The organism is Caballeronia temeraria, from assembly GCF_001544795.2.
GTDB lineage: Bacteria > Pseudomonadota > Gammaproteobacteria > Burkholderiales > Burkholderiaceae > Caballeronia > Caballeronia temeraria.
The window spans coordinates 1-112404 of record NZ_FCOI02000004.1 but is presented as its reverse complement, the minus strand read 5'-3'; the positions used below and the strand labels follow the sequence as shown (position 1 = coordinate 112404).

At 63.0% G+C, this 112404-nt stretch carries 109 protein-coding genes and 1 pseudogene (1 of these 110 only partly in view); 65 read left to right on the top strand and 45 right to left on the bottom strand.

What is annotated here, in order from left to right; translation table 11 throughout:
- The 4 genes in view from AWB76_RS07650 to AWB76_RS07635 are tightly spaced (at most 39 nt apart) and all read right to left on the bottom strand, a layout consistent with a single transcriptional unit that may run on beyond the window.
- Window positions 1-315: the 5' portion of a PP2C family protein-serine/threonine phosphatase gene (locus tag AWB76_RS07650; protein ID WP_061159538.1), read on the bottom strand. It extends 498 nt beyond the left edge of the window; 315 of the gene's 813 nt are visible here — the first part of the coding sequence; the start codon lies at window positions 313-315; its stop codon lies beyond the left edge, outside the window.
- Window positions 316-354: 39 nt separating this feature from the next.
- Window positions 355-1713, bottom strand: coding sequence for a serine/threonine-protein kinase (locus AWB76_RS07645; protein WP_063936320.1), 1359 nt, complete (start codon window positions 1711-1713; stop codon window positions 355-357).
- A gap of 16 nt (window positions 1714-1729) precedes the next feature.
- Complete coding sequence (locus tag AWB76_RS07640; RefSeq protein WP_061159536.1) at window positions 1730-2608, bottom strand: Tll0287-like domain-containing protein; 879 nt, start codon at window positions 2606-2608, stop codon at window positions 1730-1732.
- The gene (locus AWB76_RS07635; RefSeq protein WP_061159535.1) at window positions 2605-3489 is read right to left on the bottom strand and encodes a FecR domain-containing protein; all 885 of its coding nucleotides are present in this window, start codon (window positions 3487-3489) and stop codon (window positions 2605-2607) included. Before AWB76_RS07635 ends, AWB76_RS07640 begins: the two co-directional genes overlap by 4 nt.
- 197 nt (window positions 3490-3686) lie before the next feature.
- Here AWB76_RS07635 and AWB76_RS07630 point away from each other — a divergent pair, with 197 nt between their 5' ends.
- Window positions 3687-4301: a YceI family protein gene (locus AWB76_RS07630; RefSeq protein ID WP_061159534.1), complete on the top strand. Its 615-nt coding sequence runs from the start codon at window positions 3687-3689 to the stop codon at window positions 4299-4301.
- Window positions 4302-4362: 61 nt separating this feature from the next.
- On the opposite strand, the gene AWB76_RS07625 is transcribed toward AWB76_RS07630, so the two are convergent.
- Together AWB76_RS07625 and AWB76_RS42655 are read right to left on the bottom strand one after the other, a co-directional pair.
- Window positions 4363-5898 (bottom strand): hypothetical protein, encoded by a 1536-nt coding sequence (locus tag AWB76_RS07625; RefSeq protein ID WP_061159533.1) that lies wholly within the window; start codon window positions 5896-5898, stop codon window positions 4363-4365.
- Between the two features lie 52 nt (window positions 5899-5950).
- Entirely contained in the window at window positions 5951-6085 is a 135-nt protein-coding gene (locus tag AWB76_RS42655; RefSeq protein WP_279616392.1) for a hypothetical protein, read from the bottom strand.
- Window positions 6086-6430: 345 nt separating this feature from the next.
- Here AWB76_RS42655 and AWB76_RS07620 point away from each other — a divergent pair, with 345 nt between their 5' ends.
- The 7 genes from AWB76_RS07620 to AWB76_RS07590 are packed head-to-tail and all read left to right on the top strand — an operon-like array spanning window position 6431 to window position 13955.
- On the top strand, window positions 6431-7843 hold the full coding sequence (locus AWB76_RS07620; RefSeq protein WP_061159532.1) for an MFS transporter: 1413 nt from the start codon (window positions 6431-6433) through the stop codon (window positions 7841-7843).
- Window positions 7840-8595 carry a maleate cis-trans isomerase family protein gene (locus AWB76_RS07615; RefSeq protein WP_063936310.1) on the top strand — a complete coding sequence of 252 codons (756 nt, stop codon included), beginning with the start codon at window positions 7840-7842 and terminating at the stop codon, window positions 8593-8595. Before AWB76_RS07620 ends, AWB76_RS07615 begins: the two co-directional genes overlap by 4 nt.
- A gap of 28 nt (window positions 8596-8623) precedes the next feature.
- Complete coding sequence (locus AWB76_RS07610; protein WP_061159530.1) at window positions 8624-9823, top strand: CaiB/BaiF CoA transferase family protein; 1200 nt, start codon at window positions 8624-8626, stop codon at window positions 9821-9823.
- A 7-nt stretch (window positions 9824-9830) separates the two neighbouring features.
- On the top strand, window positions 9831-10784 hold the full coding sequence (locus tag AWB76_RS07605) for a hydroxymethylglutaryl-CoA lyase (protein ID WP_061159529.1): 954 nt from the start codon (window positions 9831-9833) through the stop codon (window positions 10782-10784).
- A 6-nt stretch (window positions 10785-10790) separates the two neighbouring features.
- The gene (locus AWB76_RS07600) at window positions 10791-12785 is read left to right on the top strand and encodes an oxidoreductase (protein WP_061159528.1); all 1995 of its coding nucleotides are present in this window, start codon (window positions 10791-10793) and stop codon (window positions 12783-12785) included.
- A 29-nt stretch (window positions 12786-12814) separates the two neighbouring features.
- On the top strand, window positions 12815-13246 hold the full coding sequence (locus AWB76_RS07595; protein WP_061159527.1) for a GlcG/HbpS family heme-binding protein: 432 nt from the start codon (window positions 12815-12817) through the stop codon (window positions 13244-13246).
- Between the two features lie 52 nt (window positions 13247-13298).
- On the top strand, window positions 13299-13955 hold the full coding sequence (locus AWB76_RS07590) for a GntR family transcriptional regulator (RefSeq protein WP_061159526.1): 657 nt from the start codon (window positions 13299-13301) through the stop codon (window positions 13953-13955).
- Window positions 13956-14174: 219 nt separating this feature from the next.
- Here the strand turns inward: AWB76_RS07590 and AWB76_RS07585 are convergent, their stop codons facing one another.
- The gene (locus tag AWB76_RS07585) at window positions 14175-14918 is read right to left on the bottom strand and encodes an SDR family NAD(P)-dependent oxidoreductase (protein ID WP_061159525.1); all 744 of its coding nucleotides are present in this window, start codon (window positions 14916-14918) and stop codon (window positions 14175-14177) included.
- A gap of 26 nt (window positions 14919-14944) precedes the next feature.
- Entirely contained in the window at window positions 14945-15691 is a 747-nt protein-coding gene (locus tag AWB76_RS07580; protein WP_061159524.1) for an SDR family NAD(P)-dependent oxidoreductase, read from the bottom strand.
- 181 nt (window positions 15692-15872) lie between these two features.
- Here AWB76_RS07580 and AWB76_RS07575 point away from each other — a divergent pair, with 181 nt between their 5' ends.
- Entirely contained in the window at window positions 15873-16784 is a 912-nt protein-coding gene (locus tag AWB76_RS07575) for a LysR family transcriptional regulator (RefSeq protein WP_061159523.1), read from the top strand.
- On the opposite strand, the gene AWB76_RS40745 is transcribed toward AWB76_RS07575, so the two are convergent.
- Complete coding sequence (locus AWB76_RS40745) at window positions 16750-16965, bottom strand: hypothetical protein (protein WP_157696077.1); 216 nt, start codon at window positions 16963-16965, stop codon at window positions 16750-16752. The genes AWB76_RS07575 and AWB76_RS40745 overlap by 35 nt on opposite strands.
- A gap of 1185 nt (window positions 16966-18150) precedes the next feature.
- On the opposite strand from AWB76_RS40745, the gene flgM reads away from it, so the two are divergent.
- Window positions 18151-18465, top strand: a complete 315-nt coding sequence (flgM, locus tag AWB76_RS07565; RefSeq protein WP_061159521.1) for a flagellar biosynthesis anti-sigma factor FlgM — start codon at window positions 18151-18153, stop codon at window positions 18463-18465.
- A 3-nt stretch (window positions 18466-18468) separates the two neighbouring features.
- Here the strand turns inward: flgM and AWB76_RS07560 are convergent, their stop codons facing one another.
- Window positions 18469-19500: an AraC family transcriptional regulator gene (locus AWB76_RS07560; protein ID WP_061159826.1), complete on the bottom strand. Its 1032-nt coding sequence runs from the start codon at window positions 19498-19500 to the stop codon at window positions 18469-18471.
- Window positions 19501-19826: 326 nt separating this feature from the next.
- Here AWB76_RS07560 and kce point away from each other — a divergent pair, with 326 nt between their 5' ends.
- From kce to AWB76_RS07540, 4 genes are all read left to right on the top strand, one after another.
- On the top strand, window positions 19827-20765 hold the full coding sequence (gene kce / locus AWB76_RS07555; RefSeq protein WP_061159520.1) for a 3,5-dioxohexanoate:acetyl-CoA acetone transferase: 939 nt from the start codon (window positions 19827-19829) through the stop codon (window positions 20763-20765).
- Between the two features lie 27 nt (window positions 20766-20792).
- Window positions 20793-22148 carry an MFS transporter gene (locus AWB76_RS07550; protein WP_061159519.1) on the top strand — a complete coding sequence of 452 codons (1356 nt, stop codon included), beginning with the start codon at window positions 20793-20795 and terminating at the stop codon, window positions 22146-22148.
- Between the two features lie 18 nt (window positions 22149-22166).
- Window positions 22167-22958 (top strand): SDR family oxidoreductase, encoded by a 792-nt coding sequence (locus AWB76_RS07545; protein ID WP_061159518.1) that lies wholly within the window; start codon window positions 22167-22169, stop codon window positions 22956-22958.
- Between the two features lie 98 nt (window positions 22959-23056).
- On the top strand, window positions 23057-24481 hold the full coding sequence (locus tag AWB76_RS07540; RefSeq protein WP_061159517.1) for an MFS transporter: 1425 nt from the start codon (window positions 23057-23059) through the stop codon (window positions 24479-24481).
- A 62-nt stretch (window positions 24482-24543) separates the two neighbouring features.
- Here AWB76_RS07540 and AWB76_RS07535 read toward each other — a convergent pair whose 3' ends face one another.
- The 3 genes from AWB76_RS07535 to AWB76_RS40740 form a co-directional block, all read right to left on the bottom strand.
- Window positions 24544-24993, bottom strand: coding sequence for an ester cyclase (locus AWB76_RS07535; protein ID WP_061159516.1), 450 nt, complete (start codon window positions 24991-24993; stop codon window positions 24544-24546).
- A gap of 251 nt (window positions 24994-25244) precedes the next feature.
- Complete coding sequence (locus AWB76_RS07530; protein ID WP_061159515.1) at window positions 25245-25949, bottom strand: hypothetical protein; 705 nt, start codon at window positions 25947-25949, stop codon at window positions 25245-25247.
- Window positions 25950-26001: 52 nt separating this feature from the next.
- Window positions 26002-26175 carry a hypothetical protein gene (locus AWB76_RS40740; protein WP_157696076.1) on the bottom strand — a complete coding sequence of 58 codons (174 nt, stop codon included), beginning with the start codon at window positions 26173-26175 and terminating at the stop codon, window positions 26002-26004.
- Window positions 26176-26290: 115 nt separating this feature from the next.
- Between AWB76_RS40740 and AWB76_RS07525 the strand changes: the two genes are divergently transcribed.
- The 6 genes from AWB76_RS07525 to AWB76_RS07500 all read left to right on the top strand — a co-directional run bounded on the left by AWB76_RS07525 (window position 26291) and on the right by AWB76_RS07500 (window position 32939).
- On the top strand, window positions 26291-26614 hold the full coding sequence (locus tag AWB76_RS07525; protein ID WP_061159514.1) for a DUF4148 domain-containing protein: 324 nt from the start codon (window positions 26291-26293) through the stop codon (window positions 26612-26614).
- A gap of 309 nt (window positions 26615-26923) precedes the next feature.
- The gene (locus AWB76_RS07520) at window positions 26924-28162 is read left to right on the top strand and encodes an ABC transporter substrate-binding protein (protein WP_374729916.1); all 1239 of its coding nucleotides are present in this window, start codon (window positions 26924-26926) and stop codon (window positions 28160-28162) included.
- A gap of 116 nt (window positions 28163-28278) precedes the next feature.
- Entirely contained in the window at window positions 28279-29154 is an 876-nt protein-coding gene (locus tag AWB76_RS07515; protein ID WP_061159513.1) for a branched-chain amino acid ABC transporter permease, read from the top strand.
- 2 nt (window positions 29155-29156) lie between these two features.
- On the top strand, window positions 29157-30083 hold the full coding sequence (locus AWB76_RS07510; protein WP_061159512.1) for a branched-chain amino acid ABC transporter permease: 927 nt from the start codon (window positions 29157-29159) through the stop codon (window positions 30081-30083).
- The gene (locus tag AWB76_RS07505; protein ID WP_061159511.1) at window positions 30080-31594 is read left to right on the top strand and encodes an ATP-binding cassette domain-containing protein; all 1515 of its coding nucleotides are present in this window, start codon (window positions 30080-30082) and stop codon (window positions 31592-31594) included. The genes AWB76_RS07510 and AWB76_RS07505 overlap by 4 nt, the downstream gene beginning before the upstream one ends.
- Before the next feature lie 208 nt (window positions 31595-31802).
- A complete protein-coding gene (locus AWB76_RS07500) occupies window positions 31803-32939 on the top strand; it encodes a porin (RefSeq protein ID WP_061159510.1) in 1137 nt (378 codons plus the stop codon).
- 7 nt (window positions 32940-32946) lie between these two features.
- Here the strand turns inward: AWB76_RS07500 and AWB76_RS07495 are convergent, their stop codons facing one another.
- On the bottom strand, window positions 32947-33975 hold the full coding sequence (locus AWB76_RS07495) for an aldose epimerase family protein (RefSeq protein ID WP_061159824.1): 1029 nt from the start codon (window positions 33973-33975) through the stop codon (window positions 32947-32949).
- Window positions 33976-33988: 13 nt separating this feature from the next.
- On the bottom strand, window positions 33989-34663 hold the full coding sequence (locus tag AWB76_RS07490) for an HAD family hydrolase (RefSeq protein ID WP_061159509.1): 675 nt from the start codon (window positions 34661-34663) through the stop codon (window positions 33989-33991).
- A gap of 177 nt (window positions 34664-34840) precedes the next feature.
- On the opposite strand from AWB76_RS07490, the gene AWB76_RS07485 reads away from it, so the two are divergent.
- Both AWB76_RS07485 and AWB76_RS07480 read left to right on the top strand, forming a co-directional pair.
- On the top strand, window positions 34841-35959 hold the full coding sequence (locus tag AWB76_RS07485; protein ID WP_061159823.1) for a 3-deoxy-7-phosphoheptulonate synthase: 1119 nt from the start codon (window positions 34841-34843) through the stop codon (window positions 35957-35959).
- Window positions 35960-36091: 132 nt separating this feature from the next.
- On the top strand, window positions 36092-36673 hold the full coding sequence (locus AWB76_RS07480) for an EAL domain-containing protein (RefSeq protein ID WP_061159508.1): 582 nt from the start codon (window positions 36092-36094) through the stop codon (window positions 36671-36673).
- On the opposite strand, the gene AWB76_RS07475 is transcribed toward AWB76_RS07480, so the two are convergent.
- Complete coding sequence (locus tag AWB76_RS07475) at window positions 36670-41550, bottom strand: response regulator (RefSeq protein ID WP_061159507.1); 4881 nt, start codon at window positions 41548-41550, stop codon at window positions 36670-36672. The genes AWB76_RS07480 and AWB76_RS07475 overlap by 4 nt on opposite strands.
- Window positions 41551-41845: 295 nt before the next feature.
- Between AWB76_RS07475 and AWB76_RS07470 the strand changes: the two genes are divergently transcribed.
- On the top strand, window positions 41846-42100 hold the full coding sequence (locus AWB76_RS07470) for a DUF6723 family protein (protein ID WP_061159506.1): 255 nt from the start codon (window positions 41846-41848) through the stop codon (window positions 42098-42100).
- Between the two features lie 267 nt (window positions 42101-42367).
- On the top strand, window positions 42368-43771 hold the full coding sequence (locus AWB76_RS07465) for an MFS transporter (protein WP_061159505.1): 1404 nt from the start codon (window positions 42368-42370) through the stop codon (window positions 43769-43771).
- A 672-nt stretch (window positions 43772-44443) separates the two neighbouring features.
- Here AWB76_RS07465 and AWB76_RS07460 read toward each other — a convergent pair.
- From AWB76_RS07460 to AWB76_RS07440, 5 genes are all read right to left on the bottom strand, one after another.
- Entirely contained in the window at window positions 44444-45397 is a 954-nt protein-coding gene (locus AWB76_RS07460) for an ABC transporter permease (protein WP_061159822.1), read from the bottom strand.
- A 7-nt stretch (window positions 45398-45404) separates the two neighbouring features.
- On the bottom strand, window positions 45405-46388 hold the full coding sequence (locus AWB76_RS07455) for an ABC transporter permease (protein WP_061159821.1): 984 nt from the start codon (window positions 46386-46388) through the stop codon (window positions 45405-45407).
- Entirely contained in the window at window positions 46388-47953 is a 1566-nt protein-coding gene (locus AWB76_RS07450; RefSeq protein WP_061159504.1) for a sugar ABC transporter ATP-binding protein, read from the bottom strand. The genes AWB76_RS07455 and AWB76_RS07450 overlap by 1 nt, the downstream gene beginning before the upstream one ends.
- A gap of 72 nt (window positions 47954-48025) precedes the next feature.
- Window positions 48026-49033: an ABC transporter substrate-binding protein gene (locus AWB76_RS07445; protein WP_061159820.1), complete on the bottom strand. Its 1008-nt coding sequence runs from the start codon at window positions 49031-49033 to the stop codon at window positions 48026-48028.
- Window positions 49034-49152: 119 nt separating this feature from the next.
- Window positions 49153-50241 (bottom strand): LacI family DNA-binding transcriptional regulator, encoded by a 1089-nt coding sequence (locus AWB76_RS07440; protein WP_244173256.1) that lies wholly within the window; start codon window positions 50239-50241, stop codon window positions 49153-49155.
- A gap of 211 nt (window positions 50242-50452) precedes the next feature.
- Here AWB76_RS07440 and AWB76_RS07435 point away from each other — a divergent pair, with 211 nt between their 5' ends.
- Together AWB76_RS07435 and AWB76_RS07430 are read left to right on the top strand one after the other, a co-directional pair.
- On the top strand, window positions 50453-51253 hold the full coding sequence (locus AWB76_RS07435) for a phytanoyl-CoA dioxygenase family protein (protein WP_061159503.1): 801 nt from the start codon (window positions 50453-50455) through the stop codon (window positions 51251-51253).
- Window positions 51250-52182 carry an aldose 1-epimerase gene (locus AWB76_RS07430; RefSeq protein WP_082864376.1) on the top strand — a complete coding sequence of 311 codons (933 nt, stop codon included), beginning with the start codon at window positions 51250-51252 and terminating at the stop codon, window positions 52180-52182. The genes AWB76_RS07435 and AWB76_RS07430 overlap by 4 nt, the downstream gene beginning before the upstream one ends.
- Before the next feature lie 10 nt (window positions 52183-52192).
- Here AWB76_RS07430 and AWB76_RS07425 read toward each other — a convergent pair whose 3' ends face one another.
- The 3 genes from AWB76_RS07425 to AWB76_RS07415 form a co-directional block, all read right to left on the bottom strand.
- The gene (locus AWB76_RS07425) at window positions 52193-52492 is read right to left on the bottom strand and encodes a hypothetical protein (RefSeq protein ID WP_061159502.1); all 300 of its coding nucleotides are present in this window, start codon (window positions 52490-52492) and stop codon (window positions 52193-52195) included.
- A gap of 289 nt (window positions 52493-52781) precedes the next feature.
- The gene (locus tag AWB76_RS07420) at window positions 52782-53072 is read right to left on the bottom strand and encodes a hypothetical protein (protein ID WP_063936318.1); all 291 of its coding nucleotides are present in this window, start codon (window positions 53070-53072) and stop codon (window positions 52782-52784) included.
- A 136-nt stretch (window positions 53073-53208) separates the two neighbouring features.
- Window positions 53209-53430: a hypothetical protein gene (locus tag AWB76_RS07415; protein ID WP_061159500.1), complete on the bottom strand. Its 222-nt coding sequence runs from the start codon at window positions 53428-53430 to the stop codon at window positions 53209-53211.
- A 113-nt stretch (window positions 53431-53543) separates the two neighbouring features.
- Here AWB76_RS07415 and AWB76_RS07410 point away from each other — a divergent pair, with 113 nt between their 5' ends.
- Complete coding sequence (locus AWB76_RS07410; RefSeq protein WP_061159499.1) at window positions 53544-54755, top strand: putative DNA modification/repair radical SAM protein; 1212 nt, start codon at window positions 53544-53546, stop codon at window positions 54753-54755.
- Window positions 54755-56167, top strand: coding sequence for a UdgX family uracil-DNA binding protein (locus AWB76_RS07405; protein WP_061159498.1), 1413 nt, complete (start codon window positions 54755-54757; stop codon window positions 56165-56167). The genes AWB76_RS07410 and AWB76_RS07405 overlap by 1 nt, the downstream gene beginning before the upstream one ends.
- 5 nt (window positions 56168-56172) lie before the next feature.
- On the opposite strand, the gene AWB76_RS07400 is transcribed toward AWB76_RS07405, so the two are convergent.
- The gene (locus AWB76_RS07400; protein ID WP_061159497.1) at window positions 56173-56961 is read right to left on the bottom strand and encodes an SDR family NAD(P)-dependent oxidoreductase; all 789 of its coding nucleotides are present in this window, start codon (window positions 56959-56961) and stop codon (window positions 56173-56175) included.
- Between the two features lie 211 nt (window positions 56962-57172).
- Between AWB76_RS07400 and AWB76_RS07395 the strand changes: the two genes are divergently transcribed.
- The 4 genes from AWB76_RS07395 to AWB76_RS07380 all read left to right on the top strand — a co-directional run bounded on the left by AWB76_RS07395 (window position 57173) and on the right by AWB76_RS07380 (window position 61907).
- Window positions 57173-57430 (top strand): hypothetical protein, encoded by a 258-nt coding sequence (locus AWB76_RS07395; RefSeq protein WP_061159496.1) that lies wholly within the window; start codon window positions 57173-57175, stop codon window positions 57428-57430.
- Between the two features lie 169 nt (window positions 57431-57599).
- On the top strand, window positions 57600-58385 hold the full coding sequence (locus AWB76_RS07390) for a DUF4410 domain-containing protein (RefSeq protein WP_061159495.1): 786 nt from the start codon (window positions 57600-57602) through the stop codon (window positions 58383-58385).
- 72 nt (window positions 58386-58457) lie between these two features.
- The gene (gene cls / locus AWB76_RS07385) at window positions 58458-59729 is read left to right on the top strand and encodes a cardiolipin synthase (protein WP_061159494.1); all 1272 of its coding nucleotides are present in this window, start codon (window positions 58458-58460) and stop codon (window positions 59727-59729) included.
- 108 nt (window positions 59730-59837) lie between these two features.
- The gene (locus AWB76_RS07380) at window positions 59838-61907 is read left to right on the top strand and encodes a putative bifunctional diguanylate cyclase/phosphodiesterase (RefSeq protein ID WP_061159493.1); all 2070 of its coding nucleotides are present in this window, start codon (window positions 59838-59840) and stop codon (window positions 61905-61907) included.
- An 813-nt stretch (window positions 61908-62720) separates the two neighbouring features.
- Here AWB76_RS07380 and AWB76_RS07375 read toward each other — a convergent pair.
- Complete coding sequence (locus AWB76_RS07375) at window positions 62721-64262, bottom strand: DHA2 family efflux MFS transporter permease subunit (protein WP_061159492.1); 1542 nt, start codon at window positions 64260-64262, stop codon at window positions 62721-62723.
- 108 nt (window positions 64263-64370) lie between these two features.
- Between AWB76_RS07375 and AWB76_RS07370 the strand changes: the two genes are divergently transcribed.
- Both AWB76_RS07370 and AWB76_RS07365 read left to right on the top strand, forming a co-directional pair.
- Window positions 64371-64814, top strand: coding sequence for a MarR family winged helix-turn-helix transcriptional regulator (locus AWB76_RS07370; RefSeq protein WP_061122936.1), 444 nt, complete (start codon window positions 64371-64373; stop codon window positions 64812-64814).
- 87 nt (window positions 64815-64901) lie between these two features.
- Window positions 64902-65189, top strand: coding sequence for a DUF4148 domain-containing protein (locus AWB76_RS07365; RefSeq protein ID WP_061159491.1), 288 nt, complete (start codon window positions 64902-64904; stop codon window positions 65187-65189).
- A gap of 43 nt (window positions 65190-65232) precedes the next feature.
- Here AWB76_RS07365 and AWB76_RS07360 read toward each other — a convergent pair whose 3' ends face one another.
- Complete coding sequence (locus AWB76_RS07360; protein ID WP_061159490.1) at window positions 65233-66945, bottom strand: ShlB/FhaC/HecB family hemolysin secretion/activation protein; 1713 nt, start codon at window positions 66943-66945, stop codon at window positions 65233-65235.
- A gap of 105 nt (window positions 66946-67050) precedes the next feature.
- On the bottom strand, window positions 67051-68583 hold the full coding sequence (locus AWB76_RS07355; RefSeq protein WP_061159489.1) for a collagen-like triple helix repeat-containing protein: 1533 nt from the start codon (window positions 68581-68583) through the stop codon (window positions 67051-67053).
- Window positions 68584-69192: 609 nt separating this feature from the next.
- Between AWB76_RS07355 and AWB76_RS07350 the strand changes: the two genes are divergently transcribed.
- From AWB76_RS07350 to AWB76_RS42650, 15 genes are all read left to right on the top strand, one after another.
- The gene (locus tag AWB76_RS07350; RefSeq protein ID WP_061159817.1) at window positions 69193-69369 is read left to right on the top strand and encodes a Flp family type IVb pilin; all 177 of its coding nucleotides are present in this window, start codon (window positions 69193-69195) and stop codon (window positions 69367-69369) included.
- 117 nt (window positions 69370-69486) lie between these two features.
- On the top strand, window positions 69487-69972 hold the full coding sequence (locus AWB76_RS07345; protein WP_061159488.1) for an A24 family peptidase: 486 nt from the start codon (window positions 69487-69489) through the stop codon (window positions 69970-69972).
- Complete coding sequence (locus AWB76_RS07340) at window positions 69969-70427, top strand: TadE/TadG family type IV pilus assembly protein (RefSeq protein ID WP_061159487.1); 459 nt, start codon at window positions 69969-69971, stop codon at window positions 70425-70427. Before AWB76_RS07345 ends, AWB76_RS07340 begins: the two co-directional genes overlap by 4 nt.
- 33 nt (window positions 70428-70460) lie before the next feature.
- Window positions 70461-71375 carry a Flp pilus assembly protein CpaB gene (cpaB, locus tag AWB76_RS07335; protein WP_061159486.1) on the top strand — a complete coding sequence of 305 codons (915 nt, stop codon included), beginning with the start codon at window positions 70461-70463 and terminating at the stop codon, window positions 71373-71375.
- 22 nt (window positions 71376-71397) lie between these two features.
- On the top strand, window positions 71398-72774 hold the full coding sequence (locus AWB76_RS07330; protein ID WP_082864375.1) for a type II and III secretion system protein family protein: 1377 nt from the start codon (window positions 71398-71400) through the stop codon (window positions 72772-72774).
- Window positions 72771-74012 (top strand): CpaE/TadZ family protein, encoded by a 1242-nt coding sequence (locus AWB76_RS07325; protein WP_061159485.1) that lies wholly within the window; start codon window positions 72771-72773, stop codon window positions 74010-74012. Before AWB76_RS07330 ends, AWB76_RS07325 begins: the two co-directional genes overlap by 4 nt.
- 3 nt (window positions 74013-74015) lie before the next feature.
- On the top strand, window positions 74016-75389 hold the full coding sequence (locus tag AWB76_RS07320; protein WP_061159484.1) for a TadA family conjugal transfer-associated ATPase: 1374 nt from the start codon (window positions 74016-74018) through the stop codon (window positions 75387-75389).
- Window positions 75382-76338: a type II secretion system F family protein gene (locus AWB76_RS07315; RefSeq protein ID WP_061159483.1), complete on the top strand. Its 957-nt coding sequence runs from the start codon at window positions 75382-75384 to the stop codon at window positions 76336-76338. The genes AWB76_RS07320 and AWB76_RS07315 overlap by 8 nt, the downstream gene beginning before the upstream one ends.
- Window positions 76335-77282, top strand: coding sequence for a type II secretion system F family protein (locus AWB76_RS07310; protein WP_061159482.1), 948 nt, complete (start codon window positions 76335-76337; stop codon window positions 77280-77282). The genes AWB76_RS07315 and AWB76_RS07310 overlap by 4 nt, the downstream gene beginning before the upstream one ends.
- A gap of 10 nt (window positions 77283-77292) precedes the next feature.
- Window positions 77293-78012, top strand: a complete 720-nt coding sequence (locus AWB76_RS07305) for a tetratricopeptide repeat protein (protein WP_374729915.1) — start codon at window positions 77293-77295, stop codon at window positions 78010-78012.
- Between the two features lie 23 nt (window positions 78013-78035).
- Window positions 78036-78323: a DUF3613 domain-containing protein gene (locus tag AWB76_RS07300; protein ID WP_374729914.1), complete on the top strand. Its 288-nt coding sequence runs from the start codon at window positions 78036-78038 to the stop codon at window positions 78321-78323.
- Window positions 78324-78329: 6 nt separating this feature from the next.
- The gene (locus AWB76_RS07295; protein ID WP_061159480.1) at window positions 78330-80054 is read left to right on the top strand and encodes a TadG family pilus assembly protein; all 1725 of its coding nucleotides are present in this window, start codon (window positions 78330-78332) and stop codon (window positions 80052-80054) included.
- A 5-nt stretch (window positions 80055-80059) separates the two neighbouring features.
- On the top strand, window positions 80060-81448 hold the full coding sequence (locus AWB76_RS07290; protein ID WP_061159479.1) for a sigma 54-interacting transcriptional regulator: 1389 nt from the start codon (window positions 80060-80062) through the stop codon (window positions 81446-81448).
- Between the two features lie 15 nt (window positions 81449-81463).
- Window positions 81464-83104: a M60 family metallopeptidase gene (locus tag AWB76_RS07285; protein WP_279616391.1), complete on the top strand. Its 1641-nt coding sequence runs from the start codon at window positions 81464-81466 to the stop codon at window positions 83102-83104.
- Window positions 83071-83370 carry a M60 family metallopeptidase gene (locus tag AWB76_RS42650; protein WP_279616390.1) on the top strand — a complete coding sequence of 100 codons (300 nt, stop codon included), beginning with the start codon at window positions 83071-83073 and terminating at the stop codon, window positions 83368-83370. Before AWB76_RS07285 ends, AWB76_RS42650 begins: the two co-directional genes overlap by 34 nt.
- Before the next feature lie 78 nt (window positions 83371-83448).
- On the opposite strand, the gene AWB76_RS07280 is transcribed toward AWB76_RS42650, so the two are convergent.
- Together AWB76_RS07280 and AWB76_RS07275 are read right to left on the bottom strand one after the other, a co-directional pair.
- Window positions 83449-84333 carry an EAL domain-containing protein gene (locus AWB76_RS07280; protein ID WP_061159478.1) on the bottom strand — a complete coding sequence of 295 codons (885 nt, stop codon included), beginning with the start codon at window positions 84331-84333 and terminating at the stop codon, window positions 83449-83451.
- A gap of 410 nt (window positions 84334-84743) precedes the next feature.
- Window positions 84744-85865, bottom strand: a complete 1122-nt coding sequence (locus tag AWB76_RS07275) for an ABC transporter ATP-binding protein (protein ID WP_061159814.1) — start codon at window positions 85863-85865, stop codon at window positions 84744-84746.
- A gap of 201 nt (window positions 85866-86066) precedes the next feature.
- On the opposite strand from AWB76_RS07275, the gene AWB76_RS07270 reads away from it, so the two are divergent.
- The 6 genes from AWB76_RS07270 to AWB76_RS07245 are packed head-to-tail and all read left to right on the top strand — an operon-like array spanning window position 86067 to window position 92098.
- Window positions 86067-87437: an ABC transporter substrate-binding protein gene (locus tag AWB76_RS07270; RefSeq protein ID WP_061159477.1), complete on the top strand. Its 1371-nt coding sequence runs from the start codon at window positions 86067-86069 to the stop codon at window positions 87435-87437.
- Between the two features lie 28 nt (window positions 87438-87465).
- The gene (locus AWB76_RS07265) at window positions 87466-88395 is read left to right on the top strand and encodes a carbohydrate ABC transporter permease (RefSeq protein WP_244173255.1); all 930 of its coding nucleotides are present in this window, start codon (window positions 87466-87468) and stop codon (window positions 88393-88395) included.
- An 11-nt stretch (window positions 88396-88406) separates the two neighbouring features.
- A complete protein-coding gene (locus AWB76_RS07260; protein ID WP_374729920.1) occupies window positions 88407-89258 on the top strand; it encodes a carbohydrate ABC transporter permease in 852 nt (283 codons plus the stop codon).
- 34 nt (window positions 89259-89292) lie between these two features.
- Window positions 89293-90273, top strand: coding sequence for a sugar-binding transcriptional regulator (locus tag AWB76_RS07255; protein WP_061159474.1), 981 nt, complete (start codon window positions 89293-89295; stop codon window positions 90271-90273).
- A gap of 10 nt (window positions 90274-90283) precedes the next feature.
- Window positions 90284-91030, top strand: a complete 747-nt coding sequence (locus AWB76_RS07250; RefSeq protein ID WP_061159473.1) for an SDR family oxidoreductase — start codon at window positions 90284-90286, stop codon at window positions 91028-91030.
- Between the two features lie 30 nt (window positions 91031-91060).
- Complete coding sequence (locus AWB76_RS07245) at window positions 91061-92098, top strand: NAD(P)-dependent alcohol dehydrogenase (RefSeq protein WP_061159472.1); 1038 nt, start codon at window positions 91061-91063, stop codon at window positions 92096-92098.
- 25 nt (window positions 92099-92123) lie between these two features.
- On the opposite strand, the gene AWB76_RS07240 is transcribed toward AWB76_RS07245, so the two are convergent.
- From AWB76_RS07240 to AWB76_RS42035, 8 genes are all read right to left on the bottom strand, one after another.
- Window positions 92124-92489: a VOC family protein gene (locus tag AWB76_RS07240; RefSeq protein ID WP_061159471.1), complete on the bottom strand. Its 366-nt coding sequence runs from the start codon at window positions 92487-92489 to the stop codon at window positions 92124-92126.
- A gap of 87 nt (window positions 92490-92576) precedes the next feature.
- Entirely contained in the window at window positions 92577-93701 is a 1125-nt protein-coding gene (locus tag AWB76_RS07235) for a VIT1/CCC1 transporter family protein (RefSeq protein ID WP_061159470.1), read from the bottom strand.
- A gap of 121 nt (window positions 93702-93822) precedes the next feature.
- Complete coding sequence (locus AWB76_RS07230; RefSeq protein WP_061159469.1) at window positions 93823-94389, bottom strand: cytochrome b; 567 nt, start codon at window positions 94387-94389, stop codon at window positions 93823-93825.
- 111 nt (window positions 94390-94500) lie between these two features.
- Window positions 94501-94857: a 2Fe-2S iron-sulfur cluster-binding protein gene (locus AWB76_RS42855; RefSeq protein ID WP_341845284.1), complete on the bottom strand. Its 357-nt coding sequence runs from the start codon at window positions 94855-94857 to the stop codon at window positions 94501-94503.
- A gap of 53 nt (window positions 94858-94910) precedes the next feature.
- A complete protein-coding gene (locus AWB76_RS42850) occupies window positions 94911-95474 on the bottom strand; it encodes a ferredoxin reductase (RefSeq protein ID WP_341845283.1) in 564 nt (187 codons plus the stop codon).
- Window positions 95475-95608: 134 nt separating this feature from the next.
- Window positions 95609-96175, bottom strand: a complete 567-nt coding sequence (locus tag AWB76_RS07220; RefSeq protein ID WP_244173254.1) for a Gfo/Idh/MocA family protein — start codon at window positions 96173-96175, stop codon at window positions 95609-95611.
- Window positions 96172-96723, bottom strand: a complete 552-nt coding sequence (locus AWB76_RS07215) for a MarR family winged helix-turn-helix transcriptional regulator (RefSeq protein WP_061159468.1) — start codon at window positions 96721-96723, stop codon at window positions 96172-96174. The genes AWB76_RS07220 and AWB76_RS07215 overlap by 4 nt, the downstream gene beginning before the upstream one ends.
- 316 nt (window positions 96724-97039) lie before the next feature.
- On the bottom strand, window positions 97040-97330 hold the full coding sequence (locus tag AWB76_RS42035) for a tripartite tricarboxylate transporter permease (protein ID WP_061159467.1): 291 nt from the start codon (window positions 97328-97330) through the stop codon (window positions 97040-97042).
- A 107-nt stretch (window positions 97331-97437) separates the two neighbouring features.
- On the opposite strand from AWB76_RS42035, the gene AWB76_RS07205 reads away from it, so the two are divergent.
- From AWB76_RS07205 to AWB76_RS07190, 4 genes and pseudogenes are all read left to right on the top strand, one after another.
- Entirely contained in the window at window positions 97438-98151 is a 714-nt protein-coding gene (locus AWB76_RS07205) for a class II aldolase/adducin family protein (protein ID WP_061159466.1), read from the top strand.
- Window positions 98152-98171: 20 nt separating this feature from the next.
- Window positions 98172-98762: pseudogene (locus AWB76_RS07200) on the top strand (ABC transporter substrate-binding protein); the annotation flags it as partial.
- Between the two features lie 30 nt (window positions 98763-98792).
- Window positions 98793-99404, top strand: coding sequence for a chromate transporter (locus AWB76_RS07195; protein ID WP_061159465.1), 612 nt, complete (start codon window positions 98793-98795; stop codon window positions 99402-99404).
- A gap of 4 nt (window positions 99405-99408) precedes the next feature.
- Window positions 99409-99936, top strand: coding sequence for a chromate transporter (locus AWB76_RS07190; protein ID WP_061159464.1), 528 nt, complete (start codon window positions 99409-99411; stop codon window positions 99934-99936).
- A gap of 4 nt (window positions 99937-99940) precedes the next feature.
- On the opposite strand, the gene AWB76_RS07185 is transcribed toward AWB76_RS07190, so the two are convergent.
- Window positions 99941-100945 carry a zinc-dependent alcohol dehydrogenase family protein gene (locus tag AWB76_RS07185; RefSeq protein ID WP_061159813.1) on the bottom strand — a complete coding sequence of 335 codons (1005 nt, stop codon included), beginning with the start codon at window positions 100943-100945 and terminating at the stop codon, window positions 99941-99943.
- A gap of 101 nt (window positions 100946-101046) precedes the next feature.
- Here AWB76_RS07185 and AWB76_RS07180 point away from each other — a divergent pair, with 101 nt between their 5' ends.
- The 4 genes from AWB76_RS07180 to AWB76_RS07165 all read left to right on the top strand — a co-directional run bounded on the left by AWB76_RS07180 (window position 101047) and on the right by AWB76_RS07165 (window position 106155).
- Window positions 101047-101922 (top strand): LysR family transcriptional regulator, encoded by an 876-nt coding sequence (locus AWB76_RS07180; RefSeq protein ID WP_061159463.1) that lies wholly within the window; start codon window positions 101047-101049, stop codon window positions 101920-101922.
- Between the two features lie 262 nt (window positions 101923-102184).
- Window positions 102185-102640 carry a (2Fe-2S)-binding protein gene (locus AWB76_RS07175; RefSeq protein WP_061159462.1) on the top strand — a complete coding sequence of 152 codons (456 nt, stop codon included), beginning with the start codon at window positions 102185-102187 and terminating at the stop codon, window positions 102638-102640.
- Window position 102641: 1 nt separating this feature from the next.
- A complete protein-coding gene (locus AWB76_RS07170) occupies window positions 102642-104876 on the top strand; it encodes a xanthine dehydrogenase family protein molybdopterin-binding subunit (RefSeq protein ID WP_061159461.1) in 2235 nt (744 codons plus the stop codon).
- 10 nt (window positions 104877-104886) lie between these two features.
- Window positions 104887-106155, top strand: a complete 1269-nt coding sequence (locus AWB76_RS07165) for a c-type cytochrome (protein WP_061159460.1) — start codon at window positions 104887-104889, stop codon at window positions 106153-106155.
- Between the two features lie 30 nt (window positions 106156-106185).
- On the opposite strand, the gene AWB76_RS07160 is transcribed toward AWB76_RS07165, so the two are convergent.
- Window positions 106186-106455 carry a DUF1488 family protein gene (locus tag AWB76_RS07160; RefSeq protein ID WP_061159459.1) on the bottom strand — a complete coding sequence of 90 codons (270 nt, stop codon included), beginning with the start codon at window positions 106453-106455 and terminating at the stop codon, window positions 106186-106188.
- A gap of 455 nt (window positions 106456-106910) precedes the next feature.
- Here AWB76_RS07160 and AWB76_RS38935 point away from each other — a divergent pair, with 455 nt between their 5' ends.
- Both AWB76_RS38935 and AWB76_RS38930 read left to right on the top strand, forming a co-directional pair.
- Window positions 106911-107351, top strand: coding sequence for a DUF3331 domain-containing protein (locus tag AWB76_RS38935; RefSeq protein ID WP_074171308.1), 441 nt, complete (start codon window positions 106911-106913; stop codon window positions 107349-107351).
- A 174-nt stretch (window positions 107352-107525) separates the two neighbouring features.
- Window positions 107526-107858 (top strand): H-NS family nucleoid-associated regulatory protein, encoded by a 333-nt coding sequence (locus tag AWB76_RS38930; RefSeq protein WP_341845282.1) that lies wholly within the window; start codon window positions 107526-107528, stop codon window positions 107856-107858.
- 30 nt (window positions 107859-107888) lie between these two features.
- Here AWB76_RS38930 and AWB76_RS07155 read toward each other — a convergent pair whose 3' ends face one another.
- The 5 genes from AWB76_RS07155 to AWB76_RS41815 form a co-directional block, all read right to left on the bottom strand.
- Window positions 107889-109361, bottom strand: a complete 1473-nt coding sequence (locus AWB76_RS07155) for an amidase (protein WP_061159458.1) — start codon at window positions 109359-109361, stop codon at window positions 107889-107891.
- Window positions 109362-109388: 27 nt separating this feature from the next.
- Complete coding sequence (locus AWB76_RS07150) at window positions 109389-110348, bottom strand: LLM class oxidoreductase (protein ID WP_061159457.1); 960 nt, start codon at window positions 110346-110348, stop codon at window positions 109389-109391.
- A 93-nt stretch (window positions 110349-110441) separates the two neighbouring features.
- Window positions 110442-111923 (bottom strand): monocarboxylate uptake permease MctP, encoded by a 1482-nt coding sequence (gene mctP / locus AWB76_RS07145; RefSeq protein ID WP_061159456.1) that lies wholly within the window; start codon window positions 111921-111923, stop codon window positions 110442-110444.
- Complete coding sequence (locus AWB76_RS07140) at window positions 111920-112120, bottom strand: DUF3311 domain-containing protein (protein ID WP_061159455.1); 201 nt, start codon at window positions 112118-112120, stop codon at window positions 111920-111922. The genes mctP and AWB76_RS07140 overlap by 4 nt, the downstream gene beginning before the upstream one ends.
- A 51-nt stretch (window positions 112121-112171) precedes the next feature.
- Window positions 112172-112404: hypothetical protein (locus AWB76_RS41815; protein ID WP_208606545.1), on the bottom strand; the 233-nt coding region annotated here is incomplete at its 5' end.

Here is a 112404-nt window from a genome sequence, read left to right as displayed (position 1 = left end):
GTCGAGTGCGTCGGCGGCGGCGCGCATCGCGCAGGCGGAGGCATCGTGCACGGTGGCGTCGGGATCGTCGATGTGCGCGGCGTCGGCGTGCGTACGAGAGGTTGCATCGGCGGCGAGTCGCGTCGCGATGCAGTCGAGCGCGGTCGCGCTGGCGCGTGCGCCGAACGCGTGGCCGCCCATGCCGTCCGCGACCGCGACGAGGTTCAGCGCCGGATCGATCAGAAAGCGGTCCTGGTTCTCGCGGCGCACGCGGCCGGCATCGGTGAGGCCGAACGCCGTGCACGCGGCAAGGCGGATGGGCGTGTCGGGATTCATCGGTCGTGCTCCTTCGGATGCGTGTCGTACAAACAGTCGTTACAGTCCGACGTCGCGCTGAAAACGCGCGCGGTCGTGTTCATTCGAGATCGCCGCCGCGAGCCGTTCGTGCAGCGCGCGCAGGCTGACCGCGCGCGCGGACTCGCGTTTCGCGATGATCGTCGCGATCGGGCCGAGATACACGGCGAGCTTGAGCGCGGCGGCGCGCACCTCGTCCGCATCGAGCAATGAAGCAGCCGATGACGTCCCATGCGTCGTGCCTGCAACGGACCCGTCCGCGAAGGCGGCGACGAATTGCGCGCGGCCTTTGTCGGAGGGCACATGCGGCGCGAGCAGCGCGACGAGCGCCGATACATCCGGTGCATCCGCGATGCGCGCCGCCGCGCGCCGCACGAGCAGACGCGCGACCGGGCCGATCTGCGCGGCGAGCCGCGCCTCGACCGAGGCGAGCGTGGCGGCGGGCCACATCGTCAGCGACGGCAGCGAATCGCCGCCGCGCAAGGAGCCCGTTCCCGAGGTCATCGTCCGCGCTTCGAGAATCGTGCGGTCATCCGTGGCCGCGGGAGCGCCGTCCGATGATGCATCGGCAAGCGCCTGCCGCAGCGCGTCGGCGCTCTGATAGCGCGCGGCGGGACGGCGGGACAGCGCGCGCATCAGCATGTCGTCGATGGCGGGCGGCAGCGCCGGGTTGCAGACGGACGGCAGGCGCGGCGTGTCGTGCATCACTTGCCGCATCACTTCGGCTTGCGATGCGCCCGCGAACGGCCGGCATCCGGTCAGCATCTGATACAGCACGATCGCGGCGGAAAACAGGTCGGAGCGCCCGTCGACGGGATCGCCCGTGAACTGCTCCGGCGACATGTAGCACGGCGTGCCGATCATCGCGCCGGCCAGCGTCAGCGTCGACGATTCCACATGCGCGACGCCGAAATCCGCGACCTTCAGCCGCCCTTGCTCGCTGACGAGCAGATTCGCGGGCTTGATGTCGCGATGCACGACACCGTGCGCGTGCGCGAAGCCGAGCGCGGCGAGCAGTTGCGCGAACCAGTCGAGCGCGGTCGCGAGTTCGAGCGGACGGCCGGCATCGAGCAGGGGCTTCAGCGCGTGTCCGTCGACGAGTTCCATCGCGATATACGCGGTGTCGCCGGTCTCGCCATAGTCGTACACGCCGACGATATTCGGATGCGTAAGCCGTCCCGCAGCCTGCGCCTCGCTGCGCAGGCGCGTCATCAGACTCGCGCGCTCGCCGGTTTCGAACAGCTCGTGACGGACCGTCTTCAGCGCGACATGCCGCTCGATATGCGGATCGAACGCGCGATAGACGACGCCCATCGCACCCGTGCCCAATACCGCTTCGATGCGGTATTTGCCGAGTTGCGTGACACGTGGGGGCTCCATCGCGGCGGCGTTCACCTCATGCCTCGATCATCTTGAAGGCTTCGACGAGGCTCGTCTTCATGCGCGCGAACGACGCGGCGAGCGAAGCGATCTCGTCGCGGCCGCGCTCGGTGAAGTCCGCGCCGTCGAGCTGGCCGAGGCTGGCTTCATCGGCGGCGCGCGACAGGGCGCGGATGCGCCGCGTGACGAGCAGATGCACCATCACGTTCAGCGCGATCAAAAGCAGCACGAAGACGGCGAGCAGCGAGCCGAGAAAGGTGCGCAGCACGGCGTCGCTGCGCGCGACGGGCAGGGCCATCGGCACCGAGACGAAATCCGCGCCGATGACATCGTGCATCGACCAGTTGAAGCCGTTGTCGGGACCGTATTTGTCGATGAGCGTTTTCGGCGCGCGCGACGGCACGCTGTGACATTCCATGCAGGCGGCGTCGTTGATGCGGTTCGGGCGCGCGATATACAGGTTCTGCCCGGACGGCGTGTCGCGCAGTCCGACGATTTCCTTCAGCTCCGGCTTGTCGTGCAGATGGCGGATCACATCCGCTTCCCAGTCCGACGGACGGTCGCGCGGATTGGTCGGGTTGAGCATCGTCGAGCGATACGAATATCCCGCGAGCCGTTTCTCCAGCGTCATCAACGTTTCGACCGCCGAGAAGGCTGGCACGGATTGCGGCACGAAGCTGTATTTGAGCTGCGTTTGCAGAAGCGGCGTGACTTGCGTCGCGGTGTAGTTCTGCGCGGCGCTCGCCGCTTCCATGAGGACGCGCGCATTCTGCACGGTTTCGTCGATGGCCTCCCGGCGCAGCAACGCGCGCGCCGCGTACCCGGCCGACACGAAGCCGACGACGAAAACCGCGAGAAACACCAGATTGAACTTGACGGCGAGCGACAGTCTCATGACTCCACCTCGGTTGATTGATTCTGCACGGGCGAGCCCGCGCGCCGGCGCGGCATGGCGGGAGGCGGGCACAGCACGCGCCGCCATTCGGGAAGATTGCGCAGGTTCTGCCGCACCTGCGCGCGGAACGGCTCGTTTTGCGCGAGCGGCCGAAATCGTGCAACGAAGCCGCGCCGGATGGGCAGCGGCGCGACGAGCCAGTCGGCGATATCGGCATAAGTGGCCGGACGGCCTTGCGCGGGCGCGACGGGCTTCGCCTTCGCGGGCGTCGCGGATGTCGCGAGCGGATCGCGGAACGGCAGCGGCATCGCGGCGATGAACGACGTCGCGGGGCGCGTGCCCACGACCAGCGGCTTGCCGGTCTCGCGTTCGGCGTAATGCTCGCCGTCGAGTGGCTGATGGGCATCGGCGTGTTCGGGCAGCGCGAGCGTCATGCTGCCCGCTTCGATGAAGAGCGCGGTCATGTCGCGCGTGGCGTGCAGGACGGCGGCGCCGTCGCGCAGGCTGGCGTCGAGCGTGGGCGTGCCGATCGACAAAGGATCGGACGTGCCCGTGTGCGGACGCGCGATCTTGATCCAGCCCGAGAGCAGCGCGAGCGCATCGCCGTGCGGCGCGGCATCGATGGCGATGCGCGTATCCGCGCCCAGCGCGACGATCGTGCCGTCGCTGTCCTCGATTTGCGCGCTGCCGTGCGCATCGGTGGCGAGCAGATCGCCTGGTTGCAGCGCGATGGGCGTATCGACGTTGAACGCGGACGTCGCGCGGATCAGCGTGACGGTTCCTTCGGGCAGCAGCATCGACTGGCCTGCCTGCGCAGCGTGAAGCGCGCACAGACTTGCAAGCGCGATGCCAATGCGAATGGTCTGGAGCAAAGCGTTCATCGCGGCGATGCCTCGAAACGTGAAGGGATTGCGACGAAAACAGCCGTGCCCCGCGTTCTATTCCACGGAAATTTCCTCTTTGTCGATGGAACAAATCGACGCCATGCGGTGTTGTCGGCAGGACGAGACCGTCGCGCGCGCGGCGCTTTCGCACACCGAAACGACCAATCGAACGACCCACCAAAAGGATCTTCACGATGAGCACACTGACTTCACGCGCCGCGGCCGCCACGCTCGCGCTGACGGCTTCACTGACCTGCGCGGCGAGCCATGCGGCGTGGCGCGTCGACAGCGGCCAGTCGACTTTTTCCTTCACGACGACGAAGGCCGCGAAGCCCGGCGCGGCGGCCATCGAGGAAGTGCAGACGTTCCGTCAGATCGACGGTTCCGTTGGCGATGACGGCAAGCTCGTGTTCGATGTCGAGCTGGCGAGCGTCGAAACGAATATCGGGCTGCGCAACGATCGCTTGAAGGACATGCTGTTCAAGGTCGCGGATCATCCGCGGGCCGTGTTCACCGGCACGGTCGACATGCGCCGCGTGCGGGCGCTTCGCGCGGGCGAAAGCGCCGACATGGACGTGAGCGGGCAACTCGCGGTCAGCGGCGAAACAAGGCCGATCACCGCGAGCGTGCGCGTCGTCAGGCTCGCGAACGGCGCGCTGAGTGTCGGGACGCGCGTGCCCGTTGTCGTGAATCTCAAGGACTACGGTTTGCAGGACGAAGTCGAGGCGCTGCGCGTGCTGATGAACCTCGATGTGCTGTCGAGCGCCGCGCCCGTCAGCTTTACCGTGATGCTCAAGCCGCAGAAATAGCGCGCCGCATGAAAAACGCCTTCGCGTGAGCGAAGGCGTCGGCGGGTTCATGCGAAAGGCGCTATCCGTTCAGAAAGCCGAGCACGGCCTTGCGCACCTTCAAATCCCACGTCTGCTCTTCCTTGTGACTCGTCGCGAGCGTGAGCAGGCCTTTGATCATGGCATCGTCGGAATTGAAGGCGAAGCCCGCATCGCCCAGATAGTCCGATCCCCAGACCTTCAGACTATCCACGTACTTGCAGCCCGCCGTGAATTCCGCCTGCGTGACGATGTTCTCGTCGTCCTTGTACATCGCGAGGAAGTGCATCTTGTCGCCGCAAATGCCGGAGTTCAGCGCGAGCACCGAAAGCGCCGGAATGGGCACCGCATAGCGCTTGAACCAGCCGTTGAAGGCGATCGGCCGCGTGTGCAGCGCGTCGCGTTGCATGCGGGCTTCCCAGTAGCCCTTCGCCTGCTCGCAGAACCGCTTGATGCGCTTGATTTCCACGATCTTCCAGATAACCTTCGCGAGCGTCTCCATGATGGACACGACCGCATCGATGATGGTCGATGCGCCCTGGCTCGCGAACTGCAAGCCAAGGCTCGCGCCGCCTTTCACGAGGTCGTAGACGCCGGAACCGATGCTCAGCTTCATCGCGCGCCGGATCGCTTCCACGATGGTGCCGGGATGCCCGGTCAGCAGTTGCACGTCGCGGCCTTGCACCCATTCGCGATACTTGGTGATGCTGCTGTCGACGGTATTGGCGATGCCCTTGGCGATATCGAGCCCCGCGCCGATGAAAGGCGCCAGCGTCGCGAGCAGCTTGCCGCACAGAAAATCGACGAGCTTGCGCATGAGCGCGGGCATCGTGTCGAGCGCGAAGCCGCCGGGATCGTTGCGGATATCCGCGACCTTTTCGCGAATCATGTCCCACAGCTTTCTCGCGCCTTCCTCGACTTTGGCGCGAATGGCTTCGTACAGCCGCTGCGCGGCGCTGCTCAACGCGGGCAAACTCAGTGTGGATGTCGCGAGCTGATTCGACTTCACGAGCGTCGGTTCCTTGTGCTTCCTGATCTTCTTCTGCACCTGTTCGAGCGCGAGCGATGCCGATTTCTGCACGACGCTGTTATCGAGCACTTCGGCTGCGCGCGCCGCCGCGACATTGGTATCCGGCGCAAATCCGAGGCCGACGTTGGTGATATCGAACGCGCCTTCCAGCAACACCTGAAACGTGTCGTCTTCCAGTTCCAGATTGCCGAAGAGATACAGCACGCCGAGGCGCGCGTTGATGAGCGCCGGCGTCATGAAGTCCTGCGCGCCGGCCGCGGCGTCGGTGTCGCCCTTGCCGTGCAGTTGCTGATCCAGCAGCGTGAAGTACTTCGAGCCGTTGCGGGCGGCGCTTCTCCAGGCATCGTCGGGACCGGCGGAGAGTTGCCAGCGCTCGAACGCCTGCACCAGCGCGTGAAATTGATGAACCGTCCGGTTGCGCTGATACATGAGGATCTGCTGATCCAGATCTTTCAGCGCAGCGTTGCGCACCTGAAGCAGCGCCGAGGTTCCTCTGAGCCATTCATCGTGGGGAACGATGTCGGGCAACTGGGCGTAAGCGTAGGGCATGAATGGGTCTCCTCGAAATTCTCAAGTGGTCGTTGATTGCCGGGGAGGCGCGCTAGCACCACGCGATATCGCTCAGCTTCACGTAGCGGGTTTCGATCAGGCGGCCGCTGCGGCTGCGCAGGTCCACCCGATAGATGCAGCCGAAGCTGAAGAAGTTGTGCTCCAGGACGAAGATTTCGCGGTGCATGATGCCTCCTGCCGGGGCCGGATCGCTGAACGAATCCTGCCGATCGTGGTCGCCGTGGGATGTCGCGACCGTCGATAGCAAAACAGCGGGGCAGAAGGTTTTGTTCCGCGTGGGAGCGGCAATTTATCTGCGCCGGCAGAGGGAATAAACGCGGCGCTGAAGTGTCTCGCGGCCGGGCCGGGTGTGCGTCGGGAAACGAAAATGTGTACAAATAATAGGTGAATTCCCGAGCCATCTCGGTTTATTGCGCACTCTCTTCGTAAAATTGTGTACATTTTCATCACCCGAGGGTCGATCCATCGATGCGGCCGGGGCGGCGAATACACCAATGGCGGAGACAGCGAAATGACGACGCACAGTGTCATGGCGGGACCGAGACTCGACCGGATGCCGTTATCCGGCTTTCACACGAAGATGCTCTGGCTCGTGGGCGGCGGTCTGTTTCTCGATGGCTTCGATGTCTATCTGGCGGGCGGCGTCCTCGGCTCGCTCTTGAAAAGCGGCTGGTCGACGCTCGCGATGAACGCCCTGTTCGTCACGGCGACCTTCGCGGGCATGGTCGTCGGCGCGTTCATGTCGGGCGTGCTCGGCGACCGCTACGGCCGGCGCTTCTCGTATCAGGTGAATCTGGCGATCTTCGGCCTCGCGTCGCTCGCGGGCGCGTTCGCACCGTCGATGGAATGGCTCATCTTCTTCCGGTTCATCATGGGCGTCGGACTCGGCGCGGAACTGGCGATCGGCTACGCAACATTGAGCGAGTTCGTCCCGGCGGGCAAGCGCGGCCGCTGGATCGCGCTGCTGGCGCTGATCGCCAATGCGTCGCTGTTCGCATCGTCGCTGCTCGCGTGGGTCATCATCCCGAGTTTCGGCTGGCGTCCGATGTTTCTGATCGTCGGCGTGGGCGCGGCGATCATCTGGATTCTGCGCAAGAAAATGCCGGAATCGCCGCGCTGGCTCGAAGAGCAAGGCCGCCTCGACGAAGCCGAAGCCGTGCTGCGAAGCATCGAGCTGGAGAGCGAACGCGCCACCGGCAAACCGCTGCCGCCGCTCGCACCGGTCGCCGCCGCCGCGCCCGCGCAAAAGCGTCAGACGATCTTCGTGCTGTTCACGCCGGCCGTGATTCGCCGCACTTTCCTCGGCGCGACCTTCAGCGTGGTGCAGGGATTGTCGGTGTACGGTCTGGTCGGCTGGCTGCCGAGCTTTTTCGTGAAAGAAGGCGTGAGCGTGGCTTCATCGCTCGGCTATACGACGGTCATGAGCCTCGGCGGCCCGCTCGGCGCGCTGATCGGCTTCATGCTGTCGGACCGCATCGGGCGTCGTCCGCTGATGGTCGGCGCGTCCGCGTTCACCGCGTTGTGCGCGTTCATCTATCCGCTGACCGTGCATAACACGCCGCTGCTGCTCGTCGTCGGCTTGTTGCTGGTGACGTCGATCTTCGTCTGGCTCACGATCGGCTACACGCTCCAGACCGAGCTGTTCGCCACCGAATACCGTCTGCGCGGCACGGGCTTCTGCCAGACGATGGGCCGCCTCGTCACCGCGTTCGTGCAGTTCATCGTGATTTCGCTCTTTACGTGGGGCGGCGTGACCGCCGTGATCACGTCGCTCGCAGGCGTGCTGGTCGTGCAGGCGCTGATCTTCCTCGTCGCGGGCATCGAGACCAAGCGCAAGCCGCTCGAAGCGCTGACGCCCGAAGCCGCCGGCGACGTCGCCTTCTCGAACGACATGGCGCTGAACGCGGAGGGCAAGACGCGATGAGAGACTTTCTCGGCTCGCGCTGCATGTTCGGTATCCCGACGCCCTCGGTCAATACGTGCGTGCAGCCCGAATGCGATGACATGCGTCCGCCGGGCGTGACGAATCACATCGCGCGGATGCATGTTCCCGATCTGGCCGTGCGCTCCGACGAGGATTTCGAGCGCGGCATCGAGGCGCTGTTCGGCGCGCTCGACGACGCCGTCGATCAGGAGATGACGTGCGGTCCCGATCATCTGATTCTCGGCATCTCGGCGCTCGCGATCTGGGGCGGCAGCCGCGCGTCGTCGGAGGCGCTGAAGGCGCGCATCGCGGCGCGGGCGAAGCGCGAGATCGGCGTCACGCTCGCGTCCGATGCGGTGCTCGAAGCGCTCGCCGCGCACGGCGTGAAGCGGCGCATCGCGATCGTGGAGCCGTATTACCCGGTCATCCAGAAGCACCTCGAAGCATTCTTCGGCGAGGCGGGCTTCGATGTCGTGAAGTTCAATCATCTGCAAGGCAAGCAGTTCACGGGCTACACGAAGGTGGACGCGCAATACCTGATCGATGCGCTGCGCGACACCGATACGCCCGACGCCGAAGCCATCGTGCAATTCGGCGCGAATCTGCCGATGGCATCGCTCGCCGACGAAGCCGAGCGCTGGCTCGGCAAGCCGGTGATCTCGGTGAACATCGCGAACTACTGGCACGCGCTGCGCCACAACGGCATCGACGACCGCATGCGGGGCTGGTCGACACTCTTGTCGCAGTTCTGACAGCAACACCAAGCACGGGACATCACGCATGAAAGCACTCTCGAATATCGTCATGCTCGACTTCACGCACATGCTGTCGGGGCCGTACGGAACGATGCTGCTCGCCGATCTCGGCGCGCAGACCATCAAGATCGAGCCGCCGGGCGCGGGCGAGGGCACGCGCCGCCTGCTCGCGAACGACCCCGATCATTCCGTCGACGGCATGGGCGCGTACTTTCTCACGCTCAATCGCAACAAGCGCAGCGTGTGCATCGATCTGAAGACGGATCGCGGCCGCGCGCTGCTGCTCGAACTCGTGCGTCAGGTCGATGTCGTGTTCGACAACTTCAGCAGCGGCGTGATGACGCGCCTCGGTCTGGGCCACGAAGCGCTTGCGCGCATCAATCCGCGCATCGTGACGTGCTCGGTGACGGGCTTCGGCGAAAGCGGCCCGGCGCAGCATCGGCCGGCGTTCGATCTCGTCGCGCAAGGCATGGGCGGCGGCATGTCGATCACGGGCGAGGAAGGCGGCAGGCCGATTCGCGCGGGCATTCCCATCGGCGATCTGGGCGGCGGGCTGTTCGGCGCGATCGGCGTGCTCGCGGCGCTGATGGCGCGCCACGAGACCGGGCGCGGCCAGCACGTCGACATTTCGATGCTCGACTGCCAGGTGTCGATGCTCAACTACATGGCGACCATGTACACGATGTCCGGCAAGAACCCCGAGCCGCTCGGCAACCGGCATTTCGTGCACGTGCCTTACGACGCGTTCCGCACGTCGACGCGTCACGTGATCATCGCGGTCCTGACCGACAAGTTCTGGGAGTCGCTGATCGATCTGCTCGATATCGAGGAACTGCACGATGCGGCATACAAAACTCAGCCGGGCCGCTATGCCGCGCGCGAACGCATCAATGCGCTGGTGCAGCAGAAGTTCGAGACCAACACGTGCGAATACTGGCTGGAGCAGCTTTCCGCGCGGCGCATTCCGTGCGCGCCGGTGAACGACTTCGAGCACGTGCTGAGCGATGCGCAGATCCGCAGCCGCAACATGTTCGTGCCGGTGCGCGCGCCGGATGGCCGCATGGTCGAGATGCCGGGCAATCCGGTGAAGCTGTCGGACACGCACGAAGACAGCTACACGCCGCCGCCGACGATCGGCGAACACACCGCCGAAGTGCTCTCGCAGTTTCTCAAGTTGAGCGAGGCCGATCTGGCCGCGCTCGCCCGCGACGGCGTCATTCAGTGAGGCACGCATGCCGGAAAACATTCGCATCACCGAAGTCGGCCTGCGCGACGGCTTGCAGAATCAGGCGGTCGCCGTGCCGGTCGAGGGCAAGCTCGCATTGCTGGGCGGGCTCGTCGAAGCGGGCGTGCGTCATGTCGAGTTGACGAGCTTCGTGCGCCCCGACGCCGTACCGCAACTCGCCGATGCCGCGCAACTCGTCGATGCGGCCGCGCGCGATGGCCTCGTCGCGCGGCTCGACGACTGCATGGCGCTCGTCCCGAACATGAAGGGCTACGAACGCGCGCATGCCGTGGGCGTCCGCTCGGTCGCGCTGGTGCTCGCCGTATCGGAGACGCTCAACGTCAGAAACATCAAGATGACGCTCGAACAGGCGACCGGCATCTGCGAAACCGTCACGCGGCGCGCGGCCGACGACGGCGTGCGCGTGCGCGTCTATCTCGCCGCCGCGATGGGCTGTCCGTTCGACGGCCCGAGCCCGCCCGCGCGCGTGCATGCGCTTGCGGCGCGGATGTTCGATGCTGGCGCCGATGCCATCGCGGTCGCGGACACCATCGGCGCGGGGCATCCGCAGGACGTGCCCGCGCTCTTCGAGCCGCTCGTGAACGCGCACGGTGCCGAGCGCATCGCGGCGCATTTCCACGACACGCGCGGACTCGGCAGCGCGCTCGCGTGGCAGGCGGCGCTCGCGGGCGTGCGTCAGTTCGATGCATCGATCGGCGGCCTCGGCGGATGTCCGTTCGCGCCGGGCGCATCGGGCAATGTCGCGACCGAGGACCTCGCGTTCCTGTTCGAGCAGGCGGGCTTTGCGACGGGCATCGACGTCGACCGTCTGCTCGACGTGCTCGATACCGTCGAAACGCTGCTCGGCGCGCGCCATCAGGGACGCGTCGCGCCGTGGCTCGCGAACCAGCGCAGAAAGCGCCGCGCGAGCGCGCCTCCGATCAACGCTCTTTCTTCCTGACCGCCCATGACGAACACAGGCCTCTCTTCACCGCTCGCCGAGCCGCTGGTGCTGCCGGGCGGCACGCGGCTGCGCAACAGAGTCGTGCATGCGTCGATGAGCACCTTCATGTCCGACGACTCGCATGTCACCGACCGCCTGATCCGCTATTTCGCGAATCGCGCGCAAGGCGGCGCGGGCGCGGTCGTGACCGAGCCGCTTTCGATGGCGCGGCATCAGCGCGTCTGGGACCGCGTGCGCGTCTGGAACGACGACAATCTCGACGGCCTCACGCGCTGGGCGCAAGCCGTCGATCGCTACGATTCGCGGCTCTTCGGCCAGATTCAGGACCCGGGCCGCGCGCGTCACGAATCGGGGCGCAGCTTCAACGCGATCGGGCCGTCGCGCCTCGCCGACGATCTGAGCTGGTCGATGCCGCGCGAACTGTCGGCGGGCGAAATCCGCGAGCTGATCGACGATTTCGCGGCTTCGTCGGCGCGGCTGCATCGCTGCGGTTTCGCGGGCGTCGAATTCTCGGCGGGACACGGGCATCTGTTTCATCAGTTCCTCTCGCCGCAATCGAACGTGCGCACCGACGAATTCGGCGGCGACTGGAACGGCCGCACGCGCTTTCTGCGCGAACTGATCGAGGCGATTCGCGCGCAATGTCCGCGTCACTTCGCGATCGGCCTGAAGCTGCCCGGCGACGATGGCGTGCCCGGCGGCATCGGCCCGGACGAAGCGGCGCTCGTCACGTCGATGCTGACGCGCTCCGGCGATGTCGACTACGTGTGCTTCGCGCAAGGCTCGCACGCGCGCTCGCTGGAGATGCACGTGCCCGACCGCTTCGGCGAGCGCGTGCCGTACGCCGGCCTGATCCGGCGCCTGCGCGAGTCCGCCAATGGCGTGCCGGTGATGGCGCTCGGCCGCATCACCGATCCCGCCGAAGCCGAAGCCATTCTCGAGCGCGGCGAAGCGGAGCTGATCGGACTGGGCCGCACGCTCGTCGCCGATCCGGCGTGGCTCGACAAGGCGCTGGCCGGCCGCGCGCACGACATCCGCTACTGCGTGTCGTGCAATACCTGCTGGGACACGATCATCACCTATAACCGGCCGATCGCGTGCATCAACAATCCGCGCGTCGCGGAAGCCGACGAAGTCGATTTCAAACCGCCGCGCGCGCCGGAGAAGAAGCGCGTTGCGGTCGTCGGGGCGGGCGTCGCCGGGCTGGAGGCGGCCTGGGTGGCGGCGGCGCGCGGCCACGACGTGACCGTGTTCGGCGCGAGCCGGGAGCCGGGCGGCAAGGCGCATCTGCGCTCGCATCTGCCGGGCGGCGAGACCATCACGAGCGTGTACGACTATCAGTTCGTCGCGGCGCAGCGCGCGGGGGCGCGCTTCGAGCTCGGGCGCCGCGCGGGCATCGACGACATCCGCGAATTCAGGCCCGACGAAGTCATCCTCGCGACGGGCGCCACGCACAGCGTGCCGTCGTGGGTGCCGGCGGAGTACGCCGAAAGCGGCCTGATTCCCGACATCAACACGGCGATGGCCGAGCTTTTGCGTCATCCGTCGCGCCAGCCGGGCAGCGCGGTGATCTTCGACATGGATCAGGGCGAAGGCACCTACGCCGCCGCCGAAATGCTGGCGACGGTTTTCGAGCGTGTCGCGATCATCACGCCGCGCGAATCGATCGCGCAGGAAGTCTCCCTCGTCACGCGGCAGGGATTTCTGCGGCGGCTGGCGCTCGCGCGCGTGCGGGTGCTGACGCTCTGCGAACCGGTCATCGGCGAAGCGTTCGAGACCGAAGGGCGGCTCGAATATCGCAATGTCTATAGCGGCGAGGCTGGTTTCATCGACGATATCGCCTTTCTCGCCTATGCCACGCCGCGCGTGCCCGATATCTCGCTGCTCGGGCCGCTGCAACGGCACGGCATTCCGACGCGGCTCGTCGGCGACTGCCGCACGGGACGAGGCATTCTTGCCGCAACCGCCGACGGCCACGAAGCCGGCAACGCAGTCTGATCCATCATCGACAACAAGGAGAACCACGCATGACCTCGATTTCACTGCGCAGCATCGACGCCGCGACGGCGCAGACGGCCATCGCCGCCGCCGCGGAACACGCGCGCTCGCTGGGCCTGCCGATGTCGATCGCCGTGTGCGATCACGCCGGTCTGCTCAAAGCGTTCGTGCGCATGGACGGCGCTTCGCAGATTTCGCTCGGGATCGCGCAGGACAAGGCGTACACGTCCGCCGCGACCGGCCTGCCGACGCATCGCTGGCACGACTTCATCAAGGACGATGCGCCGCTTTTGCATGGCTTCGTCCATACGCCGCGGCTCGTGGTGTTCGGGGGCGGCTTTCCGATCGTCGAAGACGGCGCGGTGGTCGGGGCGATCGGCCTGAGCGGCGGTCACTATTCGCAGGACATGGAATGCGCGCGCGCGGCGCTGAAGGCGATCGGCGCGGCATCGAACGACTAGCGCGGACTAGAATAGTGCTCCGGCAACGCAACCATCATCATCATCCAGCATCATGAAAAGGGCCGTCGACAAGGCTTACGAAGCGATTCGCGAAGCAATTCTTTCGCGCGAGCTGCATATCGGCGCGCAACTGACCGAGACGGATCTCGCGGCGCAGCTCGGCGTGTCGCGCACGCCCGTGCGCGAGGCGCTGCGCCGTCTGTCCAACGACGGGCTCGTGCAGTTCACGTCGAGCCAGCGCGCATCGGTGGCGTCGTTCGATATCGACGATGCCGTCGAGATCTTCCAGTTGCGCGCGACGCTCGAAGGCATGGTGTGCTCGATCGCGGCCACGCGCATTTCCGACGACGAAGTCGCGCTGCTCGAAGGGATCGCCGACAGCATGGAACGCGAGGCGCGCGAGCGGGAGGAGGGGTTCATCGAGCGCATATCGTCGTTGAACAGCGAGTTCCACCGGCGCATTCTGGAGGCGGCCGGGACCCGGCGGCTCGCGAACGTGCTGGCGGGGATCATCGAGCTTCCTGTGGTGCTGCGCACGTTTCATCGATACGACGAAAAACAGCTTGCGCGCAGTCTCGGACATCATCGCGAGATCATCGACAGCTTCAAGGCCGGCGATGGCGAATGGGCGCGCAGCGTCATGCAGGCGCATATTCTCGCGGCGCGCGCGAGCTATCTGAAGAGCGGGACCGACGGCGGCGCGGGCTGACGCGGCCGCCGGTCTGGGTTCACTTTGCGGGCAGATAGCAGACGTATGCCCGACGAGCCCGGAGAGCAACCCCGTGTTCGCGGATACGCATCGGCCAAGACGCTGGAAATCGAGGGCGTCGGCGCGGGCGTGACGCTGGGACCGGCGAATGTGAACTACAGGTGTCGTTGCGCATCGGCATTCGGCACAAGTTCTAAAGCCTCGATCGCAAGGCGAGCCTCACGACGCCGTTCGTCCGCCATTTACCCGCAGCACTTCGCCCGTCATGAAGCCCGCCGACGCCACGTACACGATGGCTTCGGCGATCTCATCGGGCGTCCCCGCGCGTTTGAGCGGCACCGTGTCGAGAAACGCGGCCTTGCGTTCGGAAGTCTGCGTAAGCCGGTCGAGCATCGGCGTCTGGACGGGGCCGGGCGCGACCGCGTTGACGCGCACGCCGAGCGCGGCGGCTTCGAGGGCCGCCGATTTCGTCAGCCCTTCGACGGCATGCTTGCTTGCGACATAGAGCGCCGCGCCCGCCGCGCCGCGCGAGCCCATCGTCGACGACACGTTCACGATGCTGCCGCTGCCTTGCGCCGACATCGCCCGTAGTTCGTGCTTCATCGCGAGCAAGGTGCCGAGCACGTTCGCGTCGAACACGGCGGTGTAGCGCGCCGTCGTCTGTTCGACGACAGGGCCCGATTCCCCTTCGGTGCCCGCAGCGTTCACCGCGACATCGAGTCTGCCGAAGCGCGCGATCGTGCGTTCGACGAGCGCCTGCACTTCGTCTTCGATGCGCACATCGGCCTCGATGAACTCCGCTTTCGCGCCGAGCGCACGAAGCGATTCGGCGAATGCCCGCCCTTCGTCCGCGCGCCGCCCTGAAATCACGACGTGCGCGTTCGAGCGTGCGAAGGCGAGCGCAGCCGCGCGACCGATGCCGCTCAACGCACCGGTGACGAGTACGACTTGCTGTGTGTTCATGCTGGTTCCTTATGCAAAGTTCGCGCTCAAAGCTTCGACCCGCCGTCGACGCGCAGGATGTCGCCCGTGATCCAGCTCGCCTTGCCGGAAGCCAGGAAGGTCACGGCGCCGGCGATATCCTCGGGCTTCGCGATGTGCTTCAGCGCTTGCAGACTCAGCGCGTAATCGCGGCCTTCGTCGGTCTTCACGAAGTTCGACATCTCGGTCGCGACGACGCCTGGCGCGACCGCATTCACGCGCACGCCGCGTTCGCCGAGCGCGGCAGCGAAGTGGCGCACGAGCGTATCGATTGCGCCTTTGGTCGCGGCGTACGCGGACAGCTCGCCGACCGAGGCATGCGCCGCCAGCGACGAAAGCAGCACCACGCTGCTGCCTTGCGACAGCACCGGCAGAAGCTGCTGGACGAGGAAGAAGGGCGCGCGCACGTTGACGGCGAAGAGGTCGTCGAAGCTTTCGACGGTCGTCTCTTCGATGCTCACGGCCTTGGCGATGCCCGCATTCGCGACGAGCACGTCGAGCCGTCCGCCGACGATCTCGCGTACACGTCGAGCGAGCATGTGCGGGCCGTCGGCGTCGCGCAGATCGGCGGCGATTTTCTGCGCGCGCCCGCCGCTCGCGACGATTTCAGCGACGACCGAATCGGCGGCGGCTTCGTTGCTGCTGTAGTGCACGAGCACCTGCGCGCCGGCGCGGCCGAGCGAGATCGCGATTGCGCGTCCGATGCCGCGAGATGCGCCCGTGACGAGCGCGGTTTTGCCTGAGAAGTCGTTCATGTTGAAGCTCCGATGACGTGTTTCGAGGACGGTTCGGCGATAACAAGCAGGCATGGCTGCAGGTTGCGTGGCCGGTTGACTCGTAATCTAGTCCGCGCTTGCGCTTCGGAAAAAGACTTTGTAGGCTGAGAGGCATGCCTGAAAAGCATGGCCATGAACACAGCGCACGACAGGAGAAAGCATGGAGCTACGCCATCTGCGCTATTTCATCGCGGTCGCGGAAACGGGCAGCCTCACCGTCGCCGCCGAGCAGCGGCTGTTCACGTCGCAGCCATCGTTGAGCCGGCAGATCCGCGATCTCGAAGACGAAGTGCGCGCGGAACTGTTCAGCCGCAGCGCGCGTGGCGTCGAGTTGACGCCGTCCGGCAAGGCCTTTCTCGATCACGCGCGACTCGTGCTCGCACAGGTCGATGCCGCTATCGAAGCCGCGCGCCGTGCCGCGCGGCCTGCCAAGCAAGTGTTCGCGCTCGGCTTTCTCACCGGTCAGGAAATGACATGGCTGCCGCGCGCGATGCAGGTGTTGCGCGACGAGCTGCCGAATATCGACGTCACCGTGTCGAGCGGTTATTCACCCGATCTCGCCGACGCCGTGGCGCGCGGCAAGCTCGATCTCGCATTCGTGCGCACCGAGCCGGGGCTGGATCTCGACTATCGCGTCGTGTATCGCGAGAAGCTCGTCGTGCTGATGCCGAGCGATCACCGGCTGACGGCGAAGACCGCGATCCATCCATCGGACCTGCAAGGCGAGACCTTCGTGATGGCGTCGAACAAGGCGCGCGTGCTGCACGATGTCGTCGCGCAATATCTGCAGGACAACGGGCTCGATCCGAAGCCCGCGCATGCCGTCGACAATCTTGCGATGGCTATGTCGCTCGTGGCATCGACACGCGGCTTGTCGCTGATGCCGGAGTACGCGAACAATCTGCTGCCGTGGTCGGTCGTGAGCCGTCCGCTGCAAGGCGAGGCGCCGACCGTCGATCTCGCGATCGGCTACAGCCGTTCGAATGCGTCGCCGGTGCTGAAGCTGTTTTTGTCGAGAGCGGATGAACTGATTGCCGCTATCGACGAAACAGATCCGCGCGGCGGTCGCTGATCCCGCGAATGAAATCCCACACGAAGCGAATCCGCCGGGTTTTGGAGAGATCTTCTGCGCGCGGTCGGGAAAGAGATTGATCAAACAGCACTGCGCCGAGCGATTCTTCCAGCCGGTCGATGCGGTCGTGGAAATCTTGCCGGTGCGCGCCACTTCGAGAAAGTAGGGAAAGTCGGTCCATTCGAGGTCGTTCTTCATGATCTCCGCTCGCCGTCTCGTCGATGATGATGGGACACGGAAGAATCGAAGGAAGGGGTGAGGGCGTTTCGCGAGAAGCGCAAGTCGAGGTTTCGCGAACTGGCCGCGGACCGGCGGAAGTAAGCGCTCCGCGCCCGCGCGCGTCCTAAACGCGAGGCACAAGCCTTGCATCTTCCGAATTTGTCCCGTTCCAGCCGAAAACCATCCCTATCGGACGTAGAATGCCGCAAGCCCGGCGCACGTGACGATGTCACCCAGCCCCTTCCTTGCCGACGCGAGAAGCCGAAATGAACCGCTCCTCTTCTGTTGAGACCTCGCTCGAAGTCTGCCAGTACATCGAAACCTGCCGCCAGTACGTCGCGGAAGCGAAACAAAGCCTGGCCACGGGACACCCGGGGAGCCGCGAAGCCACGGTGTCCACCTTGCGCAGCCTGAATTCGAGCCTCGAGGCACTGGTCCGGTCTCGCGAATTGTTGATGCGCACGCCAAGGCAGTCATCGTTGAAGGGCAACCGATTCACACCGGAAGAGTCCGGGACCGACTCTCTCACGCGTGCAAGGAGTTCGCTTACTTGCGAAGGCTTTTCGATGATCCCGCGAACGACGCTGCCGTGCCGGTCGCAACAGACGCAGTGGTCAGTAGAAGAATCCCACTAGAGGCGTGTCGCGGCGAAGCGGACAGTTGAAAAAAATGCTGTGACTGTTCGTTTGATTCAACTTCCTGCGCCTGAACACACCTGAAAACGATTGCGCGCCGCAACAATTCGAATGATCCACCGCGACGCGCATCATCGAAACGGCATATGATTTTTAATTGCCTATTTCAATCGCAAATGCCGATGCTATAGTCGCTTTCATTCGTGCCCCGCACGATCGATCTCTCAGGTTCTGGCGGCCCTCGGACAGGCCAGGACTTTTAGGCGTTGCTGCTTGCAGCAACGCCTTTTTTCTTTGTTGCGACTTCATATGTCGTAGCGGACGTGTGGCCGCTGAAGTCGCTGTGTGCACTTCCACACACTTTGTTGCAATTTGTTTCATCTGGCCAGGAAGACCGCCCGACAAGGGTTTGACGGGTATGGTGACGTCCGCGGACGCGTCGAACGTCCGCGCTGCGGTGAAGACTTCGAATTCCGGTCCGTTAAAGATTCAACAGACAGGGAACGGACACCATGAAGATCGAATCCAGCAATGACAACGCGCTCGCAACCCTCCAGCCCAGCGCGGTTCGCGCAGCCAGCAGCAGCGATGCGCCCAACGCCGTCGACGGCATCCGCGAAACCGGCGGCGTCCACGCGGATAGCTCGACGGTGAGTTTGTCGTCGATGTCGGCACTGCGTTCGGCCGACGCCTCCGATATCGATATGGCGAAGGTCGAGTCGATCAAGGCCGCCCTTCGTGACGGCAGCTACACGATCGATTCGGGCAAGATCGCCGACGGCATGTTGAGCTCCGCGCGCGACATGCTGCAAGCGAGAACCCGCTGATCGTTACTCCTGCTCGCGGATTTCCGCGGGCCCTTTGCCCGTCCATCGCTTGAGCGCTCTGCGGAAATTGGCGGTATCCGTGAAGCCGACCAGCATGGCGACGTCGTCGGTACTGAGCTTCGTCGTCTTCAGATACTCGGTCGCGAGCGAGCACCGCACATCGTCGACGATGGCGACAAACGATGTACCTTCCGCCTCGAGGCGCCGCCGCAGCGTGCGGCTCGTCATCTTCAACGCATCGGCGACCGTTTCCATGCCCGGAAACTCGCCGGGCTTGCGCATCAGAACCTGATAGACCTCGCCGGAAACCCCGGTCGATGTCTTCGCCTGCCCGATCAGCCTGTCGCATGTCTCCTGCAGCAGCGCCGCCGAGTGCCTGTCCGCCAGATGCGGCTTGAGTTCGAGTATCGCGCTGTCGTAGATGAGCTGGCATTCGTCCGCATCGAATTCGCACGGACAACTCAGATATTCCGGATAGAGATCGGCGTGCGGCGGCGCCGGATACGCGAATCGCGCGAGCATGGGCGGACAGCTTCTGCCCGCGACATCCTGCAAATGCGTCACGTGCTGCGTGTACTGCTGCTCGAGCAGGAACTGCTGTATGTCGTGCGCAAGCTGCGACGAGAACGCATCCGGAAACGTCCACACCGACGTCTCGGGATGTTCGCGCCACTCGATGGTCAGCGTCGGCGTTGCGAGCCGATGGTATTTCACGCCCAGCCGGAAATAGTCTCGCAACGATAAACACGACATCAGCGCGTATCCGTACATCCCATACGAGGCCAGATGCAGGCGCGCTCCGGTCTTGAACGGCGTTCGCGGGTCGGCGGACAGCGCGACGGCGTTGCTGCAGACCGCCGCGTACTGCCGGACGGAAGTCATCACGGAGGCATCGTAAATCTGTGCGGGCGCGACGCCGCTTCCCTTCAGGCTGTCCTCCGGCGCAATCCCTTGCTCCGCAAGCACGTCGACCAGTGCGGCGATCTTGTAGGGCGCGTAGATGCGCTCGTTCAACAGGGGAATTCTCGATGACACCGCGCCTCCTCGTGTGTCCTGCGGGGACACCATCTTGTCCGGATAAGACCTTTCGCAGCGAATCGTATCCCACTACTATCTCCGTAACAAGACGAGTCCGCATTGCAATTGCGCGGCTCGCGTACCCATCGGAGACACGCATGCAACGCCAACTTCACGCCAGTTTCCCGCCGCCCGCGTAGTCGTCGTCGCGCGGTCGCGTCCTGATCGGCCTTCGAGGCCGAAACTTACGTTTTTCAACGGCATTCGCAGCGCGCTTGCTTTTGCGAGCCGCGCCGAGGCATGGCTGAAGCTCGCCTGTCGAGTTTCGTTTCGAAGGACATCCAATGAGCAATCCCAGCAACAAGGTCATCATCACGTGCGCCGTCACGGGTTCGGCGCATGTTCCGTCGATGTCGGAATATCTGCCCCTCACGCCCGACGACATCAAGCGTCAGGCGCTCGACGCAGCCGAGGCCGGCGCCGCGATTCTTCACCTTCATGCGCGCGATCCCGAAGATGGCCGCCCAACGCCGTCGCCGGACGTGTTCCGCCGGTTCGTTCCCGCCATCGCGGCCGAAACCGACGCGGTCATCAATATCTCGACGGGCGGCAGCACGCGCATGACGCTCGATGAGCGCCTGGCCTATGCACGCGTCGCCAAGCCGGAAATGTGCTCGTTGAACATGGGCTCGATGAACTTTTCTCTTCATCCCGTTGCGGCCCGGATGTCTTCGTGGCGCTTCGACTGGGAGAAGGAATATGTCGAAGGCATGGAGGACATGATCTTCCGGAACACGTTTCGCGACATCAGGAACATCCTCACCGAGTTTCGCGACTATGGAACGCGTTTCGAATTCGAGTGCTACGACGTGGGGCATTTGTATAACCTCGCGCATTTCATCGATATCGGACTGATCAAGCCGCCGTTCTTCATTCAGTCGGTGTTCGGGATTCTCGGCGGCATCGGTCACGATCCCGAAAACCTTTCGATGATGCGAGCGACCGCCGATCGTCTGTTCGGCCGCGAGAACTATCAGCTTTCGATTCTCGGCGCCGGACGTCATCAGATGTCGCTGGTGACGATGGGCGCGATCATGGGCGGCAACGTGCGCGTGGGCCTCGAAGACAGCGTCTACCTGTCGAGAGGCGTGAAGGCGAAATCGAATGCCGAACAGGTTCGCAAGATCCGCCGCATTCTCGAAGAGCTGTCGTTCGAAATCGCGACGCCCGCCGATGCGCGAGCCATCCTGGGACTCAAAGGGCGCGACAGCGTTTCGCTTTGAGACGAGAGAGTTCATTCTGGAGACGTCATGACTGCCGCTACCGCTGACCATAGCCTCGGAGAAACACATTGGCTTGCGACTCGCAAGGCAATGGCAAGGCTGCTTCCCCTGATGTGTGGAATCTATTTTCTGTCGTTCATCGACCGGACGAACGTGGCGCTGGCCAAGAGCGCGCTGGCCGCGGACCTCGGCATCAGCGCCGCAGCTTACGGACTGGGCGCGGGTATCTTTTTCATCGGTTATGCGCTGCTCGAAGTGCCGAGCAATCTGATTGCACATCGTGTCGGGCCGCGCGCCTGGATTGCGCGCATTGCGGTGACATGGGGCGCGCTATCCACCGCGATGATGTTCGTTCAGGGCGTGTGGTCGTTCTACATTCTCCGCGTATTGCTCGGCATCGCCGAAGCGGGATTGTTTCCGGCGCTGATGTACATGGTGACGCTCTGGTTCGCGCCCAAGGACCGGGCGGTCGCGGTCGGATGGATTTACACGGCTCCTTCGGTTGCGCTCATCGTCGGCAATCCGCTGGGCGCGGGTCTGATGCAGCTCGGCGGCATCGGCGGGCTTCACGGCTGGCAGTGGATGTTCCTGCTGGAAGGCGTGCCGACCATCGTGCTGGGCATCGTTCTGTTCTTCAAGCTTCCGAACCGGCCGACCGAGGTCAGGTGGCTGTCCGCACAGGAAGCGCAGGCGCTCGAGACTCACGCCGTCATCGATACGCACGGTCACGCCGAACTCACCACGGCGGACTGGCTCGCGGCGCTCAAGCGACCGACGACCGTGCTCATCGCGCTCATCTACTTTCTGAATCAGGTGGCGTTCGTCGGACTGTACTTTTTCACGCCGTCGATCGTCGCGCAGATGCATGTGAGTTCGCCGATTCTCGTCGGCGTATTGTCGAGCAGCGTCGGCATCGGCTTTTTGCTGGGCGTGCTGATCCTTCCGCGTATTCATCGCCGTGTGAGCAATGAATGCGGCTTTCTCGGGGTGCTGACCGCGGGCGTCGTCGTCAGTGCGTGCGCGTTTCTCGCGACCAGAAATCAGGCGGCCCAGATCACGCTGCTCGGCATCACCGGGTTCTTCGCGGGCGGCATCCTGCCGTCGTACTGGGCCGTCGCGATGAAGCGGCTGCAAGGCGTACAGGCCGCCGCCGGTCTCGCGTTCATCAATACCATCGGCTTGCTGGGCGGTTTCGTCGGACCTTATCTCTTCGGGCTGGCCGAGACGATGACCGGCAGAAGCGATTCGGGCTTCAACGTGGTCGTGGCTGCGTCGGTGCTGGGCCTGTTGCTCGTGCCGCTGCTTGCGAAGTCGATTCACGCCGCCGAGCGTCCCGTTGCCGGTGCGAACGCTTCCGGCCCGTTCGAAACGCGCAAGAGCTGAAATATCTCGATACGGAACATGAATACTTTTGATCTTCTCAAACCGGTTCCCGGCCTGCGCGTGCTTGTCTCGGGCGCGGCGGCTGGCATCGGTGCGGCAATCGCGGATGCATTCGTCCAAGCCGATGCCCAGGTCTATATCTGCGACGTGAATCAGCAGGCTGTCGACCGGGCCAGGGAGCGAAATCCGAAGCTGCATGCCGGTGTCGCCGATGTGAGCATTCGCGAGCAGGTCGACAGTGTCGTCGACGACGCGCGGTCGCGGCTCGGCGGGCTGGACATCCTCGTCAACAATGCGGGGATTGCGGGGCCCACGGCGGGGATCGAAGCCATCGATCCGGATGACTGGGAGCGCACCATCGCGACGAATCTCAACAGCCAATACTACTTTCTGCTTCGCGCGGTGCCGTTGCTGAAGGAGACGTCGGCGTGTCCCGGCATCATTGCGATGTCGTCCGTCGCTGGACGGCTTGGCTATGCGTTTCGCACGCCATACGCGTCGACGAAATGGGCGATCGTTGGCCTCGTCAAATCGCTGGCGGTCGAACTCGGCCCGAGCAATATCCGCGTCAACGCCATTCTGCCGGGCGTCGTGGAGGGCGAGCGAATGGACAAAGTGATCGCCGCGCGGGCCGAATCCGCAGGCATCAGTTTCGATGAGATGAAAGCGCAGTACTTGAACAAGATCTCGCTTCGCCGCATGGTGACCGTCGACGACATCGCAGCGATGACGCTATTTCTCGCCTCTCCGGCGGGGCGCAACATCTCGGGGCAGGCCATCAGCGTCGACGGCAACGTGGAGTATCTCTGACGGCATGCGGGCGGCGAGCGAAGGCTGTGAGGCAGGCCGGTGCGTTGCTGTGAATGCTGATAGCATGCCAGCCTTCCGTATCGCACATTGCCCGCCGTATGACAGAGACAGCTTCGACTCGCCGCTCCGCCTCGCTCGGTCCGCTGCCATACGTGGTGGCCGCGACCTTCTTCATGGAGTATCTGGACACCACCATCATCGCGACCGCGCTGCCGCAGATGGCGCATTCCTTCGGCACGAGCCCGAACGCGCTCAGTCTCGGCATGAGCGCCTATATGATCGCGCTCGCCATCTTTATCCCCGCCAGCGGCTGGGTTGCCGACCGCTTCGGCTCGCGCAGCGTGTTCTTCATGGCCATCGTCACGTTCACGATCGCGTCGCTGCTGTGCGGCATCTCGCAGAATACGGTCGAGTTCACGGCGGCGCGCGTGTTGCAGGGTATCGGCGGCGCGTTGATGGTGCCGGTGGGCCGGCTGACGGTCGTGCGCAGCGTCGAGAAGCGTCATCTGATGCAGGCGATATCGACCATCACGTGGCCGGGCATCGTTGCGCCGGTCGTCGGGCCGCCCATCGGCGGTTTCATCACCACGTATGCTTCCTGGCGCTGGATCTTTCTGCTGAATCTGCCGGTGTGTCTCGCGGTGCTCGTCGCCGTGCTGAAGTGGGTGCCGAATCTGCGCAGTGAAGAAAGACGTCCGTTCGATGTCGCCGGACTCGTGTTGAGCGGCCTCACGCTCACGGCAATTCTTTATGGCGCCGATATTGCGAGTCAGCCGGACACCAATCCGTGGATCGGCCTGCTGCTCATCGTGGTCGGACTCGCTATCGGCGTCGTGGCATATCGGCATGCGCTCGGGCACCCGCATCCGCTCATCGATGTCACCACGCTGCGCATTCCCACTTTCTCCGTGACGGTCGTGACGGGCACGTTCACGCGCATCGGCATCGGCGCGGTCCCTTATCTGATGCCGCTGCTGTTTCAGATCGGCTTTGGCCTCTCCGCGTTCAAGTCCGGGTTGTTTCTGCTCGCGAGCGCCGTCGGCAATCTGGGCATGAAAGCGCTGACGACGCTCATTCTCAAACGGCACGGCTTTCGCAATGTCGCGATCATCAACTGTGCCGTGTGCGGCGTCTTCACGATCGCGTGCGGCATGCTCACGCCCGCATCGCCGCTCGCGCTCATTCTGCTTGTGATCTTCGTGTATGGCGTGACCCGTTCGATGCAGTTCTCCTCACTCGCCACGCTCGCCTACGCGGACGTGCCGCAGCCGCAGATGAGCGCCGCCAATACGATGTGGAACGCGGCGGCGCAGATGAGCATCGGTCTGGGGATCGCATTCGGCGCGCTGGCTTTGCGCGTGGCCTCCGCGCTTCATGGCGGCAGCGCCGCGCAACCGCATGTGTTCACGCTCGACGACTTCCGGCTCGCCTTCTCGTGCGCGGGCGTGCTTACGCTCGTGACGATCGTGGGTTATCTGAGGCTGTCTCGCGATGCAGGGCACACGTTGAGCGCATCGCGGTGAAAGTCGCAGTCCCTCATTCATAACGACGGAAAAGGCCGGGGCGCGCCCGGCCTTCTGTCGGATCACGTTGCCTTGATGAGGCCAAGCTGCTGCAGCGCGGTCACGCCATCGTCCAGTCCGATTTCTTCGACGATCCTGCCGTCCTTGAGCCGAAGCACGGTGGTGCCGGTGAAGCGCATCGTCCGGCCGGTCGCGGCGGGTAGCGAGCCGACGAGGAAATCGCTGAATGCCGGGCCGGTATGCGTGCCGCCGCCTTCCCATCGGCCGACGACATAGTCCCCTTCGGCGATGAGATCGGCGGCGCCCCAGAAGTTGAGGTCCGGGAACGCTTCGCGGAAATCGCTCATGAAGGCCTTGATGTCCTCGCGGCCATGTCGCGCTTCGTGCAGCGAGTATTGCAGGAGCATGTCGGGTGCGGCGAGTTCATCGACGATATCGAGATTGCAGGTCTTGCCCCAGAAATCCGTGAACCAGCGGCCCACGATGGCCTTGTTGTCATCTTCCCTGGACATGATGAATTCCTCATTGACTGAAGTTGGGAGAGAGAGTCGCGTTTGCTTCCCTCTGTCACAACTGTATTGACGCAAGCAGTCGCAAGCCCCCCGTTTCTTGCTCCAATACTCGATGAAGCGGCACGCGGGTCAGACAGCAAGAATCGGAGTGCCGGCGTCTGTATTGTGTGCGTTACGTTCGAGTCAGTCGATAAAGATTCGGATTGCTTAGTTAATGATTCCGGCGATCTTTGACGGCGTCACCGTCGAACTTAGTCCTCGCGGAACCAGCGACCGGAGTGCGGACACACAGCGGCTCGCGCGCCGTTGAACAGGACTTGCTCTTCATCGAGTGGCTGCGAGACCGGGCCGTCGATATCGAAGACAACGTCGAGTGCCTGTGCGACGCACGCGTCTTCGATGGGAAGCTCCCATGTCAGGAATAGCTGGGTGCAGTCCTGATCCGGCGGGAAGTCGGCCTCGCTAAAACCGCTGCTGCCGCGTTGAATGACGCCATGAGGCTGGCCAGTATCGAATATCACGGCGGTGCCTCGCGTGAGCGGAATGCGATGACCGGTAGAAGGAAAATGCACATCCAGCCCTTTGTCGTCGCTCAGAAAGAGATTGCAAAAAGCCGCGCCGCCATATTGCGCGCCGTCATGGTGATATCTCGCGCCACGACAGGCCATGAGCGCGACATCGCTGGAAGCGAGCACGTCACGCAACCCAAGCGCGCGCGTCCAGTTTGTCATGGCCTGCACGCAGCGCTTGTAATCGGACCAGCGCACTTGCGTTCGCGCGAGAGGCATCACTTCGACATCTCCGGGTTCCAGCACGAGCCGCGACGAAGTTTCTCTCTTCCAATCCGCAAGCACGCCCGGCGAAGGCACGGGGACGTCGAGCACGTCTGATAAAACGATGTCACTGACGCGTCGACTGCGGATCACGTCGCCGCTCCAGAAATGGGAAGTCAGCATATCTGGCATTCGATGATGTCGATGAGAAACTCACCTGAACGATTGTAAAGATTCAGCGCGATTGGCTCGGCGGGAATTGGCCGAAGCGAGACACGGAGAGCGCGAATTCTAACGCGGCAACCAGCGCCCCGACGCGTGGCAAGAATTCACGCAGCGCGTCCGATTGCAATTTCATCGCCGGACGATCGTCATCTCTATGGCAACGGGTGTTGCTGAAGGCGGCCATGACGCAAGGCTTTCGGTCGTATCGAAGTTGAAGGTTTGGCCGCCTAAACTCTGATTGCCAGCGACGGGGTCTTGCGTCCGAATACCTGACGCTGGGCGTTTCCAAGGAGGTCACCATGAAATCATTGGTTTTCGCGGTTGCCGCTGTGTCGGCGCTTTCCATGCCATTCACCGCGTTCTCTCAGACCGATGCGACGTTGACGCGCGCTCAGGTCCGTACCGAACTACAACAACTCGAGCAGGCCGGATACCAGCCGGGCAGAGGTGAAGACGTGAACTATCCGACGGATATCCAGGCGGCGGAAGCACGCGTATCGAACCAGAACGGCACGACCGCGTATGGAGGCACGATGTCGGGCTCATCGGCATCCGGATCGCAGTCGATCGTTCGCCCCGCTTCGACCGACGAGATGAAGCAGATCTATTTCGGAGGGCAATAGAAGTCTTAGCCTTTGACGCTCGCGCGCCGACGACATCGCCATCCTCGGCGCTGACATGCATTGCCCGCATCCCCGATCCCGCCATCCATCGGTCTTCGTCGCGAAAGCAGTTTGAAAGACTTGCAATGATTGATGCGCTTTCCGCATGACCGTCTCTATCGTTATTACTGATTCAGCGCTTTAAAAGCGAGTGCTACTGTTTGTCGGCACTTCCTTAATTGCTGCATGTGTCATGTGTCTGCTGGCGTCGCTCCACGATCGATTACAAAGAGGAGACTGATGATGTCCAAGGGCAAGACGTGGCGGGGAATGAGTACCGTCATTGCAACGGGTACGGCGATGGCGGGGCTCTCCCTCTCATTCACGGCGCACGCAGCGGGGGAGCCGATCAAGATCGGCGTCATCAGTGAAGAGTCTGCTGTAGCGGGCGCTTCGATCAGCAAGGCCGCGCAACTCGCCGCGGAAGAGATCAACGCGAAGGGCGGCGTCGATGGCCGGCCCATTCAGATCATCGCGTATGACGATCACTCGTCGGCCTCTGACGGCGTGCGCGCGTTCCAGCGGGCGGCGAGTCAGGACAAAGTGGTCGCGATCATCGGCAGCTATATCAGCGAAGTCGCGCTCGCGATGGAGCCGTGGTCCGCGCGTCTGAAGATGCCCTTCATTACGCCGGGCGCAGCGAGCAACGAAATCTCGAAGCGCGTGCATGACGACTACGATCATTACAAGTACACGTTCCACGGCTGGATGACCTCGGCGTTCATCGCGCAGTCGATCTGCGATTTCTCGCATGACGTGCTCGTCGGCGAGTTCAAGATGAAGACGACCGTCGTGATGAGCGAAGACGCCGCATGGACCAAGCCGCTCGACGAACGCTACCTCGAATGCCTGCCCAAAGCGGGCTTGCAGGTGCTGGATCACATCCGCTTCAATCCGGATACGTCGGACTTCACGCCGATCTTCAATCAGATCGAAGCGAAGCATCCAGACACGATCACGACCGGCATCAGTCACGTCGGCGTGCAGCCGACCGTGCAATGGCACGATCAGCAAGTGCCGATTCCGATGTCGGGTCAAAGCTCGCAAGCCACGACGACGAGCTTCTGGAAAGACACGAACGGGGCGACCGAAGGTGTCATCACGGCATCGGCGGCGGCGCCCGGCGTCGCGATGACGCCGAAGACGGTGCCTTTCGTCGAGTCGTATCAGAAGCACTTCGCCGGCGTGTCGCCCGCGTACGACGGCTTCACGAGCTATGACCTCGTGTACATCATCGCGGATGCGATTCATCGCAATCAAGGCTCGACCGATCCTGACAAGATGGTCGATGCGCTCGAGAAGACCGACTATGTCGGCACGATCGGACGCTGGCAGTTCTACGGCAAGACCGATCAGTTCACGCATGCGTTGAAGTACGGTGAAGGCTATATCACCGGCATCAATCTGCAATGGCAGAACGGCAAGCAAGTGGCGATATGGCCGAAGTCGGTGGCGAACGCGAAGGTCAAGTTTCCGGCCTTCGTGAAGGTGCAGGCGGCCGCGAACTAGGTGACTGTGCGATGCAATGCGAGGCGTGCGCGCTATCGAAGGCGAGCACGCTTTGCGGCGCGTGTTGCGGGGACCGGTTCCAGTTCGCATCGACATGCAAGACATAAAGGGCCGCTATGTTGCCACTGCAAATTCTCATTGATGGCTTCGCGATCAGCTCGCTCTATGCGCTCGGCGCGATCGGCTTCACGCTGATCTTCGGCGTCTCCGGCGTGCTCAATCTCGCGCACGGCGGCGTGATGCTGATATCCGCGCTGCTCGGCTGGGCGCTCGCGGGCGAAGCCGGATTGGGCACGTATCTCGGCACGCCGCTCGGCGTGATCTGCGGAATGGTCGCCGCGTATGTCACCTATTTCATGGTGGTGCGGCCCATTCAGCGTTCCACGGCGATTCCGCGTGAAGAGAAGGAGATCTTCGTGCTGACGGGCACGTTGCTCTGGGGCATCATGATCCAGCAGGGTATGGCGTATCTCTTCTCCGATAACCCCATCACGATGCGTCCGCTGATTCCCGGCGTCGCGAGCATCGCGGGCGTGCGCGTGCCGTACAACGAGATCATGATCGCGGCCGTGTGCTGGGTCGTGATCGGCTTGTTGTGGCTCTTCGTGAATCGCACGAAAGCGGGCAAGGCGCTGCTGGCTGCATCGATGAATCCGCGCGGTCTCACGCTGCTCGGCTTCGAGCTGTCGAATATCTATCTGCTCGCGTGGACCATCTACGGCGTGCTCGCGGGCATCGCGGGCGTGCTGCTCGCATCGTTTCTCGGCGTGAGCACGAACAACACCGGTCAACTCACGGCGAGCGCGTTTTCCATCGTCGTGCTGGGCGGTTTGGGCAGCGTATCGGGCTCGCTGATGGCCGCGTATGTCGTGGGTTATCTGGAGACCATCACCGCGTATCTCATCGCGCCGACTCTGCGGCCGCTGCCCGCGTTGCTGCTGCTCGTGCTCGTCGTGTATGTGCGGCCGCAAGGCTTTCTCGGACGGCGCTGATCATGAAAGATATCGTTCGTTCGCGACTCGTCTGGTCCGCGGTCCTGCTCGCGATCGTCGCCGCGACGCTGCCGTGGTGGCTCACCGGCTATATCCTCGGCGTGCTCACCGTCGCGTATTACTTCGGCGTCTTCGCGATGTCGTGGGACTTGCTGTTCGGCTTCGCGGGTGAAGTCAATTTCGGGCCGACGTTTTTAATCGGCCTCGGCGCCTATTCCGCCGCGATACTGAACGCGCACGCCGCCGCGCCGATACCGGTATGCGTGATGGCCGGCGGCCTCGTCGCGCTCGTGGGCGGCCTGCTGCTCGCGGTGCCCGCGCTGCGATTGCGCGGGCCGTACTTCGGCCTCGTCACGTTGGTCGCGGTCTTGCTGTTGCAGAACGCGATCGTGATTTTCGCGGGCATCACCGGCGGCGAAATCGGCATGATGGTGCCCGATGTGCTGTCCGTCGACGCAAGCAACAACTACTGGATTGCGCTCGCGTTCCTGATCGTCTGCGCAATCATCCTGTTCGGTCTGTCGCGCTCGGCGATCGGTCTCATCTTGCAGGCGAGCGGGCAGGATACCGTCGGCGCACAGGCGCTCGGCTTCAACGTCGTGAAGCACAAGCTCGCGGCGTTCTGCATCAGCGCGGTGTTTTCCGGCGTCGCGGGCGCGATGCTCGTGTTCTATCAGGGCACGGCGTCGGTGAGCACGGTGGTCGATATCGGCATCGGCGTGCAGATCATCATCGCGGCGGTGCTCGGCGGACGGCGCACGATACTCGGCGCGGTGCTCGGCTCGATCTTTTTGATCGTCGCGGGCGAGTTCCTGCGTCCGCTCGGGCAGATCAACACATTCGTGGTCGCGGCTGTCGCGCTCGCGGTCATTCTGTTCTTTCCCGATGGATTGCTCGGCAACATCCTGCGTGTGAGGGAGCGCGAATGAGCGATATGCCACTACTCTGCGTGCGCGGTCTCACCAAGCGCTTCGGCGGTCTCGTCGCGGTGAAGGACATCGGCTTCGATATCAAGCCAGGCGAAATACTCGGCCTCATCGGTCCCAACGGTTCCGGCAAGTCGACGGTGATGAAGCTCATCATGGGCATCGAGCGGCCCAATGCGGGATCGATCAGAGTCGATGGCGTCGAGATGGCCGGCTGGCTGCCGCATCGGATCGCGCGCGCGGGCGTGGGCATCGTGTTTCAGCATTCGCGGCCGCTGCATCGGCAGACGGTGCTCGAACATATCAAGCTCGCGCTGCTGCCCGATTCGCTCGTGAAGCTCGCCGCCGATCCGCACGTGAATCGCCGCGCGCGCGAGATCGCGGAGCGCGTGGGCCTCGCTCGCGTGATGCATCGTCATCCGGCGACGCTGCCGTTCGCCGATCTGCGTCGCATGGAAATGGCGAAGGCGATCGCGCGCGATCCGCGCGTCGTGCTCGTCGACGAGCCTTTCGCGGGTCTCACCGCAGCCGAATCGGAAACGTTCTCCGAACTGATTCGCGGCTTTCGCGCGGAAGGGCGTGCGGTGCTGCTCGTCGATCACAACGTGAAGAGTCTCGCGGCGCTCGCGGATCGCGTGCTCGCGATGTATCTCGGCGAGTACGTCGCGGAAGGCACGGCCGAAGAAGTGATGCAGAACGAGACCGTGCGACGCGTCTATCTCGGCGGCAAGATCGAAGCACGCGAGCGCGGCGCGGAAGTCGTGAGCAACAAGTCATCGATTCTTCAGGTCGAGAATGTCGGCGTGCTGTACGGCAAGGCGCGCGCGCTCGACAGCGTGAGCATGCACGTGCGCGAAGGCGAATTCGTTTCGGTGGTCGGATTGAACGGCGCGGGCAAGACGACGCTCTTCAATGCGATCTCGGGACTCGTGCCTTATGAGGGAGCCATTCGATACGGAACGCAGGATCTGAAGGGCATGAGCGGCGCGGCGATCGCGCGGGGCGGCATCGTGCAGTGTCCCGAGACACGCGAGCTATTCGGCGACATGACCGTGCGCGAGAACCTCGATCTCGGCGGCTATCATCTGTCCGACAAGAAGCGAGCCGATCAACTCAAGTGGCTCTTCGAACTCTTTCCGATACTCGAATCGCGTCAGGCGCAAACCGCGCGCACGCTCTCGGGCGGCGAACAGCAGATGCTCGCGATTGCACGCGCCCTGATGATGCAGCCGAAGCTGCTCATTCTCGATGAGCCGACGCTCGGCCTCGCGCCGGTGATTCTGGAGCAGTTATCGAAGGCGATGGAACTCATGCAAAAGACTACGCCGATCACCGTGCTGCTCGGCGAGCAGAACGTCACGTTTGCGCTGCCGCATGCGGATAGAGTGTATGTGCTCGAGCATGCGCGCATCGTGTGGGAAGGAAGTCCATCTCGTTTCGAGAAAGAGATGGGACGAGGCTTTCTCGAAGCGGTGCCGTCCGAGGCTGTGCAAATTGCGCAAGCGAAAGTATGAAGCTTAACGCTCGCAACTAAACAATCACGCCCTGTTGCATAAAACACCACACGTATTGCACCGGATCGGCAATACGACATTTGATGTGTTAAAAAGCCGCGTGCTTTCATGCGTCGCGCCGAATCTGTTTTTTTAAAGACAGTTATCTGAAAGGCGACGCATAAGAGTTCATTAAAAATCGCTAATAAATATACGCTCCGAACACATCATGAAGACATTCACATCGCGTGCCATCGCGGGCATCGGCGCATCGGTCATCGCGCTCGCGTGTCAATCCGCATTCGCGCAAAGCTCGGTCACGCTCTATGGCGTCGCCGACGTCAGCGTGCGCTATCTCACGAACGCCAACGCGAATAACGACGGCAAGCTGTTCATGACGAACGGCGCCATTACGAATAGCCGTATCGGCTTCAAGGGCGTGGAAGATCTCGGCGGCGGCCTGAAGGCGATCTTTCAATTGGAAAGCGGCGTCGAACTCGAAAACGGCCAATACTCGGACAGCGCTCGCGCATTCAATCGCGCGGCATTCGTCGGGCTGTCGAATCAATATGGCACCGTGACGCTCGGCCGTCAAAAGACGCCGCTGTTCGACATGCTCGGCGACACGTACGATCCGCTCACCGTCGGCAATTACTTCGAAAATGCGTGGCTGCCGGTTGCACTGGGCGCGGGTCTCTATGCGGATAACGCCGTCAAGTACAACGGCACGTTCGCGGGCCTGACCATCGGCGCGATGTACTCGTTCGGCACGAACTATACGTCGACGGGCGCAGGCGGCTTCTCGGGTCAGGTGCCGGGCCACATGGGCGCGGGCAACATGTATGGCTTCACGGCGTCGTATGCAATGGGGCCGTTGTCCATCGGCGGCGGCTATCAGCAGAACAGCGACAACTCCGCGAACAAGCAGAAGATCTGGAACGCGAACGCGGTTTATGCGATCGGCGCGGCGAAACTCTATGTCGGCTATCTGCATTCGACCGATGACACCGGCTTCGTCGACAGCATCCTGCAACAGCGCGGCCTCGTGTCGGGCACGGATATCCTGAAGGGCTCGGGACGTCGCGACGATGGTCCGTTCGCGGGCATCACGTATCAGGTCACGCCGGCGCTGCTGCTCACGGGCGCGTTCTACTACGACCATATGAAGAACGCAGCCATCGGCGGCGGCGCGACGGGCAGCGGCAATCGCTATACGGGCGTCGCGGTGGCGGAGTACGCACTGTCGAAGCGCACCGAAGTCTACGGCACCGTCGACTTCAACAAGGTGACGGGCGCGGCGGATGTCGAACTGCCGGGCCGCTCGAATCAGACCGGCGTGTCGATCGGTTTGCGCAACATCTTCTGATGACGCGTCAGCGCACGCGCAACGTATAGCGCGTGCGCTGACGATATAAGTCACCGGGACGCAGGACGGCGCGCTCGCTGTGTTCCATGTTGATCTCGTCCGGGAAGCCGCCCGCTTCGAGACACAGTCCCGCATGTTTGCGATAACGCGATCCGCCGCGCGCAGGCACGTCTTCCAGATAATTCCCCGAGTAGAACTGCAGGCCGCGTGCATCGGTCGCGACGCTCAGTTCGCGTCCGCTCGATGGATCGAACAGCACGGCGACTGTGCGCGTTTCATTCGCGTCGTCGTTCAGCACGTAGCAGTGATCGAAGCCGCCCGCGAGCGTGAACTGCGGATGAGAGGCATCGAGGCGCGCACCGATCGATGCAGCCTCGCGCAGATCGAACACGCTGTCCTTCACGCTTTCGCGCGCAATGGGAATCGACGTGGCATCGATCGCAAAGAACGTATCCGATGCAATCGATATCTCGTGATCGCGAATGCTCGCTTGATCGCCCAGATTGAAATACGCGTGATTGGTCAGATTGATGGGCGTCGGCGCATCGGTGCGGGCTTCGTAATCGATCGATAACGTGCCTTCATCATCGAGTGCATAGCGCACGGTCACATCGACGTGACCGGGAAAGCCCGCCGCGCCCGCGGGCGAATGCATTGTCATGACGAGCGCGCCATTGGCCGGCTCTGCGCGCCACATCTGCCGATGAAAACCCGCCGAGCCGCCGTGCAGATGATTCGCGCCTTCGTTGCGCTCGACCTGATGCGCGAGGCCATCGAGCACGAAACGCGCATCGCGGATGCGATTGGCCCAGCGTCCGATGATCGCGCCCATGAACGCGCTGCCGTACAGATATTCGGCAGGCGTGTCGTGGCCGAGCAAAACATTGGCGAAATGTCCGTCACGATCGGGCGCGAACCATGAAACGAGCGTCGCGCCGATATCGCTGATATCGATGCGCATGCCCGATGCATTGCGCAACGTGTAGAGATTCGCATCGCCCCAGGGGCGAACGTCGATGGAAGAAGAGGTCGTCATGCGCGCGATCATCTCATGGCCGCGCCGCGACTTCATCGAGATGCAGCAACAAATCTGCCGGATCTTCATACACGCGTAATGCGCCGGAGCGCTCCAGTTCATCGCTGCCATAACCGCCCGACAGCAAGCCGACGCCGAGCGAGCGGCAACGGCGCGCGGCCAGCATGTCCCAGATACTGTCGCCGACAACAACCGTATGTTCGATCGGCACGTTCAGACGCGCGGCGGCGGCGAGGAACAGATCGGGATCGGGCTTCGCGTACTTCACCATGTCGCGCGTGATGACCACTTGCGTCGAAGGATCGACGCCCAAAGCTTCGAGATTGACTTGCGCGGTTTCCATGCGTCCGCTCGTCGCGATGGCCCAGCGCGTGCCCGCTCGCGTCAACGCTTCGAGCAACTCGCGCGCGCCCGGCAGCGGACACACTTGCGCGCGCAGCCGTTTGTACGCCTCCGCATGCAACTGCCGCAGCCGCTCGACGCGATCGGCGCTAATCTCGCCGTGCGTCTCGCGCAATAACTGATTGGTGAAGAGTCCGCCGCTCATGCCGATCTTGCGGTGAATGCGCCACACGGACAACTCGATGCCTTCCGCATCGAGCGCTTCCTTCCACGCGAGCACGTGCTGATAGACGCTGTCGACCAGCGTGCCGTCCAGGTCGAACAGGAATGACGTTTCGATGCGCATGGTCTGCTCCCTTTGATGGATTCCGGGTGTGCCGTATCGACTTCATCATACGCAGGATCGGGCAAGCGGGCTGCTTCAGGTGCGATAATGAATGTTTGCGCCGCGAACCCATTCCATCGCGGAAACGACGCATAAAGTCCCTGAATTTTGCATCTTTTACGCATGACGGAGCTTATCTTGACCCGCATCGACAATCCCTCCCGCGATCAGGAGGCCGGCGTGGCCGATTCCACGCAAGATACGACCCGCATCGACGATACGCGCATCGGTGCGGTGCGTCCGCTGATCTCGCCGGCGTTGCTGCTCGACGAACTGCCGGTCACGCCCGGCGTGCAGACGCTTGTCGAAGAAAGCCGCGCGGCCATCGCGAACATTCTGCATGGGCGCGATGACCGTCTCGTCGTGGTCGTCGGTCCGTGCTCTATTCACGATCACGATCAGGCGATGGAATACGCGCAGCGTCTCAAGAAAGTCGCGCATGCGTTGCGCGACGATCTCTTCATCGTGATGCGCGTGTACTTCGAAAAGCCGCGCACGACGGTCGGCTGGAAAGGCTATATCAACGATCCGCGGCTCGACGGCAGCTTCCGCATCAACGAGGGCCTGCGCCGCGCGCGCGAACTGCTTCTCGACATCAGCGGCCTCGGCCTGCCGACCGCAACCGAGTTTCTCGATCTTCTGAGCCCGCAATACATCGCCGATCTGATCGCGTGGGGCGCAATCGGCGCGCGCACGACGGAGAGCCAGAGTCATCGACAGCTTGCATCGGGTCTGTCGTGCCCGATCGGCTTCAAGAACGGCACCGATGGCGGCGTGCAGGTCGCGGCCGATGCGATCGTTGCCGCGCGCGCGAGCCACGCCTTCATGGGCATGACGAAGATGGGCATGGCCGCGATCTTCGAAACGCGCGGCAACGACGACTGCCACGTCATTCTGCGCGGCGGCAAGAAAGGGCCGAACTACGACGCGCAAAGCGTCGCGGCTGCGTGCGGCGCGCTCGCCAAGCTCGGCCAGCGCGAACAGGTGATGATCGACTGCTCGCACGCCAACTCGAACAAGTCGCATCTGCGTCAGGTGGATGTCGCGCAGGACATCGCGCGGCAACTCGAAGCGGGCGAGCGGCGCATTACCGGCGTGATGATCGAGAGTCATCTGGAAGAAGGGCGGCAGGATCAGAAGCCGGGCGTGCCGCTCAAACATGGCGTGTCGATCACCGATGCCTGCCTCGGCTGGACGCAAAGCGAGCCGGTGCTCGAACTGCTTGCGCAAGCCGTGAGAAAGCGCCGCGCGGGCTGATTCCATCGGTTCAGAAAGAGGGACATGGGCGAAGCACCAATGCAGTGCAACGCTTCACAAAAGCTTCATTCAAGTTCGCGCGGGGCGGGCCGTTAGTTTTGTCGATAACCCGTTCGAGTGAATAAAAGGCCCATGTCCCTTTGCCTCCGCGTCGCCGAGACGCGTCCCCGCAGTATCCGGCAACTCATCGAATCGAATGCGTTGACGGCGGTGTTTCAGCCGATCGTGCGCTTCGCGGACGGCGAGATCATCGGCTATGAAGGTCTGATTCGCGGACCGGCGGGCACCGCGCTGGAAGCGCCGGCCGCGCTCTTCGAGCAAGCCGCGTGCGAACAGCAAGGCATCGCGCTCGAGCAGGCGGCGGCGCGCACGTGCATCGCGGCGTTCGCGCGGCTCGCGCGCATGGGGCTGCTCTTCATCAACTTCAGCGCGGCCGCGATCGAATCGGGCATCGCGCAGGGCGAGACGCCGGGCGATCTCGCGCGCGAAGCCGGACTCGATGTGCAACGGCTCGTCGTCGAGCTGACGGAGCAGAGCGTGATCGTGGATGCCGACCGCTTCGGCGCAAGCGTGCGCGCACTGCGTGCATCTGGCCTGCAATTCGCACTCGATGACGTGAGCACGGTCGCGGCCGTGGCGAAGCGCTGGGCAAAGGAGCACGCGAGCGGCTTCGCGGTGCTCGATCTGGCGGAATTCGATCCGGGGGTGATCTAACTTTGCCTGGATGCCGCCGCATTCAACGCATTGATCAACGCGAGCGGATCGAACGGCTTGCGCAACTGAATCGACTTCGGCAGCGCGCGCCGCTCTTCCTCGCCGAGCGCGAGATCGTAGCCCGTCACGAACACGACGCCGAGTTCCGGCGTCTTGCGGCAGGCCGCCATCGCCAGTTCCACGCCCGACTGCCCGGCAAGATCGACATCCGTCAGCAGCAGCTCGAAACGATGCTCGCGCAATAACGACAGCGCCTCATCGACGCTGGCAGCTTCCATCAGATCCAGCCCGAACGTGCGCAGCAATTCGGCCGTGCTCGTGCGCACGAGCTCGTTGTCTTCGACGAACAACACGCGCATATGCGACAGCGCATCGTCCTGTGCGATGCTCGGCACGCTGGCTTCGACCTTCGCCGCGACGGGCGCCGGCGGCTGCACGCGTTGTCCCAGCACGAGCCGTACCTTGCGCGCCAATGCTTCGTGCGTATAAGGCTTGCTCAAGAGATCGATGCCTTCGTCGAGCCGTCCCGCATGCACGATCGCGTTGTCCGTATAACCCGATGTGAACAGCACCGCGATACCCGGCACGCGATCGCGCGCCTTGCGCGCCATCTCGGTGCTGCGCAGCGGGCCGGGCATCACGACATCGGTGAAGAGCAGATCGATCGGCACGCCGCTTTCCACGATCGCAAGCGCGCTCTGTGCATCCTTCGCCCGCAGCACGCGATAGCCGAGATCCGCGAGCAGTTCGACGACAGTCGCGCGCACTTCTTCATCGTCCTCGACGACGAGAATGGTCTCGCTGCCACCTTTCGCCGGGCCCGCGTCGATGGTCGTTTCGATATCCTCTTCCTGACGCGCGCGCGGCAGATAGATGCGCACTGTCGTGCCGTGTCCCTGCTCGCTGTACACCTTCACGTGGCCGCCGGATTGCTTGACGAAGCCGTACACCATCGACAGCCCGAGGCCCGTGCCCTGACCCTCGCGCTTAGTCGTGAAGAACGGCTCGAACGCGCGTTCCTGCACCTCGGGCGACATGCCCGCGCCCGTGTCCGTCACGGCGACCATCACGTACTGGCCGGGCGAGACATCGGCGTTGCGCATCGCGTAGGTTTCGTCGAGCGATGCATTGCCCGCTTCGATCGTGAGCTTGCCGTGACCGCTCATTGCGTCGCGTGCGTTGATCGCAAGATTGAGCAGCGCGTTCTCCACCTGGAATGGATCGACGAGCGTATTCCACAATCCACCTGATACGATGGTTTCGATCTCGATGCCGTCGCCGAGCGCGCGCCGGAACATGTCGTCGAGGCCACGCACGAAGCGGCCCAGATTCACGACCTTCGGCGCGAGCGGCTGGCGTCTGCCGAAGGCGAGCAGTTGCGACGCGAGATTCGCCCCGCGCGAAACGCCCGCGAGCGCGCTCCTCACGCGCTGCTCGGGTTTGTCGTGTCCGGCGACGTCCTTCGCGAGCAACTGCAGATTGCCGCCGATTACCTGCAGCAGATTGTTGAAGTCGTGCGCGACGCCGCCCGTCAGCTTGCCGATGGCTTCCATCTTCTGCGCCATGCGCAGCGCTTCTTCGGCATGACGCAACGCATTGGCGGTCTCGCGATCCGCTGTGACGTCGCGGCCCACGCCGTGAATGCGCCGCGTGCGCGGATCGAGCGATACGGTCCATGCGATCGAGCGCCATCCGCCGTCCGAGCGGTTCAGGCGGCATTCGTAGCGCACCGGCACGCCGTTCGCGCGCAGCTTGCCGAGTTCCGCGGCGGCGGTGCGCGCATCGTCGGGATGGACGAGGTCCATCACCGTATGCGAATGCAGGCGCTGCGAATCGAAGCCGAGCACCGTCGTCCAGGAAGGACTCACGCGCAGCAGCGCGCCCTCGAAGCTCGCGACGTAGAACAGGTCTTCACTCAGTTCCCACAAACGATCACGGTCCGCGACGGCATCGGCGACGCGACGCTCGAGCGTCTCATTCAGATCGCGCAGCGCGTCCTGTGCCTTGGTGCGCTCGGCGATCTCGTCCTGCGCGGCCTGAAAAAGACGCGCATTGTCGATCGCGATCGCCGCCTGCGCCGCAATGCCCGTCAGAATGCGCTCCGAGCGCTCCGTGAAAATGCCCGGCTCGGGATGCCCGAAGAACAGCCCGCCGAGCACTTCGCCCGTGCGCGAGAGGACCGGCGCGGCAAGATAGCTGCACACGGCGAGATGCCCCTTCGGCATGCCGTGATGCGGCGCGTTGTGACCGTAGCGCGGATCTTTCGTGATGTCGTCCGAACGCACGATGCCTTCGCCCGCGAACGTCGGACCGAAGACCGCGGTGTTGCGCGGCATCGGGAATTGCGAGAAGGTGTCCTTCGGCACGCCCGATAGCGTGTAGAGCGTGTAGCTGCCGCCCTTCTCGTCGAGCACGTTGTAGAAGAACGCGCCGAAGGCGGCGCCCGTCAGCTCGGTTGCGGCATCGACGACGACCTGTACCGCGCGGCTCAGATCGAGCTCGCCCGCGACCGCCGTGCCCACTCGATTCAGAATCTCCAGCGTGCGCGATTCGTCGCGCAGCTTTTGCTCCGTCGCATTGCGCAACTGCGCGAGCCGCAGATTGCTCGCCACGCGCGCGAGCAGTTCGCGCGCGGAGAAAGGCTTGGTCAGATAATCGTCCGCGCCCGCTTCGAGGCCGTCGACGCGCGCTTCTTCGCCGGCGCGCGCCGAGAGCATTACGACCGGCGTCTTGCGCAGCACGTCGTCTTCGCGCAGCGCGCGCACGAGCGCGAAGCCGTCGAGGCGCGGCATCATCACATCGGAGACGATCACGTCCGGATGCACCGCGCGCGCGATCGCAAGCGCGTCTTCGCCATCGGCGGCGACGCTCACGTCATGGCCCGCCGCGATCAGCATGCGGCGCATGTAGTCGCGCAGATCGGCGTTGTCGTCGACGACGAGCACACGGCCCGGCCGCGCATCGGCGAGCATCGGTTCGTCGGTCGCGCCCACGGCGAGCGGCGTGTCCTCTTCGCTGTCGACGACGGACGGCGCATCGGTGTCCGGCATCCAGCGCATGGCGGCATCGACGTACGAGCGCGCACGCACGCTCGCTTCGGCGTGCGGCGCGGTTTGCACGTCCGATGCGGCTTCGTGCGGCGCGGGCAGCGTGACGGTGAAGCACGCGCCTTCGCCGAGCGTGCTTTGCACGTGGATCATGCCGCCGTGCAGCTTGACGAGTTCGTGCACCATCGCGAGGCCGATACCGCTGCCTTCCACCGAACGGCCTGCCGCGCCCGTCACGCGATGAAAGCGCTCGAACACGCGCGTCAATTGATCTTCCGGAATGCCGATGCCGCTGTCGCGCACGCTCATTTCGATGCTGCGATCGGCGTTCGCATGCAGCGAAATCCGGATGGCGCCGTCGAACGTGAACTTGAACGCGTTCGATAGCAGGTTCATCACGATCTTTTCCCACATGTCGCGGTCGATGTCCGCGATCACCGGCGTCGACGCAATGTCGATGTCGAGGCGCAGCCCGGCCGTCTCGATCGCCGAGCGAAACAGCGACGCGAGTTCGGCGGTGAACACGGCGATATCGGTCGGCTGTCGATGAATCTCGATGCGCCCGGCCTCGATGCGCGAGAAGTCGAGCAGCGCGTTGACGAGCTTCAGAAGCCGCAGCCCGTTGCGATGCATGATCTCGACGAGCCGCATATCCTCGCTGCCGATGCGCGCCGGACTCGCGAGCAACTCTTCGAGCGGTCCGAGCATCAGCGTGAGCGGCGTCCTGAATTCGTGGCTGATGTTGGAGAAGAACGTGGTCTTCGCGCGGTCGATTTCGGCGAGCGCCTCGGCGCGGCGGCGCTCTTCCTCGTAGGCGTGGGCGGAACCGATCGCCGCGCCGATCTGGCCTGCGACCAGATTCATGAACGAGCGGTAGCCGTCGTCGAACAGGCGATACGGATTGAGCGCCGCGATCAGCACGCCCGCGCGTCCCGTTTCGCCCGAAGGCGCGATGGGCACGAGCACCGCGTTCGATGGCGCGATATTCCACGCGCCGGTGGGCAGCGGCGCGGCGAAGCGGCGCTCAAGATGCATCACCACGCGCGACTGATTGTCGAGCAGCATGTCCTGGAAGGGCCACGGGCCTTCATCCGCGGCATGCAGGAGTGGGGGCGCGGCGGCGTGGCCCGGCTCGATGCCGCACGCGCCGGCGAGCGTCATGCAATCGCCGCCTGGTTCGGTCGTGTAAAGCAGCGCGAAGGGCATGTCGCGCGATGCGCCCGCGAGCGCGTTCATCGACAGCTCGCACGCGTCGCGCCACGAGCGCGCATCGGCCGCGGACGCCGCCAGTTCGCGCAGTACGTTGAGCTGACGCTCGCCGAGTACGCGCTGCGTGTCGTCGCTGTTCGCGCAGATGATTCCGCCCGCGCCGCCGCGATCATCGGGAATCGGGCTGTAGGAGAATGTGTAGTACGTTTCCTCCGGAAAGCCATTGCGCTCCATGATGAGCAGTTTCTGTTCGACGAACGTGCCTTCTACGCCCGCGAGCGCCGTGTCGAGCAGCGGGCCGATATCGCTCCAGATTTCGCGCCATACGACTGAAGTAGGCTGGCCGAGCGCATGCGGATGCTTGCCGCCGATGATCGACTTGTACGCGTCGTTGTAGAAGAAGAGCAGGTCGGGGCCCCAGCCGACCCAGATCGGCTGCCGCGAGGTCAGCATGATGCGGATAGCCGTCTTGAGGCTTTGCGGCCAGTGCTCGGGCGAGCCGAGCACGGTCTGCGTCCAGTCGAACCCGCGGATAAGCGCGCCCATTTCGCCGCCGCCCAGGAGGAAGGTCGGGTCGAGCCCGTTCACTCTCGTATCCGCGATGAGATTGTCAGGTTTCATCGACGGATGATCTCCTTGCCCGATCTCTCGATGGGGCGGCGCGGATTGGCTAGGGACGGAGCCGGTATCGGGATTTGAATCGTTCATATTTGGCGTGTTCGGACGCGAGGGCGAACGATTTCGGATTCTCGCACGGAACGTGCATCGATTTCTGCCGGCCTTTCTGTCTGAAGCCGCGCATGCAGCTCGCCGCCCGCGCGGCACGGCCTTTGCTAGATGTGTCGCTTAAAAATCGATAACAGGTACATGAGCTCTCGTGCGCCTGTATGACTCAAGCGAACCCATGTCCAGACCGATGCCGAAAGCCCCACCCACATCCGGCGCAGGCGCGCACGAAGACTTCGATGTCTACGCATCGTACGTGGTGAATGCGACGGGCATGCACATCGGCACGCTCAAAGTCGTGAGAAAGCGCGACAAGCGCGTGCTCTACCCGTTCGATGGCTGCGAGACCATTGGACCATTCGAATCGAGCGAGGATGCGCGTCGCGCTGCGGAAGCGCTCGGCCAGCGGATCGTCGCCGCGGATCTCTCCAATCCCGAACCCTGATGGTTGCCGTGCATTGTCTTATGACACGCTGAGCGGGTATGCCGCATGCGCGCCGATAGACGCACGCAGCAGGCTTCGCGGTAGAAAGCCCCGTGCATCGCAGGGCGGATCGGCAAGAATGGCCGGCGCTTCGGGGAAAACCCCAGCGATCTGATCGTCCTAGGACATGCGAGGCAAGCGGCGTGCGTCTGTATCTTGACCTCAAGGCGGTGCTGGCGCGCGAACGCGAACGCAGCACCGGGTCATCGACGCATCCGGAAGACGAATATGAGTTACGTGCAACCATCCACGAGACAGGGCCAACAGGCGGCGTCCGGTCAGACGCCGTCGTCCGCGTCGATCAGACGTGCGATGGCCGCCTCGGCCATCGGCAATGCGACCGAGTGGTTCGACTACGGCATCTACAGTTATGGCCTCACCTATATTTCAGCCGCGCTATTTCCCGGCAGCACCGCGCAGGCCACGTTGTTCGCGCTCGCCACGTTCGCCATTTCGTTTCTCGTGCGTCCGCTCGGCGGACTCTTCTGGGGACCGCTCGGCGACCGCCTCGGCCGCAAGCATGTGCTCGCGCTGACGATCATCATCATGTCGATGGCGACGTTGCTTGTCGGCGTGTTGCCGTCGTATGGGAGCATCGGCATATGGGCGCCTGTGGCGCTCGTTGCGTTGCGCATGATTCAGGGTTTTTCGACGGGCGGCGAGTATGGCGGCGCGGCGACCTTCATGGCCGAATACGCGCCCGATCACAAGCGCGGTTTCTGCGGCAGCTTCCTCGAATTCGGCACGCTGGCGGGCTTCTCGCTCGGCGCGTTCCTGATGCTGGGCTGCTCGGTTCTGCTCGGCAACGATGCGATGCATTCGTGGGGCTGGCGCCTGCCGTTTCTCGTCGCGGCGCCGCTTGGTTTGATCGGACTGTATCTGCGCTCGAAGATGGAAGATACGCCGGTGTTTCGCGAATGCGCCGAAGTGGCGGAGCGCGAGCATGACGCGGGCGTGCCGCTGCGCGAACTGTTCGCGAACTACTGGAAGCCGTTGCTGCTGCTGAGCGGCCTCGTGGTCGCGCTCAATGTGGTGAATTACGTGCTGCTCGCCTATATGCCGACGTTCATGAAGAAGGAACTGGGCATGAGCGACAACATGTCGTTGTTGCTGCCGCTCATCGGCATGTTGTCGATGATGGTGCTGCTGCCGTTTGCGGGTGCGCTTTCGGATCGCGTCGGCCGTAAGAAGGTGTGGTGGATCTCGCTTGTCGGCATCTTCGTTGCGGCCGTGCCGATGTTCACGCTGATGTCGCATGGCATTGCGGGTGCGCTCATTGGACTTGGCGTGCTGGGGCTGCTCTATGTGCCGCAGCTTGCGAGCATCTCGGCGATGTTTCCGGCGATGTTTCCTACGCAGGCGCGTTATGCGGGGATGGCGATCGCCTATAACCTGTCGACGTCGATCTTCGGAGGCACCGCGCCGATGGTCACCGATTGGCTCATCGGGCGGACAGGGAGCACGCTGGTGCCGGCTTATTACATGATGGGGGCTTGTGCGGTGGGTGCTGTTGCTTTGTTGTTCGTTACCGAGACTGTTGGGTGCTCGTTGCGTGGGCGGGGGATTCCTGGGATTAAGGAAGTGGCTCGGGATGTTACTCGTGAGAGGTTGCCGGAGCATCGGCATGCTTGATTTTTTTTGGGCTTGCGGTGTTTATGTGGAATCCTGAATTCATTTCGGTCTATTAGCACTGCCCCTGTGCGGGGCGGCAGTCACTTTCTTTGCTGCTGCAAAGAAAGTAACCAAAGAAAGCAGCTCGTTCAGGCCCGCGGTCACACGTAGTTTGGGTAGTACTCTCGTTCGAGATGGCACTCGCCTAAAGAGTGCCCTCGTAGGCCCAACCGGGCTTGGATCGCGCACGGTCTGTCACATCGCACCGCTTTACTTGCTGGTTCAGCACCACATTGCTCCAGCCCGCTTCGCGGCCGATGGGTCAATCTGGTCGGTGCGTGCTTCCTTGCTAACACTTCTATCTCACTGCACGTGCCGCTGGTTGGTTTCCCTTGTAGACCCGGCGGCAGCGCGGAGCGCTGTGCCGGAGCTGTTTCGTGCTGAACCAATGTGCTTAAGGGTTTCGGGTGGCGGACCGTGCGCGAGCCAAGCCGGGTGATTGTGATGAGGGCACTCTTTAGGCGAGTGCCACCGTGGACGAGAGAACTACCCAAATTGCGTGTGACCGCGGGCCTAACGAGCTGCTTTCTATGGTTACTTTCTTTGCAGCAGCAAAGAAAGTGACTGCCGCCCCGCACAGGGGCAGAGCCAATAGACCGATAACAAAGCAGGATTCCACAGAAGCGCATCAACTTAATGCGCCACGACAACGGCTTTCTTCCCCCTCAAAACCCGAGCCTGCAACACAATGACAAGCAACAAAAACAACCCACGAATCACCGACTGCCAGTAAGCCGAAAGCGAGATAAACCCGAGTCCGTTTTCGAAGTTAAGAAGGTTAAAAACGAGCCCAAGCAGAGCAACCCCTGCGATGGTCATCGCAATCGATCCATCACCACCGGTCAATCGCGTGCCCCCGAGCACAACGGCGGATATCGCGAACAGTTCCCAACCGACGCCTTCATTAGGCTGCCCCGCGCCGAACTGCGCGGCGAGAATCGCGCCGGCGATCCCGGCAAGCAAGCCGCTCACCGCATAGACCACAACGAGCGTGCGATCCACATTCAATCCCATCAAGCGAGAAGCTTCCTCACTTCCGCCGATGGCAAGCGCATGCCGCCCAAACCGCGAACTGCGCAGCGCGATCCACCCAAGCAACGCCGCCACCGCCGACACGATGCCAGGAATCGGCAACCCGAACAGATCGCCCTGTCCGAATGCAGCGAAGTTCGTATCCGACGAAATGCCCACCGCATCGTTATGCCCGAGCAAAAGCGCGAGACCATGCGCGCCGAGGCTCGTCGCAAGCGTGACGATAAACGGCAAGATGCGCATATGCGTGATGACGAGCCCGTTGAGCACGCCCACCGCGAGTCCCGCAAACGACCCGGCGAGCACGGCGGCCACACCGCCATGCGGACTCACGAGCGCAGACACGACACTCGCCAGCGCCGCAACCGCGCCCACGGAAAGATCGATGCCGCCCGTGATGATGACGAACGCCATGCCGATCGATATCAGCAAGAACATCGAGTTGTAACGCCAGAACGACGTGATGTTGTACGCATCGGCGAAATGCTCGTAACGCGTGACGCCGAGCACGAGCAACGCGGCAAGCGCGATCAGGATGGGCAGGTTCTTCTTCATGGTCGAGTCATCCCCGCTTGCGTTGCACATACACCGCAACGATGATGATCGCAGCCTTCAGCACAAGCGCTGCCGCGTCCGGAATGCCGTGCGCGAGCAACGTATAGCGCAGCAATTGAATGATGAGCGCGCCGATCAGCGTGCCCGTGATATACGCCTTGCCGCCGGTCAACGCCGTGCCGCCGACCGCGACCGCAGCAATCGCATCGAGTTCGACGCCGAGACCCACGACGTTCGCATCCGACGACGAATTCACCGAGATCGATATGAGGCCCGCCAATCCGGCGAGCGCGGCGCAGACCGTGTACGCGATCATCTTCACGCGCGCGGTCGGAATGCCGGAAAGATACGCGGCGTCCTCGTTGCCGCCCGTCACGACGAGGAACTTGCCGAACAACGTCTTGCGCACGATCCACGTAAAGAGCGCGACGAGCGCGAGCATCAACAGGATCTGGAAGGGCACGCCCGCGACCTTGCCGAGCGCGATCCACTGAAACGCGGGATTGGTGAACGCCTGCAGGCTGCCGTCCGTGACAACCTGCGCAATGCCGCGACCCGCGATGAAAAGCACGAGCGTCGCGACGATCGGCTGTACATTCAGCCTCGTCACGAGAAAGCCGTTGAACACGCCGCATGCGGCGGCGGCCAGAATCGGCAGCGTGAAGGCGAGCACGATGCCAAGCGGCCCCGCGATATTCATGAAGAGCATCGGCGCAAGCGCACCGGCAATCGCCATCGATGCGCCCACCGACAAATCGATCCCACCCGTCGCGACGACGAGCGTCATGCCGATGCCGACGATCACGATCGTCACCACCTGCGTGAGATTCACGTTGAACGTCTGCAACGACACGAAGTGCTGCGTGAAGATCAGATTGAAGACGATCATCGCGAGCAGCACGGCGACTTCGCGCTGAATCGCAACGGCGCGTTTCTTCTTCACGGGCGGCGTCTGCGTCAAGGAGGCGGCCGGTTGCGTCTTGTCGATCATCATTCGCTTCCCCGCGCCGTCGATTCCACCGCTTCCGCCAGCGTCGATTGTTCTCCCGCGCCGTAGGCGATCGCGTCCATGATCGACGCCTCGTTCATCTGCGCGCCGTCGAGTTGCGCGACCGTCTCGCCGTCGCGTATCACGACCGCGCGATCGGCAACCGCCGTGAGCTCTTCCAGTTCCGATGCGGACAGCAGCACCGCCAGCCCGGCATCGCGCAATTCGCGCACGATCTTCGCGACATCGGCTTTCGCGCCCACATCGATGCCGCGTGTGGGTTCGTCGAGCAGCAAGAGGCGAGGGTGCGTCGCGAGCCAGCGCGCGAGCAGTACCTTCTGCTGATTGCCGCCCGATAGTTCGCGTATCGGCTGATCGGGCGAGCGCAACTTGATGCCGAGCGATTCGATAAAACCGTCGACGATCTCGCGCTGCTTCGCGACATCGACGACACCGCGTTTCGTCAACGCAGGCATGCAGACGAGCGTGAGGTTGTCACGCACGGACAGCTCCGGCACGATGCCTTCGGCCTTGCGGTCTTCGGTCAGATAAGCGATGCCGCGCGCGATCGCATCCTTCGGCGATTTGAACGCGGCGTGCTCGCCCCCGACCGAAACCGTGCCCTTCGCGGGACGATCCGCGCCGAAGAGCAGGCGCATGGTTTCCGTGCGGCCCGAGCCGAGCAACCCCGCGAGGCCGACGGCTTCGCCCGCGTGCACATCGAGCGACACGTCGGTGACTTTCGCGCCCGCCGCGAGCCCTTGCGCCGCGAGCGCGACCGGACCGCGCTTCGCGAGATTCGCTTCCTTCACTGCGCTGTCGTCGTGCACGACGGCGGCGAGCGTGCGGCCGAGCATCGTCGTGACGAGCTTCAGCTTGTCCATCTCATGCAGCGCGCTTTCGGCGACGGTTTGCCCGTCGCGCATCACGGTGACGCGATCACATAGCGCATACAGTTCATCGAGCCGATGCGACACGAAGATGACCGCGCGCCCGTCGTCACGCAGGCGGCGCACGACGGTGAAGAGCAGCTCGACTTCGCGTTCGTCGAGCGATGACGTCGATTCGTCCATGATGACCATCTTCGCATCCGACGACACCGCGCGCGCGAGCGCCACCATTTGCTGGATTGCGGTGGAATATTCGCGCACGGGTTTCTTCACATCGATTCGTAATCCGAACGATTCGAGCAGGTCGCTGGCGCGCCGTTGCACCGTCTTCCAGTCGATGAGACCGAAGCGGCGCGGCTCGCGCCCGAGAAAAATGTTCTCGGCGACCGAGCGGAATGGCACGAGATTGATCTCCTGATAGATCGTGCTGATGCCTGCTTCGCGCGCTTCCTTCGGCGTGCGGAAATCGATCTCGCGGCCATCGAAGCGAATCGTGCCCGCGCTCTTGCGATACGCGCCCGTGAGAATCTTGATGAGCGTCGACTTGCCCGCGCCGTTCTGGCCGATGAGCGCATGCACTTCGCCCGCCGCAACGGTGAGGCGCGCGCGCTTGAGCGCCGTGACGCCGCCGAACGTGATGTCGATGTCCTGCATGTCGAGAAGGGGAGTCTGAGCCATGCGTGCCGTCCGTCGAAATGAAAAAGCGAGCGCCTTGGTTCATCGGGCGCCCGCAAGTCACACACGCTTCGCTCAGTACCCGTACTTCATGCTCTCGTCGACGTTGCTCTTGTCGTAGAAGCGATCCGAGACCTTCACCCATGGCGGAACCGTCTCGCCCTTCGCATACTTCTGCGCGACGTCGCACGCGAGCGGGCCGAAGAACGGGCTCGACTGCACGCTCGCGCCGAGCTCGCCCGCCTTGATGGCTTCGAGGCCGCCCTTGGTGCCGTCGATCGTCACGAGAACGATGTCCTTGCCGGGCTGCTTGCCCGCCGCCTTGATCGCGGCGATCGCGCCGAGCGCCATCTCGTCGTTGTGCGCATAGACCGCGGTCACGTCGGGGTGCGCCTGCAGCAGCGTCTCCATCACCTGACGTCCCTTGTCGCGCGCGAAGTCGCCGCTCTGCGACGCGACGATCTTCATGCCCGGGTTCTTCGCGATGACATCGTCGAAGCCTTTCTTGCGATCGTTCGCGGCGGACGCGCCCGTCGAGCCTTCCAGTTCGATGATGGTCGCCTTGCCGTTGGTCGCCTTCACGAGCCAGTTCGCGGCGCGCTGACCTTGATCGATGAAATCGGAGCCGATGAACGTGATGTAGTCCTTGCCCGCCTTCGCCATCGACTGATCGATGTTGCGGTCGACGAGAATCACCGGGATGCCCGCTTTCTTCGCCTGCATCACGACCGGCACCAGCGGCTTTTCTTCGCGCGGCGGGAACACGAGCAGATCGACGTGTTGCGCGATCATGCTCTGAATGTCCGAGACCTGTTTGGCGGCCGAGCTGTTGGCGTCGGTCATGACCACCTGCCAGCCGCATTTGGCCGCGATGTCCCTGAAGCTTTTCGTTTCCGCGAGACGCCACGGATTATTGCTCTCGGTCTGCGCGAAGCCGACCTTCAGGGGTTTCTTGTTCGGGATCTTCGGCAGGCCGTCGTCGGCGGCGTGGGCGGCGGTGAAGCCGGACGCGAGCGTCAGTGCGGTCAGTGCGGCAGCGAGCGGGCGCAGGCCCGGGCGCGATTTCTTCTCTAGCGACAGCATGTCTTCCTCCAAGGGATGGTTTGCCTTTTTCTAGTAGTGCCGATGCTTGTGTTGCCCGGTCTGCCTGCTGCGAGAGTAATGCGAACTTCGGCGATTATTTCATCGCGGTTTATTAGCGGTCAATCGCTAATATTATTAGTTGCGAGTTGCTTTACCTCGGTAATTTCCCTGACCGAGCCGCGCTCGATCAGCGGTCCGTCGAGCTTTACGGTGCGTCGTCTTACCGGTGCGCCCGCGGCGCGGTTCTCTTCTTCCTGCAGCAGCGTTTCGACTGCCCAACGCCCGAGCTCGTAGTTCGGCAGCACGACAGTGGACAGCGGCGGATGCGTATGCCGCGCGATTTCCTGATCGTCGTAGCCGAGCACGGAAACGTCGTCGGGTACGCGCAGGCCGAGCTGCTTCAGCGCCTCGATCGCGCCGAGCGCCATCAGGTCGTTGGCGCAGAAGATCGCGGTCGGCGGGTTCGGCTCGCGCATCAGTGAGAGCGTCTGCTCGAAGCCGGTGCCGGGGCTCCAGTCACCGTCGCGCACGAGTTCCGGCGCGAACGGCAGGTCGGCGGTGGCGAGCGCGGTCCGATAACCCTTCAAGCGGTCGCGCGCCGCGTCCTGCCACGGCTCGCCGTTGATATAGCCGATGCGCTTGTGACCCGCGCCGAGCAGATGATCCGTCGCCGTGTGCCCGCCCGCGACTTCCGCGGGCACGACCGACGACACGCTGGCATCGCTCGTATAGCAGTTGAGCAGCACCGTCGGCACCTTGGCGAGCACCGCCGGCAGCGTGACGCGGCGCGTATAGACGGTCGCGTAGATCACGCCGAGCACGTTCGGATTGCCGAGCGTCGCGTCGAGCACGCGCGCTTCGATCTCCGCGTTGCCGTGCGTCGAATAGACCGCGAGCATGCGGCCGTTGGCGAACGCGGCATCGCGCGCGCCGTCGATGCTCACGACCGGATGCGGGCTCGTCGAGATTTCATCGGCGAGATAGACGATCAGATTGCGTTCGCCCTGGCTTTGCAGCGGAGCGACCGGTTCGCGCTGCGTCATGCGATAGCCGAGATCCTGCGCGGCGCGAAGCACCTTGTCGCGCGTGGTGTCGGAAAACTTCGCGCCGCTCGCGTTGTTCAGCACGAGCGATACCGTCGATTGCGAGACTCCGGTGAGCTTCGCGATGTCGGTCATCGTCGGGCGGCGTTGCGTCGATTTTTTCATTGTGCGTGCTGCATCGGGCGGCTGAACTCTGCGCGGATCACGTCCCGCGGGCCGGAGAAACTTGCCACTAATATTAGTGATGAACGACGCGGAAAGCACGTGTTTATTGGTCATTTCTGATCAGGGTTTTCACTGGTTATTACTAATAATATTGACTTGCGGATTACACGCGTGCGATTCTGTCCTTGCACTCGCTAACAGGAGACGGCGCATGGGCAAGTACGACGAGAGCACACGAGACGCGCTCGCCGAAGCGTTCAAACGCGACGGCTTCGTGCTGCTGCGCGATCATTTCCCGCGCGCGACGCTCGACGTCTGGCGCAACGCCTTCATGCCGCTCCTGCAACCGCATCTCGACGCCGCGCGCGAGGCATCATCGAGCGGCAATCGCGGACCGGGCCGCTACTACGTCACGTTGCCGTTCGAAGGTGAATTCGCGGACCCGGCGATTTTTTGCGATGACGACATCGTCGGAATTGTGGAGCGCGTGGCCGGGCGCGATCCGGTGATGTGCCAGCTCGCCACGGATACGCCCGTGCTCGGCTCCGAGTATCAGGACTGGCATCGCGATACGCCGCCGCTCTTCGACGATGCGCCGGAAACGCCGTCGTTCCAGCTTGCGGTGAATTTCCCGCTCGTCGATGTCGATGACCGCAACGGCCCGCTCGAAACGACGCGCGGCACGCATCGCATGTCGCGTGAGGAGTCGCTTGCTGGACTGGAAGCAGGGCGCTTCGCCGCCGAGCGTGTGCCGATGCAAGTCGGCGACGTCATGATCCGCGACGTGCGCGGCCTGCATCGCGGCACACCGAATCTGAGCGGCGAGCCGCGTCCGATGGTCGTGATCGGCTACAGCCGCGCGTGGTATTTCCGGCCCGAAGTGCATATCGACGTGCCGCGCGCCGTGTTCGACGCATTGCCTGCGCGGGCGAGACGGCTCTTGCGCTTCAATCCTCAGGTCGAGACGACGGCGCGCACCTTCGACGAAAACTACCGGCAGTTCGCATATTGAGCGCCGCGCCGTCCGATACGCTCGTCGAGCTGCGTCATGGCGCGCGGCGTGTGCTGCTGGCGCCGCACGTGGGCGGATCGATCGCCGCCTTCGACGAGACGCGCGATGGCCGTTCGTTCGACTGGCTGCGTCCCGCGACGCCCGCCGCGCTTGCCGCGCGCGATCCGCTCGGTATGGCGAGCTTTCCGTTGCTGCCGTATTGCAACCGCATCCGCGATGCGCGTTTCACGTTCGATGGCGCGCTCATCGACCTTTCCGGCGATGGCAATGCTTTCTCGCACGCGCTGCACGGCAATGCGTGGCGCCTGCCGTGGCAAGTGGGCGATGTGTCGAAAGCGCGCGCGCGTTTGCATTTTTTGCACGAGCCTTCGCGCGACGCGGCGCGTCACTGGCCGTTCGCCTACGAAGCGACGCAGGACATCGCGCTCGATGCCGACACGCTAACCGTCACCTTGTCTGCGCGCAATCTGTCCGATCGGCCGATGCCGTTCGGCATGGGTCATCACCCGTACTATCCGCGCACGCGGAACACGCGCGTTCATGCGCGCGTCGCGGCGATGTGGCACAGCACGCCCGATCTGCTGCCGACGCACGCGGGACCGCATCCCTGCGTCGATGCGATGGCGTCGAGCGAAGGCATGTCCGCCGATGCATTCGATCTCGACAACAACTTCGCCGGCTGGTCGCGCACCGCGACCATCGCATGGCCGCACGAAGGCCGCGCGATCACGCTCGCCGCGCAGACGCCTTTCGATCACATGGTCGTGTATGCGCCGGCATCGCATCCGGATCTGCTCTGCGTCGAGCCGGTGAGCAACGTGGCGGACTGGGTCAATCTCGACATAGACCGCACCATGAAGGGCGGCGCGGTGTTGAAACCGGGCGAGTCGGTCAGCGCGGCGTTCGCCTGGACGACTCGCCTGGATTGAGGCTCGGCGCTTACTGGCCGAAGAACACGTCGCAGTTCTTCGCGCTGCAACCGCCGTCGCGATGTCCGCTCGCGGACGCTGGCTTCATGCCGCCGTATGCGGAGTCATCGTTGGAGGCTTGTTGCGGGGCGGCGGCGGATTGCGTCCGAGCGTCGTCGGTCATGGCCTGCGACATGTACATCGGGCGCATGGTCTGAACGAGTTGCTGCGCGTCGGCGGGCATGCCCTGCGCGTGCGCCGTGCCGATGCCGGCGGCGAATGCGCATGCGGCCATCATCGCGAAGTGTGTCGGATTGATCTTTGCCTTCATGTTCCAGCTCCTTGAAACGAATGCACAAGCAGCCGGGAACGCGATTCTCGGACTCCTTGTTTTGTCGATGGAAAAGATGATCGAGCGCGCAAGCCCCGTCCGGCGCGAGGTAAAAGGACGCACCGGGCGCGACGAATGGCGCTCAGTGATGACGTTACCGCGATGCGGATGTACGAAAAATCCTTATCTCGGAGGGATACTTTGGAGGGGAGCGGGGCGGACAAGGAATGAAAAGCGCGCCCGGACTTGCAGGAAGCCCGGGCGCGCCGAAACGTCTGACTCGATACGCTTAGTACGACTTGGCGGCGCCACCGCTCGATGTATCCGAACTGCTCTTCTTGTTCTTGTGCATCTTGCTGCTGCTCTTGGATGAATCCATCGTGTTCGCGCCGGATGCGCCCGAAGTCGAGCCCGTCACGCCGTTGCTATTCGGTGTGCTCATGCCGGTGCCGCCCTGTCCAGCGCCATTGCCGCCCGCCGTGCCGCCGCCGGCTCCGCCACCCGCGCCTTGGGCGAATGCGGCACCTGACAGACCCAGAATCATGGCCGAAACAAGCAGACTTCTCTTTGCGTTCTTCATCGTGTCCTCCCGTTGATCGATAGTCTTGACGCGCGCCGCTTCGCTGAAAGCTGCGGCGTCGCGCCTTACGAAGCGCAATCGCCGTGCCGCGCGCGAAGAGTAGCGTCAGACCGTGATCCGGGAAGAGAGGTCGCGACTACGCCAACGCCTCGTCACACCATTCGATGGCCCAAGCTCTCGCGCAATGCACGGCATCCGATTCGCTGGCGAACGCATCCAGCTCGCCGGATTCGAAAACTTCCACGTGCGTGGCGTGCTCGCCCGGCGAATGCGTGATGCGCGCATGCGCGTGATAACTGCCGTCTTCGTCGTGATAGGCGGTGCAGTCGATGTGAAACATCTTGTAGTCGAATCGCATAAAGGCTCCGGGATAGAGATGCGAGGGCAGGCGCGAACCATGCGCACGCCTGGATTACGTTGACTCCGTGACTCTCGTGAGATACTGTATATACATACAGTATCGTGTTCAAGATGGAACTCTCCGAAAAGCTCGAAATTCTCGCCGACGCCGCCAAATACGATGCGTCCTGCGCGAGCGGCGGCGCACCCAAACGCGAATCGCGCGGTATCGATGGTCTCGGCGCGAGCACGGGTTCAGGCATCTGTCACAGCTTCACGCCTGACGGCCGCTGCGTCTCACTGCTCAAGATACTGTTGACCAACTTTTGTCTTTACGACTGCCGCTACTGCATCAATCGCCGTTCCAGCAATGTGCCGCGCGCACGCTTCACGCCCGAGGAAGTCGTCACGCTTACGCTGGACTTTTATCGTCGCAATTACATCGACGGGCTTTTTCTCAGTTCAGGCGTGATTCGTTCGTCGAACTATACGATGGAGCAGCTCGTACTCGTCGCGAAGACGCTGCGCCAGAAGCACGCGTTTCGCGGCTATATCCATCTGAAGACGATTCCCGACGCCGATCCCGAAATCATCGCGCAGGCGGGACGCTACGCCGACCGCCTGAGCGTAAACATCGAGTTGCCGACGGAAATCAGCCTCGAACGGCTCGCGCCCGAAAAAAGCGGCCGCACCATCAAGCTGGCGATGGGCAATATCCGCGTCGCGCGCGAGGAATCCGAAGCGGAGCCGCGCGCGCCGAAGTTCGCGCCGGCGGGGCAGAGCACGCAGATGATCGTCGGCGCCGACGAAACCGACGATCGCACGATCCTCGGCACCGCCGAAACGCTCTACGGCTCGTATCAGTTGAAGCGCGTTTATTACTCGGCGTTCAGCCCGATTCCGGACAGCCCGTCGGGCGTGCCGTCGAAGGCGCCGCCGCTGTTGCGCGAGCATCGGCTGTATCAGGCGGACTTTCTGATGCGCGGCTACGGTTTCGCCGCCGCCGAATTGCTCGGCGATGCCGGCAATCTTCCGCTCGATGTCGATCCGAAGCTCGCATGGGCGCTCGCGCATCGTGAGCGTTTTCCCGTCGATCTGAACCGAGCGCCCGCGCGGATGATCGCGCGTGTGCCGGGCATCGGCATGCGCAACGCGAAGCGCATCGTGGAGTTGCGGCGGGCGCGGCGCGTTCGCTATCACGATCTCGTGCGGCTGCGCTGCGCGATGGACAAGGTGAAGCCGTTCGTCGTCACGGAAGATTACCGGCCGCCGCTCGCCGAAGCGCCTTCGGACAGTCTGCGGCGCGCGCTCGCCACCGGTCCGGTGCAGCTTTCGCTGATCTGATGCACGTCATCGCCATCGACGACGAATTCGACGCCTGGCGCGCCGCCGCGCTCGATGCGCTCGCCCAAAAGCTCACGCCCGAATCGGTCGACTGGCGCACGTCGGAGGTGGAACCGGCATTGTTCAACGACTCGGCGCCATCGGCGAATGGGGGCGATGCGCCGCAACTTCGCGTGTCGCGCGAACTCGCATCTCTCTTGAAAGATGCCGCGCATTTTCGCGACGTGCGCCGCTGGAATTTTCTCTATCGCGTGCTGTGGCGCTGGGCGCAGGGCGACCGCTCGGTGGCATCGGCGGCTGATGAAGACGGCGCGCGCCTCTACAAGATGGCGAAGGCGGTGCGGCGCGCGCAGCACGACATGATCGCGTATGTGCGCTTCCGGCAGCGCGATGCGTCGCTCGGCGCGCCGGAATACGTCGCGTGGTACGAGCCGGATCACGACGTGCTCGCGTGGGGCGCGGCGCATTTCGCGGCGCGCATGGGACGTTCGACGTGGCTCATCGCGACACCCGACGGCGCCGCGATGTTCGACGGCGAGCGCCTGCAACTGGAGCGCCGTCGCGCGCTCGCGTCGGAACACGCGACCGATGTGCCGGATGCCGCCGAAGCGCTCTGGATGACCTACTACCGCAGCATCTTCAACCCGGCGCGTCTGAATGAATCCGCGCTCGAACAGCATATGCCGGTGCGTTTCTGGAAAGGGCTGCCGGAAGGCGCGCTGATTCCAAAGCTCGTCAGCGATGCCCGCGGCGGCGCGCGACGTGTCGCGCAAGCACCAAGCGTCGGCGCGCTCGGCGGCAAGGCGGTGCAGGTCGATGCCCACGAAGCCCAGCCCGAACGGGATGCGCCCACGTCGCTCGACACGTGCCGCCGCTGCGATCTGTGGCGCAACGCGACGCAGGCGGTGCACGGCGCCGGGCCGTCCGATGCGCGCATCATGCTGCTCGGCGAACAGCCCGGCGATCAGGAGGATCTGAAGGGCGAACCGTTCGTCGGACCGGCGGGGCAACTTTTGCAGGACGCCATGCAGCGTGCCGGTTTGCCGCGCGAGCACGTCTACCTGACCAACGCGGTGAAGCACTTCAAATGGGAGCCGCGCGGCAAGCGGCGTCTGCACAAGACGCCCGCGCAACAGGAAGTCGAAGCGTGCTCGTACTGGCTCGAACAGGAGTTGCACGACGTCGGCGCGAAGGTGATCGTGACGCTCGGCGCGACGGCGTTGACGGCGCTGCTGGGCCGGCGCGCGACGCTCTCGGCGCATGTCGGGCGCGTCGTGCCGTTTCGGGACAAGCTGATCGTCGCGACGTATCACCCGTCCTACGCGCTGCGGCAGAACGACGAAGCCGCGCGCGAAAAAACCGTCGCGGCCATCGTCGCGGCGCTCGAACTGGCTTCGTCGCTGAAACCGTAACGCGCTCAGAACGCCGAGCGCACGACGCCGCCATCCGCGCGCAACGCCGCGCCGTTCGTCGCCGATGAAAGCTCCGAGCACACGTAAGCCACCATGCTGCCGATTTCCTCGGGCGTGATGAAGCGCTTGAGAATCGACGTCGGCCGCGCTTCCTCGAAGAACTGCTTCTCGAACTCGCCGAAGCTCTTGCCGCCGGAAAGCTTTTCGACGAACTCGGTGACGCCTTCCGAGCTCGTCGGTCCCGGCAGCACCGAATTGACCGTCACGCCCGTGCCCGCGCAGCTTTCGGCGAGGCCGCGCGCGAGCGAGATCTGTGCCGATTTCGTCACGCCGTAATGAATCATCTCGACGGGAATCTGAATGCCGCTCTCGCTGCTGATGAACACGACGCGGCCCCAGTTCTTCGCCTTCATCTTCGGCAGATACGCGCGCGACAGCCGCACGCCCGACATCACATTGGTATTGAAGAAGCGCAGCCATTCGTCGTCGGGAATCTCCTCGAACGGCTTCGGATCGAAGATGCCCATGTTGTTCACGAGGATATCGACGTCCGGGAAGCGCTTCACGAGCGCGTCGACCTGCGCGGCGTCCGATACATCGCCGGCGAAGCCTTCGCCCTGCGCATCCGGCACGAGTTCGCGCAGTTTCGCGAGCGCGGCATCGACGGACGCCTGCGAACGGCCGTTGACGATCACGCGGGCGCCTTCACGCGCGAGCGCCACGGCGATGGCGTGACCGATGCCCTTGGTCGATCCGGATACCAGCGCGAGCTTGTTGGCGATCTTGAGATCCATGTTTGCTCCTTGGAGGGGTTTGGAGATACGACGGACAGATGGTAACCAGAAGCGGGCATTCCTTGCTTGGACCGTGCCGGGCGTCACCGGAAATCTATAATTTCATGGCCACTTGTTAGGCATGCGAATCATTTTACAGATCCATGAACTCTCCTGTTTCGAAACCGCATATCTACATTGCCACCCCCACTTATGGCCGCACCGCCACGACGTGTTGCCCTACGCGAGCGAGCTGGGCCGGTCGGCGAAGAATGGAAGCGATGACTTCCACTACACGTTCTTCGACACGATGATCGATCCGGAATCCGGCTTCTATCTGTCCGAGGATTACGCGTTCTGCCGCCGGGTCGCGGCGCTGGGCGTGCGGCCGGTGATCGACACGCGCTCGAATCTGGCTCATCAGGGCGGCATGAAATTCGAAGGCAACTTCGGGCGATGGTTCGATTCGCAACGCGCGGCAAGCCGCTGAAGCCCGTCCCGTGCGCCTCCGCCGCCGGTGAAACCCCGCGACATAAATGCTCGATGGCTTGTGCCGCGGTCATCGTCCATAGTTGCGTCCAGCGTGAAACGAAGCAAATGCAGCAGCGAGAACCGAGAGCCGTGTCACGCATCCACTCATCCACACCCAGAGGTGCAACATGTCCAGCTCGATCAACTTCTCGTCGCTCAACACGGTCTTGAAAAAGGTGCGCGGCGCGGCGCTCGCCGGACTCGTCGTCGGGACGGCGCTGCTCGCCGGCTGCGCGAGCAATCCGGCGCAAGCGGCGAGTCAGTACGGCCAGTACGTGCAAACTGCCGCCGCGCGCCCGGACACGATCTACGTCTACGCGTTCGCCAGCGACGCGAGCGACGTCAAGCTCGACAATCACGGCCTGATCTCGAAGATCGGCTCCGCCATGTCCGGCGACTCGCAGGCGCAAAAAGAGGCGCAGGACGCCGCTGCGGCACGCGAGGAAGTCGCGAATGAGATCGTCGCGAAACTTCAGTCGATGGGCCTTCCCGCCGTCCGCGCCAACGTGCCGCCGCCGCAAGACCAGAGCGTGCTCGTCGTGGAGGGCAACATCAACACGATCGATGCCGGTAATCGCCGCCGCCGCACGCTGATCGGCCTCGGCGCCGGCGAAAGCAAGGTCGGCGCGACCGTGCAGCTCGTCTTCAAGCCGGCGCACGGCGCGCCGCAGCTCATCGAACAATTCGACGCGAAAGCCGACAGCGGCCACGCGCCGGGCGTCGCGGAAATGGCCGGCGTCGGCGCGGCGGCGGGGCATGTCGCGACATCGCTGGCGCTGTCGGGCGGTCTTCACGCGGTGTCGGAAACGAAGCACGCGGGTGTATCGTCCGATGAGAAGCGCCTCGGCGATACCATCGCCAAGCAGATCGCCAAGCTCGGCCAGCAGCAGGGCTGGATGCCGGCCAAAAGCTGAACGACGCGACGGCGCGGCCCGGAATCTGCTTCCATGAGGTTCCGGACGAATGTTCGCTTCGCGAGGCCGCGCATGCCGACGATTGCCCTGATTGTCCTGACTGTTGTCGTGACGCTCGTCATCGTGCTGTTGATCGCAAATCTGACGAGCGGCGAAAAGAAGATCGAGCACAAGATCGAACGGTTGTACTCGAGCGACGATCCGCAGTTTCTCCGTTCGATGGGCTTGCTGCTCGGCCTGCCCGTCGTCGGCGGCAACCGCTTCCAGGTGCTCGTGAACGGCGACGAGATTTTCCCGTCGATGCTCCAGGGCATCCGCGCAGCGCGCGAAACGATCACGTTCGAAACCTTCATCTACTGGTCCGGCGCGATCGGCGAGGAATTCGCCCACGCGCTCTCCGACAAAGCCCGCGCGGGCGTCTCGGTGCATGTTCTGCTCGACTGGGTCGGCTCGTCGAAGATGGACAAGCGCTATCTGCGCATGCTGCGCGACGCGGGCGCGGAGGTCATCCAGTATCACAAGCCGCACTGGACCGGCCTCGGGCGCATGAACGACCGCACGCACCGCAAGCTGCTCGTGATCGACGGGCGCATCGGCTTCACGGGCGGCGTGGGGATCGCCCAGGAATGGACCGGACACGCGCAGGACGAGAAGCACTGGCGCGACACGCATTTTCGCGTCGAAGGCCCGGCGGTCGGGCAAATGCAGGCCGTGTTCATGGACAACTGGATCAAGGCGACCGGCAATGTGCTGCACGGCCCGCGCTATTTTCCGGACATCGAGGACGCGGGCGATGGCGTCGCGCACATGTTCAGCAGCTCGCCCTCCGGCGGCAGCGACGACATGCAGCTGATGTACCTCATGGCGATCACCGCCGCGACGAATTCGATCCACCTGTCGAGCGCGTACTTCGTGCCGGACAAGCTGACGATCAACGCGATCATCGAAGCGGTGAAGCGCGGCGTGCGCGTGCGCATCATCACGCCGGGCAAGCGCATCGACACGCACACGGTGCGCGAGGCGTCGCGCGCGTGCTGGGGCGATCTGCTCGCTGCGGGCGTCGAAATGTTCGAGTATCAGCCGACGATGTTCCATTGCAAGGTCGTCATCGTCGACGAATATCTGGTGTCCGTTGGCTCGACCAATTTTGACAGCCGCTCCTTCAAGCTGAACGACGAAGCCAATCTGAACATCTACGACCGCGACTTCGCGCGGCAGCAAACGGCGATTTTCGACGACGACGTCGCCCGCTCGGAACGCGTCACGCTCGACGACTGGCGCCGCCGTCCGCTCGCGGAGAAGCTGCTGGATCGCGTGGTCGCGCTGCTCGATTCGCAGCTTTGACGTTTGCGCGCCGCGCGATGCGAACATTTCTCATCTGGAGTCTAAAGATTGCCTAACGTCAGCCGATAAGACGCTCACGCAAACGAGTCTCTTCCGTCTACGGCAATCATGCACGGCACGTACAACTTCTGGCTGGTCGCGGCATCGCTCGTCGTGGCGACGCTCGCTTCATATACCGCGCTCGATATTTCGGGCCGCATCGCGTCGCTGCCGCGGTCGCGTATGCGGCACGTCTGGCTCGCGGGCGGGGCGGCGTCGATGGGCATCGGCATCTGGTCGATGCATTTCATCGGCGTGCTCGCTTTCGAACTGCCGATTCCGCTCGGCTACGACTTCAAGATCACGGCCGGATCGCTCGGCATCGCGGTGCTCGTGTCGTTTTTCGCGCTGTTCATTATCACGAGCAGGGGACTGACGGCGAAGCGCCTCGTCACGAGCAGCCTGCTGATGGGCGCGGGCATCGCGGCGATGCACTACACGGGCGACGCCGCGATGCGCATGCAGCCCGCGATCACGTACGATCCGCGCCTTTTCGCGGCGTCGATCCTGATTGCGGTGGTGGCGTCGGGCGCGGCGCTGTGGATCGCCCACACGCTCTCCGATGCGAACCAGACGGACGTGCTCGCGAAGCGCCTCGGATCGGCGCTGGTGATGGGCCTTGCAATCACCGGCATGCATTACACGGGCAACGCGGCGGCGGAATTCCTGCCGGGCTCGATCTGCGGCGCGGCCAACGATGTCGATGCGCACTGGCTCGCGACCACCGTCGTGCTCTTCACGTTCGCCATTCTGATCATCACGCTCGTACTGTCGCGCTTCGACGCGCGCACGGCGCTGCTCGCCGGTTCGGTATCGCGTCTGAACGGGCAGATCGTGCGCATGGCGACTTTCGATACGCTCACGGACCTGCCGAACCGCCGCACGATGAACGAGCGCATCGATCGCGCGATCAAGAGCGCGCGGCACAGCGGCAGCCGCTTCGCGATTCTGTTCATGGACCTCGACGGCTTCAAGACGATCAACGATTCGCTCGGCCATACGGTTGGCGACGAAGTGCTGAAGGCGTTTTCGCGACGTCTTCAGGAATGCGTGCGCGGCGGCGATACGGTGGCGCGTCTGGGCGGCGACGAGTTCGTCGTGATGCTCGAAAATCTGCACGCGCCGACCGATGCGGAGAAAATGGCCGAGCGCATTCTCGATGCGATGAAGAAGGGGCTTGTCGTCGGGAATCATCCGTTGCAGGTGATGCCGAGCATCGGCATTGCGTTGTATCCGCAGGATGGCGACAGTGTCGAGTCGCTGCTCAAGCACGCGGACGTCGCGATGTACGAGGCGAAGCGCGGCGGGCGCAGCACGTATCGGTTCTTCGAGGCGAGCATGAACGAAGCGGCCGTGCGGACGTTGCAGATTCAGCAGGCTTTGCACGAGGCGCTGAACGGCGGGCATTTTTATCTGCTGTTCCAGCCGAAATTCCGCGGCAAGAGCGGCGAGCTGGCGGGCGCGGAGGCGTTGATCCGGCTGGATCATCCGGAGATCGGCACGCTGACGCCGCTCGAATTCATTCCGATCGCGGAGCGTTCGGGGCAGATCGTGCAGATCGGCTATTGGGTCGTGCGCGAGACGTGCCGGCACATGGCGCGGTGGCGCGCGGAAGGGCATCCGCAGGTGAAGGTGGCGATCAATCTGTCGCCGCGGCAGATGCATGAGACGGATCTCGTCGCGAATATCATGAAGATCGTGCGCGAGGAGAATGTGGAGAGCGAGCAGATCATGTTCGAGATCACCGAGTCGGTGGCGATGCAGGATGCGCCGCGCACCATCGAAATGATTCGCGCGTTTCAGGAGAATGGGTTTGAGATCGCCATCGATGATTTCGGCACGGGGTATTCGAGTCTTGCGTATTTGCAGCGGTTTCGGGCGAAGCAACTGAAGATCGATCGGTTCTTTACCAATGGGCTCGATGAGAACGGGCAGGAAGGAAGGGCGATCGTGTCGGCGATTATTGCGCTCGCGCACTCGCTCGATATGGATGTGGTCGCGGAAGGGGTCGAGACGGGGTCGCAGCTGGATCGGCTGCAGGACATGATGTGTGATGAGATGCAGGGGTTTTTATTGGCGATGCCTTTGTCCGCCGATGCGTTTGGGGGGATGTTGGAGAAGGTTGCGGTTGGGGTTTGAGGTTTTTTTTCGCTGGATCCCGTTTTCTTTTTGGTTTATTAGCACTGCCCCTGTGCGGGGCGGCAGTCACTTTCTTTGCTGCTGCAAAGAAAGTAACCAAAGAAAGCAGCTTTTCAGGCCCGCGGTCACACGCACGTTGGGTAGTTCTCTCGTCCACCGTGGCACTCGCCTAAAGAGTGCTCTCGAAGGACTAATCGGGCTTGGATCGCGCACGGTCTGACAAGCTAGTCGTTTTAAGGCGCTGGATCAGCACGAAAGAGTTCCGGCACAGCGCTACGCGCTGCCGCAGGGTATGCAAGGGAAACCAGCGTGACGCACGTGCAGTGAGATAGAAGTGTTAGCAAGGAAGCGCGCGCAGTCCCGATTGACCGGTCGGCCGCGAAGCGGGCTGGAGCTATTTGGTGCTGAACCAACTTATTCAGTGATGCGAATCGACAGACCGTGCGCGAGCCAAGCTCGATTGGGCCTACGAGGGCACTCTTTAGGCGAGTGCCACGGGGAACGAGAGAACTACCCAAACTACGTGTGACCGCGGGCCTGAACGAGCTGCTTTCTTTGGTTACTTTCTTTGCAGCAGCAAAGAAAGTGACTGCCGCCCCGCACAGGGGCAGTGCTTATAAACCGACGCGAAAACAGGATTCCCCGTCAACCAAAACAAAACAAAACAAAACAAAACAAAACAAAACAAAACAAAACAAAACAAAACAAAACAAAACAAAACAAAACAAAACAAAACAAAACAAAACAAAACAAAACAAAACAAAACAAAACAAAACAAAACAAAAGAAAACAAAAGAAAACAAAAGAAAAACCTCAATCCATCGCCGCATGCGCGACCGACTCCTCCGCTGCGGCCTTCCGCGCCGGCCGGATGAGCAACAACAGCGGCACCACCAGCAACGTAGCCACAAACATGAGCTTGAAATCGTTGAGATAAGCAATCATGGAAGCCTGCTGCGTGATCGACTGATTGAGCATTGCGATATCCTGCATCGAACCGCCCGACACAATCGACTGCATCGCCGGATTAAAAGGCGTCACCTGCGCCGCAAGGTCCGCATGAGCGACCTGCGTGTTCCGCGTCATCAACGTCTGCACGATAGAAATCCCGATACTGCTGCCGATATTGCGCATAAGGCTATAAGTAGCCGTGCCATCGGCGCGCAACTCGGGCGTGAGCGTCGAAAACGTCAGCGCCGATAACGGCACGAACACGAGCCCAAGTCCGAAGCCCTGAATCACGCCCGGCCACACGATATCCGATGCCGACAGCACGATCGTGTAATGCATCATCTGCCAGAGCGCGAACGCCGAAATCAGAAACCCCGACAGCAACAACAGACGCGCATCGATGTGTTTCAGCAAGCGCCCGGCGACGAGCATCGCGATCATCGTGCCCGCGCCGCTCGGCGCTGTGACGAGGCCCGTCGTCGCGACCGGATAGTTCATCAGGTTCTGCAGCATCGGCGGCAGGAGCGCGCGCGTCGCGTACATCACCGCACCGATCACGAAGATGAAGCACGTGCCGGTCGCGAAATTGCGATCCTTTAGCAACTGATATTTGAAGAACGAACGTGAGCCCGCCGTCGCCGTATGCGCGATGAAAAACACGAAAGCGAGCGCCGCGAGTATCGCTTCGATGCGAATTTCCATCGAACCGAACCAGTCGAGTTGCTCGCCGCGATCGAGCATCGCCTGAAACGCGCCGATCGCGAGGCCCAGCGTCGCGAAACCGAACGCATCGAATTTCACCGCGCGCCGCGCGGCCTGCGCCGGCAAAAACGTCAACACGCCAAAGAGCGCGAACGCGCCGATCGGCACGTTGATGAAAAACACCCAGCGCCAGTTGTAGCTGTCGGTGAGCCAGCCGCCGAGCGTCGGCCCGAGTATCGGCCCGACCATCACGCCCATGCCCCAGACGGCCATCGCCTGGCCCTGTTTCTCGCGCGGATTGATATCGAGCAGGATGGATTGCGACAGCGGCACCAGCGACGCTCCGAACACGCCCTGCAGCAGCCGCGACGCGACGATCTGCGTCAGCGTCTCCGACAGCCCGCAAAACGCCGACGCCACCGTGAATCCCGCAATCGATATGCACAGCAGCTTCTTCACGCTCAACTGGTCGGAGAGCCAGCCGGTGAGCGGCGTCGCGATCGCCGCCGCGACGATATACGAGGTCAGCACCCACGTGATCTCGTCCTGCGACGCCGACAGCGTGCCCTGCATATGCGGCAGCGCGACGTTCGCGATCGTGCTGTCGAGCGTCTGAATCAACGTCGCCAGCATGATCGAGACGGTCAGCATGCCGCGGTTCAATGGCGCCGCGGCGTTTTCCGTGGAGACTTCGGAGGACATGGGCGTGGCCGCCGGACAGCGGCTTTTGTAAGTAGGGTGATGATAAGCAGGCTTATTATAGAGGCACACGAGGTGCGCGCATCGAAATCCGTTACCTATAATCGCGCGATGGAAACCCAACTCGACAAACGTTTCGGCTTTCTCGTCGCGGACGTGGACCGCCTGTGCGGCAACCGATTCGACGTGCTGGCCAAGTCATCGCTCAATCTGACGCGCGCGCAATGCCGTGTGCTCGCGTATCTCTCGCACTACGGCGAGGTAAATCAGGCGCGGCTTGCCGGGCTGCTCGAAGTCGCGCCCATTTCCGCCGGGCGTCTGCTCGACCGCATGGAAGAGGGCGGCTGGATCGAACGGCGGCTCAATCCGGATGATCGTCGCGAACGCCAGGTGCGCATGACGGCGAAGGCGGAAAAGGCGCTCGATCGCGCGCGTCGCGTCGGCGACGAGATCACGTCGGAGGCGCTCGCGGGCTTCAGCCGCCAGGAAAGCGAACAGCTGATCGCGCTTCTGCAGCGCGTGCGCGGGAATCTGAGCCGCATCGTCGATCGGTGACTTTTCCGTGCGTGGACCGCGGATTGCTCACGCGTTTGCCGCAAGCGTCGTTGTCAATTGCCGCCATCCATTCGGAGAAGATCGATCATGAACATACGCACCGCACCGCTGGCCGTCATCGCGCTGTCCGTCGCCGCGCTCGTCTCGATGCCCGTCGCGCAGGCGCAGGATACGGCCGCGTCCACGCCCAAGCAGGTCAAGAAGGCCCAGCGCAAGGAAGCGCGCGCGAAGAAGAACGCCGAGCTGAAGCAACTGGAGCAGAACGGCTACAACCCCGCGGGCGAGCAGACGAACTATCCGCAGAATCTGCAAAACGCGCAGTCGAAGATCAACGCGCAAAAGGCGGGCAAGCCTGCGCCGGCTTCGACGCCGTAACCGCCCGCGCACACTGCGAAGACGCGGAACAGGTTCCGCGTCTTCAGTCGAGCTGATACGACAAGGTCGCGTTGATGCGCGGACTGCGCGACGAACTTTCGACGGGCGCACCGCCCATCGCCTTCGCGACCGACAAATCGACGCTGTAGTGCTTCGCATCCGACACGCGAAAGCCGATTCCCACCGACGACAAGTTCCGCGGGTTCGGCGTGCCGCCGTGCAGAAACACGCGCGCGGCATCGACGATCACATACGGCGTGAAGCTCTTCAGATACGTCATGCCGACGCCGATCGGCCGATTCACCTCGAACGACGCACCCCAGCCCGAATCCCCCGACGCCTCGCCCGGCTGATAACCGAGCGCGAACCGTTGCGCGCCGAATGAAATCTGCTCGGACGTCGGCAGCGTGTCGGGCGAATACTGGCCGGTCATCGAGACGGCTGTGCCGATTTTCCCCGGCCATTCGTTGCTTTGCGTGTAGGTCGCGCCGGTGCGCACGAACGTCAGCGAGACCGGATTGACCGGTGCATAGCCCGCGATGTTCGTATCCGCGCTCTTCGATGCCCCGAGCACGTCGAAGGCCTTCGCCACGTTGAAGCTCGCGCGCCGCACGACGCCCGCGCCGATGCCGGTGTAATCGAGCTGCAACTGCACGACGCGAATCTGCGAACGCTGCGTCAGAGTTGGATTGCCCGCGACGACCGTGTTCTTCAGACGGTCTTCATCGTGCGATGCATACGCGCTCGCCGTGCCGACGAGACTGCGCGCGTTGCTCAGCATGAACGGATACACGCCGGAAAACGCGAGCTTGTCGTTCACGACCGTGCGCTCGATCGTCGGCGGCAGACCGGGATTGTCGACGGGATGGCCGTGGTAATGCGAGGCATCGACCTTGGCCGTGAAGCCGTCCGTGCCGATCGGCAGCGCGCCGTTCAGCGCGTAATACGTCTGATCGTCGCGGCCTTTGGGCAGGAGCGCCGACGCCGTCAGCGACTCGCCGAGCCCGAGCATGCCATTCTCCGTCGCGCTCAGAATGCCCTGCACGCCGGGATGATTGAAGTCGATGCCGGTGCTGACATTGAACGCCTTGCGCTCGACATCGAGTTCGAGCGTGGTCGCGCCGTCGGTATTCTGCGGCGGCGCGACGTTCGCCTTCGTCTTCACGCCGGGAATCATCCCGAGCACGTTGATATAGCGCTCGAAGTTCGCCTGCGTGAGCGGCCGGTCGCGCTGCAGACGCTCGGCGACCGCGCGGATACGCTTCTCGGCCGCACCCGCGTTGCCTCTCACGACGACTTTCGCGATATAGCCCTCGACGATCGTCACGCGCACGACGTTGCCCTCGAACGTCTGCGCCGGCACGAACGCGAACGACAGCGCGTAGCCGCGTTCCTTGTAGAGCGCGGTGACGCCGTTCGCGGCCTCGATCAACTGGCCGAGGGTCACATCCCTGCCGACGAAAGGCGTGAAGCGCGCGGCGATCTGATCGAAGGGCAAAGCCTTCACGCCTTCGATCTCTATTCTCGCCGGCGTGAGATGACGCGCCAGAAGCGCTTCGAGCGCGGGGGCGGGCGGCGCCACGTTCACCGCGACGGGCGGCTTGGGCGGCGCGTTGACGTGCGGCAGGGCGTCGAGCGGATTGCCGCCGAGATTCGCGCGCGGCGCGGGCGAAGTCTGAGCGTGAGCGTGTTGCGATGCGATGGGCGCCGCAAGCGCGGCGAACATGAGCGCCCGTGTCAAGTCACGGATCTTCATTGTGATGCCCTCGTAGGATGACGCGAACGTCGTCGCGTTCGTCGTCGTGCATGCATGGGGTTTCAGCGGGGAGCGAGCAGCGCGCTCCCCGGTTCAGCGCGATGACTAACGCCGCGTGCCTCCCAATACGCCGCCGACGACCGATCCCACCGCGCCCAGCAGACCGCCGTTGTTCGCGCTGGCAGTCGTCGCGCTGCCGCTGGTTTTGCCGGTGGTCGTCGAGAGACCGGCGCCGACACCCGCGCCCGCTGCCGTCGAATTCGGGTTCGTCGCGATGGTCACGCCGACCGCGCCCGTGATCGATGTCACCGTGCCGAGCAGCGAGCCTGCGTTGCCGGGCGAGGTCGTCGGTCCGCCTGTCGAGCCGGTCGCGCCGCCCGATGCGCTTGTCAATGCACCGACGAGGCCGGTCACGGGCGCGAGCACGCCGCCTGCAGCCGAGCCGGAGCCGCTGGTCGCGCCCGTCAGTCCGCCGACGAGCGCGGTCACCGGCGAAAGCACGCCGCCCGTGCTGCCCGTCGCGCCGGTCAATCCGCCGGCGAGTCCCGTCACCGGCGCCAGAACGCCGCCCGCTCCCGTGCCCGATCCGGTTACGCCGCCCAGCACGCTCGTCAGCGGCGCGAGCGCGTTCGTGCCCGACGTGCCGTTCAAAAGCCCGCCCGCCGATGCCACCGTTTGTCCCGTCGCCGACACCAGATTGCCGACGCCCGCCGTGACCGGATTGCCGCCCGTCGCGACGATGGTCTTGCCGGTGTTGTCGAGCGTGCCGCCGAGCGTCGTCAGCAGATTGTTGACGGGCGCGCCGAGCCCGGTGACGGCGCCGACGGTCTGGGTCGTCGAGCCGGCGAGCGCGGTGATCGGCGTGATGGCCTGACTGACCGTCTGCGTGAGTTGCGTGACCGGCGCGCTGGTGAGCGACTGATCGAGCGCGCCGCCCGTCTGCGTGACGGCGCTCCCCACGATGCCGACGATGCTGCCGACGGGCGTCGTCACGGGCGCGAGCGGCGACAACGCGCCGCTGCCGAGGCCCGACACGAGCGTGCCCGCGCTCGACACCGCTGCGCCGGTCTTTCCGACGACACCGCCGAGGCTCGCTGCCGTCGTGCCCACCGGGTCCGTGCTCGTGCCGATGGTGCCGAGCCCCGCCGATACGCCATCGCCGAGCGTGGACACCGCCGTGCCCAGGTTCGAGACGACATCGCCGGCGGCTCTCGTGGTGCTCGTGCCGGCGACAGGCGCGCTCGTCGAACCGATCGCCGTGCCGATGCCCGATACCGCGTCGCCGGCCGCGGACACCACGTTGCCGGTCTTGTCCGCGACAGCCGCGACGGGCGGCGTCGTCGTCGTGCCGCCGCCGCCCGTTCCGCCGCCGCCGCTTCCGGTCCCGCCACTGCTGCCGCCCGTGCCGCCATTGCTGCTGGTGCTGCTCCCCGATCCCGACCCGCTCCCCGATCCGCTGCCCGATCCGGAAGCGCCGCTCCCGTCGCCGGTCGAGATCGTGCCCGACGCGCCGCCCGAGCCGGCCGACTTGCTCATCGTTCCCGATCCGCCGCATGCGGTGAGCGCGAGCAGGCTGGCCACCGCCGCCGCGACGATGGTCTTCTGCACGACTTCGTATCCGATGTTCCTCGTATTCATAAAGCCCTCGATGTCTTGTAATGAATGGACCGCGGGCCGATAACTGCATTAGGTGTGCCATCGCACGGACAGCAACGCACTGGAATGGCCGGTGTCGCCGACTTCGGCATGACGCATAAGGATTTGGATGACGCGGCGTTAATCGGCGGCGCGGATTCGAAGGGCCGAAAACGTCCGGCGTAACGTTACGAAGCACCGGCTTCGTTACGGCATGCTGGGTGACGCGCATGATCGGAACGTGTCGCCAAGGCAGTAATCGCCAGACTCCGAGCAGGAAATAAATGCGCTATGGGTAATGAGCCGGCATGTTGCCTTTACTGATATGTCAGATGGCTGCTGATTCGCAACCTTTCCGGAAATACACGGCAAACAATCGTTCAGACAATAATTGATTTTGAGATACGCATGCGTTATAAATCCGCTAACCATCTCGTCTTGGAGCAAACCTTCGCAAGGCAGTGCCGAGAGAAACGAAGCGGAAAAAAATAGAATTGAAATGCCTATTTAGCGTGCCTTTCGGACACGGTGCTGGATGCGCCTGCCGGAAGCCCGCGGGATAAGCATATGCGGCCAGAGAGAAGCAGTAACACCGAACCGAGGGCAATAAAAATGAAATCACGCATCCTGCAATTCATTCGCGACAGCCGTGGCATTACCGCCATCGAATATGGATTGATTGCCGGTGTTCTCGCATTGGGGATCATGACCGCGGTGGGCGATGTCGCCACACAACTAAAAAGCACGTTCCAGGCGATCCAGCAGGGATTGGCGAAAACCACGACATAACCAGATAAGCGACCCCAGATATGACGCGCCGGATTTTTTTCCGGCGCGGGGATCGATATTGTCGGCCGACTTTAACGACACATCCGGATTGAACCGGATGATGGTTTTCGCTTTGCCATGCTCTCAATCCAATCCGCGATATTTATCGCCTGGGCGCTTGCGGTCGTTTTATTCGACGGGCGGCGCAGGCTGATTCCGAATGCGCTCATTATCGTGGGCGCGTTATGCGCGCTCGCACTCGCCGCCGCGCGGATTTCTCCGTTCGATATCCCGCTTGGCATAGCGCTGCTCGGACTCGCCGCAGGCTTCGTTGCGCTCTTGCCGTTCTATGCGCTCGGCATGATGGGCGCCGCGGACGTCAAGGCGTTCGCCGTGATCGGCGCGTGGTGCGGGCCGCAGGCGCTCGTCATCATCTGGGTGGCGGCGAGTCTCGCCGCGTGCGTGCATGCGCTCGTTCTGCTCGCGGGCCGCCGCCGCGCCGCCTTCGCTTTGCGCGATCTGCCCCACACGGCGGCGCCCGAAGAACGCAGACGCAACAGCACGCCCTACGGCGCGTTGCTGGCGCTCGCGGCGATCGGCCATCTGGCGGCGCTGCACGCATGAAGCGCCGCCCGAGCCGCCACGCGCAGCGCGGCAATATGGCGATCGAGTTCGCCATCGTGTTTCCGCTGTTTTTCGTCGTCTTCTACGCGATCGTCACGTACAGCCTCATCTTCGTCGCGCAGCAATCGCTGACGCTCGCGGCCGAAGAGGGCGCGCGCGCGGCGCTGCGCTTTCAGGCGAACGCGCAGAACGTCGACGACGCCCTCGCGCTCCGGGGCGCGGCCGCCTGCGAGACCGCGCAAGGCCTGACCAACTGGCTCGCGGGCGCGGCGCAATGCACGGCCGCGCCGGCGCCGTGCGCGTACGACGCGACGCTGAGCTGCATCGAAATCACGCTCGACTACGGCTACGCGCAACGGCCGCTCGTGCCGGCGTTGCCGCTCTTCGATCTCGCCTTGCCCGATGCGCTCGTCGCCCGCGCGATGGTTCAACTCGATCCGGACAACGTGCTATGAGCGCGCGCGTTCGCTTCCACTCAACCTGACGTCATGGCCAATCTCACCCGCACACTCGCCATTCTGCTGTTCGGACTCGCGCTGATCCTCGGCGTCTTCGCGGTGAAGCTCGCGCGCGATCCCGCGCCGTCGCTGGAGCGTGATCGCGCGCCCGCGCAGGCATCGGCGCTGTCGATGCCGCAGCGGCTCGTGCCGGTCGTCGTCGCCGCGCGCGATTTGCCCGCGGGCAAGGCGCTCGATGCCGCGTCGCTCTCCGTGCGGATGCAGGCCGAGCCTGCGCCGGGCGTGTTCAACGACGCCGCCGCGCTCGTCGGCCGCGTGCCGCTCGCCGCCGTGCAGAAGGGCGCGCCGCTGACCGCCGACGCACTGTCGAGCGGTCTCTCCGATGTCGTCGCGGCGGGCGAGCGCGCGGTGGCCGTGCATATCGACGAGACGAACGCCGTCGGCAACTACGTGCGTCCGGGCGATTACGTCGATGTGTTCTTCACGCTCAAGCGCGATAGCGGCGCGGAAATCGCGACGACGCAGGCGCGTCTGCTGTTATCGAAAGTGCGCGTGCTGAGCATGGGCGACGCGTCGCTCGGATCGGCCGACGCCAAGGACAAATCCAAAGGCTCGCTTCAGGCCGGTCCGCGCACGGCGGTGCTCGCGGTCCGCACCGCCGACGTCGATGCGCTCACGCTCGCCGACAGCGCGGGCCGCGTCGTGCTCGCGCTGCGCAATGCCGCCGACGACGAAACGTCGCCGCCGCATGTCTTCCCGCCGCTCGACGCATCGGCGCGGCCGGACAACGGCGCCGCGCGCGCGGCCGCGGGCATCGCGCTCGGCACGCTCGCGGGCGGGAGCATGGCGGCGCGGCCGGTCGCAAAACCGCGCGCCGCTCCGGCGCCGGTCAACGAGGGAATCGAAGTGATTCGCGGCGGGCACGCGGAACGCGTCGCGTATTGAACGAACGGCAGCTCACATAACGATGACAAGAAACCGGCATTTCAATCGATGGAAATGGGCGACGCTCGCCGCGTGTGCGTCGGCGGCGCTGGCAGTCAACGTGTACGCGGCATCGCGCGAGGCATCGGCTGAAGTTTCGGGCGCCAACGCCGGCGTGATCGCGCTGACGACCGGCGGGCAAAAGCCGCTCGCGCGCGGCCGGACGATCTGGCGTGTCGGGATCGGTGATCCGTCGGTCGCGGATGTGAACGTGCTGAAGGGCGGCGGCGTGCTGCTCGTCGGCAAGTCGGCGGGGACGACGAACCTGCTGCTGTGGGAGCGCGGCCACGATGCGCCGCTGTCTTATACGGTCGATGTAATGGCAAGCGCGAGCGCCGCGCTCGCCCATGCCGACGCGCCGCGCGTGCGCGTGCTCGGCAAGACCGCCGTGCTCGACGGCTCGACGCCGACGATGGAAACGCACGAGCGCGCGGTCGCGGCGGCGAAGGCATCGGTCGGCAAGGATGGCGCGATCGTCGATGCATCGACGGTGGCGACGAAAAGCGTCGTCCAGGTCGATGTCAAAGTGGTCGAATTCAGCAAGACCGTGCTCAAGGAAGCGGGTTTCAATCTGTTCTCGCAGAACAACGCGGGCTTCGCGTTCGGCACCTTTGCGCCGAGCGCGCTCACGAGCGTGACGGGCGGCGCGAACAATCCGCTTTCGGTCACGGCGACGTCGCCGATCGGCTCCGCATTCAACCTGCTGCTCAACTCGACTTCGCACGGTCTGTTCGCGAACCTGAGCCTGCTCGAAGGGAATAATCTCGCGCGCGTGCTCGCGCAGCCGACGCTCGTCGCGTTGTCGGGGCAAAGCGCGAGCTTTCTCGCGGGCGGCGAGATTCCGGTGCCGGTGCCGCAATCGCTCGGCACGACGACCATCGTTTATAAGCCGTACGGAATCGGCCTTTCGCTGACGCCGACGGTGCTCGGCCCGCAGCGCATCGCGCTCAAGGTCGCGCCGGAAGCGAGCCAGCTCGACTTCGCGCACGCGATCACCATCGACGGCGTGTCGGTGCCCGCGCTCACCACGCGCCGCGCCGAAACGGCCGTCGAGCTGGGCGATGGCGAGAGCTTCGTGATCGGCGGGCTGGTCGATCGCGAGACGGCGTCGAACGTGAACAAGGTGCCTGTGCTCGGCGATCTGCCGATCATCGGCGCGTTCTTCAAGACCTTGCAGTACTCGCAGCAGGATCGCGAGCTGGTGATTATCGTGACGCCGCATCTCGTCGCGCCGATCGCGAAAAATGCCGCGCTGCCCGCGACGCCCGGCCAGCAGTCCGAGCAGCGCGACGGCCCGGTGTGGCGCTCGTTCGTCGGCGGGGCGCTGTCGTCCGATGCCGCGCCGGGGTTCTCGCGATGAGCGCCGCGCGCTTTCTCTGCGCGAGCCCGGTCGACGCGCGCCACGACTGGCTGCAACGCGCGCTCGCATGCGCGGGCGCGGTCGAGGCCGCGCCGTGCGATGGGGCGGGGCTGATTGCGCGCATCGGCGAAAGCGGGCCGTCGATCGTCTTCGTCGATTTCAGCGCGAACGATCACGCCAGCGCGCCCGCCCAGGCCGCCCGCGACGCGTTCCCCGATGTGCCGATCGTCGCGCTCGGCACGCTTGCGACGCCTGCATCGGCGCTCGCGGCGTTGCGCGCGGGCGTGCGCGATTTCGTCGATATCGGCGGTCCCGGCGAAGATGTCCTCGCGATCGCGCAGCGTCTCATCGACGAACGGCCGAATTCGCGCGGCGAGACGACGAGCCGTCAAGGCAAGCTGACGGTGCTGCTCGGCGCGCGCATCGGCGTGGGCGCGAGCACGCTCGCCGCGAATCTGGCGGTGAGTCTGCAACGGCGCGGCATGCAGGCGGGCCGCGCGACGGCGCTGCTCGATCTCGGCCTGCCCGCCGCCGACAGCGCGCTGTTGCTCGACACGCGCAGCGAGCTGCATTTCGTCGATGCCGTGCGCAACCTGCGCCGCTTCGATGAAACCTTCGTGAACACCGCGTTCGCGCGTCACGCGAGCGGCCTCGCACTCACGACGCTGCCCGCCGATCTCGCGGAGATGCGCGCGATCTCGTTCGCGTCGGCGGTGAGCACGCTGAACCGCTTGCGTGCGTATTTCGATCATCAGATCGTCGATCTGGGCGGCTTCTCGAATGTCGATTTCGTCGCGCAGACGTTGCAGGCCGCCGATGAAACCTGGCTCGTCTGCGATGCCAACGTCGCATCGGCCGTGTCGGCGAGGTCGCTGCTCGACGCGCTGCGTCCCGCCGACGAAGACACGCCGCCCGCGAAGATCGGCCTCGTCGTGAACAAGTTCGATGCCGCGCTCAACTTCGGCGCGGAGCAACTGGCCGCGCGCCTGAATCTGCCGCTCGTCGCCGTGTTGCCCGAGCGCGCGCAGGCGCTCGGACGCGCGGTGAATCAGGGACGTCTGCTCGCCGATTGCAGCGCGCGCGATCCCTGGGTGCGCGCGCTCGCGCCGCTCGTCGAGCGTCTCGCGCGCCTTCACGGCGAGCCTGCCGATGCCAGCGCGCCCCATCCGAAAGCACGCGCGGGGCGTGCGGCGATCGACGTCGCGCATTTTCTTCCCAACTTTCTCAGGCGGTCATAGACGATGGCTCAGGACTTCAGCAAGGACATCGCGTTCGCGAACGATCTGGCCGAAGACGCTGTCGCGTTTGCGCAATCGCAGCAGTTTCAGGACGTGGCGACGGCGGCGCACGAACATCTGCTCTCGCGCATCGAGGAACTGGGCGCCGAGTTCGGCCGATGGTCGCGGCAGGCGATCCAGCAGTTCGTCGATCTTGAGATGGACAGCTTCGTGCGTCTGCGGCGCATTCCGCTGAACGAGAGCGAAGTGCGTCTGGTCGCCGCGGCGCTGACGAAGGAGCTGGCGGGCTTCGGGCCGCTGGAAGATCTGCTCGCGGATGCCGCCGTCGAGGACATTCTGATCAACGGTTATAGCGACGTGTACGTATCGCGGCACGGCATGCTCGAAAAGATTCCGGTGCGCTTCGCGGACAACGCGCATCTGCTGCGCATCGTGCGGCGCATTCTCGCGCCCATCGGACGCCGGCTCGACGAATCCAATCCGATGGTCGATGCACGTCTGCCCGACGGCGGCCGCGTGAACGTGGTGATCGAGCCGCTGTCGATCGACGGACCGGTCGTGTCGATCCGCAAGTTCAGGCGCGATCCGTTGCGCCCCGACGATCTGCTCGCCAACGGCACCTTCGACGAAGACATTTCGGCGTTGCTGAAAGCCGCCGTCGAAGCGCGTTGCAACGTGCTGGTGTCCGGCGGCACGAGTTCGGGCAAGACGTCGCTGCTGAACGCGCTCGCGTTCTTCATTCCGAAGCACGAACGCGTCGTGACGATCGAGGATACGGCGGAGCTGTCGCTGAATCATCCGCATGTCGTGCGGCTCGAAAGCAGACCCGGCGGCTTCGACGGCGCGGGCGTCGTATCGATTCGCGATCTGCTGCGCAATACATTGCGGATGCGGCCGGATCGCATCATCGTCGGCGAAGTGCGCGGCGGCGAAGTGCTCGAAATGCTTCAGGCGATGAACACCGGCCACGACGGCTCGATGGGCACCGTCCACGCGAGTTCGCCGCGCGAGTGCCTTTATCGGCTGGAAATGCTTGCGGGCTTCGCGGGCTTTCAGGGCACCGAAGCAAGCCTGAGACGCCAGATCGCGAACGCGATCGATTTCATCGTGCAGATCGGACGGCTTTCCAGCGGACGGCGGCGCATTCTCTCCGTGACGGAAGTGACCGGGCTTTCCGACAACATCATCGCGATGCAGGAGTTGTATCGCTACGAGCCGTACATCGATTCGAACGGCGAGGAAGGCGATCGCTGGAACTGGCTCGGCATTCATCCGAGTTCGCCCAAGCTCGTCAAGTTCCGGCAGGCGCTTGGCGGCGCGATGCAGGACGGCTTGCGTTTCGGCGGCGGCGGCTTCGGCGGAGGCTTCAATGGTTAGAGCCGTCGCGTTCATCGCGATGTTCGCGCTGCTGTGCGCGGCGGCGGCGCTCATGCTGTGGCGGCGCGGCACGAGCACGCGCGAGCGCGCGCTGACCGAGCGCTTCGTCGACCGGCAGGTGCAGGCGCCCGCGCCACGGCAAACGCCGCGAGCGGTTGCGAGCGCGCCGGCCGCCGTGCCGCCGAAGGGCACCGCGACCGGGATCGCGCGCATTCGTGCGGCATTCGACACTCTGATGAGCCGCGCGGGCATCGAACGGCCGCGCGCGCTCGTGGGTACGTCGCTCGGCGTCGCCGCCTGCGCTGCGTTGTGGTCCGCGATGCGCGCGGGGCTCATCATCGGCGCATGCATCGCCGCGCTCGTGTTCGCCGCCGTGTACGCGTGGCTCGTGTGGCGCGCGCAGAAGCGCCAGCAGCGCATCGTGCGGCAGTTGCCGCCATTTCTCGATGGCATCGTGCGCCTGATCGTCATCGGCCATAGCGTGCCCGCCGCGTTCCAGGCCGCGCTGACGAGCGCCGAAGCGCCGCTCTCCGAATGTCTCCAGCGCGCGCTGCCGATGCTGCGCACCGGCGCCGAGATCGATCACGCGCTCGGCGCGGTCGCGCGCATGTATCGCGTGCGCGAGCTGGAGCTCGTCGGCGCGGTGCTGCGTGTATCGGTGAAATACGGCGGGCGCTCCGACGTGATGCTCGACCGCATGGCCGCGCTGATGCGCGATCTGGAACAGGCGAGCCGCGAACTCGTCGCGCTGTCGACGGAGACGCGGCTCTCGGCATGGGTGCTCGGCCTGCTGCCGATCCTGCTCGGCGCGATGATCATCGTGACCAATCCCGACTATTTCAATGCGATGTGGAGCGAACCGTTCGGCAAGCGCCTCGTCTACGTCGCGCTCGCGTTGCAGATGCTGGGCGCGTGGCTGCTGTACCGGCTTGCAAGGATCAGGACATGAACATCACGCCCGCATTGCTCGGCGCGTTTGCGCTCGCCGCCGCTGCGCTCGCGGCCGGTCTCGGCGGTGCGCTCGCGCTCGGCCGTCATGCGCGCATGCAACGATCGGCGCGCACGCTCGATCACGCGTTGAAGGCGCGCACGCCGCCGATGCCGCCGCTGCCGACTCCGGACGCGGCGCCGCGCCAGGGTCCGCTCGCCGCGATCGACCGGGCGAGCGCCGCGTGGCTCGATACGCCGTTCGGGCGCGTCGCGGTCGCGGACGAAGATCGACGACTGCTCGAGCGCTGCGGTTATCTCGACGCGAGCGCGCGCGGCCGCTTTCTCGCGGCGCGCATCGTGGGCGCGGTGGGTGCGCCGCTCGCGGTCTGCGTGATCGGGCACGGCGCGCGCTTCGTGCTGCTGCTGTTCATTGCGCTGTCGGCGGGCTTCATGGCGCCGAAGTGGTTCGTGCGCCGCCGCGCGAACGCGCGCCAAAGTGCGGTGAATTCGGAACTGCCGATGTTCGTCGACTTGCTGCGGCTCTTGCAGGGCGTCGGGCTGTCCCTCGATCAGAGCCTGCAAGTGATGATCCAGGACTTCAGGAGCGTGCTGCCCGTGCTCGCGACGGAACTCGCGCTCGCGCAGGCGCAATTCGCCACGGGCCGCACGCGCGAGCAATCGATGAAACGCCTCTCGACGAGCTACGAGAACGAGGATCTCGCCGCTATCGTGCGGCTCATCGTTCAGGTCGAGAAACACGGCGGCGCGGTGCAGGAACCGCTCAAACAATTCGGCGACCGGCTGCGCGAGGCACGCCGTGCGACGTTGCGCGAGCGCATCGGCAAGCTCACCGTCAAGATGACGGGCGTCATGGTCATCACGTTGCTGCCCGCGCTGCTGATCATCACGGCGGGGCCGGGCTTCATCGCGGTGGTGCGTTCGCTGTCGACGTTGCATCGATAAAGGAATCGACATGATGCGTTCACTCGCCTTGACCCTGATCTGCGCGACGCTCGCCGCCTGCGCGACGAAGCCCGAGAACGGCTACGGCCTCGGCATTCAGGCCGAGCGTCAGGCCGCGCTCGATCAGGCGCAACAGAAAGACGCCGCGCCCGACACGCCCGGCATGTATCTCGCGCTCATCGACAGGATGCAGGCGCAAGGGCTCTGGTTCGCGTCGCTCGCGCATATCGACGCATACGAGCAGCAATACGGCGAATCGCCCGACACGATCCTGCTGCGCGCCGACGCGCTGCGGCAGACCGGACAGCCCGACGCGAGCGCGGCCGCGTATGCGCGTCTCGCCGATACGCCGCTCGCCGCGCGCGGTTTGCGCGGACTCGGCTTGCTCGCGGGCGGGACGGGCGATTTCGCGCTAGCCGCGCAACGCTTCGAGGCCGCATCGAAGCGCGCGCCGACCGATGCGCCGATGCTCTCCGATCTTGGCTACGCAAAGCTGCGCATGGGCGATATCGCGGGCGCGCGCGTGCCGCTCATGAAGGCCGCCGAGCTCGCGCCGAACAACCCGAAGATCCTGAGCAATGTCGCGCTGTTGCTGCTCGCGAGCGGACAGGCGGCGAATGCGCAAGGGTTGATGACGCAGCAGAAGTTTTCGGCGGACGTGCAGCAGGCGATTCGCGCCGATGCGAGGCGCGTCGCCGATGCGGCGCGCCCGAGCGTCGCGTCGCGCTGATATCGACGATGAAGGAGAAACGGATGAAGCGAATCGGCATGCTCGTTCTGTGCGCGGCGTGCGGCGCATGGCAGCAGACGGCGGTCGCGCAAACGGCCGGCGACGTCGGCCATGCGACTGAATCGTGGCTCGCGCTCCAGGCGAGCAACAGCGCGGCGGCGCCCGCGCAACCGATGCCCGGCGCGCAAGCCGGCGCGGCCTACGCGCGCTATCTCAAGTCCTTCGAGACGCCGATTCCGGCGCGCTTCGGCTCGTCGTTCGAAGACGCGGGGCGGCCGTCGCTCGACGTGAACTATCGCGATTCGAACTGACGCTCGATGAACGCGCATCGACACACCGGGCCAAATCGACGCACGCAGCGCGGCGCGGCGGCCACGCTCGCGGCGATCTGGCTCGTCGTCGCGATCGCGGCGCTCGGTGCGATCGATATTGGCAATCTCTTTTTCGCGCGGCGCAACTTGCAAAGCGTCGCGGATCTTTCGGCGAGCGCGGGCGCGCAAGTCGTCGATGCCGCCTGCACGCGCGCGCAGTCCACCGCGAACGGCAGCGCGACCAGCAACGGCTTCGATGCGTCGGCGGCGGGCAATGCGCTGAGCGCCACGTGCGGGCGCTGGGACCCGCAGTCGAGCGCCGCGCCCCAGTTCTTCTCGACGAGCGGCACGCCCGTCAATGCCGTGAAGGTGACGGTCTCGCGCACGGTGCCTTACTTCTTTCTCGGCCCGGCGCGGCAAGTGACGGCGAGCGCCATCGCGAAAGCGACGGACGTCGGCTCGTTCTCGATCGGCACGACGCTCGCGAGCATCGGCGCGGGCACGGTGAACAGCCTGCTCAACGCGCTGCTCGGCACGAATCTGAATCTGTCGCTCGTGTCGTATCAAGGGCTCGCGAGCACGCGCGTGCGCGTGAGCGATCTCGTCGCGGCGGCGGGCGTCGGCACCGTCGATCAATTGCTCGCGATGCAGCTCACCGCCGCGCAGATCGCGAAGCTGATGCTCACCGCGCTGCAGACGACGAGCGTGCTGAACACGAATCTCTCGACCGCGATCGGCGCGATGGGCACGATCGTCAACGCGAGCATCCCCGGCAATCAGACGATTTCGCTCGGCAGCGCGAACGGCTCGGCGGGCTTGCTGACGGTCGGGCTCGCCAACACGCAGAGCGCGCTCGATGCGACCATCAACCCGCTCGAAGCGCTCTTCGTGACGGCGGAGATCGCGCAGGCGGGCAAGGCGGCCGTGAACGTCGGCGGCGGGTTGACGCTGCCCGGCGTGGTTTCGTCGACGCTCGCCGTGCAGATCGTGCAGCCGCCGGTGCTCGCCATCGGCGAAGCGGGCAAGGACGCGAACGGCAAGTGGCGCACGTTCGCGCGCACGGCGCAGGTGCGCGCGTTCGTCGACGTGAGCGTGCTGCCGCTGCCGGTCGCCCCGATCATCAGCCCGACCCAGCCGATGATCCATCTGCCGCTGTACATGGAAGTCGCGCCTGGCGCCGCGTGGCTCCAGTCGACGCAATGCCGGGGGGCAGCGTCGGCGCGCAGTTCGGTGATCGGCGTGCAGACGGGCATCGCCAATCTCTGCGTCGGCGATGCGCCCGCGAACATGGGCGCGTTCAGTTGCACGCAACCCGCGACGCTCGTGAACCTGCCCAACGTGCTGACCGTGCGACTCGCCGCGAGCCTGCCGGCGTCGATGCCCGCGTCCGCCGCGTCGAAGCTCACCTTCGACGGCGTGAGCGGCAACAGCGACGACTATCAGTCCGTGCCGGCTGCGCCGGGCGCATCGCTCGCCAACGCGCTGTCGGGCCTGAGCGCGAGCATCAACGCACCGGGCGGGCTGTCCGTCAGCTCGCCGATCCTGCCCGGCGCGCTGCTCGCGGGCGTTGTGCAACTGCTGCTTTCCACGCTCACGCCCGTGCTCGCCGGTGTCCTTGCGGGCCTCGATCAGGTGCTGATTCCGGTGCTGCAACTGCTCGGCGCGCAAGTGGGAACGAGCACGATCCACGATCTGTCGCTCAACTGCGGCGAGTCGCAACTGGTCTATTGAACGACATGAAACAGAACACCCGAATCGATGGACTCGATATTCACGTGTGGGAGGGCAAGGCCGACATCGTCGAGCGCGTGGTGCGCGCGATGACCGGTCAGGACGTGGACGTGCTGCGCGCGGACGGCACCTCGATCAGCGCGCCGCGTGAGTCCGAGCGTCCCGCGCTCGCGATCATCAGCGTGAGCGTGATCGATGGCGGCGCGTTCGTGCTGCGCGACTGGGAAGCGCGTCATTCGATGCCCGTCATCTGGGTTGGCGCGGCGCAACGTGAACGCGATCCGTCGATGTTCCCGGCGGACTACTCGCATATCCTGCCGCTCGATTTCACCGGCGCTGAGCTGCGCGCGATGGTCGCGAAACTCGCGCGGCAACTGCGTGCGCATGGCGAGGACACGCAGGCGTCGCATGCGTTGATCGCGCATGCGGAGTGCATGAAGGCGCTGCTGCACGAAGTCGACACCTTCGCCGATTGCGATACGAGCGTGCTGCTGCATGGCGAGACGGGCGTCGGCAAGGAGCGCATCGCGCAACTGCTGCATGAGAAGCACACGCGCTTCGGCGAAGGTCCGTTCGTCGCGGTCAACTGCGGCGCGATTCCCGATGGACTTTTCGAATCGCTGTTCTTCGGACATGCAAAAGGCTCGTTCACGGGCGCGGTGCTCGCGCATAAAGGCTATTTCGAACAGGCCAACGGCGGCACGCTGTTTCTCGATGAAATCGGCGATTTGCCGCTCTATCAGCAGGTCAAGCTCTTGCGCGTGCTGGAAGATCAGGCAGTGACGCGCGTCGGCTCGGGAACGCCGGTGCGGCTCGAATTCCGGCTGATCGCGGCGAGCAACAAGTGCCTGCCGCAACTCGTGAAGGACGGCGAGTTTCGCGCGGACCTGTATTACCGGCTCGCGGTAATCGAGCTGAAGATTCCGTCGCTGGAAGAACGCGGCGCGCCCGACAAGATCGCGCTCTTCAAGACCTTCGTTAGCGAGGTCATTGGCAAGGAGAAGCTCGATAGCTTGCCCGAGCTGCCGTACTGGCTTGCCGATGCCGTCGCCGATATCTACTTCGCCGGCAATGTGCGCGAGCTGCGCAATCTGGCCGAGCGCGTCGGCGTGACGGTGCGCCAGCTCGGCGCGTGGGACGAGTCGCGCGTAAAACGTCTGATCGTACTGGCGCGCAATGCGAGAGTCGCGCCGTCGGAGGGCGTGTCGGATCTGCTGGTCGATCGCAGCAAGTGGGACATGAACGAGCGCAATCGCGTGATCTCGGCCCTCGACGCCAACGGCTGGAGACGGCAGGATACGGCGCAGTATCTCGGCATCAGCCGCAAGGTGCTGTGGGAGAAGATGCGCAAGTTCCAGATTTTCGATGAAGAGCCGGAGACACGGCCGATATGAAAGGGGGAGACGTGCATGCGATGGCGTTCATGGCTGTTGATCTTCGGGTTGTGCGACGCGCACGCGGCATCGCGCTACTACGCGCCCGTGACGTTTTATCCGCACGACGCGGTGCGTGTTTCGCGCTTCGCATCCGCGCCCGGCGCGATGCTGGTGCCCTACGGCGCGGGCGCGAAAGTCGAGGAAGGCGACTTCTATATCGTGTCGAACGCGACGTTCAAGGCCCTGACCGCGCAAGTGCAAAAGGACGGCACGATCGCGCTCGTTCAGTCGAGATGGACGCCTGAACTTGCCGCGAGCCAGATCTGGACCGTCGACAAGGAAGGCAGCGGCTTTCGCCTTTATTCGAAGCTCTATGGGCGTTACGTGACGCTCGGCGCGCGCGTCGATCTCGAAGCGCCATCGGGCGAAGCGCGGCAGAACTGGAGCATCGAAGCCGATGCGAACGCGGTGACCATCGCGGCGAGCGGCACGAAGACGGGGCTCGTCGTCGCGCGTCATGCGCTGCGCGACGGCGCGTTCGTCGAAGTGAGTGCGCAGGCTGAGCAATGGCGCCTGTACAGGACCGGCAACGATGGCGCCGATCATGCGTATCGCACGCTGGATGCATCGGCGCGCTCGACATACGACAACATCGGCAAGCGCTATCACCTGAGCGCTTATGCGCCCGATGCGATCGAGGCCGACCGGCTCGGCGGCTTTCGCTGGACCGACTATCATCCGTCGGGGCTTTATGTGTCGAAGGGCGAGTCCGTCGTGATCGACGTGAACGGTCTCGCCAGTGATGGTCCCGATGGCCTCGTCGTCATGATCGGCAACAAGAACGGCTTCTTTCGACGCCAGCCCGCCGGCGATCCGCAGCGAATCCTCGCGACGGAAGGGCGCAACACGTTCGTCGCGTCGCGCGATGGTTTGCTCTACTTCGAATATATCGACAGCGGATTCAACGAACGGCCGCGCACGTCGATCGATGTATTCGTGCGCGAAGGCGGCAAGCCGGCGCCGTTCTATATCGAGGGCACGACGACGTCCGTCGAATGGCGCGCGATGCTGCAACGTTACGCCGATGCGCCGCTCGTCGAGATGGTCGGCAAGCGCACGATGTTCACCGTCACGCGCGCGATGTACGACAAGGCGGGCGCTGCGGACCCGGGCGTTCTGCTCGGTTATGTCGAGCGAATCATGGGCTATCACGACGACGTGTCGGGACTCGACGGATCGAGCGCGCTCGATGCGCCTTCGCCATTGCGCGTGCACTTCGTGCAGGATGCGATCTCGACCCGCGCCGAATTGCAGGGCGCGTATCTCTACGCGACGTACTACATGATCGGGTTGCCGATGAACAGCGCGGCAGAGACCTTGCTCAAGCCCGTGAAGGCCGATCAATGGGGCGTATGGCACGAGATGGGCCACATGTATCAGCAGTGGGACTGGACTTGGCCGGGCGTCACGGAAACCACCGTGAACATTTACTCGCTGCATGCGCTGGAGCGTTTGGCCCGTCGATGCAGTCCCCGTTGCTGCAAGTCGTCGATGCGCGCGGCAAACGGAATCGCCTGGAACTCGCGGCGTCGTATCTCGCGCAGCCGTCGCGCAATTTTCTCGACGATGCGTCGTTTCCGATGCCATCGGAAGCGCTGTGGATCAGGCTCGTGATGTACGAGCAGTTGCGCCGCGCGCTCGGCGACGGCTTCTATGCGCGGCTGCACAAGCTTTATCGAGCGCAACCGCTGACGGAGGACGAAGGCGGCGCGAAGAACGAAGTGCAGCGCTTCGTGCTGCGGGCGTGCGTCGCGGCGAATCTCGATCTGACCGATTTCTTCGAGCGTTGGGGGTTGCCGGTGGATGCGGCGACGCGCGTGGCTATCGGCGGGTTGAAGCTGAGAGCACCAGAGATGGATTTGACGCGCACGCGGATTTGAGGCGAAAAAAACGCCGACACGCATACACGCGCCGGCGAAGTTCTGGCTTACGAGGGCTGCCAGAAACGCTTCAATTCTTCATGCGGCGTCCGCGAGGCGAATGTTGCGAGCGCCGTCGCGCCGCGTTGCTCTGGATTGCGTAACCGGCCTTCCGATCCGCGCGCCAGGCACGTTATCGATACCGAATGCGGGCCGCGCAAGAAAGAATCCCTGTGCCAGCACATGCGGCCATTGCGCAAGCCATTGCGCCTGCGCCGCCGTCTCCACACCTTCGACGACGATCACCACCTTCAGCCGCGTCAGCAACGTAAGCACCGACGAAAACACGAGACACGCGTTCGGGCAGCGCGGCGCTTGTGCGACGAGTTCCTTGGCGATCTTCACGGTCCCGAAGTCTATCGGACCGAGGGCGGCGAGACACGAATAGCCGGTGCCGAAATCGTCCATCGCGACGCTCACGCCCTTGTTCTTGAGACCTCGCACGACTTTCGGCATCGTCGGGATACGCGCGAGATCTTCGCTCTCGAGCAATTCCAGTTCGATGCAGTCGGGAGTGACGCCATGCGCGCGGCATATCGATTCCATCCGCTCGGTGAAGCCGAGCAACGCAGCGATCGAGGGCGGCACGTTCACCGCGATGGAGTAATGCGCGCCGCCGCGTGCGCGCCACGCTTCGATGTCGGAGGCGACCGCGTCCAGCACGAACCATGTGAGTTCGCGCATGATGTCGGCGTCCTTGAACGCCGCGCTGAACGCGCCTGGCAGCAATACGCCGTAGTCCGGATGACGCCAGCGAATCAGCGCTTCCATTTGCGCGAGCTCGCCGGTGTCGACTCGGTAGATTCCCTGATAGGCGATGCAGAATTCTCCGGCCTTGAGGCCTTCGAGTATGCGATGCCCGATTGCATGATCTGAGTTCGGCGCGGGGTTCGCAACAGGCGAGCCGTGTGTCGTCCTATTCATGCTTTAGCCGTCCCTCCCAGTTGGTCGTGGAAGCGTTCGCACGAGTCGTGCCAGCTTTGATGCCCGCGCGCTGGCCGCAGCAGTCGAGGCGCATCGTTCTTGCATGACAACGTTTGCGCGCGATTGGAGGCCGTCACTGCAACGTGATGACGGGTCACGCGCGATGAGGGTTACGTAACGAATCTGTCACGTGTTACTGATTATGTGGGGTGTCGCACACAAGGCCATTCCGCGTCATGCCGTGGCGATGCGTCGTTTTGCAGTTTTGTCCGTCCAAATCTGGAACATTTGTAATCCCGACGAGTGCGAGCGGATGCGAAATGTCATGTGGTTCGCGCAAAGCGGGAGCGGTGGCGCGCAATTCGTCCCTTGATGTTCGCTTACAGCAAGCTCTTCCGTGAACTTGACCGTCAGGCGGTCGCGGTCTCGGCGACCGGACGCATGCGCTCGAGCGCGCTGCCGTCTTCGCGAAACAGATGCACATGGCGAATGCTGAAGCCCGCGTTCAGGCGCTGTCCTTCGACGGCCGTCGATTCGCCCGAGCCCTTCACCTGAATCACGAGTTCGTTCGGCAAGCGCAGATGCAGCAGCGTTTCGCCGCCGAGATGCTCGATCACCATGACTTCGCCGGTGAGTCCACTGTCGATATCGCCGCCACACGATTCGATGAAATGTTCGGGCCGAATGCCGAGCGTGAGCGTCTCGCCCGCTCTCACCGATGACGCCGCGAACGGCAGCGTGAGTGACTCGCCGCCGGGCAGTTCAATGGTGACGCCCGCGGCATCGACGCGCATCACGCGCACGTCCATGAAGTTCATCTTCGGCGAGCCGATAAATCCCGCGACGAAGCGATTGCGCGGCGTGCGATACAACTCGAGCGGCGAGCCGATCTGCTCGACGCTTCCATGATTCAGCACGACGATGCGATCGGCCATTGTCATGGCTTCGGTCTGATCGTGCGTGACGTAGATCATCGTGGCGTTGAGCTGCTTGTGGAGCTTGATCAGCTCCAGACGCATCTGCACGCGCAATGCGGCATCGAGATTGGAGAGCGGTTCGTCGAACAGAAAGACCTTCGGCTCGCGCACGATTGAGCGGCCGATTGCCACGCGCTGACGCTGCCCGCCCGAAAGTGCGCGCGGGCGCCGTTCGAGCAATTGACCGATCTGAAGAATCTCCGCTGCCCGATGCACGCGCTCTTTGATCTGCGCTTCGGGCAACTTGAGCATGCGTAACCCGAACGCGATGTTTTCGTACACCGACATGTGCGGATAGAGCGCATACGACTGAAACACCATGGCGACGCCGCGTTGCGACGGTTCGAGTTCGGTGACGTCTTCACCGCCTATCAGCACTTGCCCTGAGTCGCAACGTTCGAGTCCGGCGATGGTGCGCAGCAAGGTGGATTTTCCGCATCCCGAAGGACCGACGAAGACCATGAACTCGCGATCGGTCACTTCGATGTCGACGCTCTTCAGCACGTCGACGCCGGCAAAGGCCTTGCGGATCTGCTGCAAATGAACTGCGCTCATACGTGTCTCCTGTGTGCTGCTGCGGCAGCGCAGCATCGGACGCATCGTTGAATTTGTTCTTGACAACCTGTTCGCGCCAAAATATACAATTGTAAAACCGAAATTACAAGTGAAACGACACACACAGGCAGAACCACGAATCCACCACGAAAGAACCGCACAGTAAGCCGTATCCGCTCGAAAAATACCAAGGAGACAGGCATGAAGAAGCGCTTCACCCCGGCCGCGCAATCCGGTCCGATCAAACACGTCGCTGCAGTCCTGCTATTGGCGGCAAGCGCGGCGCTCGCCGCATCGAACGCGCAGGCCTGGACTTTGAAGGAAGCGGCACAGCCGTACTCGGGCACCACGATCAAGGCCATTTTTCTCGATCGCCCCGGCTACAAGGCCGCGCAGCAGCTCATTCCGCAGTTCGAGAAAGAGACGGGCATCAAGGTGCGCTGGGAAGTGATTCCCTACGAGAACACCCGGGAGAAGGAGGTGCTGAACTTCGTCGGCGGCGGCGATCAGGACATCGTGCTCGTGGACGTCGTGTGGATCGGCGAATTCGCGAGCAACAAGTGGCTCGTGCCGATCAAAAAGTTCACCGACGATCCCAAGCTCGCGGACCCGAATCTCAATCTGAAGGGCTTCTTCCCCATCCTGCTCGACTCGTTCGGCTCGTGGGACAAGGTCACATACGGCCTGCCGTTCGATAACTACTCGGGCCTGATGTTCTACAACAAGTGCATGTTGAAGGACGCGGGCTTCGACGAGCCGCCGAAGACCTGGGACGAGTTGCTCAACACCTATGCGCCTAAGCTCACGAAGGGCGACAAGTTCGCCTTCGCGCTGCAATCGCGGCGCGGTGAAACGCAATCGGCGGATAGCTTCATGCGCGTGCTGTGGCCGAACGGCGGCTCGCTGCTCGATGCGAAGTTCAAGTCGAACCTGATGTCGCCGCAATCGCAGGCGGGCCTCGAATACCGGCAGAAGCTGATGAAGTACATGCCGCCGGGCATCGTCGATTTCGACCATGCGGAAGCGGTGAACGCGCTCGCGCAAGGTCAGGTGGCGATGATCACCGAATGGTCCGCGTTCTATCCGACGCTGACCGATCCGAGCAAGTCGAAGATCGGCAACTGTCTCGCGATCACGACCGAACCGAAGGGACCGGCCGGACTGAAGCCCGCGCTCGGCGGCTTCTCCCTCGCGGTAAATGCGAAATCGAATGCGAAGAAGCAGGCGGCGTCGTGGCTCTTCATTCAGTGGATCACGTCCGAAGCCATGGCGAAGCCTTATCTCGAAGCGGGCGGCGTGCCGGCGCGCATGGCCATCTATCAGGACAAGGCCGTGCAGGACAAGTATCCGTTCGTGAAGCCGATGGTCGAATCGTGGCAGGGCGGCGTGCCGGACTATCGTCCGCGCTTCCCGGAATGGCCGGCGATTTCGGAAGTCATCGGCGAATGGGGCAGCAAAATGATGCTCGGCCAGGTGACGGTGAAGGAGGGGGCGCAGACCATCGGGCAGAAGACCGAAGACATCCTGAAGAAAGCGGGCTATTACGACGGCAAGAAGCCTTTGCTGAAGTGATCTCGTTTCAGAAACCGGAGGCGATCGAATGGCATCACCTGCAATGCACGCGCGAGGACCGCGCAAGCCCGCGCGCTACTTCGGCATACTGCCGCGTTCGCCCGCCTTCTGGTTTCTGATTCCCGCGATCGCCGCGCTCGCGATCATCGGCATCTATCCGCTGTTGCTTGCGCTCTATAACTCGTTTCATCAGTACAAGCTCGCGGACCTCGCCTCGGGCACGCCGTTCGTCGGCGTCGATAACTACATCGCGACGCTGACCGATCCGAGCTTCTGGGAAGCACTCGGGCGCACCGCGTTGTTTCTGTGCGTGACGTTGCCGATCGAAGTCGCGCTCGGCTTATTTGCCGCGCTGCTGCTGCATCGCACGGAATTGCCGTGGATGCGCGCGGCGGCGCGCGTGAGTCTCGTCATCCCGATGGCGACCACATACGCGGTCGTCGGTCTTATCGGCCGGCTGATCTTCAATCGGCAATTCGGCGTGGCGAACTATCTGACGGGGCTCATCGGCATTCCGCCGCAAGACTGGCTCGCGGACCCTACGCTGGCGTTCGTCTCCGTGATGATCATGGATATCTGGCAATGGACGCCGTTCTGCGCGCTGATCCTGCTCGCGGGGCTTTCGATGGTGCCGAAAGAAGCCGAGGAAGCCGCACGCCTTGAAACGCCCAAGTGGAGCATGATCCTATGGCACTTGCAGCGTCCGTATCTGCTGCCGGGTCTCACCGCGATTCTCATTCTTCGTTCCGCCGACATGCTCAAGATGTTCGACGCCGTCTTCACGATGACGCGCGGCGGACCGGGCGCCGCGACGGAGTTCATCAGCGTCTATATCCAGCGCGTGGGCTTTCGGCTCTTCGATCAGGGCATGGCGTCCGCACAAGCGATCATCCTGCTCATCCTGACGATCGTGCTGTCGCGTCTTTATATCCGCTTCGTGTATCGGGAGGCCGCGTGAGTTCATCGACCATTCAGACCACGCAACGCGCAAAGCGCGCACGCGCAGCGAGAAAACGCGCCACTGTATGGCATTTTCTCGGTCTCGTCGTCGTGTTCATGTCGTCCGTGTTTCCGTTCTACTGGATGGTCACGACGAGCTTGAAGAGCCAGGCCGATGCGCTCGCCTATCCGCCGAAATGGTTGTTCTCGCCGACGTTTCATCACTACTCGGCGGCGCTGTTCGAGCATGACGTGGCGGGCAGTCTCTTGAACTCGCTCATCATCGCGAGCAGCACGACGGTGCTGGCGATCCTGCTCGGCACGCCCGCCGCTTATGCGCTCGCGCGCTACGAATTTCGCGGCAAGGAAGATCTGTGGTTCTGGTTTATCTCGAACCGCATGGTGAGCCCGGTCGTGCTTGCGGTGCCGTTCTTCCTGATCGCGACGAAGCTCGATCTCGTCGATACGCATATCGTGCTGATCCTGCTGTATCTGACGTTCTCGCTGCCCATCGTCGTATGGATCTGCACGGACCAGTTCCGCAATATTCCCGTCGAGCTCGATGAAGCCGCGCGACTCGACGGCGCATCGCCGTGGCGCGTGTTCTGGCGCATCAATCTGCCGCTCGCGATGCCGGGCATCGTCGTATCGGCGATCTTCGCGTTCATCTTCTCGTGGAACGATCTGCTCTATGCGCTCGTGCTCACGCGCAGCGACGCGATCACGTCTCCGGTGGCCGCGACGAGTTATATGAGCGGCTATGAACTGCCGTGGGGTGAAATCATGGCGACGGGCACGCTGATCGTGCTGCCGATGGTGGTGTTCGCGTTGGCCGTGTCCGGGCGACTGGTGCAAGGCCTAACGATGGGCGCGGTGAAATAAAATCGCGCGGCCTTTCATTGAACTACAGGACACCATGAGCAAGAGCGCACCGCCCATCGCCGTCGCGGAAGCGGACGATTCCATCGATTCGGAAGAGGAACTGCAGGCGCGCGTCGCATGGCATTACTACGTCGGTAATCTGACGCAGCAGGAGATCGCGCAGCGCATCGGCAGCAATCGCGTGCGCGTGAACCGGCTGCTCGCCGCGAGCCGCGAATCGGGACTTGTGCAGATCACCATCAACAGCAAGATCGCGCCGTGTGTTGCACTGGAAGAGGCGCTTGCGAAGCGCTTCGGCCTCGAATGCGCGGTCGTCGTGCCGACCGGCGCGAACAACGAGGCGAACAATGCGGCGCTCGGCATCGGCGCGGCGTCGTTCTTCGCGAAGCAGATCGTCGCGGGGCAAACCATCGGCCTCGGCTGGGGACGCACGATCCGCGCCGTGCTGCGCGCGATGCCGCAGCGCACGTATGGCGCGGTGTCGGCGGTGTCGTTGCAGGGCGGGCTGTCGCATTGCCCGAGCATCAACACGTTCGATATCGTGTCGGACTTCGCAAATATATGCCGCGCCGATGGTTATCTTTTCGCCGCGCCGATCTATGTGAGCAGCCAGAAGGCGCGCGATGTGATCCTGCAGGAAGAGACGGTGCGCGAGACGTACGAACTCGCGCGCAATGCCGATCTCGCGTTGCTGACATGCGGCGATCTGACGGAATCGCTCGTCGTGACATACGGCATCGATAATCCCGAGCAGTTGCGCACGCTGGAAAAGGCAGGCGCGGTCGGCGACATGCTCGGCCATTTCATGGATGCATACGGCGAGTTGATCGATCATCCGCTGAATCGCCGCACGGTCGCGATCACGCTGGAAGATCTGCGCAAGATCAGGCGCGTGGTTCTTGTGAGCGGCGGCAAGAAGAAGTTTCATGTGACGCGCGCGGCGTTGCGCGGGCGCTATCCATCCGTGCTCGTGACCGACGAAGACACCGCGAGACGTCTCTGCGACGAGCCTTGAAGACGACACTATGACGATCATCGATAGAAATCGCGAATTCGCGGGCAAGACCGTGCTCGTGACGGGCGCGGGGAAGGGCATCGGCTATGCGACGGTTCACTTGCTGATCGGACGCGGCGCACGTGTGATCGCGCTGAGCCGCAGCGCCGCCGATCTTAATGCGCTGAAGAAAGAGACCGGTTGCGAAACCATCGCTGTCGATCTCGCCGATGCCAACGCGGCACGCGAAGCAGCGCGCGCCGTTCAGCCCGTCGATCTGCTCGTGAACAACGCGGGCATCGCCGTGCTGGAGCCGTTTCTCGAGACGACCGTCGAAGCCTTCGACCTGACGATGAACGTGAACGTACGCGCCGCGATGATCGTCGCGCAAGAGTGCGCGAAGAGCATGATCGCGCGCGGCGTTGGCGGGTCGATCGTCAATGTATCGAGCTTGTCGGCGAATGTGGGCTTCGCGCTTCACGCGTCGTATTGCGCATCGAAAGGCGGGCTCGACGGTATGACGCGCGTGATGGCCAACGAACTCGGCCCGCACGGCATTCGCGTGAACGCTGTGCTCCCGACCGTCACGATGACGCCGATGGGCGAAAGAGCCTGGAGCGATCCCGCCAAATCCGGCCCGATGCTCGCGCGCATTCCGATGAAGCGTTTCGTGGAACCGGTGGAAGTCGCGCGCACGATCGCTTATTTGCTCTCCGACGATTCGAGCATGGTGAGCGGCGTGAGCTTGTTGGTCGACGGCGGATTTCAGTCCTGTTGAGAAAGCCTATTTTCTATCAAAGGAACGACGATGGAAGCACTCGTACTAGAGGAAGCGAAACGCATCAGCTTGCGTCCATTCAGCCTGCCGCAGGTCGTGGGTCCGCGCGATGTGCGCATCAAGATTCATACGGTCGGCATCTGCGGCAGCGACATTCACTACTATCAGCATGGCCGCATCGGACCGTTCGTCGTCAATGAGCCGATGGTGCTGGGACACGAAGCATCGGGCACGGTCGTCGAAGTCGGCGATGAAGTGAAGCATCTGAAAACGGGCGATCGTGTCTGCATGGAACCGGGCGTGCCGGACATGGAATCGCGCGCATCGCGTGAGGGACTGTACAACCTCGATCCCAAAGTGCGCTTCTGGGCCACGCCGCCGGTGCATGGTTGTCTCGCGCCTTACGTCGTGCATCCGGCTGCGTTCACGTACAAGCTGCCGGATAACGTGAGCTTCGCCGAAGGCGCGATCGTCGAGCCGCTGTCTATCGGCCTGCAGGCCGCGAAGAAGGCCGCGATCAAGCCGGGCGACGTGGCCGTCGTGCTGGGTGCGGGCACCATCGGCATGATGTGCGCGCTCGCCGCGCTCGCGGGCGGATGCAGCCGCGCGATCGTCTGCGATCTCGTGCAGGAAAAGCTGGAGTTGATCGGTGGCGTGCAGGGCGTGACCGCGGTGAATATCCGCGAGAAGCGCGCGCTCGATGTCGTCAAAGAACTGACAGATGGCTGGGGCGCAGACATCGTGTTCGAAGCGAGCGGTAACGAGAAGGCGTTCGAAGGCATCGTGGATCTGCTGTGTCCGGGCGGCTGCATCGTGCTCGTCGGCATGCCGCAACGCGCGATTCCGCTGGATGTCGTCGCGGTACAGATCAAGGAAGCGCGTATCGAATCGGTGTTCCGCTATGCGAATATCTTCCCGCGTGCGATCCAGTTGATCGCATCCGGCAAGCTCGATGTGAAGCCGTTCATCTCGCGCACGTTCCCTTTCGCGGAAGGCATCAAGGCATTCGAGGAAGCGGCGAGCGGTGTGCCGACCGACGTCAAGGTGCAGATCGTATTGGAAGAGTGATAGCGCGATTCATATGACCATGCCGTCAGAACGGCACCTCGCCCACATGCCACAGCACGCCTGAAGGATCGAATACGAAGCCGACCTTCATGCCCCAGCTCTGCATCGAGGGCGCACGTGCCGGATTGACGGGAAAGCGGTCACTCAACGCTTCGGGATTCGTGTCGCGCCACCACGCGTCGACATCGCGTACGAGCATTTGCAGCATGCAGTTTTCCGCGAACTCCTTCACATAGAAGTTCTGGAGAATGAAGCTGAAGCTTTCGGCTTTCATCATTGCGATGTTGTCGTCCTGATGCGTGATGCGAAAGCCCAATGCTTCATAGAAGCGCTTGGATACCTCGAAGTCTTTGGCCGGAACGAAAGGGCGCAGCGCGAGAAGTTGGCTCATCGGAGAGAGTCGGCGTGACAAGGGTGCGGACAGTGTACTGACAACGTGAACGTGATGCACCGTGCATTTCATCGCACGGTGCATCGTTCATGAAAGCGATACGCCGAGCAGTTTGCCCACGCCATACGTACAGGCTGCGGCGACCATCCCGATCAACACTTGCCGTGCGGCGGAAAAGATCGCGCCACGTCCATTGAACAGCGACGTGAACACGCCGATGCCCGCGAGCCCCAGCCCGCTCAGCACGATGCATTGCACGATGCCCTCCACGCCGCTCGCCCACAGGAAGGCGATGGCCGGAATGATCGCGCCGACTGCGAACAGCGTGAACGATGCGAGCGCGGCCGTCCACGGATTGCCGCCGAGTTCGCGCGGATCGAGGCCGAGTTCTTCACGTGTGAGCGTATCGAGCGCCTTGTCCTTGTCGCGCATGATCTGGGCGGCGACGCGCTTCGCTTCCGCAGCATCGATGCCCTTCGCCTGATAGATGAGCGCGAGCTCGTGACGCTCCGCGTCGGGCATGTGATCGAGTTCGTCCTTCTCTTTCGCGATCTGCGCGCGCGCGAGTTCGCGCGCATTCGTGACCGAGAGCCACTCGCCGAGCGCCATCGATGCCGCGCCCGCGATAAGTCCCGCGAACGCCGTGAGCAACACGGTCTTGCTGTTGCTGCCCGCGCCCGCCACGCCCATGATGAGACAGAAGTTCGACACGAGGCCATCGTTTGCGCCGAGCACGGCGGCACGCAAATCATTGCCCGACGCCACGCCGCGATGCCACGATTCCGCCGCGGCGATCGCGCCGCCTTTGCTCAGGCCTTTTCCGCGACTCGCGACTTCCTGCACGATGTCCGCGTGATCCCGCTCTTCAGCGGACATCTGCGCGGCATCGGGTTGCCCGGCATACTTGTCGCGATCGGCCATTTCGTTTGCAGCGACCGAACGCAACACGAAATCCGGTCCGAACGTTTGCGCGAGCGCACGCATGATGCGTGTTTTCGCACTGACGCGATGCGTTCGGACGGACACGCCATTCGCGCGCAATTTAGCTGCCCAGATATCGGCGTGACGGCGCTCGGCCTCGGCCAGTTCCGCATACACGCGCCGCTTGTCTTCCTGTTTCTCGGCGCGTGCGAGCGTGTCGTAGAGCGCGGCGCTGTCGAGTTCGTCAGCGAGATTGGAAGTAAACCGCTTCAGCTCGGCGTGGGACGCCATGACAACCCCTTTATCGTTTGTCTCGTACATTCAAGAGTAAAGAAGAACGACATGTCACGTCGCTAATACCCCCACGAATCGCGCTGAGTGAGAATGGAATCGCGTCTCATCGTCGTCATCGTCATCGTTCAGATGCGGCTTGCCTGCGATGAGCCGGCAGCATGCGCGCCAGCGTTTCGTCGCGCAAGACGAAATGATGAAACAGCGCCGCGCCGACATGCAGGCCGACGAGCGCGAGCAGCACCCATGCGAAGACGCGATGCCAGTCGCCGAGTGCATGTCCGATGGGCGATCCGGCGGGCGAAAGCGGCGGCATCGGAATGGCGGCGAAGAGCGTGATGGGCCAGTCACGCGACGATGCATTGGCCCAGCCCATCAACGGGACCGCGATCAGCAAGAGGTAAAGCAGCCAATGCGTATATCGCGCGAGCGCGCGCAAAGCGGGCGGCAAGCTTCCGGGCTCGGGCGGCACGGCATGGATGCTGCGCCAGAGCAGTCGCACGAACACGAGCAGAACGATGACCACGCCGATACCCAGATGCCACGCGATCAGACCCACCGGTTGCGTGTCGCGATGCACATCCGGCATCGTCCAGGCGAGCACGAACTGAATTAACAACAACAGGGCGGTGAGCCAGTGAAACAATCGGGCGGGCGCGTTATAGACGGGCGCGGGTTCATATCGCATGAACGGATCTCCAATGAAACGGGCGCAGTGGCGCGTGACGGACTGAACCGTGAATCATCGGAGATAAAGCTTAGCAGAGCCTTATGGCGCGAAAAAAATTCGGCGTGTTCGTCAGATATCGAGCACTAGTTCGTCCGAGCACGCGCGCGACACGCAGATCATGATTTCCGACGCCTGCTCGTCTTCATCCAGCACGAAATCGCGATGATCGGTTTCGCCCGCGAGCAGACGCGTTCTGCACGAACCGCAGGTACCCGCCTCGCAGGAACTCGGCGTGTCGATGCCATTGGCGCGCAACGCGTCGAGGATGCTTTCGCCCGGCGCGACGCTCACGCATCCGCCGCTGCGTGCGAGCCGTACGGTGAAGGCCTTTTCGCCGGACGCGTTTTCATGGGCGCTCGTTCCAAGGTCCTCGAAATGCACCGAAGATGAGGGCCAGTGCGAAGCGGCGTCGCGCACGGCCTGCATCAACGGACGCGGACCGCAGCAATAGATATGGGTATCGCCAGATCGTTCCGCAACTAGGGGCGCGATCGAGAGCGATTGCGCGCGGTCGCCGAAGTCATGATGCACGCGCACGCGCGAGGCGAATTCGCCGGCTTTGAGTTCGTCGAGGAATGCAGTCGATTCGGCGAGCGCGTGCAATAGATCACATCGAAATGCGCGCCGCGCGCCGCGATTTCAGTCATCATCGCGCGCATTGGCGTGATGCCGATGCCGCCTGCGATCAACAGGTAACGCGATGCGTCGCCCGACAGCGCAAAGTAATTCAATGGCGATGACACATCCAGCGACGTGCCGATATGAACGTCACGCGCCATACTGAGCGATCCGCCGCCACCCGACGCATCACGCTTAACCGCGATCACATAACGATAGCGTTCGGCCGGGACGTTGCAGAGCGAATAACGGCGCGCGACGCCCGCGGGCGTTCGCACCAGCACATGCGCACCAGCGGCGAAGGGCGGCAGCGTGCCACCGTCATCGTCGCGCAATTCGAACAGGAAGATGTCTTCCGCGATCTCGCGCTTGTCCGTGACCGAAAGCGTGAGTGTCGATTCGGCGGACTCGATTCGCTCAGTCATGCTAAATGTATTCATGGTTCTCACGCAGATTCAATCAGCGTTCAACGGTTCGATCCAGCGATCAGGCGAGTGCGACCTGATGCTCCAGAAAAACTTCCTCACCACGTTCGTGATGCGCGAATTCCACGATGCGATCAGCGGGCGCAAACGCGCCATTCACGACGGCCGATGGGGACTGGCGAATCTCGAAGTGTGCGCCGCGGCGATTGCATCGTCCGAACGCACCATGTATGCACCATGCGCACGCGGCCGAGCTCGCCCGAATCAACGAGTTCGCGCATCGCGTGAATGGGCTGGTCGTAGCCGTGCGAATGTCCGGCGAGCAGCACGATGCCTGCGGCTTCGGCGGCGGCGACCATCGCGCGTGCATCGTCGAGATTCGCGGCCATGGGCTTTTCAACGAGCACATGCTTACCCGCGTGCGCCGCAAGCTCGACATGCGTGCGATGCAGCGTCGTAGGCGATGCGACGTACACGGCATCGAGCGCGCCGTGTTCGATGAGTTCGTCGATGCTCTCGTAAGCGACGACGCCGAATTCCTGCGCGCCGCCTTCACGCACTGATGCCAAAGGGTCGGCGAAGCCCGCGAACACGAAGCCCGGATGCTTCGCGAGGGCGGGCACGAAGGCGCGCCCCGCCATGCCGAAACCGACGATGCCGATGCGCACGCGCTTGGCCGTATCGCTTGCGTTCGTCCTCACAGTGAATCCTCGCTTGCTTCGCCATTGGCCGAATCGCGGCCGTTCTTCGCCGCGATATCGTCGGCGGCCAGGTTCTCGATCATCGCGAGCAGCGTGCGTCGCGTCGCCGCGATGTCTTCGGGCGCGATGCCCGCGAGCGCGATGCGGTTCACATCGATCGCGTACGGGATGAGCACGCTGCGCAGTGCGACACCCTTGGGCGTGAGAAAGACACGCACCTGCTTGCGATTGTCGGGCAGCTTCTGGCGCGTGAGATAACCGAGGGCTTCCATGGTCTTCAACGCGGAAAACGTGGTCGGCTCCGCGACGCCCGCCTGCTCGCTCAATTGCCGCTGCGTAAGGCCATCGGTCTGCCAGAGGATGCGCAGAAACGTCCAGTGGCCGTAGAGCACCGAGTGCTCCTTGAGGCGAGCCTGCAGCGAGCGCGAAAAGCCGCGCGCCGCGTCCTTGACGAGGTGCGCCATGCGCTCTTCCGGCAGCGCCTCACGCCAGTGCTTGAGCGTGCCCGGCTGCGGGTCGCGTGGAATCTTTTGCTCGCTCTTGTTCATCCTCTCACCTGTTTTGGGCACGAGTGCATGCCTTTTCTTAAACTTAGATAACTAAGTTAAATTTGTCAACGATATGCGTCTCAGGGTGAATCCCGACCGGATGTCTTCGATACAACGAATGAAAATGTCGCTATATGCAGCAGAAAAAGCGCCGCATCGGACTGTTGGCGACGCGCGCGCCCCGACCTAGTACTTTCCATTATTTTTAAGTTAGGTACCTAAGAATAGTATGGTTTCAAGGCTGGCGGCATGACGGTGCCACCGGCGCGCTTTTTCCAACATTCGGGAATCGACTCATGCTCACGGGTCGCGCGATCTACCGTCGTATGCTTCGCCGCGAGATGAAGAAGGTCGAAGCGGGCGAAGACCCGATGGGCCTCGTGCGCGACCCCGTGCGCAACCAGTGCATCGACTTGCCGAACGAATAACGCTCGAAGATACTGCCGAGCACGAGGCCGAGAATCAGCGGTGGACGCGGCCAGTTCAGCCGCTTCATGATCCAGCCCACTGCGCCGAACAGCACGAGCGAACACAGGTCGCCCCAGCTCTGGCTCGCATTGAATACGCCAAGATAGACGATCGCGATGACGAGAGCGGCGTCGAGCATCAGCGCACCTCCCGGCGAACTCCGCCCGACGTCCTTTCCAAAGCGAAGGCCGCGGTGGGCGGGCGCTTCTAACCGAATTCAATGCCATACGAACACAGGACGACATCATGACTCTGGACGAAGCGAAGCAAAAACTGATAGATGCCGGGCGCATTCTCGAAGCGGAAGGTCAGGGCGATCTCACGCGCGGCCACATTTCCGTGCGCATCCCCGGCGATCCGACGCATTTCCTGATGAAGCCGCATAGCCACGGCTTCGACGAGATCACCGAAGACAACATCGTCGTCTGCAATCTCGAAGGCGAGAAGGTGAGCGGCGGCGGGCGCCGTCATAGCGAAGTGTTCATCCACTCGGAGATCTTCAAGGTGCGCCCGGAAGTGACGAGCGTGATCCACGCACATCCCACGCACGCTGTCGCGCTGTCGGCAACCGGTCAGCCGCTCGAAATGATCAGCCAGCCGAGCGTGCATTTCGCCGACGGCCTGCCGTACTACACGGAGACGATGAACCTGATCCGCACGCAGGACATGGGCGCGGGCGTCGCGCGTGCGCTCGGATCGAGAAAAGCCGTTCTGATGCGCAATCACGGCGTGGCGGTGGTGGGGCGATCCATCGAGGAATCGGTCGTGCTGTCGCTGCTTCTGGATAATGCATGCCGCATTCAATTGCTGACGAAGGCGGCGGGCGGTATCGGCGAAACCTTCTCGAAGGAGGACGTCGATCGTCTGCACGACGCCGTCACGCGCGCCGAGCAGTTCGCCGTCAATTTCGAATTCCTGCGCCGCAAGGTCAATCGCAATCTCGTGCATTCGCTGGTTTGATGCACTTTGCATGCGAACGCGACGTGAAGTGGGTGCGTGGCGGCATAGATGAACCGGGGCGGCCCGAAAAGATCAAGCTCGATTTGCCATCCGACATTCGTCTCGAAGCCGCGCCCGGGCACGACACGATTTCGGCGATGCTCGATCGCGGCGATATTGACGGCTTCATGGCGCCGCGCCCGCCGGGTTGCGCGGCGACGAACCCGAACGTCGGGTGGCTGTTCCGCGATCCGACAGCGGCGGCGAAGGACTATTATCGTCGCACACGCGTGTTCCCGATCATGCATGTGGTGGGCGTTCGCAAGACGCTGGCCGAGCAGCATCCCTGGTTGTCCGCAGCCGTGCTCAAGGCTTTCACTGAGGCAAAACGCGTAGCGCTCGCGCGACTGTCGGATACATCGGCTACGAAAGTCACGCTGCCCTTTGTCGAAGAGCAATTGAAAGCCGCGCGCGAATTGATGGGCGACGATCACTGGTCCTACGGCATCGAAGCGAATCGCGATACACTCGAAACCTTCCTGCGCCATCATCATTCCCAAGGGCTGTCGAAACGGCGCTTGAGTATCGAAGATGTATTCCACCCGGCCACGTTCGAAACGGCAAAGATATAAGCGCGCCTCTTCCCGACAGCACGCATCACGATGACCGCTCATACGATCCGCGATATATCGCCCGCCGCCTCGTCATCGAGCGATGCGGACACATGCGGCACGCCGCCCGTTCCCACTTCGTACGCGTTACTTAAAGCGTTCTTTCTTATCGGATTGACGGGCTTCGGCGGCGTGTTGCCGTGGGCGCGGCGCATGCTTGTGGAGCGTCTCGGCTGGATGACGAATCGCGAGTTCGCGGAGTTGTTGCCGCTCGCGCAATTGCTGCCGGGACCGAACGTCGCGAATATCGCAACCGTGCTCGGGCGGCAATATCGCGGAGCAAAGGGTGCGGCTATCGCGGTGTTCGGGTTATATCTTGCGCCGACGATCATCACCATTGGCGTCGGCTATGCGTATGCGCGCTGGGGACATGCGCCGATCACCGCGCATCTGTTTGCTGGACTCATGCCCGCGGCGACAGGACTCGTCATCGCGACCGTGCTCAAGCTCGTGACGAGCTTGCCGCGCGGCGCAGCGAGCATCGTGCTCGTAGCGGCGACGTTCATCGCCGTCGCGATCATGAAGATTCCACTTCTTATCGTACTTGCTGTGCTCGGCCCGCTCGGCACCATCGCGGTGTTGCGTCGCGCGCATAAGGAGTAACGCGATGTGGCACACACTCGCCGATCTCTTCGTGCATGGCGCGATATGGTCGTTGCTCGCCGTGGGCGGCATGAATGCAACGCTCGCCGATATCCAGCGTTATGCGGTCGATACGCGTCACTGGGTGACCGGCGAGCAGTTCGTCACGTTCTTCTCGATCACACAGGCCGCGCCGGGACCGAACGGCATGGCGGTTGCATTGATTGGCTTTCAGGCGGCAGGACTGGCCGGTGCACTCGTTTCGACTGTCGCGAAGATTTTGCCTTCATCGCTGATGGCTTATTTCGTCAGCGCGTGGGTCGAACGTCGACGGGACTCGCGCATCGTCACCGCGATTCGCAAAGGACTCGCGCCCGTGACGGTCGGGCTGCTCGTATCGGCGGCTTATGTGTTTACGCGCGAGACAGATGTCAATCTTCCGCGCGCGCTTTGTACGGCGGTGTGTGCGGCAGTCGCATATCGCAGCAAGCTCAATCCGATTTATCTCGTTGCGGCGAGCGCGCTTCTCGGACTGGCCGGCGTGTTCGGTTGATCGTTCAGCCTGCGAGCGATGTATCGATATCGACGACGATCTTGCCGCGCGCCGTGCCATTCAATAGTGCTTCATAAGCTTGCTCGATGCTGTTCATATCGAAACGCCTTGCATCGATACGTGGAGTGAGCTTGCCCGCTTCGACCAGCTTTGTCGCTTCAAACAACATCTCGCCGTGATGCGCGCGATGTTGTCCCGTCAAGAGCGGATGCAACGTGAACACACCCGAATAAGTCGCCTCGCGAAACGACAGCGGCGCGAGCGCGTGCGTGCCCCATCCCAGCGCACTCACGACGTGACCGAAGTGCTTCACCGCTGCGAAGGATGCATCGAGCGAAGCTCCGCCCGCCGTATCGACGACGAGATCGAAGCCCGCGCCATTCGTATGAGCGGCGACGTATTGTTCGACACTAGTCGTTCGATAATCAATCGGCGTCGCACCGAGGCTATGAACGTATGCGTGATCGCGCTCGCTCGCCGTCGCGAATACATGCGCACCGAGTGCTCGCGCAAGTTGTACGGACACGTGGCCGACGCCGCCTGCACCGCCTTGCACGAGCACCGTTTGTCCCGCTTGCAGATGCGCACGATCGACGATGCCCGCATACGACGTGATGAAAGCGAGCGGCAGAGCGGCGGCGCTGCGCATCGATAGATTCGCGGGCTTATGTGCAAGCAGCGCGGCATCGACCGCGGCGTAATGCGCGAGCGAGCCCTGAATGCCGCCGACACCGCCCGTCATGCCGTAGACCGCGTCGCCGGGCCTGAAGGTATCGACGCCCGCGCCGACTGCTTCCACGATACCCGACATATCGATGCCGAGCACCAATGGCAGCGGATGTTTCGCATGGGCCGCCGCACCCGCGCGAATCTTTGTGTCGAGCGGATTAAGGCCACTCGCGGCGATACGCACGAGCACTTGGCCGGGCCCCGGTTCGGGACGATCGAGTTCGATGAGTTCGAGCGGGCCGTTATGGCGCTCGAGAACGAGTGCCTGCATCGTGGACATCCGCGGCTCCTGAAAAGATTGAACGCTGATTGCAATGCGCTCATACTCCGCCATGCACACGAGCATGTAAATCGACAGAATTGCACGGTAGTCATACGAAAATGAATGGGCCGATTTTCGAATGGAGTGACGTGCGTATCTTCCTCGCTATCGCGCGAAGCGGTACGCTAGGCGCGGCCGCGAGGACGATCGGACAGACGCAGCCAACGATGGGCCGCCGCCTGCGCGCGCTCGAGGAATCGCTCGGCCAAATGCTCTTTCAGCGCACGAGCGATGGATTCGTATTGACCGATGAAGGCGCTGCGGTCCTTGCCTATGCGGAGCGCATGGAGGAAGAGGCACTCGGCTTTACGCGCGCGCTTGCAGGACAGGACGCAAAGCTGACGGGACAGCTCAGAGTATCGTCATCGGACTGGTTCGGCGTGCATGTGCTGACGCCGGTATTCGCATGCTTTCTCGCGAAACATCCGGACGTGTCCATTGAACTCGTCACCGATGCCCGCCGCTATAGCCTCGCGCGCCGCGAGGCGGATCTCGTGTTTCGGATCACGCCATTCGACGAACCTGATGTAGTGCAGCGCAAGCTCACGCATATCGAGTATGCATTGTATGGACGTAACGATCTCCCAACGCCCAAAGCTGGTAACGGGAAAGGGCAAACGCTCATTAGCATGGACAGCGCATTCGATCAGCTACCGGATGTGCTTTGGTTAAAGCGCATCTTGCCCGAAGCGAAAATTATTTTCGGCAGCAATAATCGCGAGGCGCAAGCAAGCATGTGCGCCTTGGGTGCGGGCTATGCTGTTTTGCCTTGTCCTTTGGGTGAATCCGATCCGCGCCTCAAGCGCTTCGATCTCGGCGCAACGCCGCCCGGACGTGACGTATGGCTCGGTTATCACCGCGACCTGAAACGCGTAGCGCGTCTGCGTGCCTTATTGGAAGAAACCATATCTGCGTTCGGCGAAACATCCAGTTGATTTTTGATGCAACTAACTGTCTTTGCCGCTAACCCACCGCGAATTAAATCGCCGCGCAGCACAGAATAAAGCTAAGCGGGCAGCCGGGGTTTCAGGCAATCATCTGCACCAAAATGAAGCGCTAAAGCAAAGCGCGCGCTTCACCATTCAAGCTCGATTTTTAAAGCAGCGCTACAATCCCGAATCCTAAAAGGCGATCGCCGCCCCACGCATTCGGCCAATTGCGATATCCGCCGAAACCACTCATAAGCCGGAGCCGCTCATGACGAGTCTTTCCATCAACGGCCAGAACCATACGATCGATGCCCCGCCCGACATGCCGCTCCTCTGGGTATTGCGCGACGTCGTGGGATTGACCGGGACAAAGTTCGGCTGCGGTATCGCCCAATGCGGCGCATGCACCGTTCATCTCGATGGCGTCGCCATTCGTTCATGCGTATTGCCGATTGCTGCCGTGGGCGATCGGAAAGTGACGACGATCGAAGGCGTCGGCGACACGCCCTCCGGCAAGAAAGTGCAAGCCGCATGGCGTCAACTCGATGTCGTGCAATGCGGTTACTGTCAGTCCGGACAGGTGATGTCCGCTGCGGCGTTGCTCTCGACCGTCCCTGATCCCAGCGATTCCGATATCGATGCTGCAATGGCGGGCAATATCTGTCGCTGTGGCACTTATCACCGCATCCGCGCCGCTATCAAGCAAGCCGCGAAGGAGGCGTGACATGTCCCAAGGATTGATTGAAGCGGGACGTCATGCGGCTCGTGCGGGCTTCTCGCGTCGCGCGTTTCTCAGGTTCGGCATAACGGCGGGCGTCGCTGCAAGCGGCGGATTGCTGATCGGTTTTAGCTTGCCCGCCGCAAGTCAGGATCAAAACAAGGGCAAGTCGGTGATTGGCGGCGATGCAGTGGAGTCTCCGCAAGACGGTGTCTTTGCGCCGAATGCTTTCGTGCAGATCGATAAGAGCGGCAAGGTTGTACTCATCATGCCGAAAGTTGAGATGGGCCAAGGCGTCTACACCGCATTGCCCATGTTGATCGCAGAGGAACTCGATGTTCCGCTCGACAGCGTCACGATCGATCATGCTCCGCCCAACGAAAAGCTTTTCACGGATCCGCTGCTGGGTGGCCAATTGACGGGCGGCTCAACTTCCATACGCTATGCATGGGAACCGTTGCGCAAAGCGGGCGCGGCCGCGCGGATGATGCTCGTTGCAGCGGCGGCGCAGCAATGGCAATGTGATCCTTCGTCTTGTCAGGCCCAAGACGGCAAGGTGATGCATGCCTCGGGCGATCGCAGTGCAAGTTATGGCGAGCTCGCCGAAACGGCGGCGAAGATGCCTGTGCCGCAAGATATCAAGCTCAAGGATCCGCATCACTTCAAGATCGTCGGCACGCCGGTGAAACGGCTCGACTCGCCGGAGAAAGTAGACGGCACCGCTATCTTCGGTCTCGACGTTCGTTTGCCCGATATGGTGTACGCGGCAATTGTGAATTGCCCGGTATTCGGTGGCACGCTCGCATCCGTCGACGATAGCAATGCGAAGAAGATTCCCGGCGTGCGTCAGATCGTGAAGTTCGACAACGGCGTCGCAGTGATCGGCGATCATACATGGGCCGCCAAGCGCGGCGCTGCGGCCTTGCAGATTCGGTGGAACGAAGGCGCGAGCGCCAAGGTATCGACGCAACAGATCGTCGATGATATGGCGAACGCATCGCAACGCGCGGGCGCGGTCGCACGGAAGGACGGCGATGTCGGCAACGCATTCTCCAGCGCAAAGACGCGGGTCGATGCGGTCTACGTCCAGCCGTTTCTCGCTCATGCGACGATGGAACCGATCAACTGCACCGTGCATGTGCGCCCCGATGGCTGCGATATATGGCTTGGCACGCAAGTGCCCACGCGTATTCGCGATGCCGGCATGAAAGCGACCGGCTTGCCTGCCGATAAGATTTTCGTGCATAACCATCTTCTGGGTGGCGGCTTCGGCAGGCGGCTCGAATTCGACATGGCCACGCAAGCGCTCAAGATTGGAAAAGCGCTCGGCGTGCCCGTAAAGGTGACCTGGTCGCGCGAGGAAGATATCCAGCACGACATGTATCGACCGTGCTATTACGACAAGTTATCCGCCGGGCTTGATGCGAATGGAAAGCCTGTTGCATGGACGCATCGCATCGTCGGATCGTCGGTGCTTGCGCGTTTTGCACCGCCTGCGGTGAAGAATGGAATCGATCCGGACGCCGTCGAAGTCGCATCCGATCTTCCCTACGATCTCCCCAATCAACTCGTCGATTATGTACGGCTCGAGCCGCATGATGTGCCTACAGCGTTCTGGCGCGGCGTGGGACCGACACGCGGCACGTTTGTCGTGGAAAGCTTCATCGATGAACTGGCTGTTCAGGCGAAAGCCGATCCCGTCAAATACCGGCGCGATCTGCTCGGCAAGACGCCGCGTGCGCGCAACGTACTCGACGTAGCGACGCAGGCCGCCGCCTGGGGACAGCAATCCGTGCCGCAGGGACAGGGACGCGGTGTGTCGGTGATGCATGCGTTCGGCAGTTTCTTCGCTATCGTCGCGGATGTCACCGTCGACAAGGGTGGCGAAGTGAAGGTGAATCGCATCGTGTGTGCGGTCGATTGCGGTATGGTCGTGAATCCCAATACGGTCGAAGCCCAAGTGCAGGGCGGCATCATCTTCGGCATCACGGCTGCGCTCTATAGCGAAATCACCATTAAGGATGGCCGCGTCGAACAAAGTAATTTCACCGATTACCGCATGCTGCGTATTCACGAAACGCCGCCGGTGGAAGTGCATATCGTCAAGAGCACCGAAGCGCCCGGCGGTATCGGCGAGCCGGGCACGGCGGCGCTTGCGCCGGCTATTACCAATGCAATCTATGCCGCAACCGGCAAGCGATTGAGACGCCTGCCGGTGGGCGATCAGTTGCGTACCGCTTGAGGAGGCCGTCATGAAAAATGCATTGAAGCCTCTCTTCGCAGTGTTGTTTGCGTTGGCGTCCTCGGCTCAGGCGGCTGATGATGCGCTCGTTACGCGTGGAGCGTATCTCGCGAGAGCGGGCGATTGCGTTGCCTGTCACTCGGCGCCGCGCGGCAAACCATTCGCAGGCGGTTTGCAGATGATGACGCCCTTGGGTGCGATCTACACGACGAATATCACGCCGGACCCTGACACGGGCATTGGCCGTTATACCGAAGAAGAGTTTGCGCGCGCGTTGCGTGAAGGCTTGGCGAAGGACGGCCACAATCTCTATCCGGCGATGCCCTATCCCTCTTATGCCAGGATCAACGACGAAGACATGCATGCGCTCTATGCGTATTTCATGCATGGCGTCACGCCTGTCAGTCAAGCCAATCGTGAGCCGGATATCAAATGGCCGCTCAATATGCGCTGGCCGCTCAAACTCTGGAACGTGGTCTTTCTGGATAAGAACGTGTATCAGAACAAGCCCGGTAAGGATGTCGCCTGGAACCGCGGCGCATATCTTATTCAGGGGCTGGGCCATTGCGGATCGTGCCATACGCCGCGAGGCATTGCATTCCAGGAGAAGGGACTCGACGAGAGCAGCAGCGCATATCTGACGGGCGGAGTGCTCGATAACTGGTTCGCTTCGAATCTGACCGCCGAGCATAATACCGGACTGGGGCGCTGGTCCGAGGCGGACATTGCAAGCTTCTTGAAGACGGGCGCGAATGCGCATGCCTCGGCATTCGGTTCGATGACCAGTGTCATCAACAACAGCACGCAGATGTTGAGCGACGCCGATATCGGCGCGATGGCGCATTACCTGAAAACGTTGCCGGCATCGGGCGGCAACGGCGGCGCGCCGTATTCATATGATCCGAAAGCGACCAAGGTGTCATTGACACGTCCGGCTGCCACGGATTCCGGCGCGCGTGTCTACACCGCGTATTGCATGCATTGCCACGGTATCGACGGTCGCGGGTTTGTGCCGATGCTTGCGCCGCTCGCAGGCAATCCAAATGTCCTGGAAAAAGATGCGTCGTCGTTAATCAACGTGACACTGAACGGAACCGATGATCTGGTTATTGACGGCGTGCCCGCGCCTTACCCTATGCCGCGTTATGCGCCCGTGTTGAACGATCAGCAGGTCGCCGATGTACTGACTTTCATTCGAGGCGCCTGGAACAACAACACGGCGGCGGTGCAGGCCGAGGATGTGACCAAGATGCGTAAGGCGACGCAGGCAGCGCGTTGATTTGTGAAGCGATTGCGAAAGCTTTTGTCTTCAGGAAGAAAAATCAACGACGTCCAGATGAATTGAACTGGACGGATGCGCCAGAAACTTTCGATGCACGCGCGCGCTGATGCGCTCATAGCCATCGCTCAGTGCTTTGAGCAGACGCTCGTCGCTCGCCCCTGCCGGCGCCCAAAAGCACTGCTCCAATGCCTTGCGCGTGATGTTGCATTGAATCGCCTGCTCGCGCGAGAAGGCGACAAAGCTCACGGAACCGCGGTCCGCAGCAATAGTGGCATGGATCGAAAGCTTGGTTGTCATGATTCGACAGGAGAAATCCGGTTCGTTCGATTTTATTGTGTCAGAAATCGGTGAGTTCGCGCATCTCCGATTAGGCGAGAAACGTGCGGCAACGGCCAGAGCCGGGCCGTGTGCGAGCGCTCCCACACATAAGCCGCTCGCAAATATCATATGAAATACGCGAACGTTCGTTCCTATGATATTTTCATTAAATGTCCGCTGATAAGGTTGGGCCACGAACCATCGGCCTTGCCTTGTCCGCGAATAGCAAGCACCTGCGCTGGCGCGCTTATCCTGATCTGTCCACGAAAAATCGAAAGAAAAGCATGCTCAGGTGTACTACTCTAGGAACGATCATCCGAAGCGGCGCGGCAGACCGGCACAGGAAGCGGGTCATGCGGCGCATTCCCCGGAACTCCACCGGCAACGTCCCCGGTTTCTGTTGTGGCGGGCGTTGTCGCCAGCAGGAGCGGAACATGAAGCATCCATCTTTGATGGATCCCTGGAGCCGTACCCTGGCAATGCTCGAAAGCCGTCCGAGCCGCCCGACTGAAGCGAACGAGAGACTTGCATTGATGACACGATCGCTCGTGCGCAACGTGCAGGGCAGAAATGCATGCATCGGACCAACTGATGGGAACTGCGTCAATATTCGCGTGCTAGAGCGCCTGAGCGAATCGACGCTCTCTTTGTCATGGCATGATCCGACATCGTTCAATTACTCAGAGCAGGTGTGGGCGCTATGCACCGCTCGCAAACGCGGAACATGCGCATTGAGCGGACAGGCGATCAGGCGCGGACAACCCGTTTATAGGCCACGGCGCGTCGGCAGTTCCGTTCCGCTCAATAGCGGCGCGATGATCCTGGCACTTGCATTGACCCCGGCTGAACAGGAAGCGACCCTGGTTTCCGATTAATCCGGATTGCGCTTGCATAACGTGTGCGCAATGCACGCGTTTCGGCATAGTCATACACAGAACGCCGACGTGGTCGCGCACGTCCTATGGCGATCCTTAGGCGCACGCGGCTGTTCTAATCGTATGAGCAGTGCGCAAGTGGGAACAGATACATAGCGTGTTGATATCGAAGGATTGGACTGCAATCTCCGTGGCAAGCGATGCTTTACGTCGGCATTGTGTACAAAGCGCGGTCGTCCGGCGGGCGAAAAGCAATCAGCCGGTTCAAAGAAGGCGGCAAACAAGTCCAAACTACCGCCTAAATATCGGGATCCGGTATCGGGTGCAACCTGGAGTGGCCATGCGCGACCGCCGGCATGGATCAAGGACGCGCCTGATCGCAGCGTATATCTGATCGATGGCGCATCACGCAGGAATGGTGCCGCGACGAAAAACACGTCAAAGCGGAATGGTCGCAGTGTTGCGAAGAAGTTCTCCCGCGCGAGCGCACAGAGCGCCGCAGCGTGAAACCGGCTAGCTTAGGCGATCTTTAAAGTTCTATCCGAGCAAGGGACTGCGCGCGCTGGAATATCCGCTTGCGCGATCATAGGCCAGTCCGATCTGCAATACGCCCAGATCGTCCTGTGTCCGGCCGATGATCTGCAACCCCGCGGGCAAGCCGTCAGGACCGAAGCCGGCCGGCGCGCTTAGTGCGGGCAGGGACGCCATCGTCGCAGGCACGACGGTTTCCATCCAGCGATGATAGCTATCCATCTTCCGGCCGCCAACAGCGTGAGGCCAGTCCAGGTCTGCGTCGAAAGGAAACACCTGAGCCGAAGGCATGACCAGGTAGTCGACGTGATCAAACAACGCGTTGATTGCTTGATACGCGGCCGAGCGGGCGCGAATTGCACGCGAAACATCTTCTCCCGATAACTTGAGGCCCCGCTCGATTTCCCAAACGGCCTCGGGTTTAAGCAGCTTGCGCTTCGCGGCATCGCGATAGAGCGGCGCATTGGTGCCGGAGAACGTGAGGCTGCGCAAATCGATCCACGCGCTCCAAAGACGGTCGAGATCGAAATCGATATTGACGGCCTCCACGATGCAACCCGCTGATTCGAAGTGACGCAGCGCTGCTGCATACGCGTCCATCAAACCCGCTTCCGTCGGCAGATGTCCGCCCAAATCGCCCAGCCAACCGATGCGAGTGCCGCGCACGTCATGTTCGAGCGCATTCACGAAGTCAGCAGGCTTGTCGTGTCTGCGCGAAAGAGGCGCGCGTGCGTCGAAGCCCGCTTGCACGGACAATAAAAAGCCAAGATCTGGAATGGTTCGGGCAATCGGGCCGGCGACGCTGAATTGCTGGAAGAACACATCATCGCTGGGCGCGTAGGGCACACAGCCTGGCGTCGAGCGAAAGCCGAAGACGTTGTTGAATGCGGCGGGCGTGCGCAGAGAACCCATCATGTCGGTGCCGTCCGCGCACGGCAGCATGCGCAGTGCAACGGAGACAGCGGCGCCGCCGCTGCTGCCGCCTGCCGAACGCGATTGGTCGAACGCGTTGCGCGTCGTGCCGTACACAGGGTTATAGGTATGCCCGCCCAGGCCGAATTCCGGCGAGTTGGTGCGGCCGATGAAAATCGCGCCCGCTTTGCGCATACGCTCGAAAATGATCGCATCGACTTTCGAAACTTCGCCTGCATAAATGGGCGAGCCTTTCGTCGTGACCATGCCGGCGACGGGAAGGATATCCTTGGGCGCTTGCGGGAAGCCATGCAGCGCTCCGAGACTGTCTCCTTTCGATAGCTGCGTGTCGCGCTTGACCGCAAGCGAACGCAGCGCGTTGCGATCCTGCATGGCGACGATTGCATTGACCTTCAGATTGAGCCGATCGATTTGCGCGAGATAGGCATCCATCACTTCGACGCATGAGATATCGCGCGCATGAATCGCTCGGGAAAGAGCGACAGCTTCGAGCGATACGATTTCGTCATCGGGCCTGGAAGCAGAGTTTTCGTCGATTGCGATCATGGTTTTGTCGAGAATAAGCGAGCGGATTCAGCGATGAAACTCGGGAAGCACATGTGCCGCGACATCTTCGATGATATCGCGCGCAGGTCTTCGTTCCGATGTGATGTTGAGTGTCACGTGGTGTGTGCCGCTGTCGCGCATCTCATGCAGAAGCGCAACGAGCGCGCGATGCCCCGTGCGATAGCCTAGCGGGATATCACTTGCGGGCTCACTGGCCTCGTTGCTGAGATCGAGGCGCATTGCGACGCCGAATGCGCGAAACGCGCCTGACGCCGAGCGATCGACTGCAGCGCGCCACATGCTGTATCGGCCGCGCTGTGTTTGTGGTTCCCGGTGGTATGTCATCCAGCCGAGCGAATGACGTGCAATCCAGTCGACGCTCTGTCCGCCCGAACCGACGGCAAGCATCGGAATCGACGTGTTCTGGTGCGGCAACAGATAGAACTCGGGCGCGCCTTCGGGGACATGATCCGGTATAACGTGCGAGGGCACGGAAACGGCCGCGGCGAGCGTTTCCCAATGCTGTCTGTAAAGATCTCTTCGCGCATCGGGATCGCGGCCGAAGGCAGCGTATTCCGGCGGACGATCGCCCGAGCCGACGCCCAGAATAAAGCGTCCGTGAGACAGCGTGTCGACGGAGATCGCGGCCTTGGCGACGTGAAGCGGATGTCTCAGCGTCAACACGATTGCCCCGCTGATCAGCGCGATACGTTGCGTATTCGATGCCAGTGCGCCCAGCAGCACCCACGGGTCGAGATGCCCGACCGGATCGGGATAACCGACGCTATTGAGCGGTACGTCCCGAACCCAGAGCGCGCGAAAGCCGAGATCATCCGCGAGCCGCGCAAGGGCGAGCTGTTCCTTGAAGTCGACGACGCTTTGCGCATCGCGCGTAATCGGCAATGTGATACCGATTGAGAGCTTGTCTTCGGCAAACACAACGTTCGCGATAGAAGACGAAGCTGAAGTGTTTTCGCTGGCGATCATGACACGCGTTGCGCCGAGAAAAGGATTTGACGCCGATGGTATCACTGCCTTTGCGAACGATGCCCGGCGCGAAGATGCGCTGGGCATCGCCTTTTATGCAACAGGCACCAAGCTGCGGCGCGTGACGAGCGAAACGACATACGTCACGACGATATTCACGACGAGCGCAATCAAGCCGATATAAACCGGCCACGAAGCATCGCCGAGATGGACGACATAAACCGGCTTGAGTCCTTGCGAAATCGCGAGACCCGTGCCCAATACGATGCCGAAGAGCCAGCCGAGGAAGAGACCGGGCGTCGTCAGCCGGCGTGTATAGAGTGAGAACACGATTGCCGGGAAGATCTGCAGGATCCATACGCCGCCGAGCAATTGCAAATCGATCGCATACTGAGTCGGCAGGAACACGATGAACAGCAACGCGCCGAACTTCACGACGAGCGACACGAGTTTCGCGGTCGATGCTTCAGCAGCCGACGACATATCGGGTGAAACGAGCGGACGCCACAAGTTGCGCGTGAACAGGTTCGCCGCGCCGATCGACATGATTGCCGCCGGCACGAGTGCGCTGATCGCAATGGCCGCTGCCGCAAAGCCCACGAACCACGACGGAAAAAGCGTGCCGAACAACGTCGGCACGACATCCGATGCCGATTTCACGTGCACGCCGGCCGCGATCGCCATATAGCCGAGCAGCGCGATCAAACCGAGCAGCAATGTATAGGCGGGCAGGAAAATTGCATTCTTGCGCACGGTTGTCGCGGACGACGAGGAGAGCACCGCGGTCATCGTATGCGGATACATGAATGCGGCAAGCGCGGAGCCGAGCGCAAGCGATGCATAGGCCGTGAATTGGCCCGGCTTGAGGATGATGCCCGTCGGGCCGCCTTTGGCCTTGAAGTATTGATCGGCCGAATCGAACACGTGCGCGTAGCCGCCTAGCTTTTGAGGAATGAGCCATATCGCCGCGATCACGACGATATAGATCATGATGTCTTTGACGAACGCGATCATCGCGGGCGCGCGCAAACCGCTCGTATAGGTATAAAGCGCAAGAATCACGAATGCGACGATGAGCGGCAACTCGCCCGTGACACCAAGGCCCTTGATGACCACTTGCATGCCGACGAGCTGCAGCGCGATATAAGGCATGGTCGCAACGATGCCCGTGATCGCCACTGCCGCTGGAAACCATTTACCGCCATATTCGCCCTGTACATAGTCGGCACCGGTAATGTGATTCTTTGCGTGCGCGATCTTCCACAGCTTGGGCATCACCGCGAACACGAACGGATAGACGATGATCGTATAAGGCAACGCAAAAAAGCCGTAGGCTCCGACCGAATAAACGAGCGCCGGGACTGCAATCACGGTATAGGCCGTATAGAAGTCGCCGCCGACAAGAAACCATGAAATCAACACGCCGAACTGGCGGCCGCCCAGGCCCCATTCGTGAAGCTGCGTGAGGTCGCCTCGTTTCCAGCGCGCGGCAAAGAAGCCGACGACGGTAACAAGCACGAAGAACGCGATGAAGATGGTCATCGCAACGGGATCGACTGGCGTGAGATCGTTCATTTCAGACCCCTGTACACGATGTAAAGCAGGAGCGAAGTGAGCGGCACCCACAGAAACTGATACCAGTAGAAGAACGGAAAGCCCGCGAATGAAGGACGTGTATCGTTATAGAAAGGCAGCCAGAGCAATGCGACATAGGGTATCAATAGCGCGACCCAGAGCCACGGGCTGCGGAGCGTCTCATCATTGGGTTCCAAAGCTTTTCTCCTCGTGAATCAGCGCTGATAAGAACGTGCGGGCGTTGGAAGTCATGCATGACGATGCGAGCAAGCAAGCGCCGCGCCGTCAACGGTGCGCATTATCCAACCTATTCTGTTTTGTTGCCGGACGCTTAACAGGTTGCTGAAGTACCGAGGGTTCATGTCATCGTGGAAGTGCCCTGATGCGTTGATATTAGACCCCTTACTTGCCCACTGAAGATCATGCGCGGCGCCGACACGTTCACCGAGAGTCTGTTTTCCCTGCGAAAGCTGGACGACTT

Bases quoted from the DNA above. Each gene is read 5' to 3' on its own strand.
- AWB76_RS07325 (WP_061159485.1), top strand. From the start codon at position 72,771: ATGAGCGCCGCGCGCTTTCTCTGCGCGAGCCCGGTCGACGCGCGCCAC.
- kce (WP_061159520.1), top strand. From the start codon at position 19,827: ATGAGCAATCCCAGCAACAAGGTCATCATCACGTGCGCCGTCACGGGT.
- AWB76_RS07515 (WP_061159513.1), top strand. From the start codon at position 28,279: ATGTTGCCACTGCAAATTCTCATTGATGGCTTCGCGATCAGCTCGCTC.
- flgM (WP_061159521.1), top strand. From the start codon at position 18,151: ATGAAGATCGAATCCAGCAATGACAACGCGCTCGCAACCCTCCAGCCC.
- AWB76_RS07320 (WP_061159484.1), top strand. From the start codon at position 74,016: ATGGCTCAGGACTTCAGCAAGGACATCGCGTTCGCGAACGATCTGGCC.
- AWB76_RS07275 (WP_061159814.1), bottom strand. From the start codon at position 85,865: ATGAGCGCAGTTCATTTGCAGCAGATCCGCAAGGCCTTTGCCGGCGTC.
- AWB76_RS07330 (WP_082864375.1), top strand. From the start codon at position 71,398: ATGACAAGAAACCGGCATTTCAATCGATGGAAATGGGCGACGCTCGCC.
- AWB76_RS07525 (WP_061159514.1), top strand. From the start codon at position 26,291: ATGAAATCATTGGTTTTCGCGGTTGCCGCTGTGTCGGCGCTTTCCATG.
- AWB76_RS07390 (WP_061159495.1), top strand. From the start codon at position 57,600: ATGTCCAGCTCGATCAACTTCTCGTCGCTCAACACGGTCTTGAAAAAG.
- AWB76_RS07415 (WP_061159500.1), bottom strand. From the start codon at position 53,430: ATGCGATTCGACTACAAGATGTTTCACATCGACTGCACCGCCTATCAC.
- AWB76_RS42035 (WP_061159467.1), bottom strand. From the start codon at position 97,330: ATGCTCGACGCCGCTCTCGTCATCGCGATCGTCTATCTTGGCGTATTC.
- AWB76_RS42850 (WP_341845283.1), bottom strand. From the start codon at position 95,474: ATGACTGAGCGAATCGAGTCCGCCGAATCGACACTCACGCTTTCGGTC.
- AWB76_RS07150 (WP_061159457.1), bottom strand. From the start codon at position 110,348: ATGATCGCCAGCGAAAACACTTCAGCTTCGTCTTCTATCGCGAACGTT.
- AWB76_RS07205 (WP_061159466.1), top strand. From the start codon at position 97,438: ATGACTCTGGACGAAGCGAAGCAAAAACTGATAGATGCCGGGCGCATT.
- AWB76_RS07545 (WP_061159518.1), top strand. From the start codon at position 22,167: ATGAATACTTTTGATCTTCTCAAACCGGTTCCCGGCCTGCGCGTGCTT.
- AWB76_RS07285 (WP_279616391.1), top strand. From the start codon at position 81,464: ATGCGATGGCGTTCATGGCTGTTGATCTTCGGGTTGTGCGACGCGCAC.
- AWB76_RS07345 (WP_061159488.1), top strand. From the start codon at position 69,487: ATGCTCTCAATCCAATCCGCGATATTTATCGCCTGGGCGCTTGCGGTC.
- AWB76_RS07250 (WP_061159473.1), top strand. From the start codon at position 90,284: ATGACGATCATCGATAGAAATCGCGAATTCGCGGGCAAGACCGTGCTC.
- AWB76_RS07625 (WP_061159533.1), bottom strand. From the start codon at position 5,898: ATGCCCTACGCTTACGCCCAGTTGCCCGACATCGTTCCCCACGATGAA.
- AWB76_RS07355 (WP_061159489.1), bottom strand. From the start codon at position 68,583: ATGAATACGAGGAACATCGGATACGAAGTCGTGCAGAAGACCATCGTC.
- AWB76_RS07510 (WP_061159512.1), top strand. From the start codon at position 29,157: ATGAAAGATATCGTTCGTTCGCGACTCGTCTGGTCCGCGGTCCTGCTC.
- AWB76_RS07500 (WP_061159510.1), top strand. From the start codon at position 31,803: ATGAAGACATTCACATCGCGTGCCATCGCGGGCATCGGCGCATCGGTC.
- AWB76_RS07455 (WP_061159821.1), bottom strand. From the start codon at position 46,388: ATGATCGACAAGACGCAACCGGCCGCCTCCTTGACGCAGACGCCGCCC.
- AWB76_RS07585 (WP_061159525.1), bottom strand. From the start codon at position 14,918: ATGAACACACAGCAAGTCGTACTCGTCACCGGTGCGTTGAGCGGCATC.
- AWB76_RS07440 (WP_244173256.1), bottom strand. From the start codon at position 50,241: ATGAAAAAATCGACGCAACGCCGCCCGACGATGACCGACATCGCGAAG.
- AWB76_RS07520 (WP_374729916.1), top strand. From the start codon at position 26,924: ATGAGTACCGTCATTGCAACGGGTACGGCGATGGCGGGGCTCTCCCTC.
- AWB76_RS07295 (WP_061159480.1), top strand. From the start codon at position 78,330: ATGAACGCGCATCGACACACCGGGCCAAATCGACGCACGCAGCGCGGC.
- AWB76_RS07425 (WP_061159502.1), bottom strand. From the start codon at position 52,492: ATGAAGGCAAAGATCAATCCGACACACTTCGCGATGATGGCCGCATGC.
- AWB76_RS07445 (WP_061159820.1), bottom strand. From the start codon at position 49,033: ATGCTGTCGCTAGAGAAGAAATCGCGCCCGGGCCTGCGCCCGCTCGCT.
- AWB76_RS07305 (WP_374729915.1), top strand. From the start codon at position 77,293: ATGATGCGTTCACTCGCCTTGACCCTGATCTGCGCGACGCTCGCCGCC.
- AWB76_RS07640 (WP_061159536.1), bottom strand. From the start codon at position 2,608: ATGAGACTGTCGCTCGCCGTCAAGTTCAATCTGGTGTTTCTCGCGGTT.
- AWB76_RS07380 (WP_061159493.1), top strand. From the start codon at position 59,838: ATGCACGGCACGTACAACTTCTGGCTGGTCGCGGCATCGCTCGTCGTG.
- AWB76_RS07155 (WP_061159458.1), bottom strand. From the start codon at position 109,361: ATGATCGCAATCGACGAAAACTCTGCTTCCAGGCCCGATGACGAAATC.
- AWB76_RS07630 (WP_061159534.1), top strand. From the start codon at position 3,687: ATGAGCACACTGACTTCACGCGCCGCGGCCGCCACGCTCGCGCTGACG.
- AWB76_RS07490 (WP_061159509.1), bottom strand. From the start codon at position 34,663: ATGCGCATCGAAACGTCATTCCTGTTCGACCTGGACGGCACGCTGGTC.
- AWB76_RS07240 (WP_061159471.1), bottom strand. From the start codon at position 92,489: ATGAGCCAACTTCTCGCGCTGCGCCCTTTCGTTCCGGCCAAAGACTTC.
- AWB76_RS07465 (WP_061159505.1), top strand. From the start codon at position 42,368: ATGAGTTACGTGCAACCATCCACGAGACAGGGCCAACAGGCGGCGTCC.
- AWB76_RS07600 (WP_061159528.1), top strand. From the start codon at position 10,791: ATGACGAACACAGGCCTCTCTTCACCGCTCGCCGAGCCGCTGGTGCTG.
- AWB76_RS07450 (WP_061159504.1), bottom strand. From the start codon at position 47,953: ATGGCTCAGACTCCCCTTCTCGACATGCAGGACATCGACATCACGTTC.
- AWB76_RS07605 (WP_061159529.1), top strand. From the start codon at position 9,831: ATGCCGGAAAACATTCGCATCACCGAAGTCGGCCTGCGCGACGGCTTG.
- AWB76_RS07350 (WP_061159817.1), top strand. From the start codon at position 69,193: ATGAAATCACGCATCCTGCAATTCATTCGCGACAGCCGTGGCATTACC.
- AWB76_RS07290 (WP_061159479.1), top strand. From the start codon at position 80,060: ATGAAACAGAACACCCGAATCGATGGACTCGATATTCACGTGTGGGAG.
- cpaB (WP_061159486.1), top strand. From the start codon at position 70,461: ATGGCCAATCTCACCCGCACACTCGCCATTCTGCTGTTCGGACTCGCG.
- AWB76_RS07375 (WP_061159492.1), bottom strand. From the start codon at position 64,262: ATGTCCTCCGAAGTCTCCACGGAAAACGCCGCGGCGCCATTGAACCGC.
- AWB76_RS07310 (WP_061159482.1), top strand. From the start codon at position 76,335: ATGAACATCACGCCCGCATTGCTCGGCGCGTTTGCGCTCGCCGCCGCT.
- AWB76_RS07595 (WP_061159527.1), top strand. From the start codon at position 12,815: ATGACCTCGATTTCACTGCGCAGCATCGACGCCGCGACGGCGCAGACG.
- AWB76_RS07470 (WP_061159506.1), top strand. From the start codon at position 41,846: ATGCCGAAAGCCCCACCCACATCCGGCGCAGGCGCGCACGAAGACTTC.
- AWB76_RS07340 (WP_061159487.1), top strand. From the start codon at position 69,969: ATGAAGCGCCGCCCGAGCCGCCACGCGCAGCGCGGCAATATGGCGATC.
- AWB76_RS07615 (WP_063936310.1), top strand. From the start codon at position 7,840: ATGAGAGACTTTCTCGGCTCGCGCTGCATGTTCGGTATCCCGACGCCC.
- AWB76_RS07215 (WP_061159468.1), bottom strand. From the start codon at position 96,723: ATGAACAAGAGCGAGCAAAAGATTCCACGCGACCCGCAGCCGGGCACG.
- AWB76_RS07530 (WP_061159515.1), bottom strand. From the start codon at position 25,949: ATGCTGACTTCCCATTTCTGGAGCGGCGACGTGATCCGCAGTCGACGC.
- AWB76_RS42655 (WP_279616392.1), bottom strand. From the start codon at position 6,085: ATGCACCGCGAAATCTTCGTCCTGGAGCACAACTTCTTCAGCTTCGGC.
- AWB76_RS07280 (WP_061159478.1), bottom strand. From the start codon at position 84,333: ATGAATAGGACGACACACGGCTCGCCTGTTGCGAACCCCGCGCCGAAC.
- AWB76_RS07245 (WP_061159472.1), top strand. From the start codon at position 91,061: ATGGAAGCACTCGTACTAGAGGAAGCGAAACGCATCAGCTTGCGTCCA.
- AWB76_RS07420 (WP_063936318.1), bottom strand. From the start codon at position 53,072: ATGAAGAACGCAAAGAGAAGTCTGCTTGTTTCGGCCATGATTCTGGGT.
- AWB76_RS07480 (WP_061159508.1), top strand. From the start codon at position 36,092: ATGTCCCTTTGCCTCCGCGTCGCCGAGACGCGTCCCCGCAGTATCCGG.
- AWB76_RS07610 (WP_061159530.1), top strand. From the start codon at position 8,624: ATGAAAGCACTCTCGAATATCGTCATGCTCGACTTCACGCACATGCTG.
- AWB76_RS07460 (WP_061159822.1), bottom strand. From the start codon at position 45,397: ATGAAGAAGAACCTGCCCATCCTGATCGCGCTTGCCGCGTTGCTCGTG.
- AWB76_RS07235 (WP_061159470.1), bottom strand. From the start codon at position 93,701: ATGGCGTCCCACGCCGAGCTGAAGCGGTTTACTTCCAATCTCGCTGAC.
- AWB76_RS07405 (WP_061159498.1), top strand. From the start codon at position 54,755: ATGCACGTCATCGCCATCGACGACGAATTCGACGCCTGGCGCGCCGCC.
- AWB76_RS07495 (WP_061159824.1), bottom strand. From the start codon at position 33,975: ATGACGACCTCTTCTTCCATCGACGTTCGCCCCTGGGGCGATGCGAAT.
- AWB76_RS07270 (WP_061159477.1), top strand. From the start codon at position 86,067: ATGAAGAAGCGCTTCACCCCGGCCGCGCAATCCGGTCCGATCAAACAC.
- AWB76_RS07230 (WP_061159469.1), bottom strand. From the start codon at position 94,389: ATGCGATATGAACCCGCGCCCGTCTATAACGCGCCCGCCCGATTGTTT.
- AWB76_RS07170 (WP_061159461.1), top strand. From the start codon at position 102,642: ATGTCCCAAGGATTGATTGAAGCGGGACGTCATGCGGCTCGTGCGGGC.
- AWB76_RS07360 (WP_061159490.1), bottom strand. From the start codon at position 66,945: ATGAAGATCCGTGACTTGACACGGGCGCTCATGTTCGCCGCGCTTGCG.
- AWB76_RS07365 (WP_061159491.1), top strand. From the start codon at position 64,902: ATGAACATACGCACCGCACCGCTGGCCGTCATCGCGCTGTCCGTCGCC.
- AWB76_RS07620 (WP_061159532.1), top strand. From the start codon at position 6,431: ATGACGACGCACAGTGTCATGGCGGGACCGAGACTCGACCGGATGCCG.
- AWB76_RS38935 (WP_074171308.1), top strand. From the start codon at position 106,911: ATGAAGCATCCATCTTTGATGGATCCCTGGAGCCGTACCCTGGCAATG.
- AWB76_RS07535 (WP_061159516.1), bottom strand. From the start codon at position 24,993: ATGTCCAGGGAAGATGACAACAAGGCCATCGTGGGCCGCTGGTTCACG.
- AWB76_RS07180 (WP_061159463.1), top strand. From the start codon at position 101,047: ATGAATGGGCCGATTTTCGAATGGAGTGACGTGCGTATCTTCCTCGCT.
- AWB76_RS07540 (WP_061159517.1), top strand. From the start codon at position 23,057: ATGACAGAGACAGCTTCGACTCGCCGCTCCGCCTCGCTCGGTCCGCTG.
- AWB76_RS07575 (WP_061159523.1), top strand. From the start codon at position 15,873: ATGGAGCTACGCCATCTGCGCTATTTCATCGCGGTCGCGGAAACGGGC.
- AWB76_RS07505 (WP_061159511.1), top strand. From the start codon at position 30,080: ATGAGCGATATGCCACTACTCTGCGTGCGCGGTCTCACCAAGCGCTTC.
- AWB76_RS40745 (WP_157696077.1), bottom strand. From the start codon at position 16,965: ATGGACCGACTTTCCCTACTTTCTCGAAGTGGCGCGCACCGGCAAGAT.
- AWB76_RS07185 (WP_061159813.1), bottom strand. From the start codon at position 100,945: ATGTCCACGATGCAGGCACTCGTTCTCGAGCGCCATAACGGCCCGCTC.
- AWB76_RS07635 (WP_061159535.1), bottom strand. From the start codon at position 3,489: ATGAACGCTTTGCTCCAGACCATTCGCATTGGCATCGCGCTTGCAAGT.
- AWB76_RS07590 (WP_061159526.1), top strand. From the start codon at position 13,299: ATGAAAAGGGCCGTCGACAAGGCTTACGAAGCGATTCGCGAAGCAATT.
- AWB76_RS07410 (WP_061159499.1), top strand. From the start codon at position 53,544: ATGGAACTCTCCGAAAAGCTCGAAATTCTCGCCGACGCCGCCAAATAC.
- AWB76_RS07195 (WP_061159465.1), top strand. From the start codon at position 98,793: ATGACCGCTCATACGATCCGCGATATATCGCCCGCCGCCTCGTCATCG.
- AWB76_RS40740 (WP_157696076.1), bottom strand. From the start codon at position 26,175: ATGGCCGCCTTCAGCAACACCCGTTGCCATAGAGATGACGATCGTCCG.
- AWB76_RS07175 (WP_061159462.1), top strand. From the start codon at position 102,185: ATGACGAGTCTTTCCATCAACGGCCAGAACCATACGATCGATGCCCCG.
- AWB76_RS07645 (WP_063936320.1), bottom strand. From the start codon at position 1,713: ATGGAGCCCCCACGTGTCACGCAACTCGGCAAATACCGCATCGAAGCG.
- AWB76_RS07190 (WP_061159464.1), top strand. From the start codon at position 99,409: ATGTGGCACACACTCGCCGATCTCTTCGTGCATGGCGCGATATGGTCG.
- cls (WP_061159494.1), top strand. From the start codon at position 58,458: ATGCCGACGATTGCCCTGATTGTCCTGACTGTTGTCGTGACGCTCGTC.
- mctP (WP_061159456.1), bottom strand. From the start codon at position 111,923: ATGAACGATCTCACGCCAGTCGATCCCGTTGCGATGACCATCTTCATC.
- AWB76_RS07255 (WP_061159474.1), top strand. From the start codon at position 89,293: ATGAGCAAGAGCGCACCGCCCATCGCCGTCGCGGAAGCGGACGATTCC.
- AWB76_RS07265 (WP_244173255.1), top strand. From the start codon at position 87,466: ATGGCATCACCTGCAATGCACGCGCGAGGACCGCGCAAGCCCGCGCGC.
- AWB76_RS07165 (WP_061159460.1), top strand. From the start codon at position 104,887: ATGAAAAATGCATTGAAGCCTCTCTTCGCAGTGTTGTTTGCGTTGGCG.
- AWB76_RS07160 (WP_061159459.1), bottom strand. From the start codon at position 106,455: ATGACAACCAAGCTTTCGATCCATGCCACTATTGCTGCGGACCGCGGT.
- AWB76_RS42650 (WP_279616390.1), top strand. From the start codon at position 83,071: ATGCCATCGGAAGCGCTGTGGATCAGGCTCGTGATGTACGAGCAGTTG.
- AWB76_RS07370 (WP_061122936.1), top strand. From the start codon at position 64,371: ATGGAAACCCAACTCGACAAACGTTTCGGCTTTCTCGTCGCGGACGTG.
- AWB76_RS07300 (WP_374729914.1), top strand. From the start codon at position 78,036: ATGAAGCGAATCGGCATGCTCGTTCTGTGCGCGGCGTGCGGCGCATGG.
- AWB76_RS07400 (WP_061159497.1), bottom strand. From the start codon at position 56,961: ATGGATCTCAAGATCGCCAACAAGCTCGCGCTGGTATCCGGATCGACC.
- AWB76_RS07580 (WP_061159524.1), bottom strand. From the start codon at position 15,691: ATGAACGACTTCTCAGGCAAAACCGCGCTCGTCACGGGCGCATCTCGC.
- AWB76_RS07315 (WP_061159483.1), top strand. From the start codon at position 75,382: ATGGTTAGAGCCGTCGCGTTCATCGCGATGTTCGCGCTGCTGTGCGCG.
- AWB76_RS07550 (WP_061159519.1), top strand. From the start codon at position 20,793: ATGACTGCCGCTACCGCTGACCATAGCCTCGGAGAAACACATTGGCTT.
- AWB76_RS07475 (WP_061159507.1), bottom strand. From the start codon at position 41,550: ATGAAACCTGACAATCTCATCGCGGATACGAGAGTGAACGGGCTCGAC.
- AWB76_RS07435 (WP_061159503.1), top strand. From the start codon at position 50,453: ATGGGCAAGTACGACGAGAGCACACGAGACGCGCTCGCCGAAGCGTTC.
- AWB76_RS42855 (WP_341845284.1), bottom strand. From the start codon at position 94,857: ATGCAGGCCGTGCGCGACGCCGCTTCGCACTGGCCCTCATCTTCGGTG.